Origin of the sequence: Streptomyces spinosus (genome assembly GCF_020400655.1) — a bacterium.
In the GTDB taxonomy this organism is placed as follows: domain Bacteria; phylum Actinomycetota; class Actinomycetes; order Streptomycetales; family Streptomycetaceae; genus Streptomyces; species Streptomyces argyrophylli.
Window position 1 is genome coordinate 339,561 of the sequence record NZ_JAINRC010000004.1, and the last position, 91,103, is coordinate 430,663.

A 91,103-nucleotide genomic window follows, 5' to 3' on the forward strand; every position below is an offset into this window, starting at 1 on the left:
CGTGACGAACACCAGGGCCACGGCCAGCAGGAAGATCGGGCGGAGGTTGGCCGCGAACTGCCGCCAGGAGGTACGGCGGACGGCGGCGTAGAGCAGCGGTGGCAGCAGTCCGGGCAGGATCAGGTCCGGCGGGATGTCCACGTTGGGCACGAAGTCGGCCACGGCCAGAGCCCCGCCGAACAGGGTCATCAGCACCGGCGCCGGCACCCCGAACCGGTCCCCCAACGGGACGCTCACCAGGGCCCCGAGCAGCAGGACGAACAACAGAGCCAGCTGGTCCACGGACGGCGCTCCGGGAGTCGACGATCACACGGCAGACCTCAAGCCTGCCACGACGCCCGCGACGCGGCGTACCGACGCCTTGGCGTCCGCGTCCCTCCGAAGGACGGCGCGACCGGCAGCGGCTCGCCCGGCCCCGGCAGCTCGGCCGGCTACAGGGCCCGGCGCATCGCCCGGTGCGGTATGCCCGCGTCCGGGAACTCCGGGCCGTACGCCTCGTAGCCGAGCCGCTCGTAGAAGCCGAGGGCGTGGGTCTGCGCGTGCAGGTCCACCGCCGTGAGACCACGCGCGCGGGCCGCGTCCTCGACGGCGCGCACCAGGGCCGCGCCGACGCCGAGTCCTCGGGCCTCCCGGGAGACGGCGAGCCGGCCCAGGGAGCCCACCGACGGGTCCCCGCCGGTCTTCGCGGCCGCCGCCTCACCGTGCAGCAGGCGCCCGGTGCCCAGTGGCACCCCGTCGTCGCGGACCGCCAGCACGTGCACGGCGACGGCGTCGTAGGCGTCGTACTCGATGTCCTCGGCCACGCCCTGCTCGGCCACGAAGACCTCCTTGCGGACCGCGAAGCAGGCCTCGCGGTCGGCGGGGTCCTCGGCGACCCGGACCGTGTAGGCGGGGCTCACGCCCATGTCTCCTCCCGGACCTGGTCGAGGGCCTGCCGGAGGTCCTCGGGGTAGTCGCTCTCGAACTCCACCCAGGAACCGTCACCGGGGTGCTCGAAGCCGAGGCGGACGGCGTGCAGCCACTGGCGGGTCAGGCGCAGCCGCTTGGCGAGGGTGGGGTCGGCGCCGTAGGTGAGGTCGCCGACGCACGGGTGGCGGTGGGCGGCCATGTGGACGCGGATCTGGTGGGTGCGGCCCGTCTCCAGCTTGACGTCCAGCAGGGAGGCGGCGCGGAAGGCCTCGATGAGGTCGTAGTGGGTCACCGAGGGCTTGCCGTCGGCCGTGACCGCCCACTTGTAGTCGTGGTTGGGGTGGCGGCCGATCGGGGCGTCGATGGTGCCGCTCGTCGGGTCCGGGTGGCCCTGGACCAGGGTGTGGTAGCGCTTGTCGACCGTGCGCTCCTTGAACTGGCGCTTGAGCGACGTGTACGCCCGCTCCGACTTGGCGACCACCATCAGGCCCGACGTGCCGACGTCCAGGCGGTGCACGATGCCCTGGCGCTCCGCGGCGCCGGACGTGGAGATCCGGTACCCGGCGGCGGCGAGACCGCCGATGACGGTGGGGCCGGACCAGCCCGGTGACGGGTGCGCGGCCACGCCGACCGGCTTGACGATCACGACCACGTCGTCGTCGTCGTGCACGATCTCCATGCCCTCGACCGGCTCGGCGACCACCTGCACCGGCGCGGGCGCCTGCGGCATCTCGACCTCGAGCCAGGCGCCGCCGCGCACCCGCTCGGACTTGCCCACCACCGCGCCGTCGACCTGGACCTTGCCGGCCGCGGCCAGCTCGGCCGCCTTCGTGCGGGAGAAGCCGAACATGCGGGAGATGGCGGCGTCGACGCGCTCGCCCTCCAGGCCGTCGGGCACGGGCAGGGTACGGATCTCGGGAATCGTGCTCACCCGTCGAGTATGCCGGACGGGCCGGACGGCTCCGCACGAGCCTGTGGAAAACCCGGGAGGGCCGGGATCAGTCCTTGTGGACCGTGCCGTCGGGGTCCAGACCGCGGAAGGACAGCAGCACGATCAGGATGCCGCCGCACACGATGGCCGAGTCCGCGAGGTTGAACACCGCGAAGCCCTTGGGCGCGATGAAGTCCACCACCTCGCCCTCGAAGACGCCCGGCGACCGGAAGATCCGGTCGGTGAGGTTGCCGAGCGCGCCGCCGAGCAGCAGGCCGAGCGCGACGGCCCAGGGGAAGCTGTACAGCTTGCGGGCCAGGCGGATGATCACGACGATCACGGCCGCGGCGATCAGCGTGAAGATCACCGTGAAGGCCGCGCCGAACCCGAAGGCGGCACCCGGGTTGCGGATCGCGTGCAGCTCCAGCAGGTCCCCGACGACCTGGATGGGCGCGTGCCCCTCCAGGCGGGACACCACGAGCATCTTGCTGACCAGGTCCAGGGCGTACGCGAACGCGGCCACCGCGAACAGCACGGCGATCCGGCGCCCGCGGCCGGTCCGCCCCGCCGTGACCCCCTGCCCGCCCGCGCCGGCCTCCCCGGACACGCCGGTGCCGGCGGGCACTTCGGCCGCCGCCGTGTGCTCGCCGCCGTCGTCCGGGGTGTCCGGCGTACCGATGATCCGCTCCGCCTCTGCCACGTGAGTCCCTCAACCTAGGTGCCTGACTGAGGACGAGACTACGGCACGCCCTGAGGGCCCCCCACGCTCAGGAGCGGCGTTCCTGCTTCTGCTTGCACTCCACGCACAGCGTGGCCCTGGGGAACGCCTGCATCCGGGCCTTGCCGATGGGGTTGCCGCAGTTCTCGCACACGCCGTAGGTGCCCGCGTCGAGCCGTTCCAGGGCACGCTCGGTCTGGACCAGCATCTCGCGCGCGTTGGCGGCCAGCGCCAGCTCGTGCTCGCGCGTGATGTTCTTGGTGCCGGTGTCGGCCTGGTCGTCGCCGGCGCCGTCCCCGGAGTCGCGCATCAGGCCGACCAGGGACGCCTCGGACGAGCTGATCTCCTCCCGCAGCCGCTCCATCTCGGACTGCAGCTCCGCGCGGGCCTCGTCGACCTCCTCCGCTGTCCAGGGGTCCTCGCCGGGGCGTACCGCCAGTTCGCCGGGCTCCACCGCGCCGAGCCGCGCCTTGGGAACGGCGGTCTGTTCCGCCGTGGCCGTGCCAGGAGTCTTCTTCGCAACCACTGTCGTGGCTCCCGTCTGCTTCGCGGCCCGCGCCGCGCCCGCGTCCTTGGTCGTGCTCTTGCCGGCCGCCGCCTTCACCGCCGCCTTGCCGGCGGCGGCCTTCCCGGGGACGGCCTTCTTGGCGACGGCCTTCTTGCCGGCCGCTTCTCCCGCGGCCGTCGCCTCGACGGCCGCCTCCTTCCTCGCGGACTTCTCCGCCGCGGCCGTCCGGTGGGCGGCCGGCCTCTTCGTGGCCGTCTTCTTCAGCGCGGCCTCCTCCGCCACGGCCGTCTTCCCGGCCGCGGCGTCCTTCACGGCCGGCTTCCCGTCGGCCGCCCCGGTACCCACGGCCCCCTTGGCGGCCGTGTCCTTCACGGCCGCCCTCTTGTCGGCGGCCTTCTTCCGAGCGGCCTTCTCAGCCGTCTTCCTCTCAGCCGCCTTCTTCGCAACCTTCCCCGCAGCGGCCGATTTCCTGCCGACGACCGCCTTGGTGCGCACGGCGTCGGTGCCCACCGCCTGCACGGCGGCGGTCTTGGCGGCAGCCGTCTCCGTGGCGGCCGTCCTGCCCGGGGCCGTCTTCCCGGTGGCAGACCTCGCGCCGGTCTTCCCGGTCGCCGGCTGCTGTACGGCGGTCTTCTTCGCCACCATGGCCGCGGCCCCTTCACATATTGTGATCTTGCACGCGAATCGTGCTGGGACGATAAATCGACTTGAGTCCCGCGGCAACGGGGCACACCGCCCGATTCGCCCGCCCGCACCCCCCGAGCCACGGGCATGCATCCGTTGTGCCCAGCTCCCCGCCGGGTAATCCGCCGGGCCGCACCCGCGCCCGCCCCGGTGCCCGTGCCCCTCGCCATTCGGGTCATACGGCGCGGCCGGAGGGCCCGCGCCCGCGCCGCCCGGAAAACCGGTCCGCCGCTGTCCGCGCGGCGCCGTACACTGGGCGGAGCGAGAAGCGTGGATGGGGACGAGTAGCGGCGTAGGCAGCCCAGAGCGACCCGGGGACGGTGTGAGCCCGGGGGCGAGCGCGACGTGAAGATCACCCCGGAGCCGCCGGAAGAAAGCCGCAGCCGCAGGGCGGCGGCGAGTAGAACCGGCTTCGCGACCCCAATGAGGGGGCTCACCGGCGCGTACGGCGCGGCGGGGGGCCAAGGAGGGTGGTACCGCGGGAGCGCGCCGCACACGGCGTAGACAGCAAGGAAGGCTCTCGTCCCTCCGACGGAAGGCAGCAAGTCCGTTGGAGGATGCTCGCAGATGACAGCGCCGACGTACCGCCAGGTGCCCGCACAGGTCGACCTGCCCGCTCTAGAGCACGCCGTGCTCGACTTCTGGCGCGAGCAGAAGATCTTCGCCAAGAGCCTGGAGCAGTCCGAGGGCCGCCCGGAGTGGGTGTTCTACGAGGGCCCGCCCACCGCGAACGGCATGCCCGGCGCCCACCACATCGAGGCCCGCGTCTTCAAGGACGTCTTCCCCCGCTTCCGCACCATGCGCGGCTACCACGTGGCCCGCAAGGCGGGCTGGGACTGCCACGGACTGCCCGTCGAGCTGGCCGTCGAGAAGGAGCTGGGCTTCTCCGGCAAGCCGGACATCGAGGCGTACGGCATCGCCGAGTTCAACGCCAAGTGCCGCGAGTCCGTGACCCGGCACACCGACGCGTTCGCCGAGCTGACGACCCGCATGGGCTACTGGGTCGACCTGGACGACGCCTACCGGACCATGGACCCCGACTACGTGCAGTCGGTGTGGTGGTCGCTGAAGCAGATCTTCGACAAGGGGCTCCTCACCCAGGACTACCGGGTCGCCCCCTGGTGCCCGCGCTGCGGCACCGGCCTGTCCGACCACGAGCTGGCGCAGGGGTACGAGACGGTCGTCGACCCGTCGGTGTACGTCCGTTTCCCGCTCACCTCCGGACCGCTCGCCGGCCAGGCCGCGCTCCTGGTGTGGACGACGACCCCCTGGACCCTCGTGTCCAACACGGCGGTCGCCGCGCACCCGGAGGTGACCTACGTGGTCGCCACCGACGGCGAGGAGAAGCTCGTCGTCGCCGAGCCGCTCGTCGCCAAGGCGCTGGGCGAGGGCTGGGAGACCACGGGCCAGACCTTCACCGGTGCCGAGATGGAGCGCTGGACGTACCGGCGCCCGTTCGAGCTGGTGGAGTTCCCGGCCCCGGCGCACTTCGTCGTGAACGCCGAGTACGTCACCACCGACGACGGCACCGGTCTGGTGCACCAGTCCCCGGCCTTCGGTGAGGACGACCTCAAGGTCTGCCGCTCCTACGACCTGCCGGTCGTCAACCCGGTCCGCCCGGACGGCACCTTCGAGGAGGACGTCCCGCTGGTCGGCGGCGTCTTCTTCAAGAAGGCGGACGAGAAGCTCACCGAGGACCTGAACCAGCGCGGTCTGCTCTTCAAGCACCTGCCGTACGAACACAGCTACCCGCACTGCTGGCGCTGCCACACCGCGCTGCTCTACTACGCGCAGCCCTCCTGGTACATCCGCACGACGGCCATCAAGGACCGGCTCATCCAGGAGAACGAGAAGACCAACTGGTTCCCGGAGACGGTCAAGCACGGCCGGTACGGCGACTGGCTGAACAACAACATCGACTGGGCCCTGTCCCGCAACCGCTACTGGGGCACCCCGCTGCCGATCTGGCGCTGCGGGGAGGACCACCTCACCTGCGTCGGCTCCCTCACCGAGCTGAGCGAGCTGACCGGCACCGACCAGTCGGGCCTCGACCCGCACCGCCCGTACATCGACGAGGTCACCTTCGCCTGCCCCCACGAGGGCTGCGGCGCGACGGCCACGCGCGTGCCGGAGGTCATCGACGCCTGGTACGACTCGGGCTCGATGCCGTTCGCGCAGTGGGGCTACCCGTACAAGAACAAGGAGCTGTTCGAGAGCCGGTACCCGGCGCAGTTCATCTCCGAGGCGATCGACCAGACCCGTGGCTGGTTCTACACGCTGATGGCCGTCGGCACGCTCGTCTTCGACAGGTCGTCGTACGAGAACGTCGTCTGCCTGGGCCACATCCTGGCCGAGGACGGCCGCAAGATGTCCAAGCACCTGGGCAACATCCTGCAGCCGATCCCGCTCATGGACCAGCACGGCGCGGACGCGGTGCGCTGGTTCATGGCGGCCGGCGGCTCCCCGTGGGCCGCACGCCGGGTGGGCCACGGCACCATCCAGGAGGTCGTCCGCAAGACGCTGCTGACCTACTGGAACACGGTCGCCTTCCAGGCCCTGTACGCCCGTACGTCGAACTGGGCGCCGTCCGGGGCGGACCCGGCGCCGGCCGAGCGCCCGGTGCTGGACCGCTGGCTGCTGTCCGAGCTGCACGCGCTCACCGACCAGGTGACCCAGGCACTGGAGGCGTACGACACCCAGCGCGCCGGCAAGCTGCTGAGCGCGTTCGTCGACGACCTGTCGAACTGGTACGTCCGCCGTTCCCGCCGCCGCTTCTGGCAGGGCGACAAGGCCGCGCTGCGCACGCTGCACGAGGTGCTGGAGACGGTCACCAAGCTGATGGCGCCGATCACCCCGTTCATCACCGAGCGGGTCTGGCAGGACCTGGTCGTTCCGGTCACCCCGGGCGCGCCGGAGTCCGTGCATCTGGCCGCCTGGCCGGAGGCGGACCTGTCGGCGATCGACCCGGAACTGTCGAAGCAGATGGTCCTGGTCCGCCGGCTGGTCGAGCTGGGCCGCGCCACGCGCGCGGAGTCCGGCGTCAAGACGCGTCAGCCGCTGTCCCGGGCGCTGATCGCGGCGACCGGGTTCGAGGCACTGGACCGGGAACTGCACGCGCAGATCACGGAGGAGCTGAACGTCGAGGCGCTGGCGTCGCTCAGCGAGGTCGGCGGCAGCCTGGTCGACACGACCGCGAAGGCCAACTTCCGGGCGCTCGGCAAGCGGTTCGGCAAGCGGGTGCAGGACGTGGCGAAGGCGATCGCCGCCGCCGACGCCGCCGCGCTGTCCCTCGCCCTGCGTGAGGGCACGGCCTCGGTGGAGCTCGACGGTGAGACGGTCACCCTCGCTCCGGACGAGGTGATCATCACGGAGACCCCGCGCGAGGGCTGGTCGGTGGCCTCCGACTCCGGTGCCACGGTGGCGCTGGACCTGGAGATCACCGAGGAGCTGCGGCAGGCGGGCCTGGCCCGTGACGCGATCCGGCTGATCCAGGAGGCCCGAAAGAACAGCGGCCTCGATGTCGCCGACCGGATCGCGCTGCGCTGGACCTCCACGGACCCGGCCGTGGTGGCGGCCCTCGCCGAGCACGCGGGGCTGATCGCCGACGAGGTGCTGTCGACCGACTTCGGGCAGGGCGAGGCCGACGACAGCTTCGGTGAGCCGTTCACCGACGAGGGGCTGTCCCTCACGTTCCGGCTGCGCAAGGCGTAGGCGCCCAGCGGTTCGCGAAGGGCCCGGCCTCCCTCGGGGAGGCCGGGCCCTTCCGTCGTGGGGCGCCTCGTCACGCAACCCGCGTAAAAAGGGCGGGCCCCCGGGACCGAAGTCCGGGGGGCCCGCCCTATCAGACGCTGCCGACGCCGTTGTCGTACTGGTGCCCGGTGCTCAGTTGTCGTCCTCGTCGATCAGGAACCCACGCATCGGCGAGGGAGCCTGACCCATCGGGGACGGGCCCTGCGGGCGGACCGGGGCCATGGGCTGGGTCATGGCCGGGGTCATCTGCTGCTGACCGCCGTAGGACGGGGCGGACGGCGAGGGGTTGCCACCCATCGTCTGGTTGCCGCCGTAGGCCGGGGCGCTCGCGCCGGCCGGGGCCATGGAGGGCGCCGGGGACGGCGGCAGGGACGCGGTGGCCGGGGTGCGCGGCGGGGCCAGCGAGTCGTCGGCCTGGGTCTCCAGCTGACGCAGCTGCGACTCCAGGTACGACTTCAGGCGCGTGCGGTACTCGCGCTCGAAGCCGCGCAGGTCCTCGACCTTGCGCTCCAGCGTGGCGCGGGCGGACTCCAGGGAGCCCATGGCGACGCGGTGCTTCTCCTGCGCGTCCCGCTCCAGGGCGTCGGCCTTGGCACGGGCGTCACGCTCCAGACCCTCGGCGCGGCTGCGGGCCTCGCCGACGATCTTGTTGGCCTCGGAGCGGGCCTCGGCGATCGCCTGGTCGGCGGTCTGCTGGGCCAGCGAGAGGACACGGGCGGCGCTGTCGCCACCGGGGCCCTGACCGGGGCCGCCCATCGGACCGCCCATGGGGCCACCCATGGGACCGCCCATCGGGCCGCCCATCTGCTGCTGCATGGGCGGCTGACCACCCATCGGGCCCTGACCCATCGGACCCTGGCCCATCGGACCCTGGCCCATCGGACCCTGGCCCATCGGGCCGGGACCCTGCGGGCCGCCCTGACCGCCGGGGCCGGCGGGCAGCTGCGGGGCACCGCTCGGCAGCTGGGGCGGGCCACCCATGGGGCCACCCATCTGCTGCTGCGGCGGGCCCGATATCCCGGCGGGCACGGGAGCGCCGGGACCTCGCATGCCCTGCTGCTGGTGCTGCTGCTGCTGGTCCTGCTCCGGAGGCTTGCGCGCGTTCTGCTGGTTCTGCGCGGCGGCACGGGTGGCCGCGGCCAGCTTGGCGCGCAGGTCCTCGTTCTCGCGCAGCAGACGGGTCAGTTCGGCTTCGACCTCGTCGAGGAAGGCATCGACCTCGTCCTCGTCATAGCCTTCTCGGAGGCGGACGGTCGTGAACTGCTTGTTCCGCACGTCCTCGGGGGTCAACGGCATCTCTTCACCTCAACGTAGTCATCGGCAGTCGGCAAGACCGGATCGTCCCCATCCTCATCTCACGAAGCTCCCCGCGACGGAGATGAGAATGTAGACGATGATCATCAGTACGAAGAAGGACAGGTCGAGCGCCACGCCCCCGAGACGCAGCGGCGGGATGAACCGCCGCAGAAGCTTCAGCGGTGGATCGGTGACAGTGTAGGTGGCCTCCAGTACGACCACCATCGCCTTGCCGGGTTGCCACGAGCGGGCGAACTGGAAGACGTAGTCCATGACCAGCCGGAAGATGAGCACGACGAGGAACACCATCAGCGCGATGTAGATCACCTGCGCGAACACGCTCATGGCCTGCTGTTCCCTCTCCCCTGTTTCCGTGCTCTTCCGTGCTTCGATCCGGCCGTACGTCTCAGCTCTGGTTGAAGAACCCGCCCTCTGCGATGCGGGCCTTGTCCTCCGCCGTGACATCGACGTTAGCAGGAGACAACAGGAACACCTTCTGCGTCACCCGCTCGATGCTGCCGTGAAGACCAAACACCAAACCGGCCGCAAAGTCGACAAGTCGCTTGGCGTCTGTGTCATCCATCTCAGTCAGATTCATGATCACCGGGGTGCCCTCACGGAAGTGTTCCCCGATGGTACGGGCCTCGTTGTAGGTCCGCGGGTGAAGCGTGGTGATCCGGTAAGGCTCTCGTTCCGACACGACCTTGGGCATGATCACCGGCGCGTTCTTCTCCAGGGACTGACGTTCTTGTGTGATGGATGCCACGGGCGCGATCCGCGCCGGGCGTCCGGATTCCGCGGCGAGCGAAGTCGAACGGGCCACCGGTTCGCGGGGCGCGGGCGGTTGCACGATTCGCACCTCTTCGTCCCTTTGGGACTGATGTGCGCCGTGTGACTGGTGCGACGGCTCGTGCCGCCGGTGGTCCCGCTCGGGCTCCGGGTCCAGTTCGGGCTCGAAGTCGTCGTCGGGGTCGAATCCGCGGCCGTCGTACCCATCGTCCTCCACGAGGCCGAGGTAGACCGCCATCTTGCGCATCGCGCCGGCCATGCTCTGAGTCCTCCGCTCTGTGGTGGATCGACTGACGACTGCCAAGTGCCCGCGATCCACGTGGTCGTTGTGCCCGCCTTGCGTGCACTGACCATATTTTCTGCTGTGGTCCGACTTCCTGGCGACGTTACCCGAGCCTGGGGCGGACTCCGAGTACCGCGGTGCCGACGCGCACATGTGTCGCCCCGGCGGCCACGGCCTGTTCGAGGTCCGCGCTCATCCCTGCCGACACCATGGTTGCAGTCGGATGGGCTCGGCGCAGGTCAGTCGACAAAACCACCAGGCGCTCGAACGCCGCCTGTTCGCGTCCCGCGTACTCCCCGGTGAGCGGAGCGACGGTCATCAGCCCGTCGAGCCGCAGCCCGGGCGCCCGGGCGACGAGGTCGGCCAACTCTTCGATTCCTTCCGGGGCCACGCCCCCGCGGTCGCCCCTGCCGCTCGCACCGGCGTCGAACGCGACCTGGATGAGGCATCCCACCTCGCGCTCCGCCCGCACCGCCTCCTTCGACAGCGCGGTGACGAGCCGGGAACGGTCGACGGACTGCACGACATCGGCGTAACCGACCACGGAACGCACCTTGTTGGTCTGCAACTGACCGACGAAGTGCCACTTCAAGGGCAGATCCGCACAGGCGGCGGCCTTGGGGGCCGCGTCCTGGTCACGGTTCTCGGCGACATGGCGCACCCCGAGGTCCGACAGGATCCGCACATCGCTCGCCGGGTAGGTCTTGGTGACCACGATCAGGGTCACCTCCTCCCGCGCGCGCCCGGCCGCCACGCACGCGGCGGTGATGCGCTCCTCCACCTTCGCCAGATTCGCGGCGAGTTCGGTCTTACGGTCCGTCATGCCCCATCAGTCCAGCCAGACATAGCCCGCGAGCCGCCCGGTGGTGCGGTCGCGGCGGTACGAGAAGTGGTCGTCCGACTCCAGCGTGCACACCGGCGCCTGCGCCCGGTCGCACACCCCGAGCCGGTCGAGCTGCGCGTGCACGCCGGCGCTCACATCGAGCGCCGGCGTGCCCCAGCTCGTTTCGGCGTGCGCCGCCGGCTCGACGGCGGCCACCTCGGCGCGCATCGCCTCCGGCACCTCGTAGCACCGGCCGCACACGGACGGACCGGTACGGGCGACGATCCGTCGCGCCTCGGCACCGAGTCCGACCATGGCGCGTACGGCGGCGGGGACGACCCCCTTGACCATGCCGGGCCGGCCGGCGTGGACCGCGGCGACGATCCCGGCTTCGGGGTCGGCCAGCAGCACCGGCACGCAGTCGGCGGTGAGGACGGCGAGGGCGAGTCCGCGCCGGGCGGTGACGATCGCGTCGACCTCCGGCACCGGTCGCTCGCCCCACGGCTCGTCCACCACGGCGACGTCGGCGCCGTGCACCTGGTTCATCCAGACGACCCGGCCGGGGTCCAGGCCGAGCGACCCTGCCGCCAGCTCCCGGTTGCGCCGGACCGCCTCGGGGGCGTCACCGACCGCGCCGCCGAGGTTCAGCTCCTCATACGGAGCGGCGCTCACCCCGCCCCACCGGTCGGTGAAGGCGAAGTGCGCGCCGCTCACGCTCTCGCGCTGTCCTATCACTTGAGGAAGTCCGGGACGTCCAGTTCCTCGGCCGCGCTGTCCGAGTAGGTCCGGGGCGCCGGCGTCACCGGCGGGGCGACCGGGATCTCCGTCACCGGCTCGGGCGCCGGCTCCGGCTCCTCCTTCGGCTTGACGCTGCCCAGCGAGCCGAAGGACGGACGGCTCGGCTCACTCGGCCGGGCCGGGGCGGGCTCCTCGCGGCGGGCGGGGGCCGGTCCGGAGGCCGCGCCGAGGACGTTGTCCCGGCGGGCGGGCGGCTGGCCGCCGTCGAAGCCGGCCGCGATCACGGTGACCCGGACCTCGTCGCCGAGGGCGTCGTCGATGACCGCGCCGAAGATGATGTTGGCCTCGGGGTGGGCGGCCTCGCTGACCAGCTGGGCGGCCTCGTTGATCTCGAACAGGCCGAGGTCGGAGCCGCCGGAGATGGAGAGCAGCACGCCACGGGCGCCGTCGATGGACGCCTCCAGCAGCGGCGAGGAGATCGCCATCTCGGCCGCGGCCACCGCGCGGTCGTCGCCGCGGGCCGAGCCGATGCCCATGAGGGCCGAACCGGCCTCGGACATGACCGACTTGACGTCGGCGAAGTCGAGGTTGATCAGGCCGGGGGTGGTGATGAGGTCGGTGATGCCCTGAACACCGGAGAGCAGGACCTGGTCGGCGGACTTGAAGGCGTCCAGGACCGAGACCTGGCGGTCCGAGATGGACAGCAGCCGGTCGTTCGGGATGACGATGAGGGTGTCGACCTCTTCGCGGAGCTCGGCGATGCCGTCCTCGGCCTGGTTCGCGCGGCGCCGTCCCTCGAAGGTGAACGGGCGGGTGACCACGCCGATGGTGAGGGCGCCGAGCGAGCGCGCGATGTTGGCCACGACGGGCGCGCCGCCGGTGCCGGTGCCGCCGCCTTCGCCGGCCGTCACGAAGACCATGTCGGCCCCCTTGAGGACCTCCTCGATCTCCTCGCGGTGGTCCTCGGCGGCCTTGCGGCCGACGGCCGGGTTGGCTCCGGCGCCGAGTCCGCGGGTGAGTTCGCGGCCGACGTCGAGCTTGACGTCGGCGTCGCTCATCAACAGCGCCTGTGCGTCGGTGTTGATGGCGATGAACTCGACGCCCTTGAGACCGACCTCGATCATCCGGTTGATGGCATTGACACCACCGCCGCCGACACCGATGACCTTGATGACTGCGAGGTAGTTCTGCGGTGCTGCCACGTCGAAGGCCTCTCGCCTCGAATTACGTTGTCGCCGCCGTGCGGTGCCCCGCGCCGGGACGACGGATGCCGAATGGGACGGTCCGTAGCGCCGACCCGAACCCTAACCCTGAAGTTTAGGGTTACCAGTGTGTCTGTTCCCTGGAGTCTTCTGAACAGGACACTAAGTCGACAAGTGGCGCCCGTTCAACGAACACGCCGAACCTCCCGTTTTTCTTTTCACCCTATGTGATCAGCCATAGCGGTGCCCAACCAGGGTGCTGGCCTGCGCTGATGCGCGTCAACTCCCCGATGAGGCAGGGGCGGTGGGCACGCTGACGTCGAAGTGCCGCGCGCCGGGGGATGCTTTCATGAGAGCCGTGAGGGACCGTGCCTTGGCGCGGCCCTGTTCGCCGCTGCCCCACGCGACGGTGCGACCGCCGGCCAGCTCCAGCGTGATGTCGTCGTAGGTGCGCACGTGGACGGTCCGGGCGGTCTTCGCCACCGCGGCCGGCAGGTCCCCCGCGACCCGGACCGCCTCGCGCACCAGCCGGTCGGTGCCGAAGCGCCGGAGGCTGGCGGCGCCGGGGCCCGTCCGGGACGCGGACACATCCAGCAGCGGAACGCCGTCCGGCGCCTGCCCGACCGTGGCGAACCGGACACCGTCGTCGTCGACTTCGACGAAGTCCCCGCCCTTTCGGACGAGCAGGACCGCGGTGCGCTCGGTCACTTTCAGATCGATTCCATGCGGCCAGGAACGAACCACAGCTACGGTGTCAATTCTGGGCAATTTCCGGCGAAGTCGGGCTCCGATGGCATCCACGTCGGCGGAAATCATCGGTTTTCCGACAGGCACGGCCGCCGCCTCACGCACCTCGGCCGGGGTCAGCACGCGCGTGCCCGACACCGAGACGTGCTCGACGCGCAGCCACGAGGAGCCGTACAGCACCCAGGTGCAGCCGCCCCCGAGGAGCACGAGGAGGGCGGCCAGGGCGACGATCAGACGAAGGCGCCGCCGTCCCGGCCCACGGGCGGGCGGCGGGCCGGACGACTCCTGCTGGCGTTCTCCGCGCTCGGCGGTGGAGGGTCCGGCCACGCTGCTCACTGCCCTTTCGTCATACGGTCCTACCGGCGCGAGGCGATCGCCTCGTACACCATGCCGACGAGCAGGTCGTCGGCGTCCCGGCGGCCGAACTCGCTCGCCGCGCGGGACATCTCGTACAGCCGGTGCGGGTCGGCGAGCACGGGCAGCACGTTCTGCTGCACCCACTCGGGCGTCAGCTCCGCGTCGTCGACGAGGAGCCCGCCGCCGGCCTTGACCACCGGCTGGGCGTTGAGCCGCTGCTCGCCGTTTCCGATGGGCAGCGGGACGTACGCGGCCGGGAGTCCGACTGCGGAGAGTTCGGCGACGGTCATCGCGCCCGCGCGGCAGAGCATCATGTCGGCCGCGGCGTACGCGAGGTCCATCCGATCCAGGTAACTTACCGGGATGTAGGGGGGCATTCCCGGCATCTGGTGCACCTGCGGCAGTTCGTTCTTCGGGCCGACCGCGTGCAGGATCTGGATGCCGGCCTGCTGGAGCCACGGGGCGACCGCCTGCGTCACCTCGTTCAGCCGCCGGGCGCCCTGCGAGCCGCCGGAGACGAGCAGCGTGGGCAGGTTGGGGTCGAGGCCGAAGCGGTGGCGGGCCTCGGGCCGGACGGCGGCGCGGTCCAGCGTGGCGATGGAGCGGCGCAGCGGGATGCCGATGTAGCGGGCGTCACGCAGCTTGCTGTCCGGGGTGGAGACGGCGACCCGGGCCGCGTACCGCGAGCCGATCTTGTTGGCCAGACCCGGGCGGGCGTTGGCCTCGTGGATCACGATGGGCACGCCGAGGCGCTTGGCGGCCAGGTAGCCGGGCAGGGCGACGTAGCCGCCGAAGCCGACCACGCAGTCCGCCTTGGTCCGCTCCAGGATCTGCTCGGCGGCCTTGATCGTGCCGCGCAGCCGGCCCGGGACGGTGATCAGCTCGGGGGTGGGCTTGCGCGGCAGGGGCACCGCCGGGATCAGCGCCAGCTCGTAGCCGCGCTCCGGGACGAGCCGGGTCTCCAGGCCGCGCTCCGTGCCCAGGGCCGTGATCCCCACGGTCGGGTCCTGCCTGCGCAGGGCGTCCGCGAGGGCGAGCGCGGGCTCGATGTGGCCGGCGGTCCCTCCACCGGCGAGTACGACATGCACCGAAATTCACCGCTCTCCGGACGAACGCGCCGCCGAGGCACGCCGTCGCATCGTGTTCCATCTCCGAGGAGCCCCGGTCGGCCTTCTGACGGGCCCTGGGTCTCCCGCCCGCTTTCTACCAAAGCGAGGTTGCCGCATCGCAAGCGCCGCCCGCGCAGCGGGCTCGTCGCGCGCGAAGGCGATCAGCAGCCCGATGGCGAACATGGTCGGCAGCAGGGCGGACCCTCCGTAGGAGAACAGCGGGAGGGGGACACCGGCGATCGGCAGCAGACCGAGCACCGCACCGATGTTGATCACCGCCTGGGCGGTGATCCAGGTGGTCACGCCTCCCGCGGCGTACCTCACGAAGGGGTCCTCCGTGCGTCCGGCCACGCGGATACCCGCATAGCCTAGAGCCGCGAACAGGGCGAGCACCGACAGCGTCCCCGCCAGACCCAGTTCCTCACCGGTGACGGCGAAGATGAAGTCGGTGTGGGCTTCCGGGAGTTGGCCCCATTTTTCCACACTCGCGCCGAGTCCGGAGCCGAAGAGTCCGCCCGAGGCCAGGGCGTAGATGCCGTGCACGGCCTGCCAGCAGTCGGCGACCCCGGCCTTGGGCTCGGTGGCGCCGATGCAGGCGAGGCGGGCCATCCGGTTGGGGCTCGTCTTGATGAGCGTCACACCGATCAGGCCGGCGACGGACAGCACGCCCGCGAACAGCCGGGTCGGCGCGCCCGCCAGCCACAGCAGACCGAAGAGGATCGCCGTGAGGATGATCGCGGTGCCCATGTCGCCGCCGAGCATGATCAGACCGAGCAGCAGGAACGCGACCGGGACCAGCGGCACGAGCATGTGCTTCCACTGGGTCAGCAGCCTCCTCTCCTGCTTGCGGGCGATCAGGTCCGCCCCCCACAGCACCAGGGCGAGCTTGCCGAACTCGCTGGGCTGGATCTGGAAGGAGCCGCCGAGGGAGATCCAGTTCTGGTTGCCGTTGACCGCCATCCCTATCCCGGGCACCTGCACCAGGGCCATCAGGAAGACGGCGCCGGCGAGGATCGGGTAGGCGAGCGCCCGGTGCAGCTTCACCGGCATGCGGGAGGCGGCGAACAGCAGTGCGCCGCCGATCAGCGCGGCGAGGAACTGCTTGCGGAAGAAGTACGACCCGGGCAGCGACAGCTGGAGCGCGGTGATCTGGGAGGCCGAGTAGACCATCACCAGGCCCAGCACGGTGATCAGCACACTGCCGCCGACGATCAGGTAGTAGGCGGTCAGCGGCCGGTCCCAGGCCTTGCGCGCGCGTGTGTAGAGCCGTTGTACGGGGTTCTCGCGCGGGGGCCGGAGAACGGCGGAACGCGGGCGCCGGGACGCCCGCTGCACGGGTGGCCGGCCGGTACGGCTACTGGGCATCGGCGCCTCCGCTGAACGTCGACCGTCCCACGCGTCCCTCCCAAGATCCGCCCGGCAGGCGGCCGGGGTCAGGCGCCGAGTTCGCGGACCGCCGCCGCGAACGCGTCGCCGCGCTGGTTGTAGTTGGTGAACATGTCCATGGAAGCGCAGGCCGGCGCCAGCAGCACCGTGTCGCCGGGCCGGGCCAGCCTCCTCGCTTCCGTCACCGCCTGGAGCATCGCCCCAGTGTCGGTCCGTTCGAGGTCGACCACGGGTACTTCCGGCGCGTGTCGCGCGAGGGCGTCCCGGATCAGGGCCCGGTCGGCACCGATCAGGACGGCACCGCGGAGCCGCTTCGCCGACTTGGCGACCAGCTCGTCGAAGGTCGCGCCCTTCGCCAGACCGCCCGCGATCCATACGATCGGTTCATATGACGCCAAAGAGGCTTCCGCGGCGTGCGTGTTGGTCGCCTTGGAGTCGTCCACGTACGCCACCCCGTCGATGTCGGCGACGTGCGAGATGCGGTGGGCGTCCGGGCGGAAGGCCCGCAGACCGTCCCGTACGGCGCTCGCGGGCACCCCGAAGGCGCGCGCGAGGGCGGCGGCGGCGAGGGCGTTGGCGATGTTGTGCGGCGCGGGCGGGTCGACGTCGCGGACCTCGGCCAGCTCCTGCGCGTTCGCGTGCCGGTTCTCGACGAAGGCCCGGTCGACCAGGATGCCGTCCACGACGCCGAGTTGGGAGGGCCCCGGCGTGCCGAGCGTGAACCCGACGGCACGGCAGCCCTCTTCGACGTCGGCCTCGCGCACGAGGTCCTCGGTGGCCTTGTCGGCGACGTTGTAGACGCAGGCGACCTTGTTGCCCTCGTAGACGCGGCCCTTGTCGCGTGCGTACGCCTCCATGGAGCCGTGCCAGTCCAGGTGGTCCGGCGCGAGGTTGAGGACGACCGCGGAGTGCGCCCGCGGGGAGGGCGCCCAGTGGAGCTGGTAGCTGGACAGCTCCACGGCGAGGACGTCGTACCGCTCCTCGCCGAGGACGGCGTCCAGCAGGGAGACGCCGATGTTGCCCACGGCGGCCGTGCGCAGGCCCGCCGCCTTCAGGATGGAGGCGAGCATCTGGACGGTCGTGGTCTTGCCGTTGGTGCCCGTCACGGCCAGCCACGGGGCCGCGTCCGGGCCGCGCAGCCGCCAGGCCAGCTCCACGTCGCCCCAGACCGGCACACCGGCCTTCTCGGCGGCGAGGAACAGGGGCTTGTCCGGCTTCCAGCCGGGCGCGGTGACGATCAGCTCGGTGCCCTCCGGCAGGGTCTCGCCGTCGCCGAGGCGCACGGTCACGCCGAGCGCCTCCAGCTCCGCGGCCTGCTCCCGCGCGCGTGCGTCGTCGCCGTCGTTGACGACCGTGACGATCGCCCCGCGCGCGTGCAGCGCTTTCGCCGCCGGGACGCCGGAGACGCCGAGCCCGGCGACGGTGACGTGCTTGCCCTGGAAGTCGGAAGGCCCAGAAGGCACCGAGGAGGTCACTTGTCCGCTGCCCATCCCGCGTAGAAGAGGCCCAGTCCGACGATCACACAGATGCCCTGGATGATCCAGAATCGGACCACCACCAGGACCTCGGACCAGCCTTTGAGTTCGAAGTGGTGCTGGAGCGGTGCCATCCGGAAGACGCGCTTGCCGGTGAGCCGGAAGGAGCCGACCTGGATGACGACCGACATGGTGATGAGGACGAACAGGCCGCCCATGATGGCCACCAGCAGCTCCGTGCGGGAGAGGATGGCCAGGCCGGTGAGGACACCGCCGAGGGCGAGCGAGCCGGTGTCGCCCATGAAGATCTTCGCCGGCGAGGTGTTCCACCACAGGAAGCCGAGGCAGGCGCCCATCAGCGCGGAGGCGACCACGGCCAGGTCCAGCGGGTCGCGCACCTCGTAGCAGGCGCCGGGGTTGGTCAGGGTGCCCGCGTTGGCGCAGGACTCCTGGAACTGCCAGACGCCGATGAAGGTGTAGGCGCCGAAGACGAGCACGGAGGCGCCGGTGGCCAGACCGTCCAGACCGTCGGTGAGGTTCACACCGTTCGACATCGCGAGGATCATGAACAGCGCCCAGACGACGAACAGCACCGGGCCGATGGACCAGCCGAAGTCGGTGATGAACGACAGCTTGGTGGAGGCCGGGGTGTTGCCGCGGGCGTCGGAGAACTGCAGCGACAGCACGGCGAAGGCGATGCCGACGATCAGCTGGCCGGCCATCTTGGCCTTGGCCCGCAGGCCCAGCGAGCGCCGCTTGACGATCTTGATGTAGTCGTCGAGGAAGCCGACCAGGCCCATGCCGGACATCAGGCCGAGGACCAGCAGCCCGGAGTAGGTGGGCGGGTAACCGGTGATGAGCTTGCTCAGGAAGTACGCGGCGATCGTCGCCAGGATGAAGGCGATACCGCCCATGGTCGGCGTACCGCGCTTGCTGGCGTGCTCGCGCGGGCCGTCGTCACGGATGTACTGGCCGTAGCCCTTGCGGGCGAGGAGCTTGATCAGCAGCGGGGTGCCGACCAGCGTCAGGAAGAGGCCAATGACTCCTGAGAACAGGATCTGCTTCATCATCGGGCGGCAACCTCACCCTCGGCACCGGTCTCGACGAGCGCCTGGGCGACGCTCTCCAGACCCACCGAACGGGACGCCTTCACGAGCACGACGTCCCCCGGGCGCAACTCGCTGCGCAGCAGGTCGATCGCCGCCTGTGCGTCGGACACGTGCACCGACTCCTCACCCCACGAACCCTCGTTATATGCGCCCAATTGCAGCCAGGAGGCCTCAATCCCCCCGACGGCGACGAGCTTGCTGACGTTGAGCCGGACGGCGAGCCGTCCGACGGCGTCGTGCTCGGCGAGCGCCTCGTCCCCCAGCTCGGCCATCTTGCCGAGCACCGCCCACGTGCGGCGCCCCTTGCCCATGGCCGCGAGTGCCCTGAGGGCGGCCCGCATGGACTCGGGGTTGGCGTTGTAGGCGTCGTTGACGATGGTCACGCCGTCCGGGCGCTCGGTGACCTCCATGCGCCAGCGGGAGAGGGAGCCCGCCTCGGAGAGCGCGGTGGCGATCTCTTCCGCGGACATGCCCAGCTCATGGGCGACGGCGGCCGCGGCGAGCGCGTTCGACACGTGGTGCTCACCGTACAGGCGCATCGTCAGATCACTTGCACCGGAGGGTGTGTGAAGCCTGAAGGAGGGCTGTCCGCTGTCCGTGAGTCGTACGTTCTCGGCCCGTACGTCCGCTTCGGCCGACTCTCCGAAAAGGACCACCTTCGCCTTGGTACGGGAGGCCATGGCGCGCACCAGCGGGTCGTCGGCGTTGAGGACCGCGACGCCGCCCTCCTCGGCCGGGGGAAGCGCCTCCACGAGTTCGCCCTTGGCCTGGGCGATCTGCTCACGTCCGCCGAACTCGCCGATGTGGGCGCTGCCGACGTTGAGCACCAGGCCGATCCTCGGCGGGGTGAGGCCGGTGAGGTAGCGGATGTGCCCGATGCCCCGGGCGCCCATCTCCAGTACGAGGAAGCGGGTTTCCTCGGTGGCGGACAGGGCGGTCAGCGGCAGCCCGATCTCGTTGTTGAGCGAGCCCGGCGTGAACACCGTCGGCGCCTTGCGCCGGAGCACCTGGGCGATGAGGTCCTTGGTGCTGGTCTTGCCGGCCGAGCCGGTCAGGGCGACGAGGGTCGCGCCAAGCCGGCGTACGACGTGCCGGGCGAGGGCGCCGAGGGCCGTCTGGACGTCCTCGACGACGATCGCGGGAACGCCGACCGGGCGGGAGGCCAGCACGGCGACCGCGCCGGCCTCGGTCACCGCGCGGGCGTAGTCGTGGCCGTCCACGCGCTCGCCGACGAAGGCGGCGAACAGGCTGCCGGGCACCACCTCGCGGGAGTCCCGGACGACCGGTCCCGTGACCTGTACGGACGGATCCGGTATGTCGTGCGTCTGCCCGCCGACGACTGCTGCGATCTCGGCGAGGGAGAGGGCGATCACAAGTTCTTCCCCTGGGTCTTCTGGATTTTCATCCCTGGGTCTTCTGGATGGCTTCGCGGAGCACCTGGCGGTCGTCGAAGGGACGGACCACGCCGGCGATGTCCTGGCCCTGCTCGTGGCCCTTGCCGGCGACCAGCACGGTGTCGCCGGCCTGGGCGCGGCCCACGGCGGCGGCGACGGCGGCGGCCCGGTCCTCGAAGAGCAGGACCTCGCCGCGCTCGTGCGCGGGCACGGAGGCCGCGCCCTGGAGCATGGTCGCGAGGATGGCGAGGGGGTCCTCGGAGCGGGGGTTGTCGGAGGTCAGTACGGCCGTGTCGGCGAGGCGGGCCACGGCGGCGCCCATCGGGGCGCGCTTGGTCTGGTCGCGGTCGCCACCGCAGCCGAGGACGACGTGCAGCCGGCCCTTGGTGACCTTGCGCAGCGCCTTGAGCACCGACTCGACGGCGTCGGTCTTGTGGGCGTAGTCGACCACCGCGAGGTAGGGCTGTCCGGCGTCGACGCGCTCCAGGCGGCCCGGGACGCCCGGGACGGCGGCGATGCCGTCGGCGGCGGCCTGCGGGTCGAGTCCGGCCGCGGCGAGGGCGACGACGGCGGCGAGGGTGTTCGCGACGTTGAAGGGGCCCGGCAGCGGCGACTTGGCGTGCACGCGCTCGCCGTTCGGGCCGAGGACGGTGAACGTCGAGTCCATGGGGCCGACCTGGACGTCCTGGGCGCGCCAGTCGGCGTCGGGGTGGCCCTCGGCGGAGAAGGTGACGACCGGCACGGTCGCCTCCTTCGCGAGCCGGCGGCCGTACTCGTCGTCGGCGTTGACCACGCCGAGCCTGCTGCGCCGTGGCGTGAACAGCTGCGCCTTGGCCTGGAAGTAGTCCTCCATGCCGGAGTGGAACTCCATGTGTTCCGGGCTGAGGTTGGTGAAGACGGCGATGTCGAAGACGCAGCCGTCGACCCGGCCGAGCACCAGGGCGTGGCTGGAGACCTCCATGGCGACCGCCTCGACGCCCCCTTCGCGCATGACGGCGAACAGGGCCTGGAGGTCGGTGGCTTCCGGCGTGGTGCGCTCGGACTTGATGCGCTCGTCGCCGATGCGGATCTCGACGGTGCCGATGAGGCCCGTCGAACGGGCGGTCCTCAGGCCGCCTTCCACCAGGTAGGCGGTGGTGGTCTTGCCGGAGGTGCCGGTGATCCCGATCTGGAGCAGGTCGCGGCCCGGGTGGTGGTAGATCGTGGCCGCCAGCTCTCCCATCCGGCCGCGCGGGTCCTCGACCACCAGGACGGGCAGCCCGGAGGCGGCGGCGCGCTCGGCGCCCGTGGGGTCGGTGAGCACGGCGACGGCGCCCAGGCTCGCGGCCTGGGTGACGAAGTCGGCGCCGTGCAGCCGGGCGCCCGGCAGGGCGGCGTACAGGTCACCGGGGCGGACCGCGCGCGAGTCGTGGGTGATCCCCGTGACCTCGGCGGCGGCTTCCGGCGCGGTGACACCCAGCTGGCCGGCGAGCTCCGCGAGGGGTGTGGCGGGAAGCGTCGTCGGCCGGGGCAGTCCCGGATACGTCACGGGTTGGCCCTTCTGGGTGATGGGGGACTGATCAGCGTGTGGCACGGCGGTGAGCGTACCGGGCGCACCCGCTCCGGAGCGAAGCGAGGGCCTGTGGGCGCCTTGGTTCCCGGGGTCCGGGGTGATCGTTGTCACGAGCTGGTTCCTGGTGTTTCCGAGGTGCTGATCAGGGCTTGTAGTCGACGGGCAGGTTGGCGGCCTTCGCGCCGGTCGGCGGGACCTGGAGGGTCTTCAGGGCGAACTCCATCACCTGCTTGTAGATGGGGGCGCAGATCTGGCCGCCGAAGTAGCTGCCCGAGGTGGCGTTCTGGATGGCGCAGTAGACGGTGATCCGCGGTTTGTCGGCCGGAGCGAAGCCGGCGAAGGACGACGTGTAGCCGCGGTAGCGGCCGGTGAGCGGGTCCACGCGGTTGGCCGTGCCGGTCTTGCCCGCGACCCGGTACCCCGGGATGCGGGCCTTGATGCCGGTGCCCTGGCCGTCGTCCACGACGGACTCCAGCATCTGCGCCAGGCTCCTGGCGGTCTTCTCGCTGACGACCCGTGTCCGTTCGGGCTTGGGCGCGGGGTCGAAGCGGCCGTCGGCGCCCTTGGTGCCGCGCACCAGGGTCGGCTGGACGCGGACGCCGCCGTTGGCGATGGTCGAGTACACGGAGGCGGCCTGCATCGCGTTGATGGAGAAGCCCTGGCCGAAAGGGATCGTGTACTGCTGCGAGGTGGACCACTTCTGCGGCGGCGCGAGGATGCCGGCGGTCTCGCCGGGGAAGCCGAGTCCGGTGGGGCTGCCGATGCCGAACTTGCGCAGGTAGGAGTAGAGGACCTTGTTGGCCTCGGACTGGGTCCTGGCGAGTTCGCCGGTGGCCAGGATGGTGCCGATGTTGCTGGACTTGGCGAGCACGCCGTTGAGGGTCAGGTTCCAGGTGCCGTGGTCGACGTCGTCCTGGAAGAGCCGGTCGCCGCGGTGCAGCCGGTTGGGTACGACGACGTGGGTGAGCGGGGTCGCGACGTTCCGCTCCAGCACGGCCGCCATCGACATCACCTTCGCCGTGGAGCCGGGCTCGTAGGCGTCCTGCACGGCCGCGTTGCCCATGGCGTCGCCGTCGGCCTTGGACAGGTCGTTGGGGTCGAAGCCGGGCGAGTTGGCCATGGCCAGGATCTGGCCGGTGCGGGTGTCCTGGACGATGACGTAACCCCGGTCCGCCCGGGACTTCCTCACCTGCTCGCTGATCGCGTGCTGCGCGGCCCACTGGATGTCGCGGTCGATGGTCAGCTCGACGTCGGAGCCGGGCACGGCAGGGGTCTCGGTGGACCCGGCCGTCGGCACCTGGCGCCCGCCGGCCTGGGCGTAGCGGACCTTGCCGTCCTTCCCGGACAGCTGCTTGTCCAGCTGCTGCTCGACGCCGCCGCCGCCCTGGCCGTCGGCGTTGACCCAGCCCAGTATCCCGGCGGCCAGGTCGCCGTTGGGGTAGACGCGCTGGCTGCTGGGGTCCGCGAAGACACCGGCCAGCACGTTGACGGTGGTGTGGTCCGTCTCCGACTTGTTGGTCAGCGCGGTCTTCAGGTCCTTGATCTGCTTCCAGACCTGCGGGGTCTGCCGGGTGGCTAGCCGGGTGTAGCGGGAGTTCTTGTTCGCGGGGCGCAGCTTCTTGACGAGGGTGGCCTGGTCCTGGCCGAGGATCGGCGCGAGCAGCGCGGCGGCCTTCTCCGGGCCGTCGGGGATCTTCAGCTGCGCGCGGCCGAACATCGTCGGGTCGGCCGTGATGTCGTACGCGTCCTCGCTGACGGCGAGGGCGACGCCGTTGCGGTCGGTGATCTCGCCGCGCTCGGCGGCCAGTGTGTGCACCACGTACCGGTTCTGCTCGGCCCGCGCCGTGTAGGAGCTCGCGTCGACGGCCTGGACCTGGAGCAGCCGCACCACGAAGGCGAGCAGCACCAGGGTCAGGGCGAGGCTGACCAGCCGCAGCCGGGGCCGGGGGCTGCCGAGCCGGAGGGGGCGCGACACCGGGGGCCGGCCACCGCCGGAGCGGCGGACCGGCCGGGCGGCGGGCGCGGGCTGCCGCCGGACGGCACCCCGGGGCCGGGGCGGCTTGGCGGGCCCGGGCACGCGGCGGCGCGGCGGTTGCCTGTCGGACACTTCCGTCACCTGCCGGGGGTCGGGGTGGGCTGGGGGAACGGGAACGGCGTCGTCGCGCCGGCCGGGGGCGGCGTCCGGGCCGCACGCCGCCGGACGACCGGACAGCGGAGCCCGGCGCGCGGGGCCACCGGCCGTCCCTGGCACCCGCACCGGCCGCCGCCACCGGGGCGCGGCCCCATCCGGACAGGCCGGCGCCGGGAGGCGCGCGGCGACGGGCGCGGGGAGCGGTGTCCACCCGGCGCCGGCGGGCCGGAGCGGGCGGGCCCGGGCACGCGGCGGCGCGGCGGTTGCCTGTCGGACACTTCCGTCACCTGCCGGGGGTCGGGGTGGGGAGCGGCTGGAGGGTGGCGGGCGGCGCGGGGGGCGCGGCCGCCGGGTCGCCCGGGGGCTGGGCCGGCACGGCGGGGGCCGGGGCGGCGGGCGGGGCCGCGGGGAGGGTGGCGCCGGCCGGGGTCATCGGCCCGGAGACGGCCGGGGCGAGCGGCCCGGGGCCGGCCGGGGCCGTGAGGGCGGCGGGCTCGGGGGCGGCGACGCCGGGGACGCCCTTGACGGTGCCGTCGGGGCCGAGGAAGGCCGGGTCGCCGCCGGGGACCATGCCGAGTTCGCGGGCGCGGCGCTGCAGGGCGTCCGGGGACGAGTAGGCGTCGATGTCGCGCTGGAGGGCCTGTTCCTCGTCGGTGAGGCTCTTCGTCCGCTTCTGCAGGTCGGCGAGTTCGAACGAGCCCTCGCTGAGCGCGGAGTTCAGCACCAGCAGTCCGATGAGGCCGCCGCCGAGGAGCAGGACGACGAGCAGGACGAAGGGGGTGCGGGCGGCCTGGGCGCGGCCGGCCGGGAGGAGCCGGGCCAGCCGGGCGGCCCTCCCCTTCAGCTCGGGTTTCCTGCTCACTGCTCCCCCGGTGCGTGCGGGACACCGCTCCCCCGGTGCGCGGGGGAACCCTTCCGACCCGTCTCGCTCACTCGACGTCCTCCCGGATGCGCTCGGCACCCCGCAGTCTGGCCGGCGCGGCCCGGCGGTTCTCGGCGATCTCTTCCTCGGTGGGAAGTTCGGCACCACGGGTGAGCAGCTTGAGCCGCGGCTGGTAGCGCTCGGGCACGACGGGCAGCCCGGGCGGCGCGGTGGTGGCGGCCCCGGCCGCGAACACCTGCTTGACGAGCCGGTCTTCGAGCGAGTGGTACGACAGCACGGCGATGCGCCCGCCGACGTCCAGGGCCTTCACTGCGGCCGGGATCGCCCGCTCCAGGACGGACAGTTCGCCGTTGACCTCGATGCGCAGCGCCTGGAAGGTGCGCTTGGCCGGATTGCCGCCGGTGCGCTTGGCGGCCTGCGGCAGCGCGTCCCGGATGAGTTCCACCAGCCGCGCGCTGTTGGCGAACGGCTCCTTCTCGCGCTCCCGGACGATCGCGGCGACGATCCGCTTGGCCTGCTTCTCCTCGCCGTACGCCCGCAGGATCCGCACGAGTTCGCCGGCCGGGTAGGTGTTGAGGACCTCGGCGGCGCTGATCCCGCTCGTCTGGTCCATGCGCATGTCCAGGGGCGCGTCCTGCGCGTAGGCGAAGCCCCGGCCGGCCTCGTCCAGCTGCATGGAGGAGACGCCGAGGTCGAACAGGACGCCCTGCACGCGCGCGGTGCCGAGCCGGTCCAGCACCTCGGGCAGCTCGTCGTACACGGCGTGCACGAGGGTGGCGCGGTCCCCGTGGGCGGCCAGCCGCTCACCGGACAGCCGCAGCGCCTCCTTGTCCCGGTCGAGGCCGATCAGCCGCACTCCGGGGAACCGGACGAGCAGCGCCTCGCTGTGCCCGCCGAGGCCGAGGGTGCAGTCGACGACCACCGCGCCCGGCTGCTCCAGGGCGGGCGCCAGCAAGTCCAGGCACCGCTGGAGCATCACCGGGACGTGTCGACTCTGGCTCAAGGGGGCCTCTCAGGATCCGGCGCAGGATACGCACCGCCGCGGGTCCCCGCCAGCTCGTGAAGGGACGGCCTGCCGGCGCCGGAAGCGTCAGCCGACCGGGAGCGGGAGGAGGCCGAGCCGTACGTACGCGCCGCGCGCGTGGGGAGACGGTCCGGGCGCATGCCGGGGTCTCCGGGGGTTTCACCAGCAGGAAGAGCCACGCCTCCCGCTTCGCGCCACTTTAGTCCACCCTGTCTCGCGGTCAATCAACCGGCCTGCGCGTCGCGCACCGCGCACGGGCCGGGGCGGTCATTCGAACGGATTCGTCCGTCCGGTCGGGTTCGCCCTCCGTGTGGGTTGCCTCACAATGCGCCACGATGACGGTTCCCGTCCCCTCTCACAACACGCCGGAACCCCGGGTGACCAGTAACGTCGTCGGTATGACGACTTCCGCAGCAGTGCCCACTGGATCCGAAGGCGCCATACCGGCCGGTGACACCGTGACCGACCGCCTCGTGGAGGCCAACCGGCGGTACGCCGAGGCGTTCACGGACCCCGGCATGGACGCCAGCCCCGTTCTCCACGTCGCCGTCGTGGCGTGCATGGACGCCCGCCTCGACCTGCACCAGGCCCTCGGCCTGCAGCTCGGTGACTGCCACACGATCCGCAACGCGGGCGGTGTGGTCACCGACGACGTCATCCGGTCGCTGACCATCAGCCAGCGCAAGCTCGGCACCCGCAGCGTCGTGCTCATCCACCACACCGGCTGTGGCCTGGAGGCGCTCACCGAGGACTTCCGCACCGAGCTGGAGATGGAGGTCGGCCAGCGGCCGTCCTGGGCGGTGGAGTCCTTCCACGACGTGGACCAGGACGTGCGCCAGTCCATGCAGCGGGTGCGCACCTCACCGTTCCTGCTGCACACCGACGACGTCCGCGGTTTCGTCTTCGACGTGCGCACCGGTCTGCTGCGCGAGGTCGACCCGGCCTGATCCGGGGTGCCGGCCCACCGCCCCGGTGCGCGTTCCGCCGTCCCCGTGCCGAAAACCCGGTCGAAAAGTCGTAAGACCGGCATCGTGCGGGCAGTTGTCCACAGGCGAGTGACACGAATCGGTAACGGCAGCAAGAATGCGGGGTGTGACGTCACGCGGAACTTTTCCCGCGTGGTGTCCGTGTTTCGGGGTGGGCCGGTTTCGCACGAGAGCGTCGGCCCGGAAAGAACGGGCCGAGGAGGGCCGGGTGACGACCTATGACGATCGAGCGAGCCTCACTGAGCTGACCGCCACGGTGGAGCGGGTGCGCGGTTCGGTGGAAGGCGTGATCGAGGGCAAGCCCGAGGTCGTACGACTCGCGCTGACCGTGCTGCTCGCCGAGGGCCACCTGCTGATCGAGGACGTCCCCGGGGTGGGCAAGACGATGCTCGCCAAGGCGCTGGCGCGGTCCATCGACTGCTCGGTGCGGCGTATCCAGTTCACACCGGACCTGCTGCCCTCGGACATCACGGGCGTGTCCATCTGGGACCAGCAGCGCCGGGACTTCGAGTTCAAGCCGGGCGCCATCTTCGCCCAGATCGTGATCGGCGACGAGATCAACCGCGCCTCGCCCAAGACCCAGTCCGCGCTGCTGGAGTCGATGGAGGAGCGGCAGGTCACCATCGACGGGCAGACGTACGAACTGCCCAGCCCCTTCATGGTGGTGGCCACCCAGAACCCGGTCGAGATGGAGGGCACCTACCCGCTGCCCGAGGCCCAGCGCGACCGCTTCATGGCCCGCGTCTCCGTCGGCTACCCGAGCGTGGAGGCCGAGTTGCGGATGCTCGACGTCCACGGCGGGGTCAGCCCGCTGGAGGACCTCCAGCCGGTGGCGCACGCGCACGAGATCGTGAAACTGGTCGAGGCGGTCCGCGGCGTGCACGTCGCCGAGCCGGTCCGGCGCTACGCGGTCGAACTGGTCGCCGCCACCCGCACCCACCCCGACCTCAGACTCGGCGCCTCCCCGCGCGCGACGCTGCACCTGCTGCGCGCGGCCAAGGCGTCCGCGGCCCTCGCCGGCCGGGACTACGCGCTGCCCGACGACGTCCAGGCGCTCGCCGTCGCCGTCCTCGCCCACCGTCTGCTGCCCACCGCCCAGGCCCAGCTCAACCGCCGCACGGCCGAGCAGGTGGTGCTGGAGATCCTCCAGCACACCCCGGTGCCCACCGCTCAGTCCCCGGCCCCGCAGAACGGCTTCGGCGGCCTCGGCCGCGGCGTCCCGGCCTATCCCCAGCAGCCTCCGCGGGGTCTGTGATGAGTTCCTGGGGGGCCGGACCGGCGGAGGCCGACCGCGGGGAGGCGGGCGGTGTCCGTACGGCCCTGGCGGGCCTCACCACCCGGGGCCGCTCCTTCCTGGCCGCCGGGATCGCCGCCGCGATCTGCTCGTTCGTGCTGGGCCTGAGCGAGCTGCTGCGGGTCGGTCTGCTGCTCGCCGTGCTGCCCCTGCTCTGCGCGGCCGTGCTGTACCGCACGCGCTACCGGGTCGCCGCGAGCCGCCGTCTCGCCCCCGCGCGCGTCCCCGCCGGCAGCGAGGCGCGGGTGCACCTGCGCATGGACAACGTCTCCCGGCTGCCCACCGGCCTGCTGATGCTCCAGGACCGGGTGCCCTACGTCCTCGGGCCCCGGCCGCGCTTCGTGCTGGACCGGGTCGAGCCGGGCGGCCGCCGCGAGGTGTCCTACCGGGTCCGCTCGGACCTGCGGGGCCGCTATCCGCTCGGCCCGCTCCAGCTGCGGCTCACCGATCCCTTCGGCATGTGCGAGCTGACCCGCTCCTTCTCGACGTACGACACCCTGACGGTGATCCCGCGCGTGGAGCCGCTCTCCCCGGTCCGCTTCGGCGGCGAGGCCAAGGGGTACGGCGACGGGCTGCAGCGTTCGCTGGCCCTCGCTGGCGAGGACGACGTCATCCCGCGCGGCTATCGCTACGGCGACGACCTGCGCCGGGTGCACTGGCGGTCCACCGCGCGCTACGGCGAACTGATGGTGCGCCGCGAGGAGCAGCCACGGCGCTCCCGGTGCACCGTGCTCCTGGACACCCGTGGCGGCGCCTACGAGGGCGCGGGCCCGGACTCGGCCTTCGAGTGGGCGGTCTCCGGTGCCGCCTCCGTGCTGGTGCACATGCTGGAGCGCGGCTTCTCGGTACGGCTGCTGACCGACAGCGGCAGCGCTGTGCCCGGCGAGGGCGCCGACGGGTTCGCGGGCACCGGACAGGAGACGGCGGACGCGGCCGGGCTGATGATGGACACCCTCGCGGTGATCGACCACTCCGACGGCACGGGGCTGTCCCGGGCGTACGACGTGCTGCGCGGCGGCAACGAGGGGCTGCTGATCGCCTTCCTGGGCGACCTGGACGAGGAGCAGGCCACGACGGTCGCCAAGATGAGCCGGCGCAGCGGCGGCGCCGTCGCCTTCGTGCTGGACCCCGACACCTGGACCCGGGAGGCGACTGACGTCCCCCGCCCGGGTGACCGGCACGAGCGGCGGCTGCGGATGCTGCGCGAGGCGGGCTGGACGGCGCTGAGCGTGCCGCGCGGCGCCTCGGCCGACGAGCTGTGGCGGCGGGCGGACCGGGAGCGTTCCGGGCTGACCGCCGTGAGCGGGGAGGCACGGTGATGAGCGGGCGGGCACGACTGGCACTGTGCGCGGCGGCGGCCACCCTGATGGCCTCCTGTGCGCTGCTGCCGCTGGTCACCGAGCCGACCTGGCTGCTGCAACTGGTCCCGCTGGTGGCCGTCCAGACCGGAGTCGGGGCGGCCGCCCGGCGGGTGCCGCTGGGGCGGACGCTGACCGTGGCGGCGCAGGCGCTGGTCACCCTGATGCTGCTGACCCTGGTCTTCGCCCGGGGGCACGCGCTCCTCGGGCTGATCCCCGGCCCGGACACCTTCCGGTACTTCGCCGGCCTGCTCCAGCAGGGCACGGACGACGTCAGCCGGTACGCGACACCGGCACCGGTCACCGACGGCATCAAGCTGATGCTGATCGGCGGCGCGCTGGTGATCGGCCTGCTGGTCGACACGCTCGCGGTGACGCTGCGCAGCGCGGCCCCGGCCGGGCTGCCGCTGCTCGCGCTGTACTCGGTGGCCGCCGGCCTGTCCGGCGGCGGCGCGGACTGGCTGTGGTTCCTGGTGGCGGCGGCCGGCTATCTGATGCTGCTCCTCGCGGAGGGCCGGGACCGGCTCGCCCAGTGGGGCCGGGTCTTCGGCGGCGCGCCCCGCACCCCGGGCGGCCCGGAGGGCGCCGTGGCACCGGTGCGCACCGGACGCCGGATCGGCGCGGTGGCGCTCGGCGTGGCCCTGGTGGTGCCGCTCGCCCTGCCCACGATCAACGGCGGCCTGCTGGACGCAGCGGGCGCCGGCGTGGGAGTGGGAGGCGGCAACGGGGGCACGATCTCGGCGGTCAACCCGCTGGTGTCCCTGCGCGACAACCTGAACACGAACGACGACCGCCAGGTGCTGACACTGCGGACGGACACGAACGACATCTCCGACCTGTACCTGCGGATCGTCTCCCTGGACGACTTCGACGGCACCACCTGGAAGCCGGCCCAGCGGCACATCGTCGGCGTCCCGGACAGGCTCCCCACACCCGTCGGCCTGGGTTCGGACGTCGACCGCGGCAAGGTGACGACGACCGTCACGGCGGCGGACTGGTACGCGCAGGACTGGCTGCCGATGCCCTACCCGCCGAGCGATGTGAAGATCAGCGGCCGGTGGCGGTACGAGCCCGTCGGGATGACCCTCGTCGGCGACCGCGGCCAGACCACGCGGGGCGAGACCTACCAGGTGACCAGTCTGGACGTGCGGCCGACGGCGGAACAGCTGGCCGCCGCGCCGCAGCCGCCGGCCGCCCTGCGGCGCGAGTACACCAAGGTGCCGCCCTCGCTGCCGAAGGTGGTGGCCCGCACCGCGCAGGAGGTCACGGCGGGCGCGACCAGTCACTATGAGGAGGCCGTGAAGCTCCAGGACTGGTTCTCGGTCAACGGGGGCTTCCAGTACGACACCTCGGTGGAGGTGGGTCGCGGTCCCGGCGCCATAGCGAACTTCCTGAAGAAGAAGCAGGGCTTCTGCGTCCACTTCTCCTTCGCGATGGCGGCCATGGCCCGCACCCTCGGCATCCCGGCCCGGGTCGCGGTGGGCTTCGCGCCCGGCACCCCGCAGGCCGACGGCACGGTCGCGGTGAGCCAGAAGGACGCGCACGCGTGGCCCGAGCTGTACTTCGAGGGCGTGGGCTGGACCCGTTTCGAGCCGACCCCGACCCGGGGCACCACGCCGTCCTACACCCAGTCGGACACGCCGGGCAGCTCGGTGCCGGAGGAGGCGCTGCCGTCCAAGGGGGCGTCCTCGGCGCCCTCGGCGGCGGCCTCGCCGAGCGAGAGCTGCGCCGGTGAGCTGCGCAGGCTCCAGGCCTGCGGCAGCGCGTCCGCGGCGGCGGTCCCGGCCCACGAGGACGGCGGCGACGGCTGGTGGTGGTGGCCGCTGACCGGGCTGGGCGCGCTGCTGGTCCTGGCGGTTCCGCTGTCGCCGCTGCTGTGGCGCGAGCGGATGCGCGGGCGCCGGCTGGGCGGGCACGACCGGACGCCGGGGGGCGCGGCGGCGCACACCCTGGCGGCGTGGCAGGAGCTGACCGACAGCGCCTGGGACCACGGCATCGCGCCGGACGAGTCGCTGACTCCGCGCAAGGCCGCCGACCGGATCGTGCGGCTCGGCCATCTCGATCCGGCGGCCGGGGCCGCCGTGCACCGGGTGGCGGACGCGGTGGAGCAGGTGCTGTACGCGCCCGCCCCGCGCCCGGCCCCCGGGACGGCACAGGACGTACGCCGGGTGACCGAGGCACTGCGGGCCACGGTGAGCACCGGGACGCGGCTGCGGGCGCGGTTCCTGCCCCGCTCCTCGGTCCGGGTGCTGTGGACGCTGTCGGCCCGCTGGTCGACCCTGCGAACCCGCCTCACGGCAGCCCGCCCGACACTCCGCCGTCCATCAGGGCAGCGAAGCTGAACAGCCGCGCCGTCCGTACGGGCGGCGCGGCTGTTCACGTCCCTCACGGCTGACCTCGGGCAAGACGGTGGGCGTGTGCTGAGTGGGGCCGACACGGGGCTGAGTGCGGGCGGCGCAGGGCAGGGGCGGCCGGCACTGGGTGGTCGGAGGGGCCGGGCACGCGTGAGGGGCGGCCACCGGCTGGTGGCCGCCCCTCACGGATGTCCGCGGGTCCGGCGCCGTGGGAGGCGCGGCGCGGTCAGTGACCCTGTTCGTCCCGGCGGCGCTGCCAGCGCTGCTCGATCCGGTCCATCATGGAGCGCTTCGGCCGCGCCTGGCGGCGCGGGCCGCCCGGGGGCTGCTCACCCGGCTTCGGTGCCTTGCGCCAGCCGGTGACGGCGAGCACGGCACAGCCCAGCATGACGAGGAACCCCACCACGCTCACCCAGATCAGCTGCGCGACCATTCCGGCCATGAGGAGCGCGATACCCGCGAGGAAGCCTGCGGCCGCCTGGTAGACCCGCCGCCGGGTGTACGTCCGCAGCCCGTTTCCCTCAAGCGCCGACGCGAACTTGGGGTCTTCGGCGTACAGCGCTCGCTCCATCTGCTCAAGCATTCGCTGCTCGTGCTCAGAGAGCGGCACGGAGTCCTCCTCATCGTGCAGTCGCCGGGGGCGACCCGGGGGGTCCCTTCAGGATAGGCAGGGAATCGCCCCCGTGAAACCCGCCCCTCTACGCCAATTGGCCAACCGGAGCCCGTCATGGCCGTCCGACTCGCTGAGGCTTCCATTCCCCGGCGGCCGACCCGTCATGCCGGGCGGTGTACCTCGATCATACGGCGCAAACCCCTCGATCGGGGGGCTTGTGGCGTACTCCATCCGCGCACGAGGCGCTGATCAGCGGCTCGTCCCGGCTGCGCGCCCCGTCCCCGGGATGCGCTCGCGTGCCGAGGGTGTCTCAGGCCTCGCGAGGACCCGGGGTCTCACCGAGCACATGGAGCTGGGTGGCGACGGAATGGAACGCGGGCAGCTCGGCCGCCGCGGCCTCCAGCTTCAGCAGCGCGTCGAGGGCACCGGGCTCGGTGTCCACCAGCACCCCGGGCACCAGGTCGGCGAAGACGCGCACCCCGTGTACCGCACCGACCCGCAGACCCGCGCCCTCGACCAGCGCGGTGAGCTGCTCGGCGGTGAAGCGACGGGGCATCGGGTCGCCGGCGCCCCAGCGGCCGTCGGGGTCCCGCAGCGCCTGGTGGGCCTCGGTGAAGTGGCCGGCCAGGGCGCGGGCGAGCACGGCACCGCCGAGGCCGGCCGCGAGCAGGCTGAGGACGCCCTCGGGGCGCAGCGCGGCGACCGCGTTGCGGATGCCCTCGGCCGGGTCGTCCACGTACTCCAGGACGCCGTGGCACAGGACGGCGTCGTAGCCGCCGCGCTCGACCACGTCGAACAGGCCGTGCGCGTCGCCCTGGACCCCCTTGACCCGGTCGGCGACACCGGCCTCGGTGACGCGGCGCTCCAGCGCGAACAACGCGTTGGGGCTGGGGTCGACCACGGTGACGCGGTGGCCGAGGCGGGCGAGGGGCACGGCGAACCTGCCGCTGCCGCCTCCGGTGTCCAGGACGTCCAGCGAGTCCCGGCCGGTGGCCTTGACCCGGCGGTCCAGGGCGTCCTGCAGGACCTCCCAGACCACCGCCGTACCGAGAGAGGCGCGAGGGCGGGAGGGGTCGGAGCGCAGCGACGTCGTCTGGGGGTGGTGGTGGGAGACGGGCGGGCGCATCGGGTCCGACACGGCAGTTGACTCCTCGGCGGGGCGGGACTTCAGGCGATGTCCACCCTATTGCCTCCACGCCGTGCCTGGTCACCGCGGCGACGCCGGGCCACGCGCGCCTCCCCGGCGGGGTCCCGTGGCCGGCCCGCGTCCGTCGTCAGCCCGTGTCCGGCAGATCACCCCCCGGACCGGCTCCCCTCCCCCGGCCGTCTCCCCTCCTCGGGCCTTCTCCGCCGCCGGTGCCGTCGACGACGGCGGCGGCGGTGTCACCGGCGGTGTCCTGGCGGGGCTGGGGCAGGACCGGCTGGAGGACCAGCATCCGCTCCACGATGCGGAGGAACATCTCCACGTCGCGTATCAGGTCGTCCGCGTCCCGCTGCCCGGCCGCTCCCTGAATGCCCGCCTCGGCGCGGGCGCGGCGGGCGGCGCCGGAGGCGAACAGCGCGCTCCACTCGGTCAGTTCCGGGGCGATCTCGGGGAGCACCTCCCAGGCGCTGCGGATGCGGGCCCGGCGGCGCGGGGAGGTCTCGGGCCGCCCCCGGGCGGCGAGTACGGCGGCGGCGGTGCGCAGGGCGGCGAGGTGGGCCGTCGCATAGCGCTCGTTCGGCGTCTCCAGGACGGTGGCCTCCTCCAGTCCGGCACGGGCCTGGGCGAGCAGGTCGAGGGCGGCGGGCGGGGCCGTGGCCCGGCGGAGCACGGGGTGCACGTCGCTCGCCGGGCCGGTCAGTGAGGGGGCAGGGCCGGTGGCGCGGCGCCGGCGTGCGGCGGCTGCGGACGAGTGGGCCATGACGAACCTCCTGTCGTCTGGGTGACGGCACGAATGCCGTATGTGCCCATCGTGCGGTATGCCACTGACAATCCGTTCCGACCTGCGCTTTTGCCTCGATCGTAGGTTCGGGCGTATTTTTGCACTGACCAGTCAGTTCAATTATGGCTACACGGCAGGGGGGCTTGTGGACGACGCACACGCAACGGCCGGCGCGGACGGAACCGCCGGCGCGGACGGAACCGCCGGCGCGGGCGCCGCTGCCGGCGCCGGTGTCAGGGCCGAGGCGCTCGGGCTCAAGGGGCCGCGGGGCTGGGCCTTCCGCGGCGTCACCCTGGACGCGGGGCCCGGCTCGCTGATCGCGATCGAGGGACCGTCCGGCTCCGGCCGCACGTGTCTGCTGCTCGCACTCACGGGACGGATGAAGCCCACCGAGGGAGTGGCCGCCGTCGCCGGGTTCAAACTCCCGCGTCAGATGGCGGCCCTGCGCCGTGTCGGCGCGGTGGCGAACGTGACCGGCGTGACCGACCTGGAGCCGGCCCTCACCGTCGGGGAGCACCTGCGCGAACGGGCGCTGCTGCAGCACCGGTTCGGCGACTCCCTGCGTCAACTGCTGCGCCCCCGGGCCCAGCGCGCGTACGAGGCGCGGCTGCGGGCCGACGCGGCCCTGGCCGCCGCCGGACTCGACCTGGAGACGCTCCCGAAGGGCTCCCGTACGGCCGTACGCGACCTGGAACGGCCGCAGGAGCTGCGCCTGTCCCTCGCGCTGGCCCTGCTCGGCCGGCCCCTGCTGCTCGGGGTGGACGACGTCGACATGAAGCTCTCGGACGCCGAACGCGCCGGGATGTGGGACCTGTTGCGCTCCCTCACGCGCGCGGGCACGACGGTCCTGGCCGTGTGCCGCACCGCTCCCGAGGACTGCGTCAGCGTCTCGACCGAGCCGGAGAAGCCGGAGAACCCGGAGAAGCCGGAGAAGCCGGAGAAGCCGGAGAAGCCGGAGAAGGAGGATGCCGGTGATGCGCTCACCGAGGCTGGCCGCGCTTGAGCTGAGGCGCTTCGGGCGGGGCAGGCTCCCCCGGGCCGCCCTCGTCGCGCTGCTCGTGCTGCCCCTGCTCTACGGCGCCCTGTACCTGTGGTCGTTCTGGGACCCGTACGGCCGTCTGGACCGCATCCCGGTGGCCCTGGTGAACGACGACAAGGGGGCCACGGCGGGCGGGAAGAGGATCACCGCCGGCGACGACATCGTCGACGGGCTGCGCGACAGCCGGACCTTCGAGTGGCACGAGGTCTCCGACGCGCAGGCCCGCGCGGGCGTCGAGGACGGCACCTACTACCTGTCGCTGACCATGCCGGCCGACTTCAGCAGCCGCATCGCGTCCAGTTCGGGCGACTCCCCCGAGACCGGCGCCCTCCGGGTGCGCACCAACGACGCGAACAACTACATCGTCGGCCAGATCTCCCGCACGGTCTTCAACGAGGTGCGCTCGGCCGCGTCCGCCAAGGCCTCCCGGAGCTTCCTGGACAAGATCTTCGTCTCCTTCTCCGACATCCACGACAAGACGGTCACGGCCGCCCGGGGCGCCGACAGGCTGAACAGCGGGATAGGGAAGGCGGAGAAGGGCTCCAAGGACCTCGCGGACGGTCTGAAGGACGCCAAGGGCGGCAGCGGCAAGCTGGCCAAGGGCCTGAAAAAGCTCGACACCGGCTCGGGCGACCTCCAGGAGGGCTCACGGCAGGTCGCCGACGGCACCCAGGCGCTCGCCGACAAGGTCGACGGCGTCTACGCCCAGGCGGGCCCGTTCCTGAAGCACAACGAGAAGACCATCGGGGACACGGCCCGGCTGGTCTCCGACTCGGCCAAGGCGGTGAAGGACAACCTGGACGTGCTGGTGAAGCTGGCGCCGGGGGCCGCCAAGACCGCGCACGCCTCCTCGGCCGTCCTGGACGAGGTGTACGGCAAGCGCTGCGAGGGCGCGACGGTCCCCGACCCGGCGTGCCCCGAGCTGAAGCGGGCCCGGACGGCCGCCGCCGAGGTGGCCACCGTCGCCGACGACCTGAACACGCTGATCGCCGATCAGGACGGCGACCTGAAGACGATGCGGGAGAACCTGGGCGCGCTCCGGAAGCAGGCCGACGCCCTCGCCGAGCGCGCACCGCACCTGTCCGAGGACGTCGAGGACGCCGTCAAGAAGATCGACAAGCTGAACACCGGGGCCCACCAGGTCGCCGCCGGCGCCGAGAGGCTGCACACCGGGCTGGGCACCGCCCACACCGGCGCGGTCGCCCTCGACAAGGGCATCGGCACCGCGGAGTCGGGCGCCGAGACCCTCAACGGCGGCCTGTACAAGCTGTCCGACGGCTCGGGGAAGCTGGCCGGCGGACTGCACTCGGGCGCGAGGAAGATCCCGGACTACGACAAGCAGGACCGCGACCGGCGCACCGGCGTGATGGCCGACCCGGTCCAGCTCGCCTCGCACGACCTGCACAGGGCGCCGAACTACGGCACCGGCTTCGCCCCCTACTTCATCCCGCTGTCGCTGTGGGTCGGCGCGATGGTGGCCTACATGCTGATCCCGCCGCTCAACCGGCGGGCGCTGGCGGCCGGCGCCTCCGCCTGGCGGATCGCGTTCGCCGGCTGGCTGCCGGTGGTGGCGCTGGGCGTGCTCCAGGTGGCCGCCCTGATGGCCGTGCTGCACTGGGCGGTCGGCCTCCAGATGCTGCGGGCGGCCGGCACGATCGGCTTCCTGTTCCTGGTCACGGCCTGTTTCGCGGCGATCGTGCAGTGGCTGAACGCCCGCTTCGGCGCGGCCGGCCGGATCCTCGTGCTCGCGCTGCTGATGCTCCAGCTGACCTCGGCGGGCGGCACCTATCCCGTCCAGACCAGCCCGGGATTCTTCAACGCGATCCACCCGTTCCTGCCGATGAGCTACACCGTGGAGGCGCTGCGCCGGCTGATCACGGGCGGCGGGCTCGGCCCGGTGTGGCTGGCGTGCGGCGTGCTCGCCGCGTTCACCGCCGGTGCCCTCGCGCTGACCGCTCTCGCGGCCCGCCGCCGCCAGGTGTGGACCCCGGCCCGGCTGCACCCGGAGCTGAGCCTGTGATCCGGGGCGAACGGCCGCACGCGCGCGTACCTGTGAGAATCGGGACCATGGAAAGCAGCAGCGCCAAGGCCGGCGGCAGCACGCGCCGCGAGGCCACCCGGCAGAAGCTCTACGAGGCGGCCGTCACGCTCATCGCCGAGCAGGGCTTCTCCGCGACCACGGTGGACGAGATCGCCGAGCGGGCCGGGGTCGCGAAGGGCACGGTCTACTACAACTTCGCGAGCAAGTCCGTTCTCTTCGAGGAGCTGCTCAGGCACGGTGTCGGCCTGCTCACCGCCTCCCTGAAGGAAGCGGCCGAGCAGGCGGCGCGCGAGGGCCGCGGCAAGGTGGACGCGCTGGACGCGATGATCCGCGCGGGACTGGTCTTCATCGACCGCTACCCGGCCTTCACCCAGCTGTACGTCGCCGAGCTGTGGCGCACCAACCGGGCCTGGCAGTCCACCCTGATGGTGGTGCGGCAGGAGGCGGTCGCGGTGGTGGAGGGAGTGCTGCGCGAGGGCGTGGCGGCGGGCGAGTTCAGCGACGAGATCGACGTCCAGTTGACGGCGGCGGCACTGGTCGGCATGGTCCTGGTGGCCGCGCTGGACTGGAAGTCGTTCCAGCCGGAGCGCTCCCTGGACGACGTGCACGCGGCCCTGTCCCGGCTGCTCCAGGGGCGGGTCAGCGGCAGGGTCTGAGCGGTGCGCGCGGCCTGAGGGGCGTACGCGGAGGGCGCCGGTCCGCTGTGGACCGGCGCCCTCCGTTCCCCGTGCCGCCACCGGGATTCCCCCGTTCTCCCCCGTTCCTCCCGGTGGCTCCCCCGTACTTCCCTCCCGAACTCCCCCGTTCGGGCTCCCCCGTCGCGGACCCCCGTGTGGTCGTCCCCCGAGGCCCCCGTGTCTCGCTTCCGCCGACGGATCGGCGGAAGGAGCGGCCAGGGGGCGGGCGCCGTTCCGCCGCCCCGTGCCGGCGGTGCCGGGCCGCGCCCCTGTGCCGTGCCTCCACTCTCCCGTTCGCACGTCCGCCGGCCCATCCGCACGCGTACTCATCTGGCCGTCTGAGTACGCGTACTCAGCCGTCCGCGCGCGTGCCCACGCCTGTGGTCCGGCGCCTGGCTACGATCGTGTCCGTGTCCGTACTCCCTCTTGTCTTCACCAGCGGCTGGGCCAGCGGCGTCAACGCCTACGCGGTGGTGCTGCTGCTCGGTCTCTTCGGCGCGGCGGGGGTCGCCGACGACGTCCCGCAGACGTTGCAGCGCCCCGAGGTGCTGATCGTCGCGGGCGTGCTGTTCCTGTGCGAGGCCGTCGCCGACAAGATCCCCTACGTCGACTCGCTGTGGGACTCCGTGCACACGGTGGTCCGTCCGCTCGCCGGTGCCTGGGTCGGTGCGCTGCTCGCCGGGCAGAGCGGCTCGCTCTCCGATGTGGCGGCCGGCCTGATCGGCGGCTCGACGGCGCTGGCCAGCCACGCCGTGAAGGCAGGGACGCGGATGGCGGTCAACACCTCGCCCGAGCCGTTCAGCAACATCGCGCTGAGCCTCGCCGAGGACCTCGGGGTCGGGGGCATCGTCACGCTCGCGGTGTTCCACCCGGAGGCGGCGGCGGTCGTCGCGGCCGTCCTGCTGGCCGGCGGGCTGCTGACCCTGCTGTTCCTCGTCTCCCGCATCCGCCGCTTCCTGCGTCGCCGCGCCCAGCGCCGGGAGGAGCGGCGTCTGGCCTCACGGGCCCCCTGACCTGCGTCTCGGCCGCCCCGCGGCCGGCCTGTCGGTGGCGGTGGATAAAGTCACGGGCATGGCACGGATTGCGGTGATCGGCGCCGGGATGGGCGCGATGGCGGCTGCCGCCCGGCTGGCCGTCGCGGGCCACCGGGTGACGGTGTACGAGCGGACGGAGACGTACGGCGGCGCGGTGCGCCGGTTCGAGCGGGACGGGTTCCGCTTCGACACGGGCCCGGGACTGCTGACGCTGCCCGCCGTGTACCGCGACCTGTTCGTCAAGACCGGCAGGGAACCGCTGGAGGACCGCGTCGAGCTGGTCCAGGTCGACCCGTCGGCGCGGCACGTCTTCGCGGACGGCACGGAGGTGTCCCTGCCCAACGCCTCCCGCGCCGGCGTCGTCGCGGCTCTGGACGAGGCGCTGGGCGCGGGCGCGGGCGAGCGCTGGGGCGACTTCCTGGTGCGGGCCCGCGAGGCCTGGGACCGCACCCGCCGGCCGCTGCTGGAGGAGCCGCTGTGGCCCAACTGGCAGGTGCTGGCCGGCAAGGAGCCCTATCCGGGTACCACGTACAAGCGGCTGCTGGGCAGGCGCCGCGTGGTCAAGCTGTTCGAGGTCGGCAGGCGGGAACTGCGCGACCCCCGGCTGGCACAGCTGCTGGACGGGTACGCGCTCGCGTACGGCGTCGACCCGGGCACCGCCCCGGCGAGCGCGGCCGTGCTGCCCTACATGGAGCACGCCTTCGGCACCTGGTACGTGCGCGGTGGCGTCCGCAAGCTGGCGGACGCGGTGTACGAGCGGTGCCGGGAACGGCGGGTCGAGTTCGTGTTCGGCGCCGAGGTGACCCGGATCCTGGAGAAGGACGGCCGCGCGGCCGGGGTGGAGCTGAGCACCAGCGCGGTGGCCGAGGCGGACTTCGTGGTCGGCCAGGGCCCGTGGAGACTGGGCGGCCTGACGGGCCGGCAGGTGTACGGCGCCGGGGCCGTCGGACCGGAGCCGGAGGACCGGTACCCGGGCCGGGTGGTCGTGTGCCTGGCGCTGCGCGGGGCGCGGGAGCCCGGCGCGGTGCACCGCACGGTGGTGCACGCGGCCGACGACGAGGGCGATCTGGATCTGTTCCGGCACGGGCTGCTGCCCGACCTGCCGACGACCCTCGTCGACCGGCCGGACGACCCGGCCCTGCGCCCCGACGGGGAGCACGAGAGCGTGGTGCTGACGGCGACGGTGCCCTCGGCGACGGAGTACGACTGGGCGGCGCCCGGTGCCGCCGACGCCTTCGCGGACCGGATGGCCGCCGCCGCCGAGCGGGCCGTGCCGGGGCTGCGCGAGCGGGTGCTGTGGCGCGAGGTCCGCACACCGCTGGACACCGAGCGGGAGACGGGAGCCGCGGGCGGCGCCGTGCCGCCGCCCGCGCTGGCCGCGCCGGAGGGGGTGCTGCATCCGGCCAACTCCACGGCGATGCCGGGCCTGTTCGCCGTCGGCGGCTGGTCCCACCCGGGTGGCGGCCTCCCGCACGCCGGCATGTCGGGCGCGCTGGTGGCCGGCCTGATCGTGGAGGGCCCGGAGTTCCGCGGCTCGCAGTGAACGGGCGCCGGTGAACGGCGGGTTCACGCCGGCCCGGCGCCCGGACCGTCAGAAGCGGTACTGCTCGTCGTAGCCGGCCCCGGACTGGGGCTGCTGTCCGCCCTGCTGGTGGGGGTACGGCTGTTCCTGCGGGAGTTCGCCGCCGTAGTTCTCGTCGGTGCGCTGCTGCGGCACCCACACCCCGCCGGCCGGGGTCTCGCCGTAGCCGCCGGTGGCGTACGGGTCCTGCGCGTAGCCCTGCTGCTGACCGTACTGCTGGCCGTACCCCTGGTCGTAGGAGCCGTAGGGCTGGCTGCCGATGTACGGATCGGAGTAGTTGGCGTAGCCCTGCTGGGCCGCGCCGTCGTAGTCGTAGCCCTGCGGCTGGGCGTAGCCGGAGTAGTCGTAGGCGTAGCTCTGCTGGTCGCCCTGCGGGGCGGTGTGCGCGTGCGCGGGGTCGCCGTAGACGCCGTAGTTGCCGGTGTCGTCGGGGAGGGGCTGCGGCTCGTAGACGGCGGTGGTCTCGGCGGCGGAGGGGTCGGCCGCGCGTCCGGCGGCCGGGGTGAAGACGTCGTCGCCGTCGTAGTCGTCGTCGTAGTCGCCGTGCGCCCTGCCGGGGCCGTAGGGCCCGTGGCCGCCGGCGCCGAGGTCACCGTCGTCGGCTGCCGGGGCGGACTCGGGGTCGGCACCCTGCGGGTCCGGCGCGTGCCGGTCCGCCCGGCCGCGGCGCCGCTTGCTGCCGGCCGCGGCCTCGGGGCCGGGCCGCTTGACCGCCCAGCCGGAGGCGAAGCCGCGGCGGAACGACAGCGTGACGTAGGTCTGGCCGACCGCGAAGGCGATCGCGCCCAGCCCGATCACGATGACGGACGGCATCAGCACACCCAGCACGACGCCGAGGAAGCCGCCGAAGGCGAGGAGGCGCCAGCGCAGCCGCGCCTTGTACTGCAGCAGCACCTCGCCCAGCAGCCACAGCGCGACGCCGCCGAACGCGATGTAGAGGACCGTCCAGCCCATGTACGCCCCTCTCCCAGTGGCCGTTACGCAGTGTGTCGTATCGCGATGCGGCCGGTCTAGGCCTGCGGGGGGTGGTGCAGGCCCAGGTTCTCGTAGATTTCCAGGGTCGCCGTGGAGTTGTTGAGCGTGATGAAGTGCAGTCCGGGCACTCCCTCGGCCAGCAGCCGCGCGCAGAACTCCGTGGCGAAGTCGATACCGATGGAGCGTACCGCCGCCGGATCGTCCTTCGCTGCGAGGATCCGCTCTTTCAGGGCGTCCGGGACATGGGCGTTGCTGAGCTTCGGCAACCGTTCCAGCATCTTCACACTGGTGACCGGCAGGACTTCCGGGATGACCGGGGTCCCGCAGCCGGCGGCCGCCACGCGGTCGCGCAGGCGCAGGTACGACTCCGGCTGGAAGAACATCTGTGTGATGGCGTAGTCGGCGCCGGCACGGCACTTGTCCACGAAGTGGGCGACGTCGGTGTCCCAGTCCGCGGAGCGCGGGTGCATCTCCGGGAACGCGGCGACGCCCACGCAGAAGTCGCCCGACTCCTTGATGAGCCGGACGAGTTCGGCCGCGTAGGTCAGGCCGCGGGGGTGCGGCACCCAGTCGCCCATCGGGTCGCCGGGCGGGTCGCCGCGCACGGCGAGCATGTTGCGGATGCCGGCGTCCGCGTACTGGCCGATGATGTTGCGCAGTTCGGCGACGGAGTGGTCGACCGCGGTGAGGTGGGCGACCGGGGTCAGCGTGGTGTCCGCGACGATCTGCTGGGTCTCCTTGACCGTGCCCGCGCGGGTGGATCCGCCGGCGCCGTAGGTCACGGAGACGAAGTCGGGAGCGACCGCCTCGACCCGCCGGAGCGCGCTCCACAGGTTCCGCTCGCCCTTCGGGGTCTTCGGCGCCGAGAACTCGAACGAGTACGTCGTCTTGCCGGTGGCGAGGATGTCGCGCACGGTGCGTGCGCGATCAGTCCTGGTGGATGCGGTTCCGAGGGCCATACGGGCAGGTTAGCCAGGGGTCGGCGGTCCCCCAACCGGATGCCGGGAATTTGCCCGATTTGCCGCTCTCCTGTCCAGCAGATGGACAGAACGGCCCTGGAAACCCGCCGTCCGGAAACCCTAGCGGGCGTCCCGCAGGCGCTTCGCGAACTCAGCCGCCGCCGCGCCCGGGTCGTCCGCCCCGGTGATCGCGCGGACCACGACCACCCGGCGGGCCCCGGCGTCGAGCACCTGGTCCAGGTTGCCGAGGTCGATGCCGCCGATGGCGAACCAGGGGCGGTCGGTGCCGAGGGACGCCGTGTGGCGGACCAGGTCCAGGCCGGGGGCGTGGCGGCCGGGCTTGGTGGGGGTGGGCCAGCACGGGCCGGTGCAGAAGTAGTCCACGCCCTCCTGGACGGCGGCGGCTGCTGCCTCCGCCTCGGAGTGGGTGGAGCGGCCGATCAGCACCCGGTCGCCGAGGATCGCCCGGGCGGCGGGGACCGGGAGGTCACCCTGGCCGAGGTGGAGCACGTCGGCGCGGGCGGCATGGGCGACGTCCGCCCGGTCGTTGACCGCGAGCAGCTTGCCGTGCCGGGCGCAGGCGTCGGCGAAGACCTCCAGGTGCTCCAGCTCCTCGGCGGCCTCCATGCCCTTGTCCCGCAGCTGCACGACGTCGACACCGCCGGCCAGGACCGCGTCCAGGAACTCCGGCAGGTCGCCCTGGCGCGTGCGGGCGTCCGTGCACAGGTACAGGCGGGCGTCGGCGAGCGCGGCGCGGGCGGTGTCGGACATGCGTGGTCCCCCCTGGTCGGTGTCCTGGCGGTGGTGCGCGGTGGCGTACGGGCGTCCGGCCCGCACGCCACCTGTCTGCTGCGGGTCGGCTCAGACGGCGAGCGCCTGGGCGCGGCGCTTCACCTCCGTGCCGCGATTCTCGCTCAGGGCCTGCGCGGGGGTGCCGGGCAGGGTCGGGTCGGGGGTGAAGAGCCACTCGATCATCTCTTCGACCGTGAAGCCGTCGTCCCGCAGGAGCGTCAGGGTCCCGGACAGGCCCTTGACGACCTTGTCCCCGTCGATGAAGGCGGCGGGGACGTGCAGCGCCCTGTTCTCACCGCGGCGTACGGCGATGAGCTGGCCCTCCTTGACCAGCTGCCGGACACGCGTCACCTCGACACCGAGCATGTCGGCGATGTCGGGCAGGGTGAGCCAGGCGGGGACGAGAGCATCGATCTTTGCGTCAATCTCGGTCACGTTCCCTAGCCTGCCATCCCCCACTGACAGTCGGAAGTCAGGCAGGTCCGGCCGGGCAGGTGCCCTAGGGCCTCTCGTTTGGATCAGGCCGGGCTCGCGGGCCCTGGCACCGCGCCCCGCCGCGTTGTCGTCGGTTGCCATGGCTCCGCCATGGCGCCCTCCTCCGCCTTGCGATGCACGGCACCAGACCCCGCTCCCTGATCCGGCCTGATCCAAACGAAAGACCCTAGTCCGCCGTGGCGTTCTTCAGGGGGCGCGCCGGGTCGGTCAGCGCCCCGGGGTCCATCCGCCGGCCCGCCTCGATCAGGCGGCGGCCCTGGGCCAGGTCGCGGGGGCGGCCGACGGCCAGGAGGGCCACCAGGCGGTCCTGGCGGAGCCAGCAGACCGTCCAGGACGGGCCCGCCGGGTCGCCGCGCCGGACCAGCCGGTCGGCCCCGGCGTGGTGACCGGCGTACTGGACGAAGCGGCCGAACTGCTCGGACCAGAAGTACGGCACCGGGTCGTAGACCGCCGGGGTCTCGCCGAGGATGTTCGCGGCGACCGTGCGCGGGCCCTGCAGGGCGTTGTCCCAGTGGTGGACGAGGAGCCGCTCGCCGTAGCGCGCCGACGGGAAGGAGGCGCAGTCGCCGACGGCGTACACATCGGGCAGGGAGGTGCACAGGCGCTCGTCGGTGAGGACCTCGCCGTGTGTCCCCAGCTCGATGCCGGAGCCGGCCAGCCAGCCGGTGGCGGGGCGGGCGCCGATGCCGACGACGACGGCGCCCGCGGGCAGCCGGGTGCCGTCGGCGAGCACCACCTCGCCGGGCTCGACGCGCTCCACGCGCGCGTGGGTGCGCAGCTCCACGCCCGCCTCGGCGTACCAGGCGGCCATGGGTGCGGCGACCTCGGCGGGCAGGGCACCGGCGAGCGGGTGGTCGGCGGCCTCGACGACGGTCACCGCGCAGCCGGCCTCGCGGGCGGCGGTGGCGAACTCGGCGCCGATCCAGCCGGCGCCCACGACCACGATGTCGTGCTGCCGGGCGAGCACCGGGCGCAGCCGTTCGGCGTCGTCGAGGGTGCGCAGCAGGTGCACGCCGGGCATGCCCTCGGTGCCGGGCAGCCGGACCGGTTCGGCGCCGGTGGCGAGGACCAGGACGTCGTACGGCACCGGGCCCGTCCCGGTGTCCAGCTCGTGCTCGGCGGGGCGCACGCCGTACACCTCGCAGCCGAGCCGCAGCTCGACCCCGAGTGACTCGAAGTCCACCTCGAAGGCGGAGTCCTCGGCCTTGCCGAGCAGCACCGCCTTCGACAGCGGCGGCCGGTCGTACGGCTGGTGCGGCTCGGCACCGATGATGGTCACGTCGCCCCGGAAACCCTGCTCCCGCAGGGCGACCGCGGTCTGCACCCCGGCCATGCCCGCGCCGACGACGACCACGCGCCGCGCCGCCGCCGTGCCCTCTTGCGCTGTCTGCTCGCTCACCCGATCACCATAGACAATTGACGGAGAGTCAGTCAGGGGGCGGGCTCGGCGACCTGCTCCACCACGCTCGTGCCCGAGCCGGCCTGGGACTCCCACTCCCAGGTCTCGTCCAGGCGCACCCGTCCGTCCGGCAGTTCGACGACCGCGGACACGCAGTGCCCCGAGGAGGTCGTGCCGTCGGTCTTGAGCTGCACGTACCGGAAGTCCAGCCGGTCGCCCTCGCGGGTGCCGACCAGATGGCCGCGCACGACGTCGCCGCCCGCGTACTCCGCCCAGATCGCGCCGTCCTGCTCGTGGTACGCGAACCGTGTGCGGGTGCCCACCTGACCTGGGGCTTGGTCCGCCACGGGGGCGAGGACGAGTCCGTCGAGCGACCGGGCCATGGAACAGGGCTCCCTTACGGGTGAGAGGGGCGGCGGGCTAGGGTTGCCACCGTACAAGCACTCGCGGGAGCCCGGACGCACCGGGCTGAGAGGGAGGCTGGCGGCCTCCGACCGTACGAACCTGATCCGGGTCATGCCGGCGAAGGGAGGGGCTGGACGCCCATGTCGTCACGTACGTCCGACGTCCTCGTCATCGGGGGCGGGATCATCGGCCTGGTCACGGCCTGGCGCGCGGCGCAGCGCGGGCTGGCCACTGCCCTGGTGGACCCCGCACCCGGCGGCGGGGCCGCGCAGGTCGCCGCCGGGATGCTGGCCGCGGTCACCGAGCTGCACTACGGCGAGGAGACCCTGCTCGCCCTGAACCTGGAGTCGGCCCGCCGCTACCCCGCCTTCGCGGCCGAGCTGACCGAGCTGACCGGCCATGACCTCGGCTACCGCCGCTGCGGCACCCTCGCCGTCGCCCTGGACGCCGACGACCGGGCCCATCTGCGCGAACTGCACCTGCTCCAGCAGCGCTCGGGCCTCGGCTCGGAGTGGCTGTCGGGGCGGGAGTGCCGGCGCCTGGAGCCGATGCTGGCGCCCGGGGTGCGGGGCGGGCTGCGGGTCGACGGCGACCACCAGATCGACCCGCGCCGGCTGGCGGCGGCCCTGGTCGCCGCGTGCGAGCGGGCCGGTGTGGTGTTCCACCGGGCGTGGGCGCAGCGGCTGGACGTGGTGCGGGACCGGGCCACCGGGGTCACCACGGCGGACGGCACGGCTCTGCGCGCGGACCGGGTGGTCCTCGCGGCCGGCAGCCTGAGCGGGCGGCTCGCGGGCGTGCCGGACGAGCTGCTGCCCCCGGTGCGGCCGGTGAAGGGGCAGGTGCTGCGGCTGACCGTGCCGCGCCGGTACGCGCCGTTCCTGAGCCGGACCGTGCGGGCCGTGGTGCGGGGCAGCCAGGTCTATCTGGTGCCGCGGGAGAACGGCGAACTGGTCGTCGGCGCCACCAGCGAGGAGCTGGGCTGGGACACGACGGTCACCGCCGGGGGCGTGTACGAGCTGCTGCGCGACGCGCACGAGCTGGTGCCCGGCATCACCGAGCTGCCGCTGACCGAGACCCGGGCCGGTCTGCGCCCCGGCTCCCCGGACAACGCGCCGCTGCTCGGCCCGTCCGGGCTGCCCGGGCTGCTGCTGGCCACCGGGCACTACCGCAACGGCGTGCTGCTCACGCCGGTCACCGGGGACGTGCTGGCGCACGCGCTGGTCACCGGCGAGCTTCCGGAGGAGGCTCGTCCGTTCACGCCGCGGCGGTTCGGCGCCGCGCCCGGGGAAGCCGCCGGGCGCGCCGGGGCGAGGCAAGAGCACGGGAAGACGACGAGGGAAGAGGTGGAGCAGCCCGTATGAACAGCACGGTCATGATTTCCGTCAACGGGGAGCGCCGGGAGATCGCCCCGGGCACCGCCCTCGACACCCTCGTCCGCACCCTCACCGCCGCCCCGCGCGGGGTGGCCGCCGCCGTCAACGAGACCGTCGTCCCGCGCGCGCGGTGGGCGACGACCGCCCTCGCCGACGGCGACCGGGTCGAGGTCCTCACCGCCGTGCAGGGAGGCTGAGCCATGGCCGACGATCCCCTGGTCCTCGGTGACCTGTCCTTCTCCTCCCGGCTGATCATGGGCACGGGCGGGGCGCCCAGCCTGGACGTGCTGGAGCGGGCGCTGGTCGCCTCGGGTACGGAACTGACCACGGTCGCGATGCGCCGGGTGGACCCCTGCGTGCACGGCTCGGTGCTGTCGGTGCTGGAGAAGCTCGGCATCCGGGTGCTGCCGAACACGGCTGGCTGCTTCACCGCGGGCGAGGCCGTGCTGACCGCCCGGCTGGCCCGGGAGGCGCTGGGCACGGACCTGGTGAAGCTGGAGGTCATCGCCGACGAGCGGACGCTGCTGCCCGATCCGGTGGAGCTGCTGGAGGCGGCCGAGACGCTGGTCGACGACGGGTTCACGGTGCTGCCGTACACCAACGACGATCCGGTGCTCGCGCGGAAGCTGGAGGACGTGGGGTGCGCCGCGGTCATGCCGCTGGGGTCGCCGATCGGGTCCGGGCTGGGGATCCGCAACCCCCACAACTTCCAGCTGATCGTGGAGCACGCGCGCGTGCCGGTGATCCTCGACGCGGGGGCCGGTACGGCGTCGGACGCGGCGTTGGCGATGGAACTGGGGTGCGCGGGTGTGATGCTCGCCTCCGCGGTGACCCGGGCCCAGGAGCCGGAACTGATGGCCTGCGCCATGAAGCTCGCCGTGGAGGGGGGCCGGCTGGCCCGGCGGGCCGGGCGGATTCCCCGCAGGTACCTCGCCGAGGCCTCGTCTCCCGCCGAGGGCCTGGCCGTGCTGGACCCCGAGCGTCCCGCGTTCTGACCGGTGCCGCGGTTCCCGTCCGGCCGGCGGCAGCCGGGTCGTGGGTGCGTCACAGGTCGGCTGCAGTGCTGGTGGGAAAGCGGTCTCGGCACGGGGAACGGTCGTGCCCCCTCGTAGACTCGCCTCTCGTGGATACGACCCTTCAGGACCCCCTCGTCGGCCAGGTGCTCGACGGCAGGTACCGCGTCGACGCGCGGATCGCGGCCGGCGGGATGGCCACGGTCTACCGGGCCCTGGACACCCGCCTGGACCGTGTGCTCGCGCTGAAGGTGATGCACCCGGCGCTCGCGGCCGACGGCGCGTTCGTCGAGCGGTTCATCCGGGAGGCCAAGTCCGTCGCCCGGCTCGACCACCCCAACGTGGTGCAGGTCTTCGACCAGGGGACCGACGGGTCGTACGTCTACCTGGCGATGGAGTACATCGCCGGCTGCACCCTGCGGGACGTGCTGCGCGAGCGGGGCGCGGTGCAGCCGCGGGCCGCGCTGGACGTCCTGGAGCCGGTGCTCGCCGCGCTCGGCGCCGCGCACCGGGCCGGGTTCGTGCACCGCGACATGAAGCCCGAGAACGTGCTGATAGGCGACGACGGCCGGGTCAAGGTCGCCGACTTCGGGCTGGTGCGCTCCGTGGACACGGTGACCAGCACGACGGGCGCCGTGCTCGGGACCGTCTCCTACCTGGCGCCGGAGCAGATAGAGCAGGGCATCACCGACCCGCGCGCCGACGTGTACGCGTGCGGTGTGGTCCTGTACGAGATGCTGACGGGCGCCAAGCCGCACTCCGGGGACTCCCCGGCCCAGGTGCTCTACAAGCACCTCCACGAGGACGTGCCGCCGCCCTCGGCGCTCGTGCCCGGCCTGCCGTACCAGCTGGACGAGCTGGTCGCGTCGGCCACCGCGCGCACCCCGGACGTCCGGCCGCACGACGCCGTGGCCCTGCTCGCCCAGGTGCGCGAGGCCCACCTGTCGCTGACCGACGAGCAGCTGGACGCGCTGCCGCCGCAGGCCCTGACCGCGGAGCACGACAACGCCGAGGACCGCACGAGCGTGGTCCCGCGCGCGCTGACCTCCCCCACGCTCGGCTTCCCCCGCGCCGGGGAACCCCCGTCCCGGCCGCTGCCGCTGGTCGAGGACGCGTTCGAGGGCGGCCCCGGGGACGGCACCGACCGCACCGCCCGGTTCCAGAGCCCGCCCGTGCCGCCCCGCAGGCGCCCGGCGCGGCCCCCGCGCGCGGTGCTGGCGGTGATCGCGGCCGTGCTGGTGGTGTTCGGCGTCGGCGCCGGGGTCTGGTACATCAACTCCGGCCAGTTCACCAAGGTGCCGCCGCTGCTGGCGAAGACGGAGGCGCAGGCCAGGGAGCGGCTGAAGACCGCCGGGCTGGACGTCGGGAAGGTCAAGCGCGCGTACAGCGACACGGTCGAGCGCGGCACGGTGATCGGCACCGACCCGGCGCCGGGCGCGCGGATCCGGGACCACGACTCCGTGACGCTGACCGTGTCGCTGGGACCGAAGACGGTGGACGTCCCGGACGTGGCGGGCCAGTCGCTCGCCAAGGCGCGGGCGCGGCTGAAGGCGGAGGACCTGGAGCCGGGCATGGTCACCCGGGAGTTCAGCGACGACGTCCCCAGGGGCTCGGTGATCGGTACGGCACCCGAGGCGGGCACCGAACGGCACGCGGGTTCGGCGATCGCGCTGGTCGTCAGCAAGGGCAGCCCCATCGACGTGCCGGACGTCACCGGCGACGACCTGGAGAGCGCGAAGCAGGAGCTGACGGACGCCGGGCTGAAGGTGAAGGTGGCCGGCAAACGGATCAACTCCGAGTACGACGAGGGCGAGGTCGCCGCGCAGAGCCCGGACGACGGTCACCAGGCCGCCGAGGGCGACACGGTGACGCTGACGCTGTCCAAGGGGCCGGAGATGATCGAGGTCCCGGACGTGGTCGGCGACAGCGTGGACGACGCCCACCAGGCCCTGGAGGACGCCGGCTTCGAGGTGAAGGAGGACCGCGGGCTGCTGGGGCTGTTCGGGGACACCGTGAAGAAGCAGTCGGTGGACGGCGGCGACGAGGCGCCCAAGGGGTCGACCATAACGATCACCATCCGGTGACGGGCGGTCACGGGCACCGGCGGTGACCGTGTCAGGGGCCACCGGTGACCGGTCTCACCGGGGAGCGCGGTCCGGGCGCCGGGCCGGACATGACACCCTGAACGGGTGAGTCCCGTTCGCTCCCCCCTCCGCAACCCCGTCGGCGGCCATGTGCCCGTGGCCGGTGGCCTGCACTCCGTCGGGCTGTCGTACGCCCGTGACCTGAAGGCCGAGACCGTGCAGGTCTTCGTCGCCAATCCGCGCGGCTGGGCCACGCCCGCCGGGAACCCGCGGCAGGACGAGGCGTTCCGCGCGGCCTGCGCCGAGGAGTCGGTCCCGGCCTACGTGCACGCGCCGTACCTGATCAACTTCGGCTCGCACACCGGGGCCACCGTGGAGCGGTCGGTTCAGTCGCTGCGGCACTCGCTGCGGCGCGGGCGGGAGATCGGCGCGCTGGGTGTCGTGGTGCACACCGGGAGCGCCACCGGCGGCCGGACGCGGGAGGTCGCGCTGAAGCAGGTGCGCGCGTACCTGCTGCCGCTGCTGGACGAGCTGACCCATGACGACGACCCGTTCCTGCTGCTGGAGTCGACCGCCGGGCAGGGCGCCTCGCTGTGCTCGCGGACCTGGGACTTCGGGCCGTACTTCGAGGCGCTGGACGCGCATCCGAAGCTGGGCGTGTGCCTGGACACGTGCCACGTCTTCGCCGCCGGGCACGACCTGGCGGAGCCGGACGGCATGCACCGGACCCTGGACCTGCTGGTGGACACCGTCGGCCCGGGCCGGCTGAAGCTCATCCACGCCAACGACTCCAAGGATGTGGCGGGCGCCCACAAGGACCGGCACGAGAACATCGGCGCAGGCCACATCGGGGAGGACCCGTTCCGGGCGCTGATGACCCACCCCGCGACCGAGGGCGTACCGCTGGTCATCGAGACGCCCGGCGGCAAGGAGGGGCACGCGGCGGACGTGGCGCGGCTGAAGGGACTTCGCGAGGACTGACCGTGGGGGAATACCCCCGTGGGGTATATGGTTCCAGTCGGGCGCAGGAGTCGTCACCTGACAGGGGGGCAGTCATGGAGCACGAGACGCACGCGGCGCACGCACACCACCCCGGGCCCGCCGACGCGGACCACCACGGACACCACGAGGGTCACCGGGCCGGCCAGGGCCGGCACCCGGCATCCGCCGCCACCTGGGCGACGGCCGTCCAGGCCACCCTGCACTGCCTCACCGGCTGCGCCATCGGCGAGGTGCTCGGCATGGTCGCCGGCACGGCCTTCGGCTGGGACAACCTGCCGACCATGGTGCTGGCGGTCGTCCTGGCCTTCGTCTTCGGCTACTCGCTCACCCTGCGCGGGGTCCTGCGGGCCGGCGTCGGCTTCCGCGCGGCCTTCCGGGTGGCGCTGGCCGCCGACACCCTGTCCATCGTCGTGATGGAGCTGATGGACAACGGGGTGATCCTGGTCTGGCCGTCGGCGATGGACGCCACACTGGGCGACGCGCTGTTCTGGATCTCGCTCGCGGTCTCGTTCGCGCTCGCCTTCATGGTGACCACCCCGGTCAACAAGTGGATGATCGGCCGGGGCAAGGGGCACGCGGTGGTGCACGCGTACCACCACTGAGGGGGCCGGGGATCAGAGCTCGGGGCCGTCCCCGGGCTCCTCCTGGTAGGAGTAGCGCTGTTCCTTCCAGGGGTCGCCGATGTTGTGGTAGCCGCGCTCCTCCCAGAAGCCGCGGCGGTCGGCGGTCATGTACTCCACGCCCCGGACCCACTTGGGCCCCTTCCAGGCGTACAGGTGGGGCACGATCAGCCGGACCGGGAAGCCGTGCTCGGCGGTGAGCAGCTCGCCGTCCTTGTGGGTGGCGAAGATCGTGCGGTCGGAGACGAAGTCCGAGAGGCGCAGGTTCGAGCTGAAGCCGTACTCCGCCCAGACCATCACATGGGTGACGTCCGGCGCCGGCGGGGCCAGGTCCACGATCGCGCGGGCCGGGATGCCGCCCCACTCCGCGCCGACCATGCTGAACTTCGTCACGCAGTGCAGATCGGCCACGACCGTGGTGTAGGGCAGGGCCGTGAACTCCTCGTGGTCCCAGGTGTGCTTGTCACCGTCGGCGGTGGCGCCGAAGACCCGGAACTCCCAGCGCTCGGGCCGGAACTTCGGGACGGGTCCGTAGTGCGTGACCGGCCAGCCGCGCTGGAGCCGCTGACCCGGCGGAAGTCCGGACCCTGCCGCCGCCCCAGACTCTCGCTCCACCGGATGACCCATGTATCCATCCTGACAGACCCCGGGCAGTGCCCTTGACCACCCACTCCGGAACCGGACAATTACCGCCGGTTCATGACGTACTTAATAAGTGCGTACTTACTGGACGATCTTCCTCGTCGGTGGAATCATGCGGCGCTATCGGCCGGGCCCACCTGGAAGGAGTCCACAGCGATGCAAGGCGACCCCGAGGTCATCGAACTGCTCAACGAACAGCTGACCGCCGAGCTGACCGCGATCAACCAGTACTTCCTGCACGCCAAGCTCCAGGACCACAAGGGGTGGACGCAGCTCGCCCGGTACACCCGCGCGGAGTCCTTCGACGAGATGCGGCACGCCGAGGTCCTCACCGACCGCATCCTGCTCCTCGACGGCCTGCCCAACTACCAGCGCCTCTTCCACGTGCGGGTCGGGCAGACGGTGACCGAGATGTTCCAGGCCGACCGGCAGATCGAGGTCGAGGCCATCGACCGGCTGCGCCGGGGAGTGCAGGTGATGCGCGAGAAGGACGACATCACGTCGGCGAACGTCTTCGAGGCGATCCTGGCCGACGAGGAGCACCACATCGACTACCTGGACACCCAGCTGGAACTGGTGGACAAGCTGGGCGAGGCGCTGTACCTGTCGACCGTCCTCGAGCAGAGCCAGCCCGACGCATCGGGTCCGGGCACGGGCGGCTTCTCCACCCACTGAGCCGGCGGGGGCGCGGACGCTACGCGGCGTCGTCCAGCGGTACGAGGGCCGGGGCGCGCTGGTCGAGCAGCTCCCGGCGGGGGCAGGCGCCACGGCCGAGCAGCGCCTGGATGCGCCGGACGCAGCCGCCGCAGTCGGTGCCCGCCTTGCAGGCGGACGCTATCTGGCGCGGGGTGCAGGCGCCGTTGTCCGCGTGCTGCTTGACCTGGTCCTCGGTGACACCGAAGCAACTGCAGACGTACACGCGGATTCACCTCCCGACGGGGGTCCCTGTTCCTGCCATCCCCGATTCGGTGAGGCAAACCTAACCTTACCTACCTCCCGGCGCCCGCGAAAGCGGCAGGGGCGCGGATCGGATGTGATCCGCGCCCCAGGACTCCGCGTCACCAGGCGGTCGCTACCCGGTCCGGGTCACTGGTCCCGGTACATCTCGGCCACCAGGAACGCCAGGTCCAGCGACTGGCTGCGGTTCAGCCGGGGGTCGCAGGCCGTCTCGTAGCGCTGGTGCAGGTCGTCCACGAAGATCTCGTCGCCGCCGCCCACGCACTCGGTGACGTCGTCGCCGGTCAGCTCCACGTGGATGCCGCCCGGGTGGGTGCCGAGCGCCTTGTGGACCTCGAAGAAGCCCTTGACCTCGTCGAGCACGTCGTCGAAGCGGCGGGTCTTGTGCCCGGAGGCCGCCTCGAAGGTGTTGCCGTGCATCGGGTCGGTCACCCAGGCCACCGTCGCGCCGGACGCCGTGACCTTCTCGACCAGCTCGGGGAGCTTGTCGCGGATCTGCCCGGCACCCATGCGGACGATGAACGTCAGCCGGCCCGGCTCCCGCTCGGGGTCGAGGCGGTCGATGTACCGCAGCGCCTCCTCGGCCGTGGTGGACGGGCCGAGCTTGATGCCGATCGGGTTGCGGATCCGCGAGGCGAACTCGATGTGCGCGTGGTCCAGCTGACGGGTGCGCTCGCCGATCCACACCATGTGCGCCGAGACGTCGTACAGCTTGCCCGTGCGGGAGTCGACCCGGGTCAGGGCGGACTCGTAGTCGAGCAGCAGCGCCTCGTGCGAGGAGTAGAACTCGACGGTCTTGAACTCCTCCGGGTCGGTGCCGCAGGCCCGCATGAAGTTCAGGGCGCTGTCGATCTCGCGCGCGAGCTGCTCGTAGCGCTGGCCCGACGGCGAGGTCCGCACGAAGTCCTGGTTCCAGGCGTGCACCTGGCGCAGGTCGGCGTAGCCGCCGGTGGTGAAGGCGCGCACCAGGTTCAGCGTGGAGGCCGACGCGTGGTACATGCGCTTCAGCCGCTCCGGGTCCGGGATGCGGCTGGCCTCGGTGAAGTCGAAGCCGTTGACGGAGTCGCCCCGGTACACCGGGAGCGTCACGCCGTCGCGGGTCTCGGTCGGCTTGGAGCGGGGCTTGGAGTACTGGCCCGCGATCCGGCCGACCTTGACCACCGGCACGGAGGCCGCGTAGGTGAGGACGGCACCCATCTGGAGCAGCGTCTTGAGCTTGTTGCGGATGTGGTCGGCGGACACCGCGTCGAAGGCCTCGGCGCAGTCGCCGCCCTGGAGGAGGAACGCCTCTCCCTTGGCGACGGCCGCCATCCGGGCGCGCAGCTGGTCGCACTCGCCCGCGAAGACGAGCGGCGGATACGACTCGAGGTCCGCGATCACTGCGCGCAGAGCCTCGGGGTCGGGGTACTCGGGCTGCTGCGCCGCGGGCAGGTCTCGCCAGGTGTTGCCAGCGCTCGGGCTGGTCTTAGCGTTCACGGTCACGAACCCAACATTACGGGGTGCCGTCGCGGGCTCCCCGCCGGTGCTCAGCTGATGAGACACCGCGTACACAGTGCGGACATGCGGTAAGGTGCGTCGCATGTTCGCGCTTTCGACCCAGAACTGGTGGTGGACCGCTCATCCGGCGGCCCACTGACTGCGCGTACGCAAGACTTCGCGAAGGCCGCCCGAGGGGCGGCCTTCGGCGTGTCCGGGGTCGTTCCTCTCCGTCAGACGACTCAGAAGGAGCCCGACCCGTGGACCTCATGGACCTGCTGTCCGATCCCCGCCCCTTCGCCCTGCTCCGCCGCCGCACCCCGGGCCGTGACGAGGACCTGGTGGAGGTGCTGCTCGGCCCGGTGAGCGGCCGGGACCGGCTCGCCGACCTGCCCGACGAGGGTCTCGCCCTGATTCCGTTCCGGCAGATCCGCGAGCGCGGCTTCGACGTCCGCGACGACGGCACCCCGCTGCTGGTGCTCACCCCGCAGGAGACGCACACGCTGCCGCTGGACCAGGCCCTCCGCCGGCTCCCCGCGCACGAGGTGCGGGTCGAGGGCGGCGGCTTCGACGTGAGCGACGAGGAGTACGCGGAGACCGTCGGGCGGGTGCTGCGCGAGGAGATCGGCCGGGGCGAGGGCGCGAACTTCGTGATCCGGCGCACCTACGAGGGCGGGATCCCCGGCTTCGGCCGCGCCGACGCGCTCGCGCTGTTCCGGCGGCTGCTGGAGGGCGAGCGGGGCGCGTACTGGACGTTCGTGGTGCACACCGGGGACCGGACGCTGGTGGGGGCGAGTCCGGAGGTGCACGTCCGCATGAGCGGCGGGACCGTCGTGATGAACCCGATCAGCGGGACCTACCGCTACCCGCCCGAGGGCCCGACCCCCGAGCACCTGCTCGGCTTCCTCGCCGACGGCAAGGAGATCGAGGAGCTGTCGATGGTCGTCGACGAGGAGCTCAAGATGATGTGCACCGTCGGCGACCGGGGCGGGGTCGTCGTCGGCCCGCGGCTGAAGGAGATGGCCCACCTCGCGCACACCGAGTACGAGCTGCGCGGGAAGTCCTCGCTGGACGTGCGGGAGGTGCTGCGGGAGACCATGTTCGCGGCGACGGTGACCGGGTCGCCGGTGCAGAACGCGTGCCGGGTGATCGAGCGGTACGAGCCCCTCGGGCGGGACGGCGTGGCACGCGGGTACTACGCCGGGGCGCTCGCCCTGCTCGGGCGGGACTCCGGGGGCACGCAGACCCTGGACTCCCCCATCCTGATCCGCACCGCCGACATCTCCGCCGGCGGCCGGCTGCGTGTCGCGGTGGGGGCGACGCTGGTGCGCGGCTCCGACCCGGCCGGCGAGGTCGCCGAGACCCACGCGAAGGCGGCGGGGGTGCTGGCCGCCCTCGGGGTACGGCCGTCCCGGCCGCGGGCGGAGCGGGAGCGGCCCCGGCTGGCCGACGACCCCCGGGTGCGGGCCGCGCTGGACGGGCGCCGGGCCGGGCTCGCGCCGTTCTGGCTGCGGATGCAGGAGCGCGCGCCGGAGCCGGCCGGCCACGCGCTGGTCGTCGACGGCGAGGACACCTTCACGGCGATGCTGGCGCACGTGCTGCGCTCGGGCGGCCTGGAGGTGACGGTACGGCGCTACGACGAGCCGGGGCTGCGGGCGGACGTCCTCGCGCACGAGGGGCCGGTGGTGCTGGGCCCCGGACCGGGCGACCCGCGTGACGGGGCCGACCCGAAGATGCGGTTCCTGCGGGAGCTCGCGGCCACCGTGGTCCGCGAGCACCGGCACGGGGTGCTGGGCGTCTGCCTGGGGCACGAGCTGCTCGCGGCCGAGCTGGGCCTGGACCTGGTCCGCAAGGAGGTGCCGTACCAGGGGGCGCAGACGCGGATCGACCTGTTCGGGCGGCCGGAGACGGTCGGCTTCTACAACAGCTTCACGGCGCGCTGCGACGACGAGGCGGCCCGCGAACTGGCCGCGCACGGCGTCGAGGTGAGCCGCGCGGCCAACGGCGAGGTGCACGCGCTGCGGGGCCCCGGCTTCGCGGGCGTGCAGTTCCACCCCGAGTCGGTGCTGACCCTGAACGGCACGGCGGTCGTACGGGAGCTGATCGGGCGGCTGCGCCGCACGACCGTGTAGCCGCGCAGGGCCGCCTTCAGCCGAAGAACACCCCGATCTCCCGGTACAGCCCCGGGTCCACCGTCTTCAGCCGGGCCGTCGCCTCGGCCAGGGGGACGCGGACGATGTCGGTGGCGCGCAGGGCGACCATCGTGCCGAAGTCGCCGTCGTGGACGCAGTCGATGGCGTGCAGACCGAAGCGGGTGGCGAGCCAGCGGTCGAAGGCGCTCGGGGTGCCGCCGCGCTGGACGTGTCCGAGGACCGTGGTGCGGGCCTCCTTCCCGGTGCGCTTCTCGATCTCCTTGGCGAGCCACTCGCCCACCCCGGACAGCCGGACGTGCCCGAAGGAGTCCAGCGACCGGTCCTTGAGCACCATGTCCCCGTCCTTCGGCACGGCGCCCTCGGCGACGACCACGATCGGCGCGTACGACGCCCGGAACCGGGAGGTCACCCAGTCGCAGACCTGCTCGATGTCGAAGCGCTGCTCGGGGATGAGGATGACGTTGGCGCCGCCGGCCAGGCCGGAGTGCAGGGCGATCCACCCGGCGTGCCGGCCCATCACCTCCACCACCAGGACCCGCATGTGGGACTCGGCGGTGGTGTGCAGCCGGTCGATGGCCTCGGTGGCGATGTTGACGGCGGTGTCGAAGCCGAAGGTGTAGTCGGTGGCCGCCAGGTCGTTGTCTATCGTCTTGGGCACCCCGACGCAGGGCACCCCGTACTCGCCGGACAGCCGCGCGGCGACGCCCAGGGTGTCCTCGCCGCCGATCACGACGAGGGCCTGGACGTCCAGCTTGGCCAGGTTGGCCTTGATCCGGCGGATGCCGTCGTCCGCCTTGAGGGGGTTGGTCCGCGAGGAGCCGAGGATGGTGCCGCCGCGGGGCAGGATGCCGCGCACCGCGGGGATGTCGAGACGGACGGTGTCGCCTTCGAGGGGACCCCGCCAGCCGTCCCGGAAGCCGACGAAGTCGTAGCCGTACTCCTGCACGCCCTTGCGGACGATGCCCCGGATGACGGCGTTGAGCCCGGGGCAGTCGCCGCCTCCGGTCAGTACTCCGACCCGCATGGAAATGTCCCTTCGCAGCGGTTCCCTGACACCCGGTCACGCTAATGGTGATTCAGGTCACACCGGGAGGGGCGGGAAGGGTGATTCCGATGCACGGCCGGAAGCGGACCGCGCCGGTCCTACTCCTCGTCGAGGCCGCGTTCGATCGCGTACCGCACCAGCTCCACCCGGTTGTGCAGCTGGAGCTTGCCGAGGGTGTTCTGCACGTGGTTCTGCACCGTGCGGTGGGAGATGACGAGGCGTTCGGCGATCTGCTTGTAGCTCAGGCCCTTCGCCACCAGCCGCAGCACCTCCGTCTCCCGGTCCGTCAGCCGGGGCGCGCCCGGCTCGTCGGCGTCCGGCGCGGGCGCGGGCTCGGCGGCCAGCCGCCGGTACTCGCCGAGGACCAGACCGGCGAGGCCCGGCGTGAACACCGGGTCGCCGACGGCGGTGCGGCGCACCGCGTCCAGCAGTTCCGCGGTGGAGGCCGACTTCAGCAGATAGCCGGTCGCGCCGGACTTCACGGCCTCCAGCACGTCCGCGTGCTCGCCGCTCGCCGACAGGACGAGGACGCGCAACGCCGGGTTGTGGCCGACGAGTTCCTTGCACACCTGGACGCCGGGCTTGGCGGGCAGGTTGAGGTCCAGCACGAGGACGTCCGGGGCGGCGGCCTTGGCGCGGCGGACCGCCTGCTCGCCGTCGCCGGCGGTGGCGACCACCTCGAAGCCGGACTCGGCCAGGTCACGGGCGACCGCGTCACGCCACATCGGGTGGTCGTCCACCACCATGACCTTGATCGGGTCCTGCTGTGTCATCGCTGCTCCGCCTTCTTCCCCCGCGCCCGCACGGCGCCCTTCGGTACCTTCAGTTCCACTTCCGTGCCCTGTCCGGGCACGGAGACGATCTCGGCGCTGCCGCCGAGGTCGCGCAGCCGCCCCCGGATCGACTGCGCCACCCCGAGCCGGCCCTCGCCCTCGGCCTGGGCCAGCCGGCCCTCGGGGATGCCGGGGCCGTCGTCCCGGACGGTGACGACGATCTCGTCCGGCTCGTCCTCCACCAGGATCCAGGCCTTGGCGTCCGCCCCCGCGTGCAGGCGCACGTTGTCCAGGGCGGCCCCGACCGCGGCGGCCACCTCGCGCGCCGCGGCCGACGGCAGCGGCACCGGGGCGCCGGGCTCGGCGAGGCTGACCCGGGCGCACGCGTACCGGGCGAGCAGGGAGCGCAGGTCGACCGGGCCGGCCGGGCCGTCCTCGTCGGGCTCCTCCACCGCGCGGACCACGGCCCCGGCCGCCAGGTCCTCCGAGACCCGGGACACCGGGACCAGGCCGCCCGACACCAGCGTGCGCAGGGCCACCTCCTGCTCCCCGGCCAGCCGGCCCAGTTCCGCCGCCTCGCCGCCGAGGGCCGCGCCCCGGCGCTTCACCATCGCCAGCACCTGGAGCACGCCGTCGTGGATGTCGCGGGCCAGCCGCTCCCGCTCGCGGGTGGCGGCCTCGATCTCCAGTGCGCGGGCCAGGGTGCGCTCGGAGGCGCGGGCCACCTCCACCACGTAGCCGATGGCGATGGAGGCCACCCAGACGAGGATCACGTTGTGCACGGTGTCCCGGGCCGGCCGGCCGCGCTCGACCAGGTTGACGGCGGCCACGGCCGTGGAGGCGACGGCCGCCCAGCGCCAGCCGCCCTTGAGGGCGAAGGCCAGCACCGCGCCCGCCGTCCATATCGACGGCAGGGTGGGGCCGCCGCCCGCGATCCGCTCGTGGTTGTCGGCGACCGGGGTGAGCAGGATGCCGACGAGGGCGACGGTCAGGTCGGCGGCCAGGAAGCGCCGGGTGCAGCTCGCCGCGCTCGCCACCCTGGGGAGGGTGGCGAGGGTCCACACGGCCAGGACGGCGTAGTAGGCGACGGCGACCCAGGGCCGCACGAAGTGGTCGTACGCGGTGGCGCACAGGCCGATCGCGTACAGCATGGTCAGGACGCGGTAGCCGGCGAGCGCGCGCCACAGCGGCAGCTCGACCGACATGCGCATGACGCGTTCACGCTTGGGCATGTCCCCCGGTCCCCCTCCGGTTCCCCCTCGTGCCCTGTCTAGGACCCGGCCTGCTCCTCGCCGGCCTGCTCCGCCTCCTTGGCGGCCCTCGCCGCCTTCTCGGCCTTCTCCGCTTCCCTGGCGGCCTTCGCCGCCTCCGCGATCTGCCGCTTGGCGGCGGTCGCGTAGACGTCGACGTACTCCTGGCCGGAGAGCTTCATGATCTCGTACATGACCTCGTCGGTCAGCGCGCGCAGCACGAACCGGTCGTGCTCCATGCCCTGGTACCGGCTGAAGTCCATGGGCTTGCCTATGCGGATGCCCGGCCGCATCAGCTTCGGCACGACCTGCCCGGGCGGCTGGATCTTCTCCGTGTCGATCATGGCCACGGGGATGACCGGCGCGCCGGTGGCGAGGGCCACGCGCGCGAGGCCGCCCGGCTTGCCCCGGTACAGCCGTCCGTCGGGCGAGCGGGTGCCCTCCGGGTAGATGCCGAACAGCTCGCCCCGCTCCAGCACCTCTATGCCGCTCTTGATCGCCGCCTCACCGGCGCCGCGCGCCCCGGAACGGTCCACCGGGAGCTGGCCGACGCCCTTGAAGAAGGCGGCGGTGAGCCGGCCCTTCACACCCGGGGTGGTGAAGTACTCCGCCTTGGCGATGAAGGTGACCTTGCGGTCCAGCATCACCGGCAGGAAGAACGAGTCCGAGAAGGACAGGTGGTTACTGGCCAGGATGGCCGGGCCCGTGGCCGGAATGTTCTCCAGGCCCTCCACCCATGGCCTGAAGGCGACCTTCAGCGGCCCTCCGATGGCGACCTTCATCGCGCCGTACAACACCCGTATGCCTCCTGGTTTCTCCGAACAGACCTTAACCCGCGGGACCGTCAATGAGCCCGACGACCCTGGTCGGTGTCGGTGCGGTCGCGTACGGTGAAGCACATGCCAGTTCTCCCCGGAGCCGAGCCGTACCGCCACGAGGGCGGTGAGGTGGGGGTTCTCCTCTGCCACGGCTTCACCGGCTCGCCCCAGTCGCTGCGCCCCTGGGCGGAGCACCACGCGGCCCACGGCCTGACCGTCTCCCTGCCCCTGCTGCCCGGCCACGGCACCCGCTGGGAGGACATGCAGCTCACCACCTGGCAGGACTGGTACGCGCAGGTGGACCGCGAACTGCGGCTGCTCGCCGAGCGCTGCTCCCGGGTGTTCGTCGCGGGCCTGTCGATGGGCGGGGCGCTGGCCCTGAGGCTCGCGGCCCGGCACGGCGGGCGGGTCGCGGGCACGGTGGTCGTCAACCCGGCCAACAAGGTGCACGGCCTGTCGGCGTACGCCCTTCCGGTGGCCCGGCACCTGGTGCGCACGACCAAGGGCATCGCCAGCGACATCGCGAAGGAGGGCGCGGCCGAGCTGGGCTACGACCGGGTGCCGCTGCACGCGGCGCACTCGCTGCGGATGTTCCTGCGCCGGCTGGACGGCGAGCTGCCCCAGGTCACCCAGCCGTTGCTGCTGCTGCGCAGCGCCCGGGACCACGTCGTCCCGGCGGCCGACTCGGCCCGGGTGCTGAGCCGGGTGTCGGCCACGGACGTCACGGAGATCGTGCTGGAACACAGTTACCACGTCGCGACGTTGGACAAGGACGCGGACCGGATCTTCGAGGAGAGCCTCGCCTTCATCGGCCGGCTCGCACCCGGTGTCGGCAAGGAAGGGACGGCCGCAGTTGGCTGAGCACTACTCCGACCGTGAGGACCGCGAGGGCCGTGAAGGCCACGAGGACCAGGGCGGCCACGAGACCCGCGAGCCGGAGCGGCAGGAGGTGCCGTTCGACGAGGACGCCGCCTGGCGCGCCATCGTCGCCGGGTACGGCGAGGAGCCGCCGGACCCGCCGGGCGCCCGGCCCTTCAAGCCGGTCGAGGACCTCGCGCTGCTGGAGAAGAAGGCGGCGAAGGACCAGGAGGGCGAGCCGCGCGAGGACCCGGAGGAGTCCGCGGGCGGGCAGCCCGCCCGGCCGCTGGGCGGCTCGGTCTCCTTCGCGCCGGGCGTCGGCCCGCGGGACTACACGGCGTCCGAGCCGTCCGACGACGACTTCGACGAGGACGACGAGGGCCACTTCGTGCCGCCGGAGCCGCCCCCGCTGCCGACCTCGGACGCGACCGCCAGGTTCGCCTGGCTCGGTGTGGTCGGCGGCCCGGTGCTGCTCCTGCTGGCGGTGGTGCTGGGCTGGGACATGACCTGGTGGCTGGCGACCCTCGGCATCGGCGGCTTCCTCGGCGGCTTCGGGACGCTGGTGACGCGGATGCGGACGGACGACGAGGAGGACGACGACCCGGGGCGCGGCGCGGTGGTCTGAGCCGGCTCAGGCCGGGATCCTGAGGGCGGCGAGGACCGGGAGGTGGTCCGTGGCCGCCCTGAGGTCCGCCTCGCGCACGCCCGGCTGGTCCAGGGGCACCCCGCAGCCCAGCACCTCGATGCCCTTGGTCGCGAAGACCGCGTCGATGCGCTGGTGGGGGTCGGTGGGCGTGGAGGTGAACTCGCCGCCCCAGGGAGCGGTAGCGCGGCAGTCCTGGAGGGTACCGGCGAGCCGGCGGAAGGTGCGGCCCTCGGGCCCCTCGTTGAGGTCGCCGCCCGCGACGGCGTGCTCCACACCGAGTCCGGCGAGACGGTCGAGGAGCAGGCCGCCCTGGTCGTGGCGCTCGTCCCCCTGGAGCGACAGGTGGCAGCTGAGCACGCCGAGGCGGGCACCGCCGAAGCGGACCACCGCCGTGGCGAAGCCGCGCCGGTGCAGGCCCGGGGTGAGCGGGAGGAGGATGTCCTCCGTACGTTCGACGGTGGCGCGCAGGGAGCACAGGATCGCCGGTCCCGCCGCCGTGGCGCCACCGGTGAGGACGACCTGGCCGGAGGCCGCGGCGAGCCGCGCCAGCTTCTTGCGCCAGCGGAAGAAGCGGGGGGCCTCCTGGAGCAGGACCAGGTCGGGGGCGCAGGCGGTGATGATCCTCGCCAGCGCGTCCGTGTCGTCGCGCATCGAGCGGATGTTGTAGCTCAGGACACGGACGACCGCGGAGCCGTCGGCCTGCGTTGCGGAGTCGGGGAGCAGCGCCATGTGGATCAATGTACGCCCCGTGGGCCGGGGCGCGGGGACCGCGGGCGAGCCCCATCCGTCGTGACTCGCCGCGCCGTTCCTCGCGCCCCTTCGCGCGCTACATGATCGGGTCGGGCTCCCGGGCCAGGTCCGCCGCGCCCACCATGCCGGCCTTGTTGCCCAGCTGGGCCGCGATCACGTCGGCGACCGGGCGCCAGTTGCCGCCGACCAGCCAGCGCTTGTAGGACTTGCGGATGGGGTCGAGGACCAGCTCGCCCTCGTCGGACAGGCCACCGCCGACGATGAAGGCGGACGGGTCGAAGAGCGAGGCGAGGTCGGCCAGGCCGGCGCCGGCCCAGCGGGCCAGCTCGCGGTAGGAGTCGACCGCGACCGGGTCGCCCTGGCGGGCGGCCATGGAGATGTGCTTGCCCTCGATGCCCTCCGGGGTGCCGTCGCCCAGCGAGAGCAGCAGCTCGGCGTTCTCCGGGGTGGCGTTGGCGCGCTGCTTGGCGTAGCGGACCAGGGCGCGGCCGGAGGCGTACTGCTCCCAGCAGCCCTGCGAGCCGCAGCCGCACAGCAGGCCGTCCGGCACCATCCGGATGTGGCCGAACTCGGCGGCGACGCCGAAGTGGCCGCGGCGCAGCTTGTTGCCGATGATGATGCCGCCGCCGAGGCCGGTGCCGAGCGTGATGCAGATGACGTTGCGGTGGCCCTTGCCCGCGCCGAACTTGTACTCGCCCCAGGCGGCGGCGTTGGCGTCGTTCTCGACCACGACCGGGAGGCCCGTGCGTGCCTCGACCTTCTCCTTGAGCGGCTCGTTGCGCCAGTCGATGTTCGGCGCGAAGTACACCGTGGAGCGCTGCCGGTTGACGTAACCGGCCGCGCCGATACCCACGCCGACGATCTCGTGCCCGGCACGCGCGCCCTCCACCGCCGAGGCGATGGCGTCCACGATGGCCTCGGGCGTGGTGGGGGTCGGCACCTTGAAGGTCGAGAGGATGTTGCCTTCCTCGTCGACCACGCCGGCCGCGATCTTCGTGCCGCCGATGTCGACGCCGATGGTGAGTCCCATGAATCCCTCAGTTTCGGTCGAGCCCCGCTACGGCCAACCGTACCCGAGGCCCTGCCGTGCGAGGGCTTCAGTCCAGGTCGATGCGTTCCCCCGGGCCGGTGCCCTCGCCCGGGTCGCCCGGGCCCTTCCGGTCCCCCGCCGGGCCGGCCGTGCCGGTGGTCCAGCGGCGCTCCTGGGCCTGGACGGCGGAGCGGTAGGCGGCGAGCAGTTCGCCGCCGGCCGCGGCCAGGTGGTCGAAGACGTCGGGGTTGCGCTCTATGACGGGCTCGACGGCGGCCTTCGCCTGCTGGACGACCTGCCGCACCACCTGCTGGGCGGCGGGTCCGGCGAGGCCGCCGAGGAGCGGCGACTGGAGGCCGGCCAGCTTGTCGGCCACCGTGTCCACGAGCTTCTTCAGCTCCTCGGCCGCCGAGCCCGGCGGCGGGCCGTGCTCGGTGCGGCGGCGGGCTCGCTCGGCGGCGAGGTCCTCGGCGGCGGCCGTGGCCCAGGCGTCGGCGTCGGTCGCCTTCGCCGGCTCCTCCGGGGAAGGGTCGGGTGCGGGACGCTCTTCGCTCATGGCGGCTCCTGACTCCGGTTCGCCTTTACGACGTTACCCGAACGGGCGTACCCGTTCACCGTCCGGCGGCGGGCCACAGGCCGGGGTCCGGGGCGAACCGGATGCGCAGCTCGCCGTCCCGGAGTCCGGCGCCGGCGACGGTGCAGCGGCGCAGGGCGGAGGGCAGCGCGACGATGCGGCGGAACGGGCCCGCGGTGATCAGGAGTTCGTCGCCGCGCCGGACGAGGTCCAGCTCGTCCCGTATCGCGCCGGGCAGCGGAAGGTGCCACACCAGCACGCCGTCCTCCGCGAGCCGGTCGGTGACAGGCCACCCGACCGGGGTGGTCGCCGGGTTGACGCCGGGCACCGCGAGGGCGGCGAGGTCGTCCGGGCCGTGCGGGTCGTGGCCGAGGTGCGGGACGGGGTGGACGTCGTACGACTCCCGCCAGTCGGCGAGCGTTTTGCGCTGCTGGGCCAGGAGCGCGGAGAGCCAGCTGTCGGGGGCGGTCTCGGGCAGGACGCGGCTGGCGATCAGGGACTCGGTGCGCAGGGCGCGCAGGGCGAGGCCGAGGGTGGCGGTGCGCACGGCGTCGGCGCCGGCCGGGCCGGGCTCGGCGACCAGGCGCACGGCGGTGTTCCGGTCGGTGAGGACGGCCTCGACGGCGGCCAGTTCGACGTCCCAGCGGGCGGCCGTCTCGTAGAGCCAGTCGGCGGGCATGGGCACGCCGGCGAGCCGGCCGAGGACCGGGCGCAGGGCGCGGGCGGCCTGCCGTTCGGGGGGCAGGAGGCGGCGCAGGTAGCGGCGCAGTTCCTCGGGCAGGGCGAGCAGGGCGAGGGCCTGCGGGAGGGGCGGGAGGTCGACGACGAGGAGGTCGTAGCGCTCGGACAGGGCCGCGTCCCGCAGCGCGCGCAGGAAGGACAGTTCCTCGGCGCCGGGCAGCGGGGTGACCTCCTCGGCGTCCAGGCGGGCGGCGCCGAGGAGGTCGAGGACGTTCACGGCGCGGGTCTGGAAGGCGGTGAGGTCCTGGCGGAAGCGTTCGGCGGCGTCGGGCCGCCAGGCGCTGAGGTGCGCGCTGACCTCGGTGGGGACCGGTCCTGTCGCGGTGCCCAGGGCCGTGCCGGGGGTGTCCGTGCGGTCGGCGCTCAGCAGGAGGGTGCGGTGGCCCTCGCGGGCGGCTTCGAGCGCGGTGGCGGCGGCCACGGTCGTACGACCGCTGCCGCCGGGGCCCGTGATCAGGATGGTGCGCATGACGGTGAACGGTACCGCCGTGCGCGGGGGACGGACGGAGCTGTCTACTGCTCCCCCGACTCGACCCTCTTCTTCAGACCCGCCAGCGCCCGGTCGATGATGACCTTCTCCGCCTTGCGCTTGATCATGCCCAGCATGGGGATCTTGACGTCGACCGTGAGCTGGTAGGTGACCTCGGTGGCGCCCGCGCCGGCCGGCTTCAGCAGGTAGGAGCCGTCGAGGGAACGGAGCATCTGGGACTTGACGAGGGTCCAGGAGACCTCGTGGTCACCGGTCCAGGTGTAGGCGAGGGTCTGGTCGTCCTTGATGGCGCCGGCGTCCATGACGAGGCGCACCTGTTCGGCGCGGCCCTGCTCGTCCGTGGCGAGGACGTCCGCCTCCTTCACCTCACCGGTCCAGTCCGGGTAGCGCGCGAAGTCGGCGATCACCGCCATGACGTCGGCCGGAGCGGCCTCGATCGTGATGCTCGAACTGGTGTGTTCCGCCATCGCCGTGGCTCCTCCAGATGCGGGCCGGGTGGGAGAGGTTCGTGTGCGCCGGGCTGCGCACGTGTGTGCAGCGTGAAGGCTACCGCGCCGCCGGCCCGCCGCCTTCACCCCGCCTGCCCGGCCTCACCATTCGAGTGCCCAGGGCGTGCCGGTCCGGGCGAAGTGGCCCACGTTGACGCACTCGGTGGCGCCGATCCGCATCCGGCGCGCCAGCGGCTGGTGCACGTGCCCGAACAGGGCGTACCGGGGCCGGGTGCGGCGGATGGCGTCCAGCAGGGCCCGGCTGCCGCGTTCGAAGCGGCGGGCCACGGTGTCGTAGACCAGTTCGGGTACCTCCGGCGGGATGTGGGTGCACAGGACGTCGACCTCGCCGACGGCCTCGATCTTCGCCGCGTACTCCTCGTCGCCGATCTCGTACGGGGTGCGCATCGGGGTGCGCAGGCCGCCGCCGACGAAGCCGAAGGTCCACCCGCCGATCTCGGCCCGTCGGCCGTCGAGGACCGTCGTGCCGGGCCGGGCGTACTCCGGCCATAGTGTCGGCATGTCGACATTTCCGTAGGTGGCGTACGTCGGGGTGGGGAACGCGGCGAACAGCTCGGCGTACTGCTTGCGCACGGCCTTCTCGATGGCCGTGGCCCGGTCGGCGCCGATCCCGGCCCACAGCCGGGCGCCGAACGCGCGGGCCTCCTCGAAGCGGCGGGCTGTGCGCAGCTCGACGATGCGGTCGGCGTTCTCCACGCCGAACAGGTCCGGGAAGATGCCGCGCGCGTGGTCGGCGTAGTCGAGGAAGAGGACGAGGTCGCCGAGACAGATGAGGGCGTCGGCACCGTCGCCGGCCCGGGCCAGGTCACGGGCGTTGCCGTGCACGTCGCTGACCACATGGACGCGGGTCCGCCGGGCGCCGGAACGTGTGGATGCCATGGCGATCAAGCGTAGGCGTGTGCGATCCAGGTGAACAGTGCCGGGCCGGCCTGCGGTTACTCGCCGGTCGGTTCGGCCGTGGACTACTGTGCGCGAAGGAACGCCCACGTGTGTGACGCAGCGAACATCTCGCCTGGACCCCCTGTCGTAGACGCCATACCGGCGGGTAACGTCCGGGCAGTCCAGTCGTGCTCAGGATTTCAACAGGTGAATCCTCATGTTGTTCCCGAGCACTTGCCCGAGCCTTGGACCGCACCGTCGCATCGCACAACGTCGTGGCGCCGGCGCCCTATGAGGAGCAGCAGTCTTGCGCGAGTTCAGCCTTCCGGCTTTGTACGAGGTCCCCGCGGACGGGAATCTGACCGACATCGTCCGCAGAAACGCCGCGCAGCATCCCGACGTCGCCGTCATCGCCCGCAAGGCCCAGGGCGCCTGGCAGGACGTGACCGCCCGGGAGTTCCTGGCCGAGGTGCGCACCGCCGCCAAGGGCCTCATCGCCTCCGGGGTGCAGCCGGGCGACCGGGTGGGCCTGATGTCGCGGACGCGGTACGAGTGGACGCTCCTGGACTTCGCGATCTGGAGCGCGGGCGCGATCACCGTGCCCGTGTACGAGACCAGCTCGCCGGAGCAGGTGCGGTGGATCCTGTCCGACTCGGGCGCCACCGCCTGCGTCACGGAGCTGGACGGCCACACGGCGGCCGTGGAGGCGGTGCGCGAGTCGCTGCCCGCGCTGAAGCACGTCTGGCAGATCGAGGCCGGGGGCGTGGCGGAGCTGGCCCGGCTCGGCCAGGACGTGTCGGACCAGGCGGTGGAGGAGCGCAGTTCGCTCGCCAAGGCCGACGACCCGGCGACCATCGTCTACACCAGCGGCACGACCGGGCGCCCCAAGGGCTGTGTCCTCACCCACCGCAGCTTCTTCGCCGAGTGCGGAAACGTCGTGGAGCGGCTGCGCCCGCTGTTCCGCACCGGTGAGTGCTCCGTGCTGCTCTTCCTGCCGCTCGCGCACGTCTTCGGGCGGCTGGTGCAGGTGGCGCCGATGATGGCGCCGATCAAGCTGGGCTGCGTCCCGGACATCAAGAACCTCACCGACGAGCTGGCCGCGTTCCGGCCGACGCTGATTCTCGGCGTGCCGCGGGTCTTCGAGAAGGTCTACAACTCGGCGCGGGCCAAGGCGCAGGCGGACGGCAAGGGCGCGATCTTCGACAAGGCGGCGGACACCGCCATCGCCTACAGCAAGGCGCTGGACAGCCCGTCGGGCCCGTCGTTCGGCCTGAAGCTCAAGCACAAGGTCTTCGACAAGCTGGTCTACGGCAAGCTGCGCGCGGTCCTCGGCGGCCGGGGCGAGTACGCCATCTCCGGCGGTGCCCCGCTGGGCGAGCGGCTCGGCCACTTCTTCCGGGGCATCGGCTTCACGGTGCTGGAGGGCTACGGCCTGACCGAGTCCTGCGCGGCGACCGCGTTCAACCCGTGGGACCGGCAGAAGATCGGCACGGTCGGACAGCCGCTGCCCGGCTCGGTGGTGCGGATAGCGGACGACGGCGAGGTGCTGCTGCACGGCGAGCACCTGTTCAAGGAGTACTGGAACAACCCGGCCGCGACCGCGGAGGCGCTGGCCGACGGCTGGTTCCACACCGGTGACATCGGCACCCTCGACGAGGACGGCTATCTGAGGATCACCGGCCGGAAGAAGGAGATCATCGTCACGGCGGGCGGCAAGAACGTGGCCCCCGCGGTGATCGAGGACCGGATCCGGGCGCACGCGCTGGTGGCGGAGTGCATGGTGGTGGGCGACGGGCGGCCGTTCGTGGGCGCGCTGGTCACCATCGACGAGGAGTTCCTCGGCCGCTGGTGCGCCGAGCACGGCAAGCCGGCGGGGTCCACCGCGGCGTCGCTGAAGGACGACCCGGATCTGAACGCCGCGATCCAGGCGGCCGTGGACGACGGCAACGCCGCGGTGTCGAAGGCGGAATCGGTGCGGAAGTTCCGCATTCTGCCCTCCCAGTTCACGGAGGAGTCGGGCCACCTCACCCCGTCGCTGAAGCTGAAGCGGAACGTGGTGGCGAAGGACTACTCCGACGAGATCGAGGCGATCTACGCCAAGTGACCGGCGGCGGTACGCGCCCGGTGGTCCGGACGGTGCCTCGTGACAGGGTGTCCTCGGCGGGGACCCGCGCCACGGTGCGTGCGGCGGGGGCCGCGACGGTGGCGAAGGGGTTCACACCGATCGCCCCGGGACGAGCCAGCCGCGGGTGACGTACGGCCGGCGGATCGCCGCGTCGGCCGCGTCGTGTCAGAGCAGCGTCTTCAGCCGCTCCGCCAGCAGGTCCCAGCGCCACTTCTCCTCCACCCACCGTCGGCCCCGCTCCCCCATGCGGCGGCGCAGCCCGGCGTCGGCCAGCAGGGCCACGATCCGTTCGGCGGTCTCGTCCACCGAGCCGCCCCGGACCACCCAGCCCGTCTCGCCCTCGAGGACCGCGTCCGGCGCGCCGCCCGAGTCGCCCGCGACGACCGGCAGGCCGGTCGCCGACGCCTCCAGGTAGACGATGCCGAGGCCCTCCACGTCCAGGCCGCCGCGCCGGGTCCGGCAGGGCATCGCGAAGACGTCCCCGGCGCCGTAGTGCGCGGGCAGCTCGGCCCAGGGCACGGCGCCCGTGAAGCGCACCGAGCCGGCGACCCCCGTCTCGTGGGCGAGTCGGCGCAGGTCCTTCTCGTACGGACCGCCGCCGACGACGAGCAGGACGGTGTCCGGCTCGGCGGCCAGGATGCGGGGCAGGGCCCGGATCAGGGTGTCCTGGCCCTTGCGCGGGACCAGCCGGGAGACGCAGACGACCACCGGGCGGTCGGTGAGGCCGAGCCGGGCGCGGACGGCGTCGCCGCCGGAGGCCGGGTGGAAGGTCTTCTCGTCGACCCCCGGCGGCAGCTGCGCCATCCGTGAGGCCGCCTCCGGTGTGAGGGCGGTGGCTATCCGGGAGCGGGTGTACTCGCCGAGGTAGGTGATCGTGTCCGTGGACTCGCCGATCCGGCGCAGCAGCCGGCGGGCGGCGGGCAGCTGGGCCCAGCCGGCCTCGTGGCCGTGGGTGGTGGCCACCAGCCGCTCGGCGCCGGCCTCGCGCAGCGCGGGCGCCATCAGGCCCAGCGGTGCCGCCGCACCGAACCAGACGGAGGTGCACCCGTGCTCCCGGAGCAGCCCGACGGCCCGCCGGGTGGCCCGCGGGGTGGGCAGCAGCATGGTCGTACGGTCGCGTACGACGGTGAAGGGCTGCTCGGCGTCGAAGGCGGCGGTGGCCTCGGCGCCCTCCCGGCCGCGCTTCCAGGTGGAGGCGTAGACGACCACCCGGCCGGGGTCCAGGCGCAGTGCCATGTTGTGCAGGAAGGCCTGGATGCCGCCGGGCCGGGGCGGGAAGTCGTTGGTGACGATCAGGGTCTTGTGCATCGCCGCCGACCCTACCGAACGGGGCGTTCACGGCCGGGAGCGGCCGAGCCTGTGGCATGCGCACAGGTGTGCACGACATCATGGGCGCTCACTGCATCATGGACGCTCGCAGCGGATGCGGACGGCACGGCGATCGACGCGGTAAGCGGACGGCAGGGGGATCAGGTGGAGACGAAGGGTGCCGGGCGGTCCCTGGCATGGCTGCTCACGACCTGGGCCGTCACCCGTGCGCTGCTGCTGCTGTTCGTGTTCCGGGTGTTCGCCTTCCCGGGCCCGGACGTCACCTCGGACGTGTCGGTGATCTACCGCGGCTGGTACGAGGTCCTGCGCCAAGGAACGTTTCCGCTGGACGACGTGACCTGGCAGTACCCGCCCGCCGCGGCCCTCCCCGTCCTCTCCCCCGGCGTGCTGCCCTTCCTGTCGTACGCGCACGCCTTCTTCGTGCTGGCCTGCCTCGCCGACGCCGTCGTGCTGGCTCTGCTGCGGTACGCGGGCGGACGGCCGGGCCGGTCGCCGCGCGGGGCCTGGGTGTGGGTGGCGGGCGTACCGCTGCTCGGGCCGACGGTGTACGCCCGCTACGACCTGATGGTGACCGCGGTCGCCGTGGCGGCTCTGCTGGCCGGGACGCGGCACCCGCGGGTGATGGGCGCCCTGACCGCCTTCGGGGCGCTGCTGAAGGTGTGGCCGGCGCTGCTGCTGGTCGGTGCCGTGCGACGGCGGGCGTGGGCGTCGGCGGTGGTGACCGCGGCGGGCCTCGCCCTGCTGTTCTCGGTGTCCATGCCGGGCGCCTTCGCGTTCCTGACCTTCCAGCGGGACCGGGGCACCGAGGTCGAGTCGCTGGGCGCCCTGGTCTTCCACGTGGCCCGGCACTTCGGCTGGCGGGGCGAGGTGCTGCTGAACTACGGCTCGATCGAGTTCCTGGGCCCGCACGTCGACCAGGTCAGCACGGCCGCGCTGGCGCTGACCGGGGCCGCCTTCGGCTGGCTGCTGCTGTGGCGGCTGCGCGCGACCCGGTTCGCGCCGCACACCCTCCCCGACGCGGCCCTGACGGCGGTGCTGCTGTTCACGGTGACGAGCCGGGTGATCAGCCCGCAGTACCTGGTGTGGCTGATCGGCCTGGCCGCCGTCTGCGTCTCGTACCGGGCGAGCCGCATGGGACCGGCCGCGCTGCTCTGCCTCCTCGCGTCCTTCGTGACGGTGCTGGAGTTCCCGCTCGGCTTCTCGCACGTGGTGACGAGCGACTGGTACGGGGTCACGCTGCTGGTGGTGCGCAACGGCCTGCTGGTCGCGGCCACCGTCATGGCGGCCCGCCGGCTGTGGCGCGCGACCGCGCCGCCGCGCGCCACCGCCCCCTTCCCGCCCCGGACCACCCACGCGCAGGAGACCTCGGTGCCCTCCTGAGTCCGGGCGGCCAGGGGCTCCGGCGGGACGCCGTGCTCAGCCGAGGCGGGTCGTGAGGTAGGCGCGCCAGCTCGCGGTGAACTCCTCCGGTGTCGTCCCGAGCACCTTCCCGAGCGCCTGCCGCACCGCGCCCGCCCGCTTGCCGTGGGCGCCGACGGCCCGGTAGAAGGCGGCGAGCCGGTCCGCGCCCCACCGCTCGGCGATCATCCGGCAGGCCAGCCAGCCGCCCTCGTAGGCCCGTGCCAGCCGGGTCGGCTCGCGGGTGAAGGCGAAGTCCCCGTCGCCGGGGAGCGCGTCGGGCACCTCGCCGTCCCGGACCGCCCGGGCCAGTTCCGGCGCGATCTCGGCCGGGGTGCGGCCGGTGCCCAGGTAGCCGATCCAGTCGGCGTAGCCCTCGGAGAGCCACAGCGGGGTGGCGGCGGTGGTGTCCGCGCGGGTGGCGACATGGGTGGTCTCGTGGGTGAGGACGACCTGCTTCCCGGCGTCCCCGAGCACGGCGTACGCCTCCGGGTTGACCAGCACCCGGTCCGCCGGCGACCGGCCGGAGCCGCCCGTCTCGCCCGTGGTGACGGCCGCGATGCCCCGGTAGTTGCCGGCCGGCGAGCCGAGCAGCGCCGCCATGCCCTCCAGGGACCGGGGGACGAGTACGACGATCCGGCGGCTCCAGTCCCGGCCCCAGGCCCCGGAGACGGCCGGGACCGCCCGGTCGGCCAGCCGCGCGTACGGCCGCAGGCCGGCGGCGGACCCCCCGGCGCCGAGCACCAGGCTGTGCGCGCCCCTGACCACGGTCACCGTGCCCTGGTCCCACAGCTGCTGCCCGGCCTTCCGGGCGGGCTCGTCGGCGGTCACGTACCAGTGGCCGCCGGCCGCGCGGCCGAGGGTGAGGGTGCGGGGGGCGTCGACGGGAGCCTTGTCGTAGCCGGCGACGCGGTAGCGCAGGTCGGCGTCGGCGGTGGCCCCCGAGGGGGTGCGGCGCAGGGCGGTGACCCGGTAGCTCCAGGACGACAGCGGGAGGGCGCGCAGCCGGGTGTACCCGGTGCGGGTGCCGGTCGCGGCGTACGCCGTCTCGTCGTGGCCGAGCAGGGCCGCCGCGCGCCGGTCGAGCACCCGCTGCACCTCGGCCCGCGCGGAGTCCGTCACCGTGTGCCCGCCGCACCCGGCCAGCGGCAGCAGCAGGGCGAGCCCCACGGCCCCGCTCTCCCACACCCGTCTGCGACCAGCCATTTCCCGATCGTACGGTGAGCAGGGCGGTCAGGGCCGGGTGATCGAGGAGACCGGCATCATCCCGACCGGGTCGTAGCGCACCGGAGCACCGGGATAGGGGGCGTGGATGACCTGGCCGTTGCCGGCGTACATCGCCACGTGGCTGGCGTCGGAGCGGTAGACGACCAGGTCCCCGGGGCGGGCCTGGGAGAGCGGCACCTGACGGCCGGCGAACCGCTGCTCCTGCGACGTGCGCGGCAGATGGACGCCGGCGTGCGCGTACGCCCACTGCATCAGGCCCGAACAGTCGAACCCGGAGGGGCCGTTGGCGCCCCACACGTAGGGGCGGCCGAGGGCGGAGCGGGCGGCGGCCAGGGCGGCGGCGGCACGGCCGTCGGGGGCGGGGACACCGCGCGGACCGGGCAGGTCGGCACGGCTGTCACGGGAGGCCCGCGCGTAGGCCGCGCGGTCGGCGGCGGGCAGGGCGTTGATCAGCCGCCGGGCCCGGGCCAGCTTCCGCTCCACGGTCCGCTTGTGCGCGGCCACGGCCTGGCGGCTCTTCTCCAGCTCGGCGAGTTTCCCGGCCGCCTCCGCGCGCTCCTGGGCGAGGTCGCGCAGCGCCGACTGCAACTCCGCCAGCCGGCGGGCCTGCCGGGTGCCGATGCGGTCGAGCGTGGACGCCTTGTCCAGGTAGTCGTCGGGGTCGGCGGCGAAGAGCAGGGCGACCGTCGGGTCGATGCCACCGGAGCGGTACTGGGCACCGGCCACCGAACCCAGCTGCTCGCGCAGGTCGTTGACGCGCTGCTGCTGCCGGGCGATGTGGTCCTGGGCGTCCCGGACCTCCCGGCGCAGCCGGCCGGCGCGCTCGTCGGCCTTGTCGAAGGCCTGGGTCGCCTTCTCGGCCTCCGCGTACAGGCGGTCCACCTCGGCCCGGGTGTCGGCACCCGGTGCCCCCTGCGCCGGTACGGCGCCGAGCGCGGCGGCGGCCGACAGCACGCACAGGGCGACGGCGCCCCGGTCGAATCCGGACGGGGCAAGGCGACGGTGGGACCCCACGGCAGTCCTAACTGCTGGCGGACACAGACCGTTTCCCCGGCGCCTGGGGACGGGGAGGCCCCGGCACCGGGGAAACGCGGCAGACAGTAGCCGCGCGGACCGGGCGGGACCAAAGACCCCGGAGTCAACACAGGGTGACGCCCCGCCGCTGACGCAGGTCACCGGCGGGGCGTGGAGTCAGTTCACGTCCCGGTGATTCGCCCGTTCGGGCGCCACCGTGTCGGTGTGTCGACGGGTGTCAGACCCGGACGCCGAACATGAACGGGCCGCCGATGGTCGACATGGACTCGTACCGGACGACCGTGCCGGTGCGCGGCGCGTGCAGGATGCGGCCGTTGCCCGCGTAGAGGCCGACGTGGTGGATGTCGTTGAAGAAGAAGACCAGGTCGCCGATCTTGAGGTCGCTCTGGTTGTAGATCCTCGTGCCGATCTGCGCCTGCGCCTCGGAGGTGCGCGGGATGGAGACGCCGGCCTGGGCGTACGCCCAGGAGGTCAGGCCCGAGCAGTCGAAGGAGGACGGGCCGGTGGCGCCGTAGACGTAGGGCGAGCCGAGCCGGGTCTGGGCGGCGGAGAAGGCCGCCTGGGCGAAACCGGAGGCGGGCGGGGCGTCGCCGAGGTCCACGCGCTCGTTGGCGGAGCGGTCGGCGCGCTGCTGCTCCTCCTGGGCGAGCTGCGCCTTCTCCTTGGCGGTCAGGGAGTTCAGCAGCCGCTGCGCCTCGGCGAGCTTGTTCTGGACTTCCTTCTTCTTGTTGCCCAGCTCGGTGCGGGTGGCGGAGAGGTCCTTGAGCTTCTCGGTGGCCTCCGCCCGCTCCTGGGCGAGTTCGCGCTGTTTGTCCTGGATCTTCTTCAGCGCGTCGACCTGCTGGCTGCTCAGCTGGTCGAGCGTGGAGGCCTTGTCGAGGTAGTCGTCCGGGTTGGACGACAGGAAGAGCTGGACCGAGGCGTCGATGCCGCCGGAGCGGTACTGGGCGGTGGCCAGCGAACCCAGGCCGTCGCGGAGCTTGTTGAGCTCCTCCTGGCCGCGGGCGACGTTGTCCTGGATGGTGGAGATTTCCTTCTGCAGCTTCTGCTGCTTCTCCTTGGCGCCGTTGAACTTCTCGGTCGCCTGCTCGGCCTGCTCGTAGAGCTTGTCGACCTTCGCCTTCACCTCGTCCTTGCTCAGCTTCTCGCTGGGGGCGGCGTTGGCGGCGTTCGCGCTGAGCGCGACGGCAGCGGCGGCTGCGGTGGTCAGCACGGTCACACGGGTGCGACTCGGCTGCTTGGGTCGACGGTGGGACGCCACGGAGGACGAACTCCTTCTTGTGAGTGATCACCCGTTCGGAGGTTCGAGCCCAGACCCTAGTGACCTCGTTGTGATCAGTTCAAATCCCACAGCAAAAAAACTCGTCACACAGTGCATTCTTTGCACACAACTCACGTGCAGTGAGAGCGGGTTGACCCTACGTCGCGTGACGATGCGGCCAATTCGGGCATCAGTCACGTCCCTTGGACCTTCAGGACAGTCGCTTCAGAAGCACCGCAGAGGCCACCGGTCGGGCACCCGCCTTCGCGACCCCGTCCGCCACCTCCCGGTCGGTGGAGGCGACGATGACGGGACGGCCCGGCGGCTCCGCGCGCACCAGCTGGCGGATCAGCTCGTCCGCCGTGACACCCGGCTTGGAGAACAGCACCCGCACCCCGCGCGGTGGCGCGAGCAGCACCGGCGCGGCCAGTTCGGCGCCGTCGAAGACACACGTCACCTCGGCCCCGGTCTGCGCGGCGAGCGCGGAGAGCTGGCCCAGCAGCCGCAGCCGCTGCTTCTCCAGCGGCATCTGCGGATAGCCGGTCTTGGTCACGTTGTAACCGTCGACGACCAGGTGCGCCTGCGGCAGGGCGAGCAGTTGATCGAGAATGGCCGGATCGTGCTCCGACAGGGCGCGCGCCGCGATGTCCTTCGGGGTCATCCGGCCCGGTTCGACCGCGTCCACCGTCTCGGCCGGGCGCACGGACACCGGGGGCAGGGCCAGCTCGCGCCGCAGCCCCTGGGTCGCGTCCAGCAGGGTGTCGAGCAGCAGCCGCACCCGCATGTCCTCCACGCTGCGGCCCTCCCGGGCCGCCCGGCGGGTCGCCTCCAGCGCGGCCTCGGCCTCGCCCAGACGGGCCTTGAGCCGCCGTGACTCGCTCTCCGCGGCCGACACCTGCGCCTGCGCCTCGGCGCGTACGGCGTCCAGCTCGCGCTGCGCCTTGCGCAGCGCGGCCTCGCCGCGTTTGACGTCGCTGAGGGCGGCGCGCAGCTTGCGGTGCAGCGATTCCGCTTCCTTCTTCGCCGACTCCAGCTCCGTGCGCAGCCGTTCGGTCTCGGCACGGGTGTGGTCGCGGGCCTGCGCCAGCTCCGCGCGCAGCCGCTCCAGCTCGGCCCGGCTCTCCTCGTCGGCACGCTCGGCGTGCGCGCGCAGGGCCTCCTCGCCGGCCGCGGTGACCAGCTTCACCCAGCCCGCCGGGCGCAGCACATAGGCCGCGGCCGCCACGTCGAGCGGGTCCGCGGCCGGGGGCGGGGAGCCCGCGTCGAGGGCACCGGCGAGTTCCGGTTGCGCCTCTCTGAACCGCTCCCCGATCCGCTGCCGGAACACGGTGTCGGTCTCCAGCGCGGCCGCCATCGCGTTGCCGGCGAACTTCGCCCGGCGACTGGGGGTGAACCGGGCGTACTGCCTGAGCTGGGCGGGCAGTTCCGCCACGGTCAGCCCGCCGAAGCCGTCGGACACGATCTGCACGACCCGCTTGCGCACGCCGTCGGGCAGCGGACGGTCAAGCACCTCGGCGGTGCCGTCGCCCGGCCCCCCGCCTGCGGTCTCCGCCATCCGTCACACCCCAATACCGGAATAAGCCTCTCCGGGGGCCGCTCCGCTCAGGAGCCGGCGCCCGGCCTGTCCACGAGTTCCACCTGGTCCACCGCGTTGCACCAGCGGCAGCGCACCGATTCGATGGTCTCACTGACCACCTCGCGCTCCTCCACCGTCGGCTCGCCGGCCAGGTCGAGGTGGACGTACTCGACGACCTTGGACGAGCGGGTCACGTCGAAGCGCGTGAGGTTGCCGCACAGGGTGCAGCGCCATCGTGTCGTGGCCGTCGGCAGGGGAACCGTCATGGTGACTGTTCTCTTCCTTCTTGTGTCGGTCCGCGCCGTCCCCCGACGCGTGTGGCCGTAACCCTACGGCCTGCCGGGTGCCCGCCGCCCGTCCGTCCACGGCGGCGAGGCGGTCTGTCAGCAAGCGTCCCGTTACGTCATGCTCTGTAGTCATGATCAGCACCTGGAGCACGGCCGCCGTCAGGGCACTCAGAGCGGTCCGGGGCACCTCGGCACCGATGACGTACGGGCTCATCGTCCTGTGCGGTCTGGTCTTCGCCCTCGGCCCGGCCTCCGGACTGGTCCCCGGATACGGCTCGGGGGACGCGCTGCTCGCCGCGCAGCGGGCGTACTTCCGGCACTGGGGCGTGGTGCCCGCCGAGCTGTTCGACGGCCCCGCCGGGGCCGCGCTCACCCCGGCCACCGCACTGTTCGTGCACGGCAGCTGGGTGCACCTGCTCGGCAACATGCTGTTCCTCTTCGTCTTCGGAGCGATGACCGAGGAACGGATGGGCCGGGTGGAGTTCACCCTGTTCTACGTCGGCTGCGGCTACCTCGCCCTGCTGGGGTACGCGGCGGCCAACGCGGCCTCCGAGCAGTCGCTGGTCGGCGCCTCCGGGGCGGTCTCGGCGGTCCTCGGAGCGTTCCTCTTCCTCTTCCCCCGCGCCCGTGTGACCAGTCTCCTGCCGTTCCTGTTCTTCCTGCCGCTGCGCTTCCCGGCGTGGGTGGTGCTGCCGTGCTGGGCGGCCCTGCAGTGGCTCGCCGCGGGACGCGCCTCCGACGGTCCCGGGGTGGCGTATCTGGCGCACCTGGTGGGCTTCGGCCTGGGCTTCGGCTACGCGTGGGTGCGTTACGGCCGTGGGACTAGAGTGAAAGCCGCCCCAGCTCCGGTCACCGAGGGAGAGACACAGCCGTGATCACCGCGATCGTCCTGATCAAGACCAGCGTGGACCGGATCCCCGAGATCGCGGAGCGGATCGCTTCGCTGGATTCGGTGAGCGAGGTGTTCTCCGTCACCGGTACCTACGACCTGATCGCGATGGTCCGGGTGCGGGAGCACGAGGACCTCGCCGAGATCATCCCGGGGCGGATCAGCAAGATCCCCGGAGTGGAGGCCACGGACACGCACGTCGCGTTCCGCACCTACTCCCAGCACGACCTGGAGGCCGCGTTCGCGATCGGCCTCGACAACTGACCGGTCCGGACGGCCTGCGCGACGGCTACGCGCTCACGTCCACCGCGGCGATCCCGCTGCCCGAGGGGACGTAGAGCCGGCCGCCGCGCGCGACCGGGGTGTGCTGGTCGTCGCCCGCGTCCCGGCCCAGGATCGCGTTCCAGCGCTTTTTCCCGTCGAGGTCCAGCGCACACAGCCGCCCGCCCGCGGACGCGTACACCGTGTCGCCCGCCACCACCAGGCGGGGGTAGGCCGTGCCGCCCTCGAATCCGTACTTCCAGGCGCGCGAGCCGTCGGCCGCCCGTACGGCGTACACGCCGCCCTGTTCCGTGCCTACGGCCAGCGTACGGCTGCCCCCGGCGAGGATCCCGCCGTCGTCCTCCCTGCGCCACAGCCGCCGGCCGTCCGTGACGCGGAAGCCCTGGCTTTCGGCGGCGGCGTCCGTGAACAGGGTGGTGCCCGCGAGGGCGAGGACGGTGACGTCGGTGCCGGCGGACGCCACCTGCCACTTGCGCGAACCGTCCCGGGCGTCCAGCGCCAGCAGGACGTCGCCGTAGCTGCCCGTGCAGACGGTCCCGGCCGTCACGAGCGGGGTGCCGGTGGGGCCGGCGGGGGTCTTGGCGGTCCACTTCTCGCTGCCGTCGGAGGCGTAGCAGCGCAGACCGCCCGTGTCGGTGCCGCCGACGGAGACGAGTACGTCCTGGCCGAGCAGGACGGGGACGTCGTACCGCTGGTCGCCGAGGGTGCGGGTCCACAGCGGGCTGCCGGACGGGCTCACCGCGGTCAGCCGGCGCGCGTCCTCGGAGTGCAGGCCCACCACGCAGTACACGGCGTCCCGGGTCGCCACGGGCGTGGAGACGTCGTCGCCGAGCCGGACCTTCCAGCGCCTGGCTCCGTTCCGGGAGACCGCGTGCAGCACACCGCCGGAGGTGCCGGCGTAGACGACGGAACCGTCCGGGGAGAGCGCGCAGCAGGCCCCGTCCAGACCGCCGATGCCGCCGAGGTCGTACTGCCAGCGCAGCACCGCCGCCGCACCGTCCGGGCGGTCGGCGGACGGGGCCGGTGAGTGGTCGCCGGCGCCCCCGCTCCCGGTACCGGACCCGAACCCCCACAGCCGGCCGCCGACCCCCACCCCGGCCACGGCCACGGCTCCCCCGGCAAGGGCCGTGAGGAGCCCCCGCCGCCCGGGAGCCACGGCACCCGGACGACGGCTCGGGGCGGCGACGGTGTCCGAGCCGGCCGGACCGCTGGAGCCGTCCGCCCGGACCGAGCCGCCGTTCGTGCCGGGGGCGGCCGAGTCCGCCGGGGTGGCACCCCTCGCCGGCTCGTTCGCGGCGGCGGGGCCCGCCGAGTCCGCCGGGGCCGCGGAGGCCGTCGAGTCGCCCACGGTCACCGCCACCGCCGGGCCACCCGAGGCGGCAGCCGGTGCCGGGGCGGCCGGGCCGGCACCCCCCGCCGGGCCGTTCGCGGCGGTGAGGGCCGCCGGAGCCGTCGAGTCGGTGGTGGTGGGGTAGGGGGACAGGTACTCCACGCCGCTGGGGCGGTCGTCCGGGGTGGGGCGGGGCGGGGACGCGGGGCCGTACCAGCCCGGGCGGACGGCGGCGCGCAGGGTGTCCGGGGCGAACCCGGCGCCCGCCACCACCGCCGCCGGCTCCGGGCGCTCCAGCGGGTCCTCGCGCAGACAGGCCGTCACCAGCGGGCGGATGTCGTCCGGGACGCCGGACAGGTCGAAGTCGCGGGTGAGGATGCGCAGCAGGACCACCGAGTCCTGCCCCTCGCCGAACGGCTCCCGGCCGGCCGCCGCGTACGCGAGGACCGCGCCGAGGGAGAAGACGTCGCTGGGCGGGCCGACCTGGCCGCCGTTGCGGATCTGCTCCGGCGAGACGTAGCCGACCGAGCCGACGACCGCGCCGGTGCGGGTCAGCGAGGTGGCCTCCAGCGCCCGGACGATCCCGAAGTCGATGACCCGGGGCCCGTCCGGGCCCAGCAGGATGTTCGACGGCTTCAGGTCCCGGTGGACCAGCCCCTTGGCGTGGATGGCCGCCAGCGCCTCACCGAGCGCGCCGGCGAGGATCCGGACCGCGGGACGCGGCAGCGCCCCGTGGTCGAGCACGGCGTCCCGCAGGTTCGGCCCGGACACGAACTCCGTTGCCATCCAGGGCCGTTCGGCCTCGGTGTCGGCGTCGACGACCCGTGCGGTGTAGGTGTCCGCGCCGCCGACGGTCTGGGCGGCGCGGACCTCGTGGCGGAAGCGGGCGCGGAAGGTGCGGTCCTCGGCGTGCTCGGCCCGTACGACCTTCACCGCGAGCCGCAGTCCGGTGCGGGACTCGGCGAGGTAGACCTCGCCCATGCCGCCCGCGCCCAGTCTGTGCGTGGTGGTGTACGGGCCGATGTGGCGCGGATCTGTGGCACGCAGCGGCTGCACTGGCGGTGTCCCCCTGTCCGACGTGGTGTCAAGGGGAGGTTATAGCGCGGCTCAGACCGCGGGCACGCAGCGACCGTCCTCCGTGCGGTACTGCCACTTCGCGCCCTGCGCCACCAGTTCCCCGACGGCGTTCACGAAGCGCTCCACGTGCTCGTCCGGCGTGCCCGCGCCGAAGCTGACGCGGATGGCGTTGAGGGACTTCTCGCCCGGGGCCGCCTCGGGGGCGCCGCACTCGCCCTGGGTCTGCGGGTCGCTGCCGAGCAGGGTGCGGACCAGGGGGTGGGCGCAGAAGAGGCCGTCGCGGACGCCGATGCCGTACTCGGCGGAGAGCGCGGCGGCGAAGTGCGAGCTGTTCCAGCCCTCGACGACGAAGGAGATCACGCCGACGCGCGGGGCGTCGTCGCCGAAGAGGGACAGCACGCGCACCCCGGGCACCTCGGCCAGGCCCTCACGGACCTTCGCGATCAGGTGCTGTTCGCGGGCGACGAGGCCGTCCCAGCCGGCCTCGGTGAGGGCCTTGCAGGCGGAGGCGATGGCGTAGGCGCCGATGACGTTCGGGGAGCCGGCCTCGTGGCGGGCCGCCGTCTCGTGCCACTCGACGGCCACGCCGCCGTCCTCGCGCCGGGTGACCTTGCGGCTCGCGCCGCCGCCCGCGAGGTACGGCTCGGCCGCCTGGAGCCAGTCGGCGCGGCCGGCCAGGACGCCGGAGCCGAAGGGCGCGTACAGCTTGTGGCCGGAGAAGGCGATCCAGTCGACGTCCAGCTCGCGGAGGTCCACCGGGTGGTGCGGGGCCAGCTGGGCGGCGTCCAGGACGATGCGGGCGCCGTGAGCGTGCGCGGCGGCGGCCAGTTCACGCACCGGCCACAGCTCGCCGGTGACGTTGGAGGCGCCGGTGACGCAGACCAGGGCCGGTCCGTGCGGGTCCCGGTCGGCCAGGGCCCGCTCCAGGGTCTCCACGGCCTGCCGCGGGGTGCGCGGGGCGTCGAGGTAGGTGACCCGCGCGTCCTGCCAGGGCAGCAGCGAGGCGTGGTGCTCGGTCTCGAAGACGAAGACCTGGCAGCCGGCCGGGACCGCCCGGGCCAGCAAGTTGAGGGAGTCGGTGGTCGAACGGGTGAAGACCACCTGGTCGGCCGGGCGGCAGCCGAGGAAGTCGGCGACCGTCTTGCGGGCGTTCTCGAACAGGTCGGTGGAGAGCTGGGAGAGGTAGCCGGCACCGCGGTGGACGCTGCCGTAGTACGGGGCGTACGCGGCGACGTCGTCCCAGACGCGCTGGAGGGCGGGGGCGCTGGCCGCGTAGTCCAGGGCGGCGTAGCTGACCTCGCCTCCGGTGACCAGCGGGACGGTGACATCCCGCCCGAGAACGGGCAGAGGGGTGCAAACGGACTGGTCGGCGGCAGCGGTGGAGACAGACATGGCGGAACTCCCGTGACAGGAATGCGGAGAAATGCAGAAAAGGGCTGCAAAGGGCTGTGCGGAGGCGGGGCTCTGCGGCCCTAACGCATTCGCTTGCTCACGGAAGGCTCCCTCGAACGACCAGGACCCCTGGTGTGTGAGGGGTCCGCGCTTGCCGTAGGCCTTGCTGCCGTACGACCTGGTCTTCACCCGGGGCACCCCGCCACGGACGGAGGGTTGCCGGACAGTCGGCCGGGGCCTCATGACTGTCACTCATGACCTGGTACAGGAACGTACTGAAGTGATCGTCGTCCCGCAACCCGTGTCCGGATCGCGGGACGACCCCCGGGGGCGTCAGGCGTTGCTGACGGCCACCCAGCGTTCCAGGGTGCGCTTGGCCGCGCCCGAGTCGATGGACTCCGCGGCCCGCGCCATGCCCGCGCGGATCTGCTCGGTGAGCGGCGCGTCCGTCGGCTCCAGGGCCACCAGCGCCGCCGCCGAGTTCAGCAGGACGGCGTCGCGTACGGCGCCCCGCTCGCCGTCCAGCAGCCGGCGGGCGACCTCGGCGTTGTAGGAGGCGTCGGCACCGCGCAGGGCCTCCACGGGGACGAGGTCGATGCCGGCGTCGCGCGGGTCGAAGACCTCCTCCGTGACCTTGCCGTCCCGGACCACCCACACCCGGGAGGCAGCGGTGACGGTCAGCTCGTCCAGGCCGTCGTCACCGCGGAAGACCAGCGCGGAGTTGCCGCGCTCGGCGAGGACACCGGCGACGATCGGCGCCATGCGGGGATCCGCGACGCCCACGGCCTGCGCCCGCACCTGGGCGGGGTTGGTCAGCGGGCCCAGCACGTTGAAGGTGGTCCGGATGCCGAGCTGGCCGCGGGCCGCGGCGACGTGACGCAGCGACGGGTGGAACCGCACCGCGAAGCAGATGGTGATGCCGGCCTCCTCGGCCACCTCGGCCACCCGCCGCGGGGTCAGGTTGAGGTTGATGCCCAGTTTCTCCAGGACGTCGGAGGAGCCGGAGGCGGAGGACGCGGCGCGGTTGCCGTGCTTGACGACCTTCGCCCCCGTGCCCGCGACGACGATCGAGGACATGGTGGAGATGTTGACCGTCTTGGCGCCGTCGCCGCCGGTGCCGACGATGTCGACGGCCGGGCCGGGCACCTCGATGACGTTCGCGTGCGCGTACATCGTCCGCACCAGTCCGGTGATCTCCTGGACCGTCTCGCCCTTGGCCCGCAGCGCCACCATGAACCCGGCGATCTGCGCGTCGGTCGCCTCCCCGCGCATGATCAGGTCCATCGCCCAGGCGGTGTCGTCGGCGGACAGGTCCCGGCCCTCCAGCAGACCGTTCAGCAGGGCGGGCCAGGAGCGGCCCGCCGTGGTGTCGCCTCCAGCGGGGGTCACAGCGCTCATCAGCCGCTCCTCGAACAGTTCCTGCTACGTCGGACACCACCCTATCCAGCCGGACGGCACGCTGAAGGGCCCCGTCCGCAACCCGGACGGGGCCCTTCATCGTGGCGTGGCGACGCGGTGATCAGTGGTGGCCGTGGCCGCTCGTGATCTCCTTGTACTCCTCGACGGTCGGCTTCGGGATCTGGTTGTCCTCACCGAAGTAGGCGTTGGACAGCTTCGCCCGCAGCTTCACCGAGGCCGGGACCTTGCGCTCGACCCCGTTCTCGTCGACCGTCGGACCGATCTCGGCCGGCTGGTACTGCTCGTGCGAGGTGAGCGTGTGCAGCTGCTCCTGGCTCAGCGGCTCGTGCACCTCGATGAACTCACCGTGCGGCAGCCGCTTGATGATGCCGGTCTCGCGGCCGTGCAGCACCTTGTCGCGGTCGCGGCGCTGGAGGCCCAGGCAGATCCGCTTGGTGACGATGAACGCGATGACCGGAGCCACGAAGTAGGCGATCCGGACGAACCAGGTGACCGCGTTGATCGACAGGTGGAAGTGGGTGGCGAAGATGTCGTTGCCACCACCGATCAGCATGACGAAGTACACGGTCAGCCAGGCGACGCCGAACGCCGTACGGGTCGGGGCGTTGCGCGGGCGGTCCAGGATGTGGTGCTCGCGCTTGTCGCCGGTGACCCAGGCCTCGATGAACGGGTAGACCGCGATCGCGGCGAGGATCACGCCGAACAGCATCAGCGGGATGAACACGCCCAGGACCAGCGTGTGGCCCCAGAAGTTGATCTCCCAGCCCGGCATGGCGCGGATCAGACCCTCGGCCATGCCCATGTACCAGTCCGGCTGGGCGCCGGTGGACACCTGGTCCGGACGGTAGGGGCCGATGGCCCAGATCGGGTTGATCTGCGCGATGGCCGCGAGGGCCGCGAGCACACCGAAGACCAGGAAGAAGAAGCCGCCGGCCTTCGCCATGTACACCGGCAGCAGCGGCATGCCGACGACGTTCTTGTTCGTCTTGCCGGGACCCGCGAACTGCGTGTGCTTGTGGTAGAAGACCAGGATCAGGTGGCCCACCACCAGGCCCAGCATGATGCCCGGCAGCAGCAGGATGTGGATCGAGTAGAAGCGGGCCACGAAGTCGCCGCCCGGGAACTCGCCGCCGAAGAGGAAGAACGAGATGTACGTGCCGACGATCGGCACGGACAGGATCGCGCCCTCCATGAAGCGGACACCGGTGCCGGAGAGCAGGTCGTCCGGGAGCGAGTAACCGGTGAAACCGGTGAACATGCCCAGGACGAACAGCAGGAAGCCGAACAGCCAGTTGATCTCACGCGGCTTGCGGAACGCGCCGGTGAAGAAGACGCGCATCATGTGCACGAACATGCCGGCGATGAAGACGACCGCGCCCCAGTGGTGGATCTGCCGGATGAGCAGACCGCCGCGCACGTCGAAGGAGATGTGCAGGGTCGAGCTGAACGCCTCGGACATCAGCTGTCCCTGGAGCGGGACGTACGAGCCGTGGTACTCCACCTCGTTCATCGACGGGTGGAAGAACAGCGTCAGGTAGACACCCGTCAGGATGATGATGATGAAGCTGTAGAGGCAGACCTCACCCAACATGAACGACCAGTGGTCGGGGAAGATCTTGCGCATGTTGGCCTTGGCCAGGGAGTAGATCCCGAGCCGGCCGTCGGCCCAGTCGGCGAGACGCTCGCCGGCCGGTGCCTGCCCGCGCGAGCGGGAGGTCTCGTTCGCTGAAGTACTCATCCGCGCTCCCAGAATGCAGGACCGACGGGCTCCTCGAAGTCGCCGAGCGCCTGGAGGTAACCCTCACTGTCCACACCGATGCGCAGCTGCGGCAGGGCGTGGCCGGCGGGGCCGAAGATCACTCGGGCACCGTCGGAGAGGTCGAAGGTGGACTGGTGGCACGGGCACAGCACGTGGTGCGTCTGCTGCTCGTACAGGGAGATCGGGCAGCCGACGTGGGTGCAGATCTTCGAGTACGCGACGATGCCCTCGTGCGACCACTCCAGCTCGCGCTTGTCCTTGATGTTGCCCGGCTGGAGCCGGACGATCATCAGGGCGGCCTTGGCGATCTCCGTCTGGAACTCCTCGGAGTGCTCCTCCAGGCCGTCCGGCTTGGCGAAGGTGAGCGAGCCGACGGCGACGTCCTCGGGACGCAGCGGCTGGTTCGTGTTCATGTTGACCAGGCGCTTGCCCTTGGCCCACAGGGTGTGGCGCAGCTTGGTCCCCGGCGCCGGGCCGAGACCGCCGAGCAGCATGGCACCGGAGAGCGGCACCAGGGCCAGCGCGCCGAACATGGTGTTGCGGATCAGCTTGCGGCGGCCGAGCGCCGACTCCTTGGCGCCCTGGCGGAAGTCGTCGTGGACCTTCGCCCGGACGTCGGCGGGAGCCTCGATCGGGTGACGGTCGTCGGCGATCTCCGCGTCGGACATCAGGGTGCGGGCCCAGTGGACCGCGCCCGCGCCGATGCAGAACAGCGCCACACCGAGGGTCAGACCGAGCGCGAAGTTCATCGCGCTGATGTGACCGATCGGGAAGACGAAGATCTGCTTGTCGTTCGGGATGGCCAGGTACGCGACGATGAAGCCGATGGTGGCCAGCATCGACACCGTGAACAGCAGGGCCACCACGCGCTCGGACCGCTTGGCGGCCCGCTCGTCGATGTCCTGGATCCGGTGCTCGTGCGGCGGCAGCCCCGGGTCGGCGAACGGGTTCTCCTCGTCCGCGATCCCTACCGCGCCGTGCGCGTGGTCCTGCTCAGCGGGCAGGTTCTCTTCTGGAATGTCTTGGCTACTCATGACTTCTTGGCCTTTGCGGTCCGAGCGGCGACCCAGACGGCGACCACGATGAGCGTGCCGAGGCCGAAGATCCAGCCGAACAGACCCTCACTGACCGGCCCGAGGCCGCCCAGCTCCAGACCACCCGGGTTCTCGGTCTTGTCGCCGTTGACCGCGTTGAGGTACGCGATGATGTCCTTCTTGTTCTTCTCCGACAGGGTGGTGTCGGGGAAGGACGGCATGTTCTGCGGGCCCGTCTGCATGGCCTCGTAGATGTGCTTCGGAGCGACACCCTCCAGGCTCGGCGCGAACTTGCCCTTGGTCAGGGCACCGCCCTTGCCGGTGAAGTTGTGGCACTGCGCGCAGTTGGTGCGGAACAGCTCGCCGCCCTTGGCGGTGTCCGCGCCCGCGGGGCCGTACTGCTGCTCCGTGGGAACGGCCGGGCCGGCACCCAGCGACGCGACGTACGCGGCCAGCTGGTCGATCTGGGCCTGCGAGTAGATGTTCTTCTTGCGCGGGATCTGGGCGCCCTGCGAGGTGGCGGCGGGCATACGGCCGGTGCCGACCTGGAAGTCGACGGCCGCGGCGCCCACGCCGACGAGGCTCGGGCCGTCGGAGGAGCCCTGGCCACCGGTGCCGTGGCAGCTGGCGCAGCCGACCTCGTAGAGCTTCTTGCCCTCCTTGATGGTCAGGGACTGGGAGGTTTCATCGGCCTGCGCCTTGCCCGCGGGCGCGAACGCGGCGTACAGCCCCCCAGTGGCCGCCAGCGCGAGGAGTAGGACGACGACCGCCGCCAGCGGATGGCGTCGTCGTGCGGAGAGCTTTTTCACGGATTACCCCGGTGTCAGGATCTTCTGCGTCGGTGCTTCTGGATGTGCGGGAGCGGGCCCGGCTACTTGATCAGGTAGATCGTGGCGAAGAGGCCGATCCAGACGACATCGACGAAGTGCCAGTAGTAGGACACGACGATGGCGGCGGTCGCCTGCTCGTGGGTGAACCTCTTGGCCATGTAGGTGCGGCCGAGGACCAGCAGGAAGGCGATGAGACCGCCCGTCACGTGCAGGCCGTGGAAGCCGGTGGTCAGGTAGAACACCGAGCCGTACGGGTCGGAGGACAGCGAGATGCCGTCCTTCTTCACCAGCTCCGTGTACTCGTAGATCTGACCGCCGATGAAGATCGCACCCATGATGAAGGTGAGGATGAACCAGCCACGGAGCTTCTTCACATCGCCGCGCTCGGCCGCGAACACGCCGAGCTGGCAGGTGAGGGAGGAGAGCACCAGGATCGTGGTGTTCGTGGCGGAGAAGGGCACATTCAGTGCCTCCGCCATCCCCTTCCAGTGAGCCGGTCCGGTCACCGACCGGAGGGTGAAGTACATCGCGAAGAGGGCCGCGAAGAACATCAGCTCGGAACTCAGCCAGATGATGGTTCCGACGCTGGTGAGGTTCGGCCGGTTGACCGACGGGTGCGCGTGCCCGGTTTCTACTGTCGTTGCTGTCGCCACGACCGACATTATGTCGGTCGCTTATCTCGCGCTCACTCCGGGGGGTGCCGTTCGGAGTGTTGCCACCCGCCGGACCGGTGTTGACGTGGTGTTCATGGGGACGTCGGCGGGAGTAACATCCGCCGGAACGGGCCCGCCCGTCCTGTCCGTACGACGCTGACGTCTCGGAGGAACAATGCAGCCGACCGCCACGGTGCTGGTCTACAGCGACGACTCCAACACCCGCGAGCAAGTACGGCTGGCCGCCGGGCGCCGCCCGGCGCCCGACGTCCCCCTCGTCGAGTTCGTGGAGTGCGCGACTCCGCAGGCGGTGCTGCGGGAGCTGGACAAGGGCGGCATCGACGTCTGCGTGCTCGACGGCGAGGCCGTGCCGATGGGCGGCATGGGGGTGTGCCGGCAGATCAAGGACGAGGTGTTCGACTGCCCGCCGGTGCTGCTGCTCATGGGGCGGCCGCAGGACGCGTGGCTGGCCACGTGGAGCCGGGCCGACGCCGCCGTCACCCTGCCGGTGGACCCGGTGGAGTTCGCCTCCGCCCTGGCCTCCCTGCTGCGGCAGCGGCGCCTGGTGGGCGCCTAGGGTCTTCCGCCCGGACCGGGCCGGACCGGGGAGCGGGGCCTGGTGCCGTGCGTCCCACGGCACGGGAGGGCGCCGTGGCGGAGCCGCGGCAACCGACGGCAACGCGGCGAGGCGCGGCGCCAGGGCCCGCGAGCCCGGCGTGATCCGCACGAGAGGCCCCGGCGGGGAGGGGCGCCGGGTTCCCTGCCGAGTACGGGCCGGTGGGCCCTCCTCGCACGGTTCCCCGCGCCCCTTCATCACGCCGCCGCCGGCTGGACGCGCAGCGCGTCCCCCGGGGCCGGGCCGTCCGGTGTGCCCTTGAAGAGTGCGCTGCCCTTGCGCCACTTCTGCCAGTCGACGTTCCAGTCGCCGAAGCCGTTGCCGAAGGGCTCCATCTCGTCGCCGTTGGAGTTGACGACCTTGACGATGTCGCCCTCGCGGACGGTGTTGAAGAACCACTCGGCGTTGGACGTGCTCATGCCGGTGCAGCCGTGGCTGACGTTGGCGTACCCCTGGGAGCCCACCGACCAGGGGGCGGCGTGGACGTACTCGCCGGACCAGGTGACCCTGGTGGCGTAGTAGACCGGCAGGTCGTAGGAGTCGGCGCTGCCCTCGGCGATGCCGACCGTGGTGCCGCGCATGCGTACGTAGTATTGCTTGGCCAGGACCACCTTGACGCCGTTGCGGGTCTCGAAGCCCGGCTTGCCCGTCGTGATGGGGATCTGGTTGATCTCCTTGCCGTTCTTGTAGACCGTCATCTGGTGCGTGGCGGCGTCCGTGACCGCCTCGATCCTGTCACCGATGGTGAGCTTCAGCGGCTTGGCCGCCCCGCCCCACAGCCGGCCGCCGACCCGGACGCCCTCCAGGTTGCTGTGCACCTGGACGGTGGCGTGGGCGGGCCAGTAGTCCTTGGGCCGGTAGTGGAGTTCCTTGTTGTCGACCCAGTACCAGGAGCCCTGCACGGCCGGTGTGGAGTCCACCCGCAGGGCCTGTTCCACGACGGCGCGCTGCGCCTTGTCCTTGATCTCGTGGTCGAGCTGGGCCGTGATCGGCTGCCCGACGCCGTAGGTGCCCTTCTCCGGCCCGAACGTGACGTTCAGACGCTGCTTGCTGGTGGGCCGGCTGGTGTCGAACGTGAGGACCTTGCGGCCGGGGGCGCCGTCCTCGTCCTCGGTGCTCACCGTGACCGTGTAGTGGGCGTTGGCGGCCAGCGGGGAGGTGCTGTGCCAGCGGCTGCCGTCGGCGGCGAGTTCGCCCGCCACGCGGCGCCCTGTGGCGTCCTGGGCGGTGACGTCCGTGATACGGCCCTCGTCGCTGTTGGCGGTCACCTCCAGGGGTTTGTCCGGGTCGGCCGGCTTCCCCGCTTCGGTGGGGCCGTTGAAGGAGATCAGGCCCGCTGCGTCGTACGGCCTGGCCGACAGGGGGTTGCCGTCCGAACCGCAAGCGGTGACGCCCGCGCCGAGGGCGGTCACCAGCAGCGCGCAGCTGACGACGGTGCGGGTCCGCGGAGTGTGGTTCATATGATCACGCTATGAGATGAGGACCTCACTGGCATGGCAGGTAACTCGTACGAGCGAACGACACTGCGCCAGAAGAACGACACCCGCGGGACGCGCGGAAGGGACGCCGGAGCGGCCGGAAAAGCCGGGAGCCCGGACCCCCTGATGGAGGGTCCGGGCTCCCGGTGCGTCGCCGCGCGTTCTACTGGGTGCGGTTCTCACCGTGGTAGTACTCGAACACCCAGCCGAAGATGCCGACCACGATGAACGGGGCGGCGAAGTAGATCAGCCACCAGCCGACCGCGATGCTGAGGAAGGCGACGGCGCCGCCGAAGCCCAGCATGAGCGGCTGCCAGCTGTGCGGGCTGAAGAAACCCAGCTCGCCCGCGTCGTCCGCGACGTCGGCCTCCTTGTCGTCCTGGGCGCCCGCGTCGACCCGCCGGGCGGTGAAGCCCAGGTAGAAGCCGATCATGACGCTCAGGCCGAAGGCCAGGAAGAGCGCGGTAGTGCCGGCCGGCTCCTTCGACCACACGCCATACACGATGGCCATGATCAGAATGAAGACGCTCAGCCAGACGAACATCCGACCCTGGATCTTCACTTGCCGGCCTCCTTGCTGCCCGCGACGGCGGTGCCGTGACCGGCGTGCTCGAGCTGCTCGAGCGCGGCGATCTCAGGGTGGTGCAGGTCGAACGCCGGGGACTCGCTGCGGATCCGCGGCAGGGTGACGAAGTTG

Annotated in this window: 84 protein-coding genes and 2 riboswitches (1 of these 86 only partly in view); of the genes, 26 read left to right on the forward strand and 58 right to left on the reverse strand. The window is 72.5% G+C overall.

What is annotated here, in order from left to right; translation table 11 throughout:
* From LG395_RS10780 to LG395_RS10800, 5 genes are all read right to left on the reverse strand, one after another.
* Positions 1-282: the start of a Na+/H+ antiporter gene (locus LG395_RS10780; RefSeq protein WP_171157189.1), read on the reverse strand. It extends 1,305 nt beyond the left edge of the window; only the first 282 of its 1,587 coding nucleotides appear in the window; its start codon is at positions 280-282; its stop codon lies beyond the left edge, outside the window.
* Between the two features lie 149 nt (positions 283-431).
* Positions 432-905 (reverse strand): GNAT family N-acetyltransferase, encoded by a 474-nt coding sequence (locus LG395_RS10785; protein ID WP_225809217.1) that lies wholly within the window; start codon positions 903-905, stop codon positions 432-434.
* Positions 896-1,840 (reverse strand): RluA family pseudouridine synthase, encoded by a 945-nt coding sequence (locus tag LG395_RS10790; protein WP_171157184.1) that lies wholly within the window; start codon positions 1,838-1,840, stop codon positions 896-898. Before LG395_RS10790 ends, LG395_RS10785 begins: the two co-directional genes overlap by 10 nt.
* A gap of 67 nt (positions 1,841-1,907) precedes the next feature.
* The gene (lspA, locus tag LG395_RS10795; RefSeq protein ID WP_225809218.1) at positions 1,908-2,540 is read right to left on the reverse strand and encodes a signal peptidase II; all 633 of its coding nucleotides are present in this window, start codon (positions 2,538-2,540) and stop codon (positions 1,908-1,910) included.
* Positions 2,541-2,607: 67 nt separating this feature from the next.
* The gene (locus LG395_RS10800; RefSeq protein ID WP_225809219.1) at positions 2,608-3,711 is read right to left on the reverse strand and encodes a TraR/DksA family transcriptional regulator; all 1,104 of its coding nucleotides are present in this window, start codon (positions 3,709-3,711) and stop codon (positions 2,608-2,610) included.
* A 606-nt stretch (positions 3,712-4,317) separates the two neighbouring features.
* On the opposite strand from LG395_RS10800, the gene ileS reads away from it, so the two are divergent.
* Positions 4,318-7,461, forward strand: a complete 3,144-nt coding sequence (gene ileS / locus LG395_RS10805) for an isoleucine--tRNA ligase (RefSeq protein ID WP_225809220.1) — start codon at positions 4,318-4,320, stop codon at positions 7,459-7,461.
* A 171-nt stretch (positions 7,462-7,632) separates the two neighbouring features.
* On the opposite strand, the gene LG395_RS10810 is transcribed toward ileS, so the two are convergent.
* The 16 genes from LG395_RS10810 to rsmH form a co-directional block, all read right to left on the reverse strand.
* Positions 7,633-8,796, reverse strand: coding sequence for a DivIVA domain-containing protein (locus tag LG395_RS10810; protein WP_225809221.1), 1,164 nt, complete (start codon positions 8,794-8,796; stop codon positions 7,633-7,635).
* Between the two features lie 54 nt (positions 8,797-8,850).
* The gene (locus tag LG395_RS10815) at positions 8,851-9,141 is read right to left on the reverse strand and encodes a YggT family protein (RefSeq protein ID WP_030347861.1); all 291 of its coding nucleotides are present in this window, start codon (positions 9,139-9,141) and stop codon (positions 8,851-8,853) included.
* 61 nt (positions 9,142-9,202) lie between these two features.
* Positions 9,203-9,844 (reverse strand): cell division protein SepF, encoded by a 642-nt coding sequence (locus tag LG395_RS10820; protein WP_030642042.1) that lies wholly within the window; start codon positions 9,842-9,844, stop codon positions 9,203-9,205.
* 127 nt (positions 9,845-9,971) lie between these two features.
* A complete protein-coding gene (locus LG395_RS10825; protein ID WP_171157174.1) occupies positions 9,972-10,691 on the reverse strand; it encodes a YggS family pyridoxal phosphate-dependent enzyme in 720 nt (239 codons plus the stop codon).
* Positions 10,692-10,697: 6 nt separating this feature from the next.
* A complete protein-coding gene (pgeF, locus tag LG395_RS10830; RefSeq protein ID WP_171157172.1) occupies positions 10,698-11,426 on the reverse strand; it encodes a peptidoglycan editing factor PgeF in 729 nt (242 codons plus the stop codon).
* Positions 11,423-12,631 carry a cell division protein FtsZ gene (ftsZ, locus tag LG395_RS10835; RefSeq protein WP_225809222.1) on the reverse strand — a complete coding sequence of 403 codons (1,209 nt, stop codon included), beginning with the start codon at positions 12,629-12,631 and terminating at the stop codon, positions 11,423-11,425. Before ftsZ ends, pgeF begins: the two co-directional genes overlap by 4 nt.
* Positions 12,632-12,910: 279 nt before the next feature.
* Positions 12,911-13,705 (reverse strand): cell division protein FtsQ/DivIB, encoded by a 795-nt coding sequence (locus LG395_RS10840; RefSeq protein WP_225809268.1) that lies wholly within the window; start codon positions 13,703-13,705, stop codon positions 12,911-12,913.
* 29 nt (positions 13,706-13,734) lie between these two features.
* On the reverse strand, positions 13,735-14,823 hold the full coding sequence (murG, locus tag LG395_RS10845) for an undecaprenyldiphospho-muramoylpentapeptide beta-N-acetylglucosaminyltransferase (RefSeq protein WP_171157169.1): 1,089 nt from the start codon (positions 14,821-14,823) through the stop codon (positions 13,735-13,737).
* Between the two features lie 6 nt (positions 14,824-14,829).
* Positions 14,830-16,209: a putative lipid II flippase FtsW gene (gene ftsW, locus LG395_RS10850; protein WP_171157167.1), complete on the reverse strand. Its 1,380-nt coding sequence runs from the start codon at positions 16,207-16,209 to the stop codon at positions 14,830-14,832.
* A gap of 68 nt (positions 16,210-16,277) precedes the next feature.
* Positions 16,278-17,720, reverse strand: a complete 1,443-nt coding sequence (murD, locus tag LG395_RS10855; RefSeq protein ID WP_225809223.1) for a UDP-N-acetylmuramoyl-L-alanine--D-glutamate ligase — start codon at positions 17,718-17,720, stop codon at positions 16,278-16,280.
* Complete coding sequence (gene mraY, locus LG395_RS10860; RefSeq protein WP_171160082.1) at positions 17,702-18,772, reverse strand: phospho-N-acetylmuramoyl-pentapeptide-transferase; 1,071 nt, start codon at positions 18,770-18,772, stop codon at positions 17,702-17,704. The genes murD and mraY overlap by 19 nt, the downstream gene beginning before the upstream one ends.
* On the reverse strand, positions 18,772-20,187 hold the full coding sequence (locus LG395_RS10865; protein ID WP_171157163.1) for a UDP-N-acetylmuramoyl-tripeptide--D-alanyl-D-alanine ligase: 1,416 nt from the start codon (positions 20,185-20,187) through the stop codon (positions 18,772-18,774). The genes mraY and LG395_RS10865 overlap by 1 nt, the downstream gene beginning before the upstream one ends.
* Positions 20,188-20,215: 28 nt before the next feature.
* A complete protein-coding gene (locus LG395_RS10870; protein ID WP_225809269.1) occupies positions 20,216-21,736 on the reverse strand; it encodes a UDP-N-acetylmuramoyl-L-alanyl-D-glutamate--2,6-diaminopimelate ligase in 1,521 nt (506 codons plus the stop codon).
* A 166-nt stretch (positions 21,737-21,902) separates the two neighbouring features.
* The gene (locus LG395_RS10875) at positions 21,903-23,867 is read right to left on the reverse strand and encodes a penicillin-binding transpeptidase domain-containing protein (RefSeq protein ID WP_308071231.1); all 1,965 of its coding nucleotides are present in this window, start codon (positions 23,865-23,867) and stop codon (positions 21,903-21,905) included.
* Between the two features lie 307 nt (positions 23,868-24,174).
* Positions 24,175-24,753, reverse strand: a complete 579-nt coding sequence (gene ftsL, locus LG395_RS10880; protein ID WP_225809225.1) for a cell division protein FtsL — start codon at positions 24,751-24,753, stop codon at positions 24,175-24,177.
* 67 nt (positions 24,754-24,820) lie between these two features.
* Positions 24,821-25,777: a 16S rRNA (cytosine(1402)-N(4))-methyltransferase RsmH gene (gene rsmH, locus LG395_RS10885; protein WP_225809226.1), complete on the reverse strand. Its 957-nt coding sequence runs from the start codon at positions 25,775-25,777 to the stop codon at positions 24,821-24,823.
* A 419-nt stretch (positions 25,778-26,196) separates the two neighbouring features.
* Here rsmH and LG395_RS10890 point away from each other — a divergent pair, with 419 nt between their 5' ends.
* The 4 genes from LG395_RS10890 to LG395_RS10905 all read left to right on the forward strand — a co-directional run bounded on the left by LG395_RS10890 (position 26,197) and on the right by LG395_RS10905 (position 31,778).
* Positions 26,197-26,745, forward strand: a complete 549-nt coding sequence (locus LG395_RS10890; RefSeq protein ID WP_225809228.1) for a beta-class carbonic anhydrase — start codon at positions 26,197-26,199, stop codon at positions 26,743-26,745.
* Positions 26,746-26,992: 247 nt separating this feature from the next.
* Positions 26,993-28,039 (forward strand): AAA family ATPase, encoded by a 1,047-nt coding sequence (locus tag LG395_RS10895; protein WP_225809229.1) that lies wholly within the window; start codon positions 26,993-26,995, stop codon positions 28,037-28,039.
* Positions 28,039-29,397: a DUF58 domain-containing protein gene (locus tag LG395_RS10900; protein ID WP_225809230.1), complete on the forward strand. Its 1,359-nt coding sequence runs from the start codon at positions 28,039-28,041 to the stop codon at positions 29,395-29,397. Before LG395_RS10895 ends, LG395_RS10900 begins: the two co-directional genes overlap by 1 nt.
* Positions 29,397-31,778 (forward strand): transglutaminase TgpA family protein, encoded by a 2,382-nt coding sequence (locus LG395_RS10905; protein WP_225809231.1) that lies wholly within the window; start codon positions 29,397-29,399, stop codon positions 31,776-31,778. The genes LG395_RS10900 and LG395_RS10905 overlap by 1 nt, the downstream gene beginning before the upstream one ends.
* 238 nt (positions 31,779-32,016) lie before the next feature.
* Here LG395_RS10905 and LG395_RS10910 read toward each other — a convergent pair whose 3' ends face one another.
* The 3 genes from LG395_RS10910 to LG395_RS10920 form a co-directional block, all read right to left on the reverse strand.
* The gene (locus tag LG395_RS10910; protein WP_171157149.1) at positions 32,017-32,400 is read right to left on the reverse strand and encodes an SCO2097 family morphological protein; all 384 of its coding nucleotides are present in this window, start codon (positions 32,398-32,400) and stop codon (positions 32,017-32,019) included.
* Positions 32,401-32,713: 313 nt separating this feature from the next.
* Positions 32,714-33,541: a class I SAM-dependent methyltransferase gene (locus tag LG395_RS10915; RefSeq protein ID WP_225809232.1), complete on the reverse strand. Its 828-nt coding sequence runs from the start codon at positions 33,539-33,541 to the stop codon at positions 32,714-32,716.
* A gap of 136 nt (positions 33,542-33,677) precedes the next feature.
* Positions 33,678-34,307, reverse strand: a complete 630-nt coding sequence (locus LG395_RS10920; protein ID WP_171157145.1) for an SAV_6107 family HEPN domain-containing protein — start codon at positions 34,305-34,307, stop codon at positions 33,678-33,680.
* A 166-nt stretch (positions 34,308-34,473) separates the two neighbouring features.
* On the opposite strand from LG395_RS10920, the gene LG395_RS10925 reads away from it, so the two are divergent.
* The 5 genes from LG395_RS10925 to LG395_RS10945 all read left to right on the forward strand — a co-directional run bounded on the left by LG395_RS10925 (position 34,474) and on the right by LG395_RS10945 (position 40,662).
* Positions 34,474-35,331, forward strand: coding sequence for an ATP-binding cassette domain-containing protein (locus LG395_RS10925; protein WP_225809233.1), 858 nt, complete (start codon positions 34,474-34,476; stop codon positions 35,329-35,331).
* A complete protein-coding gene (locus LG395_RS10930; RefSeq protein WP_225809234.1) occupies positions 35,303-37,387 on the forward strand; it encodes a YhgE/Pip domain-containing protein in 2,085 nt (694 codons plus the stop codon). The genes LG395_RS10925 and LG395_RS10930 overlap by 29 nt, the downstream gene beginning before the upstream one ends.
* 47 nt (positions 37,388-37,434) lie before the next feature.
* Entirely contained in the window at positions 37,435-38,064 is a 630-nt protein-coding gene (locus LG395_RS10935) for a TetR/AcrR family transcriptional regulator (protein ID WP_171157139.1), read from the forward strand.
* 431 nt (positions 38,065-38,495) lie between these two features.
* Entirely contained in the window at positions 38,496-39,098 is a 603-nt protein-coding gene (locus tag LG395_RS10940; protein WP_225809235.1) for a DUF4126 domain-containing protein, read from the forward strand.
* Between the two features lie 58 nt (positions 39,099-39,156).
* Positions 39,157-40,662 carry a phytoene desaturase family protein gene (locus LG395_RS10945; RefSeq protein ID WP_171157135.1) on the forward strand — a complete coding sequence of 502 codons (1,506 nt, stop codon included), beginning with the start codon at positions 39,157-39,159 and terminating at the stop codon, positions 40,660-40,662.
* Positions 40,663-40,710: 48 nt separating this feature from the next.
* Here the strand turns inward: LG395_RS10945 and LG395_RS10950 are convergent, their stop codons facing one another.
* The 6 genes from LG395_RS10950 to LG395_RS10975 form a co-directional block, all read right to left on the reverse strand.
* Positions 40,711-41,655, reverse strand: coding sequence for an SCO2102 family sporulation regulator (locus tag LG395_RS10950; RefSeq protein ID WP_225809236.1), 945 nt, complete (start codon positions 41,653-41,655; stop codon positions 40,711-40,713).
* A gap of 56 nt (positions 41,656-41,711) precedes the next feature.
* Positions 41,712-42,635: a methylenetetrahydrofolate reductase [NAD(P)H] gene (metF, locus tag LG395_RS10955; RefSeq protein ID WP_171157132.1), complete on the reverse strand. Its 924-nt coding sequence runs from the start codon at positions 42,633-42,635 to the stop codon at positions 41,712-41,714.
* A gap of 120 nt (positions 42,636-42,755) precedes the next feature.
* Entirely contained in the window at positions 42,756-43,406 is a 651-nt protein-coding gene (gene thiE / locus LG395_RS10960; protein WP_171157130.1) for a thiamine phosphate synthase, read from the reverse strand.
* Between the two features lie 90 nt (positions 43,407-43,496).
* Entirely contained in the window at positions 43,497-43,862 is a 366-nt protein-coding gene (locus tag LG395_RS10965) for an Rv2175c family DNA-binding protein (RefSeq protein ID WP_058080226.1), read from the reverse strand.
* Between the two features lie 226 nt (positions 43,863-44,088).
* Positions 44,089-45,321: an NAD(P)/FAD-dependent oxidoreductase gene (locus LG395_RS10970; protein ID WP_225809237.1), complete on the reverse strand. Its 1,233-nt coding sequence runs from the start codon at positions 45,319-45,321 to the stop codon at positions 44,089-44,091.
* 32 nt (positions 45,322-45,353) lie between these two features.
* Entirely contained in the window at positions 45,354-45,704 is a 351-nt protein-coding gene (locus LG395_RS10975) for an avidin-fold protein (protein ID WP_171157125.1), read from the reverse strand.
* Between the two features lie 53 nt (positions 45,705-45,757).
* A riboswitch (TPP riboswitch) is annotated at positions 45,758-45,869 on the forward strand.
* Between LG395_RS10975 and thiO the strand changes: the two genes are divergently transcribed.
* The 6 genes from thiO (at position 45,867) to LG395_RS11005 (ending at position 51,800) form a co-directional block, all read left to right on the forward strand.
* Positions 45,867-47,087, forward strand: a complete 1,221-nt coding sequence (gene thiO, locus LG395_RS10980) for a glycine oxidase ThiO (protein ID WP_171157124.1) — start codon at positions 45,867-45,869, stop codon at positions 47,085-47,087. Its footprint overlaps the riboswitch before it by 3 nt.
* Complete coding sequence (gene thiS / locus LG395_RS10985) at positions 47,084-47,296, forward strand: sulfur carrier protein ThiS (protein ID WP_171157122.1); 213 nt, start codon at positions 47,084-47,086, stop codon at positions 47,294-47,296. Before thiO ends, thiS begins: the two co-directional genes overlap by 4 nt.
* Positions 47,297-47,299: 3 nt before the next feature.
* Positions 47,300-48,094, forward strand: coding sequence for a thiazole synthase (locus LG395_RS10990; RefSeq protein WP_225809239.1), 795 nt, complete (start codon positions 47,300-47,302; stop codon positions 48,092-48,094).
* A 128-nt stretch (positions 48,095-48,222) separates the two neighbouring features.
* Positions 48,223-50,196, forward strand: a complete 1,974-nt coding sequence (gene pknB / locus LG395_RS10995) for a Stk1 family PASTA domain-containing Ser/Thr kinase (RefSeq protein ID WP_171157118.1) — start codon at positions 48,223-48,225, stop codon at positions 50,194-50,196.
* 105 nt (positions 50,197-50,301) lie between these two features.
* Positions 50,302-51,177 (forward strand): deoxyribonuclease IV, encoded by an 876-nt coding sequence (locus LG395_RS11000; protein ID WP_225809240.1) that lies wholly within the window; start codon positions 50,302-50,304, stop codon positions 51,175-51,177.
* Between the two features lie 74 nt (positions 51,178-51,251).
* Positions 51,252-51,800 (forward strand): DUF4396 domain-containing protein, encoded by a 549-nt coding sequence (locus tag LG395_RS11005; RefSeq protein WP_225809241.1) that lies wholly within the window; start codon positions 51,252-51,254, stop codon positions 51,798-51,800.
* Positions 51,801-51,812: 12 nt separating this feature from the next.
* Here the strand turns inward: LG395_RS11005 and LG395_RS11010 are convergent, their stop codons facing one another.
* Positions 51,813-52,445 carry a sulfite oxidase-like oxidoreductase gene (locus tag LG395_RS11010; protein WP_171157112.1) on the reverse strand — a complete coding sequence of 211 codons (633 nt, stop codon included), beginning with the start codon at positions 52,443-52,445 and terminating at the stop codon, positions 51,813-51,815.
* A 171-nt stretch (positions 52,446-52,616) separates the two neighbouring features.
* Here LG395_RS11010 and bfr point away from each other — a divergent pair, with 171 nt between their 5' ends.
* Positions 52,617-53,135 (forward strand): bacterioferritin, encoded by a 519-nt coding sequence (gene bfr, locus LG395_RS11015; protein WP_171157110.1) that lies wholly within the window; start codon positions 52,617-52,619, stop codon positions 53,133-53,135.
* A gap of 19 nt (positions 53,136-53,154) precedes the next feature.
* Here bfr and LG395_RS11020 read toward each other — a convergent pair whose 3' ends face one another.
* Both LG395_RS11020 and LG395_RS11025 read right to left on the reverse strand, forming a co-directional pair.
* Positions 53,155-53,379 carry a (2Fe-2S)-binding protein gene (locus LG395_RS11020; RefSeq protein ID WP_171157107.1) on the reverse strand — a complete coding sequence of 75 codons (225 nt, stop codon included), beginning with the start codon at positions 53,377-53,379 and terminating at the stop codon, positions 53,155-53,157.
* Positions 53,380-53,546: 167 nt separating this feature from the next.
* Positions 53,547-54,899, reverse strand: coding sequence for a class II 3-deoxy-7-phosphoheptulonate synthase (locus LG395_RS11025; protein ID WP_171157106.1), 1,353 nt, complete (start codon positions 54,897-54,899; stop codon positions 53,547-53,549).
* A gap of 97 nt (positions 54,900-54,996) precedes the next feature.
* Here LG395_RS11025 and LG395_RS41645 point away from each other — a divergent pair, with 97 nt between their 5' ends.
* The gene (locus tag LG395_RS41645) at positions 54,997-55,053 is read left to right on the forward strand and encodes a trp operon leader peptide (RefSeq protein WP_078912442.1); all 57 of its coding nucleotides are present in this window, start codon (positions 54,997-54,999) and stop codon (positions 55,051-55,053) included.
* 100 nt (positions 55,054-55,153) lie between these two features.
* The gene (locus LG395_RS11035) at positions 55,154-57,025 is read left to right on the forward strand and encodes an anthranilate synthase family protein (protein ID WP_308071232.1); all 1,872 of its coding nucleotides are present in this window, start codon (positions 55,154-55,156) and stop codon (positions 57,023-57,025) included.
* A gap of 16 nt (positions 57,026-57,041) precedes the next feature.
* On the opposite strand, the gene LG395_RS11040 is transcribed toward LG395_RS11035, so the two are convergent.
* The 4 genes from LG395_RS11040 to LG395_RS11055 all read right to left on the reverse strand — a co-directional run bounded on the left by LG395_RS11040 (position 57,042) and on the right by LG395_RS11055 (position 60,908).
* Positions 57,042-58,070: a 6-phosphofructokinase gene (locus tag LG395_RS11040; RefSeq protein WP_225809242.1), complete on the reverse strand. Its 1,029-nt coding sequence runs from the start codon at positions 58,068-58,070 to the stop codon at positions 57,042-57,044.
* A gap of 119 nt (positions 58,071-58,189) precedes the next feature.
* A complete protein-coding gene (locus tag LG395_RS11045) occupies positions 58,190-58,864 on the reverse strand; it encodes a response regulator (RefSeq protein WP_171157100.1) in 675 nt (224 codons plus the stop codon).
* Positions 58,861-60,096, reverse strand: coding sequence for a MacS family sensor histidine kinase (gene macS, locus LG395_RS11050; RefSeq protein ID WP_171157098.1), 1,236 nt, complete (start codon positions 60,094-60,096; stop codon positions 58,861-58,863). The genes LG395_RS11045 and macS overlap by 4 nt, the downstream gene beginning before the upstream one ends.
* Positions 60,097-60,134: 38 nt before the next feature.
* Entirely contained in the window at positions 60,135-60,908 is a 774-nt protein-coding gene (locus LG395_RS11055) for a lysophospholipid acyltransferase family protein (protein WP_225809271.1), read from the reverse strand.
* A gap of 105 nt (positions 60,909-61,013) precedes the next feature.
* On the opposite strand from LG395_RS11055, the gene LG395_RS11060 reads away from it, so the two are divergent.
* Together LG395_RS11060 and LG395_RS11065 are read left to right on the forward strand one after the other, a co-directional pair.
* Positions 61,014-61,793: an alpha/beta hydrolase gene (locus LG395_RS11060; protein WP_171157096.1), complete on the forward strand. Its 780-nt coding sequence runs from the start codon at positions 61,014-61,016 to the stop codon at positions 61,791-61,793.
* Positions 61,786-62,415 (forward strand): hypothetical protein, encoded by a 630-nt coding sequence (locus LG395_RS11065; protein ID WP_225809243.1) that lies wholly within the window; start codon positions 61,786-61,788, stop codon positions 62,413-62,415. Before LG395_RS11060 ends, LG395_RS11065 begins: the two co-directional genes overlap by 8 nt.
* Before the next feature lie 6 nt (positions 62,416-62,421).
* Here the strand turns inward: LG395_RS11065 and LG395_RS11070 are convergent, their stop codons facing one another.
* The 6 genes from LG395_RS11070 to LG395_RS11095 form a co-directional block, all read right to left on the reverse strand.
* Positions 62,422-63,165, reverse strand: coding sequence for an endonuclease/exonuclease/phosphatase family protein (locus tag LG395_RS11070; RefSeq protein WP_225809245.1), 744 nt, complete (start codon positions 63,163-63,165; stop codon positions 62,422-62,424).
* 97 nt (positions 63,166-63,262) lie between these two features.
* On the reverse strand, positions 63,263-64,216 hold the full coding sequence (locus LG395_RS11075; protein ID WP_014672213.1) for an ROK family glucokinase: 954 nt from the start codon (positions 64,214-64,216) through the stop codon (positions 63,263-63,265).
* 67 nt (positions 64,217-64,283) lie between these two features.
* A complete protein-coding gene (locus tag LG395_RS11080) occupies positions 64,284-64,772 on the reverse strand; it encodes a DUF5304 domain-containing protein (RefSeq protein WP_171157091.1) in 489 nt (162 codons plus the stop codon).
* Positions 64,773-64,827: 55 nt separating this feature from the next.
* The gene (locus LG395_RS11085) at positions 64,828-66,000 is read right to left on the reverse strand and encodes an ArsA family ATPase (RefSeq protein ID WP_225809246.1); all 1,173 of its coding nucleotides are present in this window, start codon (positions 65,998-66,000) and stop codon (positions 64,828-64,830) included.
* 44 nt (positions 66,001-66,044) lie between these two features.
* A complete protein-coding gene (locus LG395_RS11090; RefSeq protein ID WP_225809247.1) occupies positions 66,045-66,488 on the reverse strand; it encodes an SRPBCC family protein in 444 nt (147 codons plus the stop codon).
* A gap of 123 nt (positions 66,489-66,611) precedes the next feature.
* Positions 66,612-67,409, reverse strand: coding sequence for a metallophosphoesterase family protein (locus LG395_RS11095; protein WP_171157085.1), 798 nt, complete (start codon positions 67,407-67,409; stop codon positions 66,612-66,614).
* 307 nt (positions 67,410-67,716) lie between these two features.
* On the opposite strand from LG395_RS11095, the gene LG395_RS11100 reads away from it, so the two are divergent.
* A complete protein-coding gene (locus tag LG395_RS11100) occupies positions 67,717-69,513 on the forward strand; it encodes an AMP-dependent synthetase/ligase (protein ID WP_171157083.1) in 1,797 nt (598 codons plus the stop codon).
* Between the two features lie 186 nt (positions 69,514-69,699).
* Here LG395_RS11100 and LG395_RS11105 read toward each other — a convergent pair whose 3' ends face one another.
* The gene (locus LG395_RS11105) at positions 69,700-70,842 is read right to left on the reverse strand and encodes a glycosyltransferase family 4 protein (RefSeq protein WP_171157081.1); all 1,143 of its coding nucleotides are present in this window, start codon (positions 70,840-70,842) and stop codon (positions 69,700-69,702) included.
* Positions 70,843-71,007: 165 nt separating this feature from the next.
* Between LG395_RS11105 and LG395_RS11110 the strand changes: the two genes are divergently transcribed.
* Positions 71,008-72,243 (forward strand): glycosyltransferase 87 family protein, encoded by a 1,236-nt coding sequence (locus LG395_RS11110; RefSeq protein ID WP_225809248.1) that lies wholly within the window; start codon positions 71,008-71,010, stop codon positions 72,241-72,243.
* 36 nt (positions 72,244-72,279) lie between these two features.
* Here the strand turns inward: LG395_RS11110 and LG395_RS11115 are convergent, their stop codons facing one another.
* The 5 genes from LG395_RS11115 to LG395_RS11135 all read right to left on the reverse strand — a co-directional run bounded on the left by LG395_RS11115 (position 72,280) and on the right by LG395_RS11135 (position 77,626).
* Positions 72,280-73,467: a hypothetical protein gene (locus LG395_RS11115; protein ID WP_225809249.1), complete on the reverse strand. Its 1,188-nt coding sequence runs from the start codon at positions 73,465-73,467 to the stop codon at positions 72,280-72,282.
* A gap of 27 nt (positions 73,468-73,494) precedes the next feature.
* A complete protein-coding gene (locus LG395_RS11120; protein ID WP_225809250.1) occupies positions 73,495-74,502 on the reverse strand; it encodes a C40 family peptidase in 1,008 nt (335 codons plus the stop codon).
* A gap of 238 nt (positions 74,503-74,740) precedes the next feature.
* On the reverse strand, positions 74,741-75,784 hold the full coding sequence (locus LG395_RS11125; protein ID WP_171157074.1) for a C40 family peptidase: 1,044 nt from the start codon (positions 75,782-75,784) through the stop codon (positions 74,741-74,743).
* A gap of 211 nt (positions 75,785-75,995) precedes the next feature.
* Positions 75,996-77,339 carry an NYN domain-containing protein gene (locus tag LG395_RS11130; RefSeq protein WP_225809251.1) on the reverse strand — a complete coding sequence of 448 codons (1,344 nt, stop codon included), beginning with the start codon at positions 77,337-77,339 and terminating at the stop codon, positions 75,996-75,998.
* A gap of 47 nt (positions 77,340-77,386) precedes the next feature.
* Positions 77,387-77,626: a hypothetical protein gene (locus tag LG395_RS11135; protein ID WP_014672226.1), complete on the reverse strand. Its 240-nt coding sequence runs from the start codon at positions 77,624-77,626 to the stop codon at positions 77,387-77,389.
* Between the two features lie 152 nt (positions 77,627-77,778).
* On the opposite strand from LG395_RS11135, the gene LG395_RS11140 reads away from it, so the two are divergent.
* A complete protein-coding gene (locus tag LG395_RS11140; protein WP_171157071.1) occupies positions 77,779-78,522 on the forward strand; it encodes a rhomboid family intramembrane serine protease in 744 nt (247 codons plus the stop codon).
* Complete coding sequence (locus LG395_RS11145) at positions 78,519-78,800, forward strand: Lrp/AsnC family transcriptional regulator (protein ID WP_014672228.1); 282 nt, start codon at positions 78,519-78,521, stop codon at positions 78,798-78,800. The genes LG395_RS11140 and LG395_RS11145 overlap by 4 nt, the downstream gene beginning before the upstream one ends.
* 25 nt (positions 78,801-78,825) lie before the next feature.
* Here the strand turns inward: LG395_RS11145 and LG395_RS11150 are convergent, their stop codons facing one another.
* From LG395_RS11150 to ctaE, 7 genes are all read right to left on the reverse strand, one after another.
* Positions 78,826-81,204 carry a serine/threonine-protein kinase gene (locus tag LG395_RS11150; protein WP_225809252.1) on the reverse strand — a complete coding sequence of 793 codons (2,379 nt, stop codon included), beginning with the start codon at positions 81,202-81,204 and terminating at the stop codon, positions 78,826-78,828.
* A gap of 51 nt (positions 81,205-81,255) precedes the next feature.
* Complete coding sequence (locus LG395_RS11155) at positions 81,256-82,617, reverse strand: aminotransferase class V-fold PLP-dependent enzyme (RefSeq protein WP_225809253.1); 1,362 nt, start codon at positions 82,615-82,617, stop codon at positions 81,256-81,258.
* Between the two features lie 142 nt (positions 82,618-82,759).
* Positions 82,760-82,877, reverse strand: a riboswitch (SAM riboswitch).
* A 73-nt stretch (positions 82,878-82,950) separates the two neighbouring features.
* Positions 82,951-84,015, reverse strand: coding sequence for an anthranilate phosphoribosyltransferase (gene trpD / locus LG395_RS11160; RefSeq protein ID WP_225809255.1), 1,065 nt, complete (start codon positions 84,013-84,015; stop codon positions 82,951-82,953).
* 121 nt (positions 84,016-84,136) lie between these two features.
* On the reverse strand, positions 84,137-85,774 hold the full coding sequence (gene qcrB, locus LG395_RS11165; RefSeq protein ID WP_171157064.1) for a cytochrome bc1 complex cytochrome b subunit: 1,638 nt from the start codon (positions 85,772-85,774) through the stop codon (positions 84,137-84,139).
* Positions 85,771-86,829, reverse strand: a complete 1,059-nt coding sequence (gene qcrA, locus LG395_RS11170) for a cytochrome bc1 complex Rieske iron-sulfur subunit (protein WP_225809256.1) — start codon at positions 86,827-86,829, stop codon at positions 85,771-85,773. Before qcrA ends, qcrB begins: the two co-directional genes overlap by 4 nt.
* The gene (gene qcrC, locus LG395_RS11175; RefSeq protein ID WP_171157060.1) at positions 86,826-87,638 is read right to left on the reverse strand and encodes a cytochrome bc1 complex diheme cytochrome c subunit; all 813 of its coding nucleotides are present in this window, start codon (positions 87,636-87,638) and stop codon (positions 86,826-86,828) included. The genes qcrA and qcrC overlap by 4 nt, the downstream gene beginning before the upstream one ends.
* A gap of 62 nt (positions 87,639-87,700) precedes the next feature.
* Positions 87,701-88,321, reverse strand: coding sequence for an aa3-type cytochrome oxidase subunit III (gene ctaE, locus LG395_RS11180; RefSeq protein ID WP_171157058.1), 621 nt, complete (start codon positions 88,319-88,321; stop codon positions 87,701-87,703).
* 166 nt (positions 88,322-88,487) lie between these two features.
* Between ctaE and LG395_RS11185 the strand changes: the two genes are divergently transcribed.
* Positions 88,488-88,889, forward strand: coding sequence for a response regulator (locus LG395_RS11185; RefSeq protein ID WP_225809258.1), 402 nt, complete (start codon positions 88,488-88,490; stop codon positions 88,887-88,889).
* 236 nt (positions 88,890-89,125) lie between these two features.
* Here the strand turns inward: LG395_RS11185 and LG395_RS11190 are convergent, their stop codons facing one another.
* Together LG395_RS11190 and LG395_RS11195 are read right to left on the reverse strand one after the other, a co-directional pair.
* The gene (locus tag LG395_RS11190) at positions 89,126-90,388 is read right to left on the reverse strand and encodes a L,D-transpeptidase (RefSeq protein ID WP_171157054.1); all 1,263 of its coding nucleotides are present in this window, start codon (positions 90,386-90,388) and stop codon (positions 89,126-89,128) included.
* Positions 90,389-90,569: 181 nt separating this feature from the next.
* On the reverse strand, positions 90,570-90,968 hold the full coding sequence (locus tag LG395_RS11195) for a cytochrome c oxidase subunit 4 (RefSeq protein ID WP_171157052.1): 399 nt from the start codon (positions 90,966-90,968) through the stop codon (positions 90,570-90,572).
* Positions 90,969-91,103: the final 135 nt, after the last annotated feature.

What these genes read in the sequence shown, in the direction of transcription:
- ctaE (WP_171157058.1), bottom strand. Translation starts at nt 88,321, where the DNA reads ATGTCGGTCGTGGCGACAGCAACGACAGTAGAAACCGGGCACGCGCAC.
- ftsW (WP_171157167.1), bottom strand. Translation starts at nt 16,209, where the DNA reads ATGCCCAGTAGCCGTACCGGCCGGCCACCCGTGCAGCGGGCGTCCCGG.
- LG395_RS11135 (WP_014672226.1), bottom strand. Translation starts at nt 77,626, where the DNA reads ATGACGGTTCCCCTGCCGACGGCCACGACACGATGGCGCTGCACCCTG.
- LG395_RS10890 (WP_225809228.1), top strand. Translation starts at nt 26,197, where the DNA reads ATGACGACTTCCGCAGCAGTGCCCACTGGATCCGAAGGCGCCATACCG.
- LG395_RS10815 (WP_030347861.1), bottom strand. Translation starts at nt 9,141, where the DNA reads ATGAGCGTGTTCGCGCAGGTGATCTACATCGCGCTGATGGTGTTCCTC.
- LG395_RS10825 (WP_171157174.1), bottom strand. Translation starts at nt 10,691, where the DNA reads ATGACGGACCGTAAGACCGAACTCGCCGCGAATCTGGCGAAGGTGGAG.
- qcrA (WP_225809256.1), bottom strand. Translation starts at nt 86,829, where the DNA reads ATGAGTAGCCAAGACATTCCAGAAGAGAACCTGCCCGCTGAGCAGGAC.
- LG395_RS10950 (WP_225809236.1), bottom strand. Translation starts at nt 41,655, where the DNA reads ATGGGCTGGACGGTCCTCTACATCGCGTTCGGCGGCGTCGCGCTGTGG.
- LG395_RS11010 (WP_171157112.1), bottom strand. Translation starts at nt 52,445, where the DNA reads ATGGGTCATCCGGTGGAGCGAGAGTCTGGGGCGGCGGCAGGGTCCGGA.
- bfr (WP_171157110.1), top strand. Translation starts at nt 52,617, where the DNA reads ATGCAAGGCGACCCCGAGGTCATCGAACTGCTCAACGAACAGCTGACC.
- LG395_RS11185 (WP_225809258.1), top strand. Translation starts at nt 88,488, where the DNA reads ATGCAGCCGACCGCCACGGTGCTGGTCTACAGCGACGACTCCAACACC.
- LG395_RS11070 (WP_225809245.1), bottom strand. Translation starts at nt 63,165, where the DNA reads ATGGCGCTGCTCCCCGACTCCGCAACGCAGGCCGACGGCTCCGCGGTC.
- LG395_RS11190 (WP_171157054.1), bottom strand. Translation starts at nt 90,388, where the DNA reads ATGAACCACACTCCGCGGACCCGCACCGTCGTCAGCTGCGCGCTGCTG.
- ileS (WP_225809220.1), top strand. Translation starts at nt 4,318, where the DNA reads ATGACAGCGCCGACGTACCGCCAGGTGCCCGCACAGGTCGACCTGCCC.
- LG395_RS10785 (WP_225809217.1), bottom strand. Translation starts at nt 905, where the DNA reads ATGGGCGTGAGCCCCGCCTACACGGTCCGGGTCGCCGAGGACCCCGCC.
- LG395_RS10920 (WP_171157145.1), bottom strand. Translation starts at nt 34,307, where the DNA reads ATGGCCCACTCGTCCGCAGCCGCCGCACGCCGGCGCCGCGCCACCGGC.
- LG395_RS10820 (WP_030642042.1), bottom strand. Translation starts at nt 9,844, where the DNA reads ATGGCCGGCGCGATGCGCAAGATGGCGGTCTACCTCGGCCTCGTGGAG.
- LG395_RS11130 (WP_225809251.1), bottom strand. Translation starts at nt 77,339, where the DNA reads ATGGCGGAGACCGCAGGCGGGGGGCCGGGCGACGGCACCGCCGAGGTG.
- LG395_RS11095 (WP_171157085.1), bottom strand. Translation starts at nt 67,409, where the DNA reads ATGGCATCCACACGTTCCGGCGCCCGGCGGACCCGCGTCCATGTGGTC.
- LG395_RS11040 (WP_225809242.1), bottom strand. Translation starts at nt 58,070, where the DNA reads ATGCGGGTCGGAGTACTGACCGGAGGCGGCGACTGCCCCGGGCTCAAC.
- LG395_RS10945 (WP_171157135.1), top strand. Translation starts at nt 39,157, where the DNA reads ATGGCACGGATTGCGGTGATCGGCGCCGGGATGGGCGCGATGGCGGCT.
- LG395_RS10905 (WP_225809231.1), top strand. Translation starts at nt 29,397, where the DNA reads ATGAGCGGGCGGGCACGACTGGCACTGTGCGCGGCGGCGGCCACCCTG.
- LG395_RS11060 (WP_171157096.1), top strand. Translation starts at nt 61,014, where the DNA reads ATGCCAGTTCTCCCCGGAGCCGAGCCGTACCGCCACGAGGGCGGTGAG.
- LG395_RS10930 (WP_225809234.1), top strand. Translation starts at nt 35,303, where the DNA reads ATGCGCTCACCGAGGCTGGCCGCGCTTGAGCTGAGGCGCTTCGGGCGG.
- thiS (WP_171157122.1), top strand. Translation starts at nt 47,084, where the DNA reads ATGAACAGCACGGTCATGATTTCCGTCAACGGGGAGCGCCGGGAGATC.
- macS (WP_171157098.1), bottom strand. Translation starts at nt 60,096, where the DNA reads ATGCCCAAGCGTGAACGCGTCATGCGCATGTCGGTCGAGCTGCCGCTG.
- mraY (WP_171160082.1), bottom strand. Translation starts at nt 18,772, where the DNA reads ATGAAGCAGATCCTGTTCTCAGGAGTCATTGGCCTCTTCCTGACGCTG.
- LG395_RS10800 (WP_225809219.1), bottom strand. Translation starts at nt 3,711, where the DNA reads ATGGTGGCGAAGAAGACCGCCGTACAGCAGCCGGCGACCGGGAAGACC.
- LG395_RS11075 (WP_014672213.1), bottom strand. Translation starts at nt 64,216, where the DNA reads ATGGGACTCACCATCGGCGTCGACATCGGCGGCACGAAGATCGCGGCC.
- LG395_RS11080 (WP_171157091.1), bottom strand. Translation starts at nt 64,772, where the DNA reads ATGAGCGAAGAGCGTCCCGCACCCGACCCTTCCCCGGAGGAGCCGGCG.
- LG395_RS10900 (WP_225809230.1), top strand. Translation starts at nt 28,039, where the DNA reads ATGAGTTCCTGGGGGGCCGGACCGGCGGAGGCCGACCGCGGGGAGGCG.
- LG395_RS10935 (WP_171157139.1), top strand. Translation starts at nt 37,435, where the DNA reads ATGGAAAGCAGCAGCGCCAAGGCCGGCGGCAGCACGCGCCGCGAGGCC.
- LG395_RS11155 (WP_225809253.1), bottom strand. Translation starts at nt 82,617, where the DNA reads ATGTCTGTCTCCACCGCTGCCGCCGACCAGTCCGTTTGCACCCCTCTG.
- LG395_RS11140 (WP_171157071.1), top strand. Translation starts at nt 77,779, where the DNA reads ATGATCAGCACCTGGAGCACGGCCGCCGTCAGGGCACTCAGAGCGGTC.
- qcrB (WP_171157064.1), bottom strand. Translation starts at nt 85,774, where the DNA reads ATGAGTACTTCAGCGAACGAGACCTCCCGCTCGCGCGGGCAGGCACCG.
- LG395_RS11005 (WP_225809241.1), top strand. Translation starts at nt 51,252, where the DNA reads ATGGAGCACGAGACGCACGCGGCGCACGCACACCACCCCGGGCCCGCC.
- LG395_RS10975 (WP_171157125.1), bottom strand. Translation starts at nt 45,704, where the DNA reads ATGGCCCGGTCGCTCGACGGACTCGTCCTCGCCCCCGTGGCGGACCAA.
- murD (WP_225809223.1), bottom strand. Translation starts at nt 17,720, where the DNA reads ATGGGCAGCGGACAAGTGACCTCCTCGGTGCCTTCTGGGCCTTCCGAC.
- thiE (WP_171157130.1), bottom strand. Translation starts at nt 43,406, where the DNA reads ATGTCCGACACCGCCCGCGCCGCGCTCGCCGACGCCCGCCTGTACCTG.
- LG395_RS10810 (WP_225809221.1), bottom strand. Translation starts at nt 8,796, where the DNA reads ATGCCGTTGACCCCCGAGGACGTGCGGAACAAGCAGTTCACGACCGTC.
- LG395_RS11045 (WP_171157100.1), bottom strand. Translation starts at nt 58,864, where the DNA reads ATGACACAGCAGGACCCGATCAAGGTCATGGTGGTGGACGACCACCCG.
- LG395_RS10990 (WP_225809239.1), top strand. Translation starts at nt 47,300, where the DNA reads ATGGCCGACGATCCCCTGGTCCTCGGTGACCTGTCCTTCTCCTCCCGG.
- LG395_RS11085 (WP_225809246.1), bottom strand. Translation starts at nt 66,000, where the DNA reads ATGCGCACCATCCTGATCACGGGCCCCGGCGGCAGCGGTCGTACGACC.
- trpD (WP_225809255.1), bottom strand. Translation starts at nt 84,015, where the DNA reads ATGAGCGCTGTGACCCCCGCTGGAGGCGACACCACGGCGGGCCGCTCC.
- LG395_RS11115 (WP_225809249.1), bottom strand. Translation starts at nt 73,467, where the DNA reads ATGGCTGGTCGCAGACGGGTGTGGGAGAGCGGGGCCGTGGGGCTCGCC.
- thiO (WP_171157124.1), top strand. Translation starts at nt 45,867, where the DNA reads ATGTCGTCACGTACGTCCGACGTCCTCGTCATCGGGGGCGGGATCATC.
- metF (WP_171157132.1), bottom strand. Translation starts at nt 42,635, where the DNA reads ATGGCCCTCGGAACCGCATCCACCAGGACTGATCGCGCACGCACCGTG.
- LG395_RS11090 (WP_225809247.1), bottom strand. Translation starts at nt 66,488, where the DNA reads ATGGCGGAACACACCAGTTCGAGCATCACGATCGAGGCCGCTCCGGCC.
- LG395_RS11105 (WP_171157081.1), bottom strand. Translation starts at nt 70,842, where the DNA reads ATGCACAAGACCCTGATCGTCACCAACGACTTCCCGCCCCGGCCCGGC.